At 72.2% G+C, this 115,343-nt stretch carries 94 protein-coding genes, 10 tRNA genes, 1 other RNA gene, 3 pseudogenes and 1 riboswitch (1 of these 109 running past the window's edge); of the genes and pseudogenes, 71 read left to right on the top strand and 37 right to left on the bottom strand.

From position 1 onward, the window contains the following. Positions 1-503 precede the first annotated feature (503 nt). The 3 genes from AB5J87_RS17155 to AB5J87_RS17145 all read left to right on the top strand — a co-directional run bounded on the left by AB5J87_RS17155 (position 504) and on the right by AB5J87_RS17145 (position 3,823). Positions 504-1,715, top strand: a complete 1,212-nt coding sequence (locus tag AB5J87_RS17155; protein ID WP_369377598.1) for a helix-turn-helix domain-containing protein — start codon at positions 504-506, stop codon at positions 1,713-1,715. 779 nt (positions 1,716-2,494) lie between these two features. After that, positions 2,495-2,641, top strand: coding sequence for a hypothetical protein (locus tag AB5J87_RS17150; protein WP_369377597.1), 147 nt, complete (start codon positions 2,495-2,497; stop codon positions 2,639-2,641). A gap of 6 nt (positions 2,642-2,647) precedes the next feature. After that, positions 2,648-3,823 carry a methyltransferase domain-containing protein gene (locus tag AB5J87_RS17145; RefSeq protein WP_369377595.1) on the top strand — a complete coding sequence of 392 codons (1,176 nt, stop codon included), beginning with the start codon at positions 2,648-2,650 and terminating at the stop codon, positions 3,821-3,823. A gap of 13 nt (positions 3,824-3,836) precedes the next feature. Here AB5J87_RS17145 and AB5J87_RS17140 read toward each other — a convergent pair. Next, positions 3,837-3,968, bottom strand: a pseudogene (locus AB5J87_RS17140) (Fe-S cluster assembly protein HesB); the annotation flags it as partial. 169 nt (positions 3,969-4,137) lie between these two features. On the opposite strand from AB5J87_RS17140, the gene AB5J87_RS17135 reads away from it, so the two are divergent. From AB5J87_RS17135 to sigJ, 4 genes are all read left to right on the top strand, one after another. Continuing rightward, on the top strand, positions 4,138-6,354 hold the full coding sequence (locus AB5J87_RS17135) for a germacradienol/geosmin synthase (RefSeq protein ID WP_369377593.1): 2,217 nt from the start codon (positions 4,138-4,140) through the stop codon (positions 6,352-6,354). A gap of 12 nt (positions 6,355-6,366) precedes the next feature. Further along, positions 6,367-7,320 (top strand): cation diffusion facilitator family transporter, encoded by a 954-nt coding sequence (locus AB5J87_RS17130; RefSeq protein WP_369377592.1) that lies wholly within the window; start codon positions 6,367-6,369, stop codon positions 7,318-7,320. 74 nt (positions 7,321-7,394) lie between these two features. Further along, positions 7,395-8,171: an SDR family oxidoreductase gene (locus AB5J87_RS17125; RefSeq protein ID WP_369377591.1), complete on the top strand. Its 777-nt coding sequence runs from the start codon at positions 7,395-7,397 to the stop codon at positions 8,169-8,171. Further along, a complete protein-coding gene (gene sigJ / locus AB5J87_RS17120) occupies positions 8,168-9,082 on the top strand; it encodes an RNA polymerase sigma factor SigJ (RefSeq protein WP_369377590.1) in 915 nt (304 codons plus the stop codon). Before AB5J87_RS17125 ends, sigJ begins: the two co-directional genes overlap by 4 nt. Positions 9,083-9,260: 178 nt before the next feature. On the opposite strand, the gene AB5J87_RS17115 is transcribed toward sigJ, so the two are convergent. From AB5J87_RS17115 to AB5J87_RS17080, 8 genes are all read right to left on the bottom strand, one after another. Further along, positions 9,261-15,353: a DUF5979 domain-containing protein gene (locus AB5J87_RS17115; protein ID WP_369377589.1), complete on the bottom strand. Its 6,093-nt coding sequence runs from the start codon at positions 15,351-15,353 to the stop codon at positions 9,261-9,263. Positions 15,354-15,470: 117 nt separating this feature from the next. Further along, complete coding sequence (locus AB5J87_RS17110; RefSeq protein WP_369377588.1) at positions 15,471-16,496, bottom strand: low specificity L-threonine aldolase; 1,026 nt, start codon at positions 16,494-16,496, stop codon at positions 15,471-15,473. After that, positions 16,493-17,926 (bottom strand): aldehyde dehydrogenase, encoded by a 1,434-nt coding sequence (locus AB5J87_RS17105; RefSeq protein ID WP_369377587.1) that lies wholly within the window; start codon positions 17,924-17,926, stop codon positions 16,493-16,495. The genes AB5J87_RS17110 and AB5J87_RS17105 overlap by 4 nt, the downstream gene beginning before the upstream one ends. After that, positions 17,923-19,023 carry a hypothetical protein gene (locus tag AB5J87_RS17100; RefSeq protein ID WP_369377585.1) on the bottom strand — a complete coding sequence of 367 codons (1,101 nt, stop codon included), beginning with the start codon at positions 19,021-19,023 and terminating at the stop codon, positions 17,923-17,925. The genes AB5J87_RS17105 and AB5J87_RS17100 overlap by 4 nt, the downstream gene beginning before the upstream one ends. An 11-nt stretch (positions 19,024-19,034) precedes the next feature. After that, positions 19,035-20,795 carry an asparagine synthetase B gene (locus AB5J87_RS17095; RefSeq protein WP_369377584.1) on the bottom strand — a complete coding sequence of 587 codons (1,761 nt, stop codon included), beginning with the start codon at positions 20,793-20,795 and terminating at the stop codon, positions 19,035-19,037. Between the two features lies 1 nt (position 20,796). Further along, on the bottom strand, positions 20,797-21,804 hold the full coding sequence (locus AB5J87_RS17090; protein WP_369377582.1) for an alpha/beta hydrolase-fold protein: 1,008 nt from the start codon (positions 21,802-21,804) through the stop codon (positions 20,797-20,799). Continuing rightward, positions 21,801-23,219 (bottom strand): MBL fold metallo-hydrolase, encoded by a 1,419-nt coding sequence (locus AB5J87_RS17085; RefSeq protein ID WP_369377581.1) that lies wholly within the window; start codon positions 23,217-23,219, stop codon positions 21,801-21,803. The genes AB5J87_RS17090 and AB5J87_RS17085 overlap by 4 nt, the downstream gene beginning before the upstream one ends. An 11-nt stretch (positions 23,220-23,230) precedes the next feature. After that, the gene (locus tag AB5J87_RS17080) at positions 23,231-24,601 is read right to left on the bottom strand and encodes a formylglycine-generating enzyme family protein (protein WP_369377580.1); all 1,371 of its coding nucleotides are present in this window, start codon (positions 24,599-24,601) and stop codon (positions 23,231-23,233) included. Positions 24,602-25,122: 521 nt separating this feature from the next. Between AB5J87_RS17080 and AB5J87_RS17075 the strand changes: the two genes are divergently transcribed. The 3 genes from AB5J87_RS17075 to AB5J87_RS17065 all read left to right on the top strand — a co-directional run bounded on the left by AB5J87_RS17075 (position 25,123) and on the right by AB5J87_RS17065 (position 27,992). Continuing rightward, a complete protein-coding gene (locus AB5J87_RS17075) occupies positions 25,123-26,136 on the top strand; it encodes a dipeptide epimerase (protein ID WP_369377579.1) in 1,014 nt (337 codons plus the stop codon). Positions 26,137-26,206: 70 nt separating this feature from the next. Continuing rightward, positions 26,207-26,662, top strand: coding sequence for a pyridoxamine 5'-phosphate oxidase family protein (locus tag AB5J87_RS17070; RefSeq protein ID WP_369377578.1), 456 nt, complete (start codon positions 26,207-26,209; stop codon positions 26,660-26,662). 55 nt (positions 26,663-26,717) lie between these two features. Then, the gene (locus AB5J87_RS17065; RefSeq protein WP_369377577.1) at positions 26,718-27,992 is read left to right on the top strand and encodes an ATP-grasp domain-containing protein; all 1,275 of its coding nucleotides are present in this window, start codon (positions 26,718-26,720) and stop codon (positions 27,990-27,992) included. Between the two features lie 28 nt (positions 27,993-28,020). Here AB5J87_RS17065 and AB5J87_RS17060 read toward each other — a convergent pair whose 3' ends face one another. Together AB5J87_RS17060 and AB5J87_RS17055 are read right to left on the bottom strand one after the other, a co-directional pair. Next, on the bottom strand, positions 28,021-28,602 hold the full coding sequence (locus tag AB5J87_RS17060; protein WP_369383774.1) for a hypothetical protein: 582 nt from the start codon (positions 28,600-28,602) through the stop codon (positions 28,021-28,023). Positions 28,603-28,727: 125 nt separating this feature from the next. Then, positions 28,728-28,889, bottom strand: a pseudogene (locus AB5J87_RS17055) (VapC toxin family PIN domain ribonuclease); the annotation flags it as partial. 34 nt (positions 28,890-28,923) lie between these two features. On the opposite strand from AB5J87_RS17055, the gene AB5J87_RS17050 reads away from it, so the two are divergent. Together AB5J87_RS17050 and AB5J87_RS17045 are read left to right on the top strand one after the other, a co-directional pair. After that, on the top strand, positions 28,924-29,208 hold the full coding sequence (locus AB5J87_RS17050; protein ID WP_369377576.1) for a hypothetical protein: 285 nt from the start codon (positions 28,924-28,926) through the stop codon (positions 29,206-29,208). Continuing rightward, complete coding sequence (locus AB5J87_RS17045) at positions 29,190-29,603, top strand: DNA-binding protein (protein ID WP_369377575.1); 414 nt, start codon at positions 29,190-29,192, stop codon at positions 29,601-29,603. Before AB5J87_RS17050 ends, AB5J87_RS17045 begins: the two co-directional genes overlap by 19 nt. A 182-nt stretch (positions 29,604-29,785) precedes the next feature. On the opposite strand, the pseudogene AB5J87_RS17040 reads toward AB5J87_RS17045, so the two are convergent. Continuing rightward, positions 29,786-30,717, bottom strand: a pseudogene (locus tag AB5J87_RS17040) (IS5 family transposase). A gap of 109 nt (positions 30,718-30,826) precedes the next feature. On the opposite strand from AB5J87_RS17040, the gene AB5J87_RS17035 reads away from it, so the two are divergent. The 7 genes from AB5J87_RS17035 to AB5J87_RS17005 all read left to right on the top strand — a co-directional run bounded on the left by AB5J87_RS17035 (position 30,827) and on the right by AB5J87_RS17005 (position 36,392). Continuing rightward, positions 30,827-31,462, top strand: coding sequence for a Crp/Fnr family transcriptional regulator (locus AB5J87_RS17035; protein ID WP_369377574.1), 636 nt, complete (start codon positions 30,827-30,829; stop codon positions 31,460-31,462). 182 nt (positions 31,463-31,644) lie between these two features. Next, complete coding sequence (locus AB5J87_RS17030; protein WP_369377573.1) at positions 31,645-32,403, top strand: hypothetical protein; 759 nt, start codon at positions 31,645-31,647, stop codon at positions 32,401-32,403. Beyond that, entirely contained in the window at positions 32,400-32,690 is a 291-nt protein-coding gene (locus AB5J87_RS17025; RefSeq protein WP_369377572.1) for a hypothetical protein, read from the top strand. Before AB5J87_RS17030 ends, AB5J87_RS17025 begins: the two co-directional genes overlap by 4 nt. Next, positions 32,681-33,430, top strand: coding sequence for a hypothetical protein (locus tag AB5J87_RS17020; RefSeq protein ID WP_369377571.1), 750 nt, complete (start codon positions 32,681-32,683; stop codon positions 33,428-33,430). Before AB5J87_RS17025 ends, AB5J87_RS17020 begins: the two co-directional genes overlap by 10 nt. Further along, positions 33,427-33,726, top strand: a complete 300-nt coding sequence (locus AB5J87_RS17015; RefSeq protein WP_369377570.1) for a DNA-binding protein — start codon at positions 33,427-33,429, stop codon at positions 33,724-33,726. The genes AB5J87_RS17020 and AB5J87_RS17015 overlap by 4 nt, the downstream gene beginning before the upstream one ends. After that, positions 33,723-34,850, top strand: coding sequence for a hypothetical protein (locus AB5J87_RS17010; RefSeq protein ID WP_369377569.1), 1,128 nt, complete (start codon positions 33,723-33,725; stop codon positions 34,848-34,850). Before AB5J87_RS17015 ends, AB5J87_RS17010 begins: the two co-directional genes overlap by 4 nt. A gap of 792 nt (positions 34,851-35,642) precedes the next feature. Then, on the top strand, positions 35,643-36,392 hold the full coding sequence (locus tag AB5J87_RS17005; RefSeq protein WP_369377568.1) for a DUF3800 domain-containing protein: 750 nt from the start codon (positions 35,643-35,645) through the stop codon (positions 36,390-36,392). Between the two features lie 319 nt (positions 36,393-36,711). Here AB5J87_RS17005 and AB5J87_RS17000 read toward each other — a convergent pair whose 3' ends face one another. Beyond that, positions 36,712-37,233, bottom strand: coding sequence for a GNAT family N-acetyltransferase (locus tag AB5J87_RS17000; RefSeq protein ID WP_369377567.1), 522 nt, complete (start codon positions 37,231-37,233; stop codon positions 36,712-36,714). Then, positions 37,230-37,982, bottom strand: a complete 753-nt coding sequence (locus tag AB5J87_RS16995; RefSeq protein WP_369377566.1) for a GntR family transcriptional regulator — start codon at positions 37,980-37,982, stop codon at positions 37,230-37,232. The genes AB5J87_RS17000 and AB5J87_RS16995 overlap by 4 nt, the downstream gene beginning before the upstream one ends. A gap of 452 nt (positions 37,983-38,434) precedes the next feature. On the opposite strand from AB5J87_RS16995, the gene AB5J87_RS16990 reads away from it, so the two are divergent. From AB5J87_RS16990 to AB5J87_RS16910, 17 genes are all read left to right on the top strand, one after another. Next, complete coding sequence (locus tag AB5J87_RS16990; RefSeq protein WP_369377564.1) at positions 38,435-38,866, top strand: hypothetical protein; 432 nt, start codon at positions 38,435-38,437, stop codon at positions 38,864-38,866. A gap of 103 nt (positions 38,867-38,969) precedes the next feature. Beyond that, positions 38,970-39,200: a hypothetical protein gene (locus AB5J87_RS16985; RefSeq protein WP_369377563.1), complete on the top strand. Its 231-nt coding sequence runs from the start codon at positions 38,970-38,972 to the stop codon at positions 39,198-39,200. Between the two features lie 5 nt (positions 39,201-39,205). Beyond that, positions 39,206-39,655 (top strand): transcriptional regulator, encoded by a 450-nt coding sequence (locus tag AB5J87_RS16980; protein ID WP_369383561.1) that lies wholly within the window; start codon positions 39,206-39,208, stop codon positions 39,653-39,655. A gap of 95 nt (positions 39,656-39,750) precedes the next feature. Continuing rightward, positions 39,751-40,041: a hypothetical protein gene (locus AB5J87_RS16975; RefSeq protein ID WP_369383560.1), complete on the top strand. Its 291-nt coding sequence runs from the start codon at positions 39,751-39,753 to the stop codon at positions 40,039-40,041. After that, on the top strand, positions 40,038-41,144 hold the full coding sequence (locus tag AB5J87_RS16970; protein ID WP_369377561.1) for a conjugal transfer protein: 1,107 nt from the start codon (positions 40,038-40,040) through the stop codon (positions 41,142-41,144). The genes AB5J87_RS16975 and AB5J87_RS16970 overlap by 4 nt, the downstream gene beginning before the upstream one ends. Continuing rightward, a complete protein-coding gene (locus AB5J87_RS16965) occupies positions 41,144-41,530 on the top strand; it encodes an RRQRL motif-containing zinc-binding protein (protein ID WP_369377560.1) in 387 nt (128 codons plus the stop codon). The genes AB5J87_RS16970 and AB5J87_RS16965 overlap by 1 nt, the downstream gene beginning before the upstream one ends. Before the next feature lie 127 nt (positions 41,531-41,657). Continuing rightward, a complete protein-coding gene (locus AB5J87_RS16960; protein ID WP_369377559.1) occupies positions 41,658-43,886 on the top strand; it encodes a cell division protein FtsK in 2,229 nt (742 codons plus the stop codon). Positions 43,887-44,028: 142 nt separating this feature from the next. Beyond that, positions 44,029-44,280: a hypothetical protein gene (locus tag AB5J87_RS16955; protein WP_369377558.1), complete on the top strand. Its 252-nt coding sequence runs from the start codon at positions 44,029-44,031 to the stop codon at positions 44,278-44,280. A gap of 16 nt (positions 44,281-44,296) precedes the next feature. Beyond that, positions 44,297-44,491: a hypothetical protein gene (locus AB5J87_RS16950; protein WP_369377557.1), complete on the top strand. Its 195-nt coding sequence runs from the start codon at positions 44,297-44,299 to the stop codon at positions 44,489-44,491. A gap of 20 nt (positions 44,492-44,511) precedes the next feature. Then, positions 44,512-44,979, top strand: a complete 468-nt coding sequence (locus AB5J87_RS16945; protein ID WP_369377556.1) for a hypothetical protein — start codon at positions 44,512-44,514, stop codon at positions 44,977-44,979. A gap of 201 nt (positions 44,980-45,180) precedes the next feature. Further along, positions 45,181-45,798 carry an SAM-dependent methyltransferase gene (locus AB5J87_RS16940; protein ID WP_369383559.1) on the top strand — a complete coding sequence of 206 codons (618 nt, stop codon included), beginning with the start codon at positions 45,181-45,183 and terminating at the stop codon, positions 45,796-45,798. Continuing rightward, positions 45,795-46,424 (top strand): DNA cytosine methyltransferase, encoded by a 630-nt coding sequence (locus AB5J87_RS16935; RefSeq protein ID WP_369377554.1) that lies wholly within the window; start codon positions 45,795-45,797, stop codon positions 46,422-46,424. Before AB5J87_RS16940 ends, AB5J87_RS16935 begins: the two co-directional genes overlap by 4 nt. Continuing rightward, positions 46,421-47,299 (top strand): bifunctional DNA primase/polymerase, encoded by an 879-nt coding sequence (locus AB5J87_RS16930; protein WP_369377553.1) that lies wholly within the window; start codon positions 46,421-46,423, stop codon positions 47,297-47,299. The genes AB5J87_RS16935 and AB5J87_RS16930 overlap by 4 nt, the downstream gene beginning before the upstream one ends. Positions 47,300-47,627: 328 nt before the next feature. Continuing rightward, positions 47,628-49,172, top strand: coding sequence for a YfjI family protein (locus AB5J87_RS16925; RefSeq protein ID WP_369383558.1), 1,545 nt, complete (start codon positions 47,628-47,630; stop codon positions 49,170-49,172). A 339-nt stretch (positions 49,173-49,511) separates the two neighbouring features. After that, a complete protein-coding gene (locus tag AB5J87_RS16920) occupies positions 49,512-49,739 on the top strand; it encodes a helix-turn-helix domain-containing protein (RefSeq protein ID WP_369377552.1) in 228 nt (75 codons plus the stop codon). A gap of 34 nt (positions 49,740-49,773) precedes the next feature. Further along, positions 49,774-50,019 (top strand): hypothetical protein, encoded by a 246-nt coding sequence (locus AB5J87_RS16915; protein ID WP_369377550.1) that lies wholly within the window; start codon positions 49,774-49,776, stop codon positions 50,017-50,019. 99 nt (positions 50,020-50,118) lie between these two features. Continuing rightward, positions 50,119-51,399: a tyrosine-type recombinase/integrase gene (locus tag AB5J87_RS16910; RefSeq protein ID WP_369377549.1), complete on the top strand. Its 1,281-nt coding sequence runs from the start codon at positions 50,119-50,121 to the stop codon at positions 51,397-51,399. 62 nt (positions 51,400-51,461) lie between these two features. Here AB5J87_RS16910 and AB5J87_RS16905 read toward each other — a convergent pair. Then, positions 51,462-51,549 (bottom strand) — tRNA-Ser (locus AB5J87_RS16905). Between the two features lie 71 nt (positions 51,550-51,620). On the opposite strand from AB5J87_RS16905, the gene ffs reads away from it, so the two are divergent. From ffs to AB5J87_RS16875, 6 genes are all read left to right on the top strand, one after another. Beyond that, an RNA gene (gene ffs, locus AB5J87_RS16900) (signal recognition particle sRNA small type) lies at positions 51,621-51,719 on the top strand. A 167-nt stretch (positions 51,720-51,886) separates the two neighbouring features. Continuing rightward, positions 51,887-54,241: a DNA polymerase III subunit gamma and tau gene (locus tag AB5J87_RS16895; protein WP_369377548.1), complete on the top strand. Its 2,355-nt coding sequence runs from the start codon at positions 51,887-51,889 to the stop codon at positions 54,239-54,241. A 61-nt stretch (positions 54,242-54,302) separates the two neighbouring features. Then, positions 54,303-55,559, top strand: a complete 1,257-nt coding sequence (gene purD / locus AB5J87_RS16890; protein WP_369377547.1) for a phosphoribosylamine--glycine ligase — start codon at positions 54,303-54,305, stop codon at positions 55,557-55,559. 411 nt (positions 55,560-55,970) lie between these two features. Continuing rightward, complete coding sequence (locus tag AB5J87_RS16885; protein ID WP_369377546.1) at positions 55,971-57,593, top strand: hypothetical protein; 1,623 nt, start codon at positions 55,971-55,973, stop codon at positions 57,591-57,593. A gap of 814 nt (positions 57,594-58,407) precedes the next feature. Then, positions 58,408-59,865, top strand: coding sequence for a N,N-dimethylformamidase beta subunit family domain-containing protein (locus AB5J87_RS16880; protein ID WP_369377545.1), 1,458 nt, complete (start codon positions 58,408-58,410; stop codon positions 59,863-59,865). Between the two features lie 119 nt (positions 59,866-59,984). Beyond that, entirely contained in the window at positions 59,985-60,896 is a 912-nt protein-coding gene (locus AB5J87_RS16875; protein WP_369377543.1) for a phosphoribosylaminoimidazolesuccinocarboxamide synthase, read from the top strand. 48 nt (positions 60,897-60,944) lie between these two features. On the opposite strand, the gene AB5J87_RS16870 is transcribed toward AB5J87_RS16875, so the two are convergent. The 8 genes from AB5J87_RS16870 to AB5J87_RS16835 all read right to left on the bottom strand — a co-directional run bounded on the left by AB5J87_RS16870 (position 60,945) and on the right by AB5J87_RS16835 (position 65,552). Continuing rightward, positions 60,945-61,017, bottom strand: a tRNA-Gly gene (locus AB5J87_RS16870). Positions 61,018-61,039: 22 nt separating this feature from the next. Beyond that, positions 61,040-61,720, bottom strand: coding sequence for a response regulator (locus AB5J87_RS16865; protein WP_369377542.1), 681 nt, complete (start codon positions 61,718-61,720; stop codon positions 61,040-61,042). Next, complete coding sequence (locus tag AB5J87_RS16860) at positions 61,717-62,952, bottom strand: sensor histidine kinase (protein ID WP_369377541.1); 1,236 nt, start codon at positions 62,950-62,952, stop codon at positions 61,717-61,719. Before AB5J87_RS16860 ends, AB5J87_RS16865 begins: the two co-directional genes overlap by 4 nt. Positions 62,953-62,981: 29 nt before the next feature. After that, positions 62,982-63,788: an ABC transporter permease gene (locus AB5J87_RS16855; RefSeq protein ID WP_369377540.1), complete on the bottom strand. Its 807-nt coding sequence runs from the start codon at positions 63,786-63,788 to the stop codon at positions 62,982-62,984. After that, positions 63,785-64,708, bottom strand: coding sequence for an ABC transporter ATP-binding protein (locus tag AB5J87_RS16850; RefSeq protein ID WP_369377539.1), 924 nt, complete (start codon positions 64,706-64,708; stop codon positions 63,785-63,787). Before AB5J87_RS16850 ends, AB5J87_RS16855 begins: the two co-directional genes overlap by 4 nt. Before the next feature lie 145 nt (positions 64,709-64,853). Beyond that, positions 64,854-64,926: transfer RNA gene (locus tag AB5J87_RS16845), tRNA-Gly, on the bottom strand. 79 nt (positions 64,927-65,005) lie between these two features. Then, positions 65,006-65,077 (bottom strand) — tRNA-Gly (locus AB5J87_RS16840). 157 nt (positions 65,078-65,234) lie between these two features. Then, a complete protein-coding gene (locus AB5J87_RS16835; protein WP_369377538.1) occupies positions 65,235-65,552 on the bottom strand; it encodes an Lsr2 family protein in 318 nt (105 codons plus the stop codon). Between the two features lie 331 nt (positions 65,553-65,883). On the opposite strand from AB5J87_RS16835, the gene purS reads away from it, so the two are divergent. Genes purS through purL form a run of 3 tightly spaced genes read left to right on the top strand, consistent with a single transcriptional unit; the run spans position 65,884 to position 69,061 of the window. Next, complete coding sequence (purS, locus tag AB5J87_RS16830; protein ID WP_067162360.1) at positions 65,884-66,135, top strand: phosphoribosylformylglycinamidine synthase subunit PurS; 252 nt, start codon at positions 65,884-65,886, stop codon at positions 66,133-66,135. Next, on the top strand, positions 66,132-66,812 hold the full coding sequence (gene purQ / locus AB5J87_RS16825) for a phosphoribosylformylglycinamidine synthase subunit PurQ (RefSeq protein ID WP_369377536.1): 681 nt from the start codon (positions 66,132-66,134) through the stop codon (positions 66,810-66,812). The genes purS and purQ overlap by 4 nt, the downstream gene beginning before the upstream one ends. After that, positions 66,812-69,061, top strand: a complete 2,250-nt coding sequence (gene purL / locus AB5J87_RS16820; protein WP_369377535.1) for a phosphoribosylformylglycinamidine synthase subunit PurL — start codon at positions 66,812-66,814, stop codon at positions 69,059-69,061. The genes purQ and purL overlap by 1 nt, the downstream gene beginning before the upstream one ends. Before the next feature lie 344 nt (positions 69,062-69,405). On the opposite strand, the gene AB5J87_RS16815 is transcribed toward purL, so the two are convergent. Continuing rightward, positions 69,406-70,869, bottom strand: coding sequence for an MFS transporter (locus AB5J87_RS16815; protein WP_369383557.1), 1,464 nt, complete (start codon positions 70,867-70,869; stop codon positions 69,406-69,408). Between the two features lie 209 nt (positions 70,870-71,078). Here AB5J87_RS16815 and AB5J87_RS16810 point away from each other — a divergent pair, with 209 nt between their 5' ends. From AB5J87_RS16810 to purM, 4 genes are all read left to right on the top strand, one after another. Further along, positions 71,079-71,783: a TetR/AcrR family transcriptional regulator gene (locus tag AB5J87_RS16810; protein WP_369377534.1), complete on the top strand. Its 705-nt coding sequence runs from the start codon at positions 71,079-71,081 to the stop codon at positions 71,781-71,783. 142 nt (positions 71,784-71,925) lie between these two features. Further along, the gene (locus AB5J87_RS16805) at positions 71,926-72,759 is read left to right on the top strand and encodes a sterol carrier family protein (RefSeq protein ID WP_369377533.1); all 834 of its coding nucleotides are present in this window, start codon (positions 71,926-71,928) and stop codon (positions 72,757-72,759) included. A gap of 319 nt (positions 72,760-73,078) precedes the next feature. Next, complete coding sequence (gene purF / locus AB5J87_RS16800; protein WP_369377532.1) at positions 73,079-74,605, top strand: amidophosphoribosyltransferase; 1,527 nt, start codon at positions 73,079-73,081, stop codon at positions 74,603-74,605. 46 nt (positions 74,606-74,651) lie between these two features. Next, positions 74,652-75,722 (top strand): phosphoribosylformylglycinamidine cyclo-ligase, encoded by a 1,071-nt coding sequence (gene purM / locus AB5J87_RS16795; protein ID WP_369377530.1) that lies wholly within the window; start codon positions 74,652-74,654, stop codon positions 75,720-75,722. A 108-nt stretch (positions 75,723-75,830) separates the two neighbouring features. Here purM and AB5J87_RS16790 read toward each other — a convergent pair whose 3' ends face one another. After that, complete coding sequence (locus AB5J87_RS16790) at positions 75,831-76,097, bottom strand: DUF3073 domain-containing protein (protein WP_369377529.1); 267 nt, start codon at positions 76,095-76,097, stop codon at positions 75,831-75,833. A 281-nt stretch (positions 76,098-76,378) separates the two neighbouring features. Then, complete coding sequence (locus tag AB5J87_RS16785; RefSeq protein ID WP_369377528.1) at positions 76,379-77,482, bottom strand: Leu/Phe/Val dehydrogenase; 1,104 nt, start codon at positions 77,480-77,482, stop codon at positions 76,379-76,381. Between the two features lie 176 nt (positions 77,483-77,658). On the opposite strand from AB5J87_RS16785, the gene AB5J87_RS16780 reads away from it, so the two are divergent. Both AB5J87_RS16780 and bldC read left to right on the top strand, forming a co-directional pair. After that, positions 77,659-78,501: a hypothetical protein gene (locus AB5J87_RS16780; RefSeq protein WP_369377527.1), complete on the top strand. Its 843-nt coding sequence runs from the start codon at positions 77,659-77,661 to the stop codon at positions 78,499-78,501. Positions 78,502-79,040: 539 nt separating this feature from the next. Beyond that, positions 79,041-79,247 carry a developmental transcriptional regulator BldC gene (gene bldC, locus AB5J87_RS16775; protein WP_003949541.1) on the top strand — a complete coding sequence of 69 codons (207 nt, stop codon included), beginning with the start codon at positions 79,041-79,043 and terminating at the stop codon, positions 79,245-79,247. 349 nt (positions 79,248-79,596) lie between these two features. Here bldC and AB5J87_RS16770 read toward each other — a convergent pair whose 3' ends face one another. From AB5J87_RS16770 to hrpA, 3 genes are all read right to left on the bottom strand, one after another. After that, a complete protein-coding gene (locus AB5J87_RS16770; RefSeq protein ID WP_369377526.1) occupies positions 79,597-79,797 on the bottom strand; it encodes a DUF6274 family protein in 201 nt (66 codons plus the stop codon). Positions 79,798-79,955: 158 nt separating this feature from the next. Continuing rightward, positions 79,956-80,030: transfer RNA gene (locus AB5J87_RS16765), tRNA-Asp, on the bottom strand. A 101-nt stretch (positions 80,031-80,131) separates the two neighbouring features. Further along, positions 80,132-84,052, bottom strand: a complete 3,921-nt coding sequence (gene hrpA, locus AB5J87_RS16760) for an ATP-dependent RNA helicase HrpA (protein ID WP_369377525.1) — start codon at positions 84,050-84,052, stop codon at positions 80,132-80,134. 301 nt (positions 84,053-84,353) lie between these two features. Here hrpA and AB5J87_RS16755 point away from each other — a divergent pair, with 301 nt between their 5' ends. The 3 genes from AB5J87_RS16755 to AB5J87_RS16745 all read left to right on the top strand — a co-directional run bounded on the left by AB5J87_RS16755 (position 84,354) and on the right by AB5J87_RS16745 (position 86,543). Then, on the top strand, positions 84,354-84,722 hold the full coding sequence (locus AB5J87_RS16755; protein WP_369377524.1) for a hypothetical protein: 369 nt from the start codon (positions 84,354-84,356) through the stop codon (positions 84,720-84,722). Positions 84,723-84,810: 88 nt separating this feature from the next. Beyond that, a complete protein-coding gene (locus AB5J87_RS16750) occupies positions 84,811-85,713 on the top strand; it encodes a DsbA family protein (RefSeq protein ID WP_369377523.1) in 903 nt (300 codons plus the stop codon). Then, on the top strand, positions 85,710-86,543 hold the full coding sequence (locus AB5J87_RS16745) for a cytochrome c biogenesis CcdA family protein (RefSeq protein ID WP_369377521.1): 834 nt from the start codon (positions 85,710-85,712) through the stop codon (positions 86,541-86,543). The genes AB5J87_RS16750 and AB5J87_RS16745 overlap by 4 nt, the downstream gene beginning before the upstream one ends. Before the next feature lie 43 nt (positions 86,544-86,586). Here the strand turns inward: AB5J87_RS16745 and AB5J87_RS16740 are convergent. The 3 genes from AB5J87_RS16740 to AB5J87_RS16730 form a co-directional block, all read right to left on the bottom strand. Then, a tRNA-Phe gene (locus AB5J87_RS16740) sits at positions 86,587-86,660 on the bottom strand. Between the two features lie 24 nt (positions 86,661-86,684). Next, positions 86,685-86,759, bottom strand: a tRNA-Asp gene (locus tag AB5J87_RS16735). Between the two features lie 39 nt (positions 86,760-86,798). Then, positions 86,799-86,871: transfer RNA gene (locus AB5J87_RS16730), tRNA-Glu, on the bottom strand. A 177-nt stretch (positions 86,872-87,048) separates the two neighbouring features. Here AB5J87_RS16730 and AB5J87_RS16725 point away from each other — a divergent pair. The 8 genes from AB5J87_RS16725 to AB5J87_RS16690 all read left to right on the top strand — a co-directional run bounded on the left by AB5J87_RS16725 (position 87,049) and on the right by AB5J87_RS16690 (position 97,053). Then, complete coding sequence (locus AB5J87_RS16725; protein ID WP_180357222.1) at positions 87,049-87,399, top strand: metallopeptidase family protein; 351 nt, start codon at positions 87,049-87,051, stop codon at positions 87,397-87,399. Continuing rightward, complete coding sequence (locus tag AB5J87_RS16720; protein ID WP_369377519.1) at positions 87,396-87,896, top strand: CrcB family protein; 501 nt, start codon at positions 87,396-87,398, stop codon at positions 87,894-87,896. Before AB5J87_RS16725 ends, AB5J87_RS16720 begins: the two co-directional genes overlap by 4 nt. Beyond that, entirely contained in the window at positions 87,893-88,255 is a 363-nt protein-coding gene (locus AB5J87_RS16715) for a CrcB family protein (RefSeq protein ID WP_369377518.1), read from the top strand. Before AB5J87_RS16720 ends, AB5J87_RS16715 begins: the two co-directional genes overlap by 4 nt. Before the next feature lie 254 nt (positions 88,256-88,509). Next, on the top strand, positions 88,510-89,076 hold the full coding sequence (locus AB5J87_RS16710; RefSeq protein WP_369377517.1) for a hypothetical protein: 567 nt from the start codon (positions 88,510-88,512) through the stop codon (positions 89,074-89,076). Between the two features lie 233 nt (positions 89,077-89,309). Continuing rightward, positions 89,310-91,544 carry a DEAD/DEAH box helicase gene (locus tag AB5J87_RS16705; protein ID WP_369377516.1) on the top strand — a complete coding sequence of 745 codons (2,235 nt, stop codon included), beginning with the start codon at positions 89,310-89,312 and terminating at the stop codon, positions 91,542-91,544. 278 nt (positions 91,545-91,822) lie between these two features. After that, complete coding sequence (locus tag AB5J87_RS16700) at positions 91,823-94,789, top strand: FG-GAP-like repeat-containing protein (protein ID WP_369377514.1); 2,967 nt, start codon at positions 91,823-91,825, stop codon at positions 94,787-94,789. A gap of 429 nt (positions 94,790-95,218) precedes the next feature. Further along, positions 95,219-96,676: an amino acid permease gene (locus tag AB5J87_RS16695; RefSeq protein WP_369383555.1), complete on the top strand. Its 1,458-nt coding sequence runs from the start codon at positions 95,219-95,221 to the stop codon at positions 96,674-96,676. 304 nt (positions 96,677-96,980) lie between these two features. After that, positions 96,981-97,053, top strand: a tRNA-Lys gene (locus AB5J87_RS16690). 115 nt (positions 97,054-97,168) lie between these two features. On the opposite strand, the gene AB5J87_RS16685 is transcribed toward AB5J87_RS16690, so the two are convergent. Next, complete coding sequence (locus AB5J87_RS16685) at positions 97,169-100,216, bottom strand: FG-GAP-like repeat-containing protein (protein WP_369377512.1); 3,048 nt, start codon at positions 100,214-100,216, stop codon at positions 97,169-97,171. Positions 100,217-100,472: 256 nt separating this feature from the next. On the opposite strand from AB5J87_RS16685, the gene AB5J87_RS16680 reads away from it, so the two are divergent. From AB5J87_RS16680 to AB5J87_RS16645, 8 genes are all read left to right on the top strand, one after another. Further along, positions 100,473-101,465 carry a GlxA family transcriptional regulator gene (locus AB5J87_RS16680; protein ID WP_369377511.1) on the top strand — a complete coding sequence of 331 codons (993 nt, stop codon included), beginning with the start codon at positions 100,473-100,475 and terminating at the stop codon, positions 101,463-101,465. A gap of 629 nt (positions 101,466-102,094) precedes the next feature. Continuing rightward, complete coding sequence (locus AB5J87_RS16675; protein WP_369377510.1) at positions 102,095-102,721, top strand: isochorismatase family protein; 627 nt, start codon at positions 102,095-102,097, stop codon at positions 102,719-102,721. 588 nt (positions 102,722-103,309) lie between these two features. Next, a complete protein-coding gene (locus tag AB5J87_RS16670) occupies positions 103,310-104,182 on the top strand; it encodes a helix-turn-helix domain-containing protein (RefSeq protein ID WP_369377508.1) in 873 nt (290 codons plus the stop codon). Positions 104,183-104,259: 77 nt separating this feature from the next. Continuing rightward, a tRNA-Met gene (locus AB5J87_RS16665) sits at positions 104,260-104,333 on the top strand. Positions 104,334-104,476: 143 nt separating this feature from the next. Beyond that, complete coding sequence (locus AB5J87_RS16660; RefSeq protein WP_369377507.1) at positions 104,477-104,758, top strand: hypothetical protein; 282 nt, start codon at positions 104,477-104,479, stop codon at positions 104,756-104,758. 150 nt (positions 104,759-104,908) lie between these two features. Beyond that, positions 104,909-106,003 carry a PP2C family protein-serine/threonine phosphatase gene (locus AB5J87_RS16655; RefSeq protein WP_369383554.1) on the top strand — a complete coding sequence of 365 codons (1,095 nt, stop codon included), beginning with the start codon at positions 104,909-104,911 and terminating at the stop codon, positions 106,001-106,003. 239 nt (positions 106,004-106,242) lie between these two features. Further along, a riboswitch (cyclic di-AMP (ydaO/yuaA leader) is annotated at positions 106,243-106,390 on the top strand. 62 nt (positions 106,391-106,452) lie between these two features. After that, entirely contained in the window at positions 106,453-107,478 is a 1,026-nt protein-coding gene (locus AB5J87_RS16650) for a M23 family metallopeptidase (protein ID WP_369383552.1), read from the top strand. Positions 107,479-107,565: 87 nt separating this feature from the next. Then, the gene (locus AB5J87_RS16645) at positions 107,566-108,510 is read left to right on the top strand and encodes an aldo/keto reductase (RefSeq protein WP_369377506.1); all 945 of its coding nucleotides are present in this window, start codon (positions 107,566-107,568) and stop codon (positions 108,508-108,510) included. A gap of 60 nt (positions 108,511-108,570) precedes the next feature. Here the strand turns inward: AB5J87_RS16645 and AB5J87_RS16640 are convergent, their stop codons facing one another. The 4 genes from AB5J87_RS16640 to AB5J87_RS16625 all read right to left on the bottom strand — a co-directional run bounded on the left by AB5J87_RS16640 (position 108,571) and on the right by AB5J87_RS16625 (position 113,715). Further along, a complete protein-coding gene (locus AB5J87_RS16640; RefSeq protein WP_369377505.1) occupies positions 108,571-110,022 on the bottom strand; it encodes a PrsW family intramembrane metalloprotease in 1,452 nt (483 codons plus the stop codon). A gap of 54 nt (positions 110,023-110,076) precedes the next feature. Then, positions 110,077-110,859, bottom strand: a complete 783-nt coding sequence (trmB, locus tag AB5J87_RS16635; protein WP_369377504.1) for a tRNA (guanosine(46)-N7)-methyltransferase TrmB — start codon at positions 110,857-110,859, stop codon at positions 110,077-110,079. Between the two features lie 143 nt (positions 110,860-111,002). Continuing rightward, positions 111,003-112,229: an L-2-hydroxyglutarate oxidase gene (gene lhgO / locus AB5J87_RS16630; protein WP_369377502.1), complete on the bottom strand. Its 1,227-nt coding sequence runs from the start codon at positions 112,227-112,229 to the stop codon at positions 111,003-111,005. A gap of 64 nt (positions 112,230-112,293) precedes the next feature. Then, positions 112,294-113,715 (bottom strand): MFS transporter, encoded by a 1,422-nt coding sequence (locus tag AB5J87_RS16625; protein ID WP_369377500.1) that lies wholly within the window; start codon positions 113,713-113,715, stop codon positions 112,294-112,296. A 717-nt stretch (positions 113,716-114,432) separates the two neighbouring features. Between AB5J87_RS16625 and AB5J87_RS16620 the strand changes: the two genes are divergently transcribed. Further along, a protein-coding gene (locus tag AB5J87_RS16620; RefSeq protein ID WP_369377499.1) for an asparagine synthase-related protein crosses the window boundary here: on the top strand, positions 114,433-115,343 show its beginning. 1,195 nt of this gene lie beyond the right edge of the window; only the first 911 of its 2,106 coding nucleotides appear in the window; the start codon lies at positions 114,433-114,435; the stop codon falls past the right edge of the window.

Here is a 115,343-nt window from a genome sequence, read left to right as displayed (position 1 = left end):
ACCTGCGACCAGCCCGCCACGGCCCGCAGGCGGGCCCAGGCCCCCGGCACCCTATTTACGTCATTTACGTCACGCCCGGAGGGCGGGAATTTGCCTGCAACGACCCGTCTCTAGGAAACCCTTGCGCTCCAGTAGGGGCAGCCATGTACGTACATGACTGCTCAAAACGAGGACTTCGACCGCAACGTGCTGCCTTTCTGACATTGCGTATGCGTGAGGGACGGGTGGGCGCTGCGAAAGTTCAGGCACCTATAGCTCGTTGAACTGGCGAAACGTTCGAATGGGACGGCGAAAGCGATCTAGTTAAAGGGTAGGGAGCGCCCCCCTTTGACCCCTTTCCGGACCGCATGCGTATAGCACCCCGCTGTCTCTACGGGTTTTGGAGTCGTCGAAGCGATCCGAACCGCCCCTGTGGCTCGCTCCCTCAACAGGGGTCGGCGCGGGGGCTTCCTGCGTTCCCGGAGACGACTCCCGCCTTGCGGGGACCGCCGTACGCTGGCGGCATGGCTGACCACCTGGGCGATCGGCTTGGAAGGCTGCGCCGACTTGCTGGCCTCACGCAAGAGGAGCTGTCGGAGCGGTCCGGCGTGTCCGTGGACGTGATCCGCAAGCTTGAGCAGAAGCGCAAGCACAGCGCGCGGTTGCCGACACTTCACGCGTTGTCCAAGGGGCTGGGTGCCGAGCTGACGGCCCTACTGGGAGACCCGCCGGGCGTGCCGTCGAATGGTGAGGCTGACCCACCTCAGCTCGTTGCCGTGCGTCGGGCAATCATGCCGCCACTGTTTGCTCCACCCCCTGAGCCGTCGGGTGCTGAACGGCTGTCTCTGCCCCTCCTGCGGGCGGAACTGTCCGAAGGGTGGACGCTGTACCACGGCGCGGAGTTCGGCCGCCTTATGGACGTGTTGCCGGGCATCATCGCTGACGCTCGCCTAGCGGCTGCCGTCGGCAGTGGGGACGAGCGGGCAGCCGGGCAGGCCGCGTTGGGAAAGGCTCTGCAACTGGGCGGGCACCTCGCTATTCGCCTGGGGAAATCCGACCTTGCGCTCTCTGCTCTTGAGCGAGCGATAGACGCCGCCGGAAAGTCGTCGGACCCGTTGCTGGCCCCGATGATCTCCAACTCCGTGGCGTGGGCGTACCAACGTCAGAATCGGTTGGACGACGCGACGCACCTTGCCGTGTACGCCGCTGACGGGGTGGAGCGGGAGCACACGCACACAGCGGAAGGCGTTCGGGTGTGGGGTGGATTGCTCATGTCCGCAGCTACGTCGTACGCCCGGAACGACGACTACGACACCGCTGACGAGATGATGCGGACGGCGGAGCGTGCGGCGGGTCGGCTGGCCAAGCTGCCTCCCCCGGTGGACGGCAAGTTGGTGTCGGTGTTCAGTAAGTCGTCCGTGCGCATTGAGCGGGTCCGCCTCGCTGTTCAGCATGAGCGGCCCGAGGAGGCCCTAGTACTGGCGAAAGGGATGCGGCTCAGCACGGACACGCCCCCTTCGTGGCGAACGTGGCTGCTGCTCGACGTGGCACGAGCCCACACAGACGTGGGGGACGCTACTGGAGCCGTAAAGGCCCTTGAGTCCCTGCACCGGGTGGCCCCGGCGTGGATGCGTCATCACACGCTTGCCGTGGCAATCGTCAGTGACCTGTGGGCGGGGCCGAATCATCCTCCGGGGCTGCGTCGGCTTGCCGATTTCCTGGGGGTAGCCAACTAGCGTTGCGAGACTAGGACGCTCCGTCCCTGTGACTTCGTGCTGGTCGGCGGGAGGCTCGCCGGGTCAACACGCGAGGGGACGGCGATAAGCGATGGCCCACAACTGGACCCCCACACAGGGGCGGTACGCAGTCGACACAGCGGACGGCCGGACCGGAGAGGTACGGCGCCTGTACGAGGGCTCCGCCCACCTTGTACCGCCCGGCGGGGGTGCCGAATGGGCCGCGCCGCCCGAGCGTCTCCGCGAACCGACCATGCACGAGATGCGCTTGGCCCGCGTGTGGTCGACCCCGGTCCAGTCGAAGTGATGGGGACGCCCCCATGGATTCCCGACCCCGGCGTGATCGTCAAGGACACAGCGCGCGGACGCCTTGGGAAAGCCATCGCATGGGACGGCGAGACGCGGACGGTCAGGCTGGCGCCCCTCACCGATGGGCCCCTCTGGGAAGCCGCCGCATTCTGCCGCGCCAACAATCTGAAGGAACGTCAGCCATGACCATCCGCAGCACACTGCGCGCTGTCGTCTACAAGTTGCAGCGCCACCCCGACAACGAGCCCACCCTCGCGGCCCGATGCACCCGCCCCTGAGACTCCCGGCCCCTGACGGCCCACTGCCCGCAGTCCTCGCCCCTGCTACGGATGGCACGGTGCGCGAGAGGCAGCGGGACCCCGTACCGCCGGGGGTCGGGGCAAGACGCCCGTCCGGTCGCACGCCCCGTGAAGCGGAGTCGGCCGGGCGGGTAGCACAGATCATCAACCCGACTTGCAAAGGAGCATCCCATGGGTGGACAGCACGGCGGCGGGTCCGGAGGCGGCCAGGGCGGAAGCCAGCAAGACGACAGCGACAGCGGCGCCAAGCATGGTGGTGGCGGCTCCGACGAGGGCGGCAACACGTCCGACGGCTCCGGCCCCGCGACGGGTAAGTAGGTACCTGTGAGCACACGCACAGAGGGGGCGGGTCCTTCGGGGCTCGCCTCTGCGCTCGTTGAGGCGGGCGCGCTGGCTTCTGACTGGCTGCCGACGTTCAAGGCGGTCCCCCGTGAGCTGTTCGTGCCTGACCGCATCTGGCCGGGCATCGCGGACGGCACCGAGCAGACGGCGTTGGTGGACCATGCCAAGGACCCGGACGCGTGGTTCAAGGCGGTGTACTCAGACATCCCCCTCACCACTCAGTGGGACGACGGGCGGCATACCGGGGACGGGCTGGGAGCCACGCCGACAAGCTCCAGTTCCATGCCGCGCATGGTCTTCTCGATGCTCACCGACCTGGACGCTCGGGAAGGGCAACACGTTCTTGAGATCGGCACGGGCACCGGTTGGAACGCGGGTCTTCTCGCGCACCGGCTCGGCAGCGCGAACGTGGTCAGTGTCGAGTACGACGAGGACGTGGCGAAGGGCGCGGGGGAGAATCTCCGGCGCGCTGGCCTGTCACCCTTGGTCATCGTGGGAGACGGGCGCTTTGGTCATCCCTCTGGTGCCCCGTTCGATCGGGTCATTGCTACGTGCTCGGTCGGGGAAGTGCCCCGGACTTGGATCGCGCAGACCCGGCCCGGCGGGGTCGTCGTCGCCCCGTGGGGAACGGACTACGGGGGCGAGTGCATCGTGCGCCTGGTCGTCGGCGACGACGGTACGGCGAACGGCCCGTTCACCCGCTCCAGTGCCTTTATGCGCCTGCGGCAACAGCGCACGGAACGCCCGCCCTTCGACGCCTACCTCAAGGGACGGGAGTGGCCCGCAGACGGCGCCAGGAGCACGACCGCGCTTTCGCCCGCCGACATCGGCGGGTGGCTCGCACAGTTCGTGATCGGGCTGCGAGTGTCCGGGGCGTTCTGGCGTGCCGAGCGGTACGACGACGGCTCTTACACGCTGTGGACCTACAGCACCGACACCCAATCGTGGGCGTCGGCCGACTACGAGCCAGAAGCCAGTGAGTACGTGGTAGTCCAGTCTGGCCCGCGCAAGCTGTGGGACGAGACGGAAGCCGCCTTCCGTTGGTGGGACCAGCAAGGCCGCCCCGGCTTCACTCGCTTCGGTCTCACCGTGGACAGCGACGGCGAACGGGTGTGGCTCGACTCGCCGGACTGCCCTGTACCCGTTCGGGGCGCATAGCCGCTCCATCTAAGGCCCACTCCATCGGGATCTGCTGGTCGAGCAGCATGCCGACCAGCGCGGCCAGCGGGCTGCGGCTCAGCAGGGCGTCCGCCTCCGGCTGCTGGGCGAGGTGCAGGGAGAGGGGCTTCTCGTGGGCTGCCATACCCCGATGATCACCGGGGCCGCCCCGCGACGCATGCCCGGACGCCGGCCCGTACAGGTTTTCCCCCGAACTCACGCTTTCGTATGACCGGTCCGCCGCCACCGAATGCGGGCGTCCGCGCCGGGTAGAACCGGGGCCGACCAACCGGTGGCACCAGGAGGGGAACCCAGTGAGCCAGCCGTTCGTCCTGCCGGACTTCTACATGCCGTATCCGGCCCGGCTCAATCCGAATCTGGAGGCGGCCCGGGTGCACTCCCGGGAGTGGGCCGACGCGATGGGCATGCTGGCGGGGTCCGGCGTCTGGGAGCTGAGCGACCTGGACGCGCACGACTACGCCCTGCTGTGCTCCTACACCCACCCCGACTGCGACGCCGAGGCCCTCGCGCTGGTCACCGACTGGTACGTGTGGGTGTTCTTCTTCGACGACCACTTCCTGGAGGAGTTCAAGCGGACCCAGGACATCGAGGGCGGCCGGGCCTATCTGGAGCGGCTGGCCGCCTTCATGCCGATGGACCTGGCCGACGGATTCCCCGAGCCCACCAACCAGGTGGAGCGCGGCCTCGCCGACCTGTGGACCCGGACCGTGCCGAGCATGTCGTACGGCTGGCGGGAACGGTTCGCCACGGCGACCCGCCATCTGCTCGACGAGTCGATGTGGGAGCTGGTCAACATCGACGAGGGGCGGATCGCCAACCCCGTCGAGTACATCGAGATGCGCCGCAAGGTGGGCGGCGCGCCCTGGTCGGCGGGGCTGGTGGAGTACGCGGCGCGGGCCGAGATCCCGGCCGCCGCGGCCGGGACGCGCCCGCTGCGGGTCCTCACCGACGCCTTCGCGGACGCGGTGCACCTGCGCAACGACCTGTTCTCGTACCAGCGCGAGGTGGAGGACGAGGGCGAGCTCAGCAACGGGGTCCTGGTCCTGGAGACCTTCCTGGAGTGCTCCACCCAGGAGGCCGCGGACGCGGTCAACGACCTGCTCACCTCCCGGCTCCAGCAGTTCGAGAACACCGCGCTGACCGAGGTTCCGGCGCTCTGTCTGGACAAGGGGCTGGACGCCGGGGAGTGCGCCCGTATCGGCGCGTACGTGAAGGGCCTCCAGGACTGGCAGTCCGGCGGCCACGAGTGGCACATGCGCTCCAGCCGGTACATGAACGGGGAGGTCGAGGCGGCTCCGGTGGCGGCGGGCGTGCTCGGCACCTCCGCGTTCGACATCAAGAACCTCTTCGGGCGGGCCGCCGCCGCCCGGCTGCGCAGCCACGCGCACGTGCCGTTCAGCCGGGTCGGCCCGTCCCTGCTGCCCGACTTCGACTTCCCCTTCGAGCTGCGGCTCAGCCCCCATCTGGCGCACGCGCGGGAACGGTCCCTCGCCTGGGCGGACCGGACCGGGCTGCTCAGCGACATCTGGGACGAGCAGAAGGCGCGCGGCTACGACTTCGCGCTCTGCTCGGCGGGCCTGGACCCGGACGCCACCCCGGAGGAGCTGGAGCTGCACGCCGAGTGGCTGACCTGGGGGACGTACGCGGACGACTACTACCCGCTGGTCTTCGGCCGCTCCCGCGACCTCGCCGGGGCGCGGGCCGCCCACGAGCGGTTCCTGCACGTCCTGGACGTGGACGACCCGGCGGCCGGGGCGGCCCTCGCGGCGACCCCGATGGAGCGGGGGCTCGCCGACCTGTGGCGGCGCACGGCGGGGCCGATGCCGCTGCGGGGGCGCCAGGAGCTGCGGGACGCGGTGGAGACGATGCTGGAGAGCTGGCTGTGGGAGCTGTTCAACACGGCCCAGCACCGCGTCCCCGACCCGGTCGACTACATCGAGATGCGCCGGCACACCTTCGGCTCCGAGCTGACCGTGGCCCTCGCCCGGCTCCGGCACGCCGACGTCCTGCCGCCCGAGCTGCTGCGTACGGGGACGATGACCGCTCTGGCGCACGCGGCGGCCGACTACGGGATGCTGATCAACGACTTCTTCTCGTACCAGAAGGAGATCGAGTTCGAGGGCGAGCTGCACAACCTGCTCCTGGTGGTGCAGCGCTTCTTCGACTGCGACTACCCGACGGCCGTGCGCGTCGCCGACGAGCTGGTCCGCTCCCGGCTGCGGCAGTTCCTGCACCTCAAGGAGAACGAAGTGCCGGGGCTGTACGAGCAGTTCGGGCTCGACGGGGCCGGGCGGCGGGCGCTGGACGCGTACATCGGGGAGTTCGAGGACTGGATCGCCGGCATCCTCCACTGGCACCGCTCGGTGCGCCGCTACGACGAGGAGTCGCTGCGCGGCGGCTCGCTGCCCAATGTCGCGCCCTCCCTGCTCACCACCGCCGGGCCCACCACCGCCGAGCTGCGCGTCGCGCTGCCCGCGCCCGGCCGGGTCGCGGGGCTGCCCCGGGCGTGATCGACTTTCCGCATGGGCCATGACCACGCTCCCCCGGGCTCCCGGCTCCGGCCGGACGGCGCGGGGGCCCCGGCCACCGGCACCCTGAGCGGCTCGTTCCGCGGACGGCTGCTGTGGACCATCGGCATCAGCGCGTCGATCACCGTCATCCAGGTGGTCGGCGCGCTGCTCTCCGGCTCCCTCGCGCTGCTCGCGGACGCCGCGCACAGCCTCACCGACGCGGTCGGGGTGTCGCTGGCGCTCGGCGCGGTCACCCTGGCGCAGCGGGCGCCCACCCCCCGGCGCACCTTCGGCTTCTACCGGGTGGAGATCTTCTCCGCCGTGCTGAACGCGCTGCTGCTCGGGGCGATCTTCATCTGGGTGCTGTGGTCGGCGATCGGCCGGTTCAGCGAGCCGGTGGAGGTCAAGGGCGGGCTGATGTTCGCCGTCGCGGTGGGCGGTCTGGCCGCCAACCTGGTCGGGCTGTGGCTGCTGCGGGACGCCAAGGACCGCAGCCTCAACCTCCGGGGCGCCTATCTGGAGGTCCTCGGCGACGCCCTCGGCTCGGTCGCGGTGATCGTGGGCGGTCTGGTCATCCTGCTGACGGGCTGGCAGGCCGCCGACCCGGTCGCCTCGATCGTGATCGGCCTGCTGATCGTGCCGAGGGCGTACGGGCTGCTGCGGGACGCGGTCCACGTCCTGCTGGAGGCCGCCCCGCAGGACGTGGACCTCGACGAGGTGCGGCGCCATCTGCTGGAGCAGCCCGGCGTGGTGGACGTGCACGATCTGCACGGCTGGACGGTCACCTCCGGGATGCCGGTGCTGACCGCCCATGTGGTGGTCGAGGAGAAGGCGCTGGCCGACGGGTACGGCGAGCTCCTCGGACGGCTCCAGGGGTGCGTCGGCGACCACTTCGACCTGGCGCACTCCACCCTTCAACTGGAGCCCGAGGGACACCCCGAAGCGGCCGGTGCACTGCACAGCTAGCTGTTCGCTTGCGCGGGGACCGGGCACGCGGTAGGCCCTTGTCACATCCGGGCCCGGCGCGTCGTCCTAGGGACATGGACATCGCGATTGCGGGAGGGACGGGGACGCTGGGAAGCCGCGTCGCCGAGGAGCTGCGTACGCGGGGTCATCGCGTACGCGTGCTGAGCCGTAGGTCACCGGATTACCGGGTCGATCTGACCACGGGAGAGGGGCTGATCGACGCCCTCGCGGGGTGCGAGGTGGTCGTCGACGCGGCCAATGGCCAGGGGTCGGCCAAGGGCGCGGCCCGCACGCTGGTCGACGGGTCCAGGCGGCTGCTCGCCGCCGCCCGCGCCGTGGGCGTGCAGCACCATGTGTGCGTCTCGGTGGTGGGCTGCGACATGGTGCCGATGGGATATCTCCAGGCCAAGGCGGAGCAGGAGTGGGTGGTGCGGGAGGGCCGGGTGCCCTGGACCATCGTGCGGGCCACCCAGTTCCACGAACTGCTCGCCGCAGCCCTGGCGTCGGCCGCCAAGTGGGGGGTGGTGCCGGTGCCGAGGGCGCGGCTGCGCACGGTCGCCTGCATGGAGGCCGCCTGGGTGGTCGCCGATGTCGCCGAGGGGGTGCCGCACCGCAGCCGGATCGAGGTCTGCGGGCCGGAGGACACCGATGTGCGGGAGATGGCGAGGGTCTGGCGTGCGGTGACCGGGCGCCGGGCGGTCCTGATGCCGGTGCCGCTGCCCGGCCGGATGGGGCAGGCGCTGCGGGCGGGCGCGCTGACCGTGGAGAAGCCGGACGTGCGCGGCACCATGTCGTTCGGGGAGTGGCTCAGGACCGAGCAGGTCTGGGCGAGCGTCGCGGGGCTGCGGTGAGCGCCGCCGCCGGGCGCGGCGCCCTCTCCGGGGAGGACGGGCTGGCCCGCGCCTTCGAACGGGAGCGGCCCCGGCTGCTGCGGGTCGCCTACACGACGACGGGGTGCCTGGCCGAGGCGGAGGACTGCGTCCAGGAGGCGTGGCTGCGGCTGCGCGGTCTGGAGGACCCGGCCGGGGTGCGCGATCTGCGGGCCTGGCTGACCACCACGGTGGGCCGGCTCGCCCTGGACGCCCTGGGCAGCGCCCGCGTGCGGCGCGAGCGGTACGTCGGGACGTGGCTGCCGGAGCCGCTGGTGGAGCACGCGCCGGGCGAGCAGGACCCCGCCGACCGGGTCACGCTCGACGAGTCCGTGTCGATGGCGCTGATGATCGTCCTGGACGAGCTGTCGCCCGCCCAGCGCACCGCCTTCCTGCTGCACGACGTGTTCGGGCTGCCCTTCGAGGAAGTGGCGGGCGTGGTGGGGCGGACCCCGGCGGCCGTGCGGCAGCTGGCGTCGCGGGCCCGGCGGCACGTGGACAGCGGCCGCCCGCACCACCCCGCCGGGTACGCCCGCCAGCGGGAGCTGGTCAGCGCCTTCGGGAAGGCGTGCCAGGAGGGGGATCTGGAGCGGCTGGTGTCGCTGCTCGACCCCGAGGTGGTCTGGCGCGGCGACGGCGGCGGCAAGGTCACCGCGATGCGCGGCATCGTGCGCGGCGCCGAGAGCGTGGCGCGCGGGATCGTGGCGCTCACCCGGATGCACGTCCCGCCGGACGGGCTGCGCCTGGCGCACGTCAACGGGGCGCCGGGGCTCGCGCTGTGGCACTGGGACGGGGCCCGCACCATCGTGGCGATCACCGTCGACGGGGGCCGGATCACCTCGGTGGACGCGATCCGCAACCCCGACAAGCTCCTGCACGTACCGGACGCCTAGCCCGGACCGTCCGACCGCGCGGTCCGTCGCACGCCGGCGCCGTGCCGCTCCCGAACCACGCCGACCGGTCCGGGACGTACGGCCGCGCGGCTGCCCGCGCCCCACGAGGGGTGCGGGCAGCCGCGTCACCGGTCGCGGACGGCCCGCCGCCGGGCGGCGGGCAGGTCCGGTCCGGGGCCTACCGGTGCGCTCCCCTCGATCTGCGCCGCAGCCCGGCCGCGCCGAGCCCGACCGCCAGCGCCACCGCTCCCAGCGCCGGAACCAGCAGCCACAGCACGTCGCCGACGCCGGTCGGCGGGAGCTCCGGGTGCGAGGGGGAGGGGTGCGGGGTGGGGGGCGTCGGCTCGGGCGGGGTGTCGCCGTAGTCGTTGGTGTACGTCACCTCCGAGGGGCCGGTGACCCGGACGACGCCGTCCGCCTCGCCGTCGCTGTCGGCGACCGTCACCTTGGCCCCGGCGGGCGCGTCGGTCTCCTTGACCGTGCAGACCGCGCCCTTCAGCACCGCGATCTTCCGGCTGCCGCCCGCGTCCAGGGTGAACTTCCGGTCCTCCTCGGGGAGTTCGAGCGGCGAGGAGGTGCCGTCGGCGGAGCGCGTCGCGCAGGCCACGGTGAAGGTGAACGGGCCCTTCCCGGCACCCGCCGTGCCCACCACCCGCTTGGCCACGGTCAGTTCGGCCGCGTCGAAGACGTTGGTGGCCGTGATGGTGACGTCGTCGTCCTCGCCGCCGCCGATCACCACCGCCCGGCCGGGCCCGTCGTGGTCGACCGAGGCGGAGGTGGCGCCGCCGTCGACGGCCTCCTCGGCCCAGCACCTGGCGCCCTTGGGCAGCGGGAAGCCGAGGTCGTCGACGGTCCGCTCGCCGGAGCCGGTGATCTCGTACCGGCGGCGGTCCACCACGGTCAGCGGCTGCCCCTTGGCGGTCTCGACCGTGCAGGTCAGCAGCAGCGCGTAGGTGCGGTCCGCGCCGAACGCGGCGGCCGTGCCGGTGACCTTCTTGACCAGCTTCAGGGTGCCGGTGTCATAGGTGTTCCGGGCGGTGATCGTCACATGCGGCCGGTCCTTGGTGACGACCGCGGCCGTCGCGTGGCTGCCGTGGTCCACGGCCGTGGCGGTGGCGCCGCCGTCGGCCATCTCCTCGGCCCAGCAGCGGGCGCCGACGGGCAGCGGGGTGTCGATGTCGAGCGACTGGCCCGCCGCGAGCGTGTACCGCTTGCGGATGACGAAGGCCACCAGCGGGTCCCCGTCCGGGCTCTCGCCCTCGCGGACACAGGTGACCCGGAAGACGAACTCCTTGGCGTACGGGGCGTCGTCGGGCGCCCCGGACACCTGCTTGACCAGGGTGAGGCGCCCGGTGGAGAAGGTGTTGGTGACGTCGACGGCCACCGTGGCCGGGGCGCCCTCGGCGATGGTCACCGGGCCCACCGGCGGCGGGGTCGCGTCCGCGCCCGCCGGGTCGGCCTCGGTCACCGTGCACTCCGCGCCCACCGGCAGGTCGTCGAGGACGGCGGTGAGCCGGGGCGCCTTGGCCGTGGCCGTACGGATCACCGCGTCCTTGCGGCCGTTGAAGGCGCAGGCCACCCGGAAGCGGAAGGTGCGGTCGGCGAACGCGGCGCCGCTGCCCTGGATCTTCTTGACGATCTTCAGCGACCCGGTGGCGAACCGGTTGGTGACGGTCAGCCCGGCCGTCTCGTCCGGCACCGACCCGATGACCGCGACCGCCTTGTCGCTGGACCCGGTCGCGGCGACGGCGACCGAGGTGGCGCCGCCGGTGCCCGGCTCGGTGGCCGTGCAGCGGGCGCCGCCCGGCAGATCGGTCACGGACTGCTCGCCGCCGCCCGCGAAGACGAGGTCCTTGGGGAAGCCGGTCAGCCGGTTCCCGTTGAAGGAGCAGTCGACCCGGACCGTGAACGGCCCCTTGCCGACCTCGGCCGCCGCGGGCCCGGTGACCGCCTTGCGGACCTTCAGCGAGGCGTTGGTGTACGTGTTGGTGATGGTGACGTGCTGGCCCTCCTCGTCGGGGGTGGCCGGGGTGATGGTGACCTCGGAGGCGTTGGCCTCGCCCAGGCTGGAGCTGTGCGCGCCCGCCGAGTCGGTCTCCCACACCTTGCAGCGCGCCCCGGCCGGGACCCCGATCAGGGCCATCGGCGTGTAGAGGGTGACCTCGAAGGTGCCTTCGCGCACGGTCACCGGCCGCCCGCCCGTCGGCGTCACCGCGCAGCGGTAGGCGAGGGTGTACGGGCCGAGCGTCACTCCGTCCGGCGGGTTCTCGGCGACCTTGTCGACGCGCAGGTTGCCGAACCGCATCCCCACCCCGACCTTGGGCGGCTCGGTGGTCGGCAGCACCTCGGGCCGGCCGCCGCGCAGCACGGTCTCGGAGTGCGCGAAGGAGTTCCAGGCGATCGCCGGGTCGCCGGGCCGGTCCAGGTCGACCGGTGCGGCCATCGGCAGCCGGACGAACACCTCGCCGCCCGGCGCCAGGTGCTCGGGGAAGCCGATCCGCAGCTCCGCGCCGGACGCCTCCGCCGTGAACGCCGCGCCCCACTCGGCGTGCGCGCAGTCCCGTCGCGGGGTGGCGATCAGGTCGGAGCAGGGGTTGGCGGCGGTGGCGTACCGGGTGGTGAGGGTGCCGGTGCCGACCAGGGTGGGCGGTCCGGCGAGGTGGGGGCGCGGGTTCCACTCGGTGCCGCGCTGCTGGTTGCCGAGCAGGACTCCGGTGTCCCCCTGGTACGGGAAGACGTCGAGCAGCCGGATCTCGGTGGTCGGGTCGGTGCCCGAGTTCACCGCCCGGATCAGGTAGTCGAAGTGCTCACCGGGCTGGACCAGCGCGGTGCAGGGGAACTGGGTGTAGGTGCGGCCGTCCTGCTTGAGGACCGGGCAGCCGGGCGAGTCCAGCGGCACGTAGCCGCGGCTCACCGTGTTGTAGAAGGCCAGGTCGGCGTTGCCCGCGACCCACTTGGTGGCCTCGAAGGCGGTGCCCGCGAGCGTGGTGATCTCGGCGCGCGAGGTGCAGTAGCGGCCCTTGCCGTACGCCTCGCCGTCCACCACCTGCCCGTCGCGGGCCGAGTTGAGCAGGCACGTCAGGTCCTGGCGGGTCTCGGAGCCCGCGCCGAACTCGTTCTGCGCGACCGAGTCGCCGGGGACGCCGGGGGCCGGCTTCACCTGGAACGTGATCTTGATTTCGGCGCCGGGCAGCATCGTCCAGGACGGCCAGCGCCAGCGCAGCGCGGTCACCCGCCCGTCGGGGGCGCGCGTCGGCTCGTACACCGGGTCGGGCGGCTGCGGCGTGCCCGCCGGGACGGTGGCGGTGACCTTGAACGGCAGGCCGCGGTCACCGGCGTACGCCTCGTCGAAGCGCAGCAGCTCCGGGACCGGGTCGGCGACGACCAGGCCGGGGACCGGGCCGGTGCCGGTGTTGCGCACGGTCAGGGTGAACGGGGCGGTCTCGCCGGGGCCGATGCGCGAGTCCGGGGTCTTGGAGACGTCCAGCTGGGCGCTGCCCTGGCGGACGTGGAGGGTGGCCTCGCTCTCCCCGAAGTCGAAGAGCCGGCCCGGCTGCTGGAGCGGCGACTCGCCGGCCGCGCCCGCGGTGTCGCTCAGCTCCTCGGGGATCTCGGTGGCCGGGGCCGAGCGCAGGAACTGGCGGGCCGCGACCTTGAAGCAGACGGTCACCGGGCAGGCGCCGGGCTGCCGGGCCGGGCCCGGGGTCAGCGCGTGGCCGCCGGAGGAGCTGGTGAAGGTCCAGCGCAGTCCGCGCACGTCGGCGGCGTTCACCCCGGCGGGCAGGCCGGGCGTGGTGGAGCCGGTGGCCTCGCCCTGGACGAAGACCGGCGGGGTGGCGGCGCAGCCGGTGGTGCAGGCGTCGACCCGTACCCGGTCGGCGCCCGGCGGGAAGGTGACCCCGGTCAGCCGCACGAAGTCGACGGCGTCGTAGAAGTCCGGGTCGACGTCGGTGACGACCAGCTGTCTGAGGTTGACGTTGCCGGTGTTCTCGGCGCGGACGCGCACGTCCGGCTCCTGGCGCGGCACCCCGGGCAGGCTGCGCGAGACGGTGGAGGGCGCGATGGTCTTCTGCACCGAACCGGCCGCGCTCGCGGGCCTGGTGACGTTCTCCTCGGCGGTGCAGTAGCCGCCGCCGACGGGCTTTCCGTCGGAGGTGATCTGCGCGCAGTTGTGGAAGGAGACGCCGTCCGCGACGCCGTCGCGCCGCACCACCTCGACGTCGACGATGATCCGCCCGTTCTGCGGCGGCAGACTGCCCTCGGCGAGCCGGGCGCGCACCCCCTTGGCCCGGGTGAGCAGCGCGGTGTCGCCCTCCTTGTACGCGACCCACGCCCCGGCCGCCGGGTCGTGGACCTCCAGCAGCACCGGCAGCCCCGACGGATAGCGGTAGCGCAGCGAGAGCCGGGTCAGGCGGACGGTGTCGAAGGGGTTGTTCGCGGCGGTCGGGTCGGCCGGGTCGGTGATCGCGGGCCGGACCATCGGGGTGGTGCCCGCGTTGGCCACGTCGAGGGTGAAGGTCACCGGGGTGCCCGGCGGCAGTTCGCTCTGGTCGACGGTCTTGGAGCCGCGGATGTCGGTGCGCGGGTTCTGCGGGCGCAGCGCCTCGCAGGCGGTCCCGGCCCCGGCGCCCGCCCCGTCCACCGGGTTGGTGGCGGCCACGTCCGCGCAGTTGTCGACGCCGTCCTCGGCGTCCTGCGCGGTGGCCTTCTTGTTGAGGACGCCGTGCAGGGACAGCTTGCCCTGGGCGTTGGTGGCGATGGTGCCGCTGCCCTTGGCGTCGGTGCCCCGGAAGGTGACCGACACCTGGCGCGGCGGGCTGCCCGCCGGACAGCCGGTGGCGGGCAGGTCGTGCCGCGCGGGCGGCTGGGTGAGCTGGACGGGCGCCGGCTTGGAGCCGTCGCGGCAGACCACCGTGACGGTGGCGGAGGTGGCCCCGGCGGGGAACTCCACGCGCGCCTTGGCCGCGTCGAACTTGTCGAACTCGCTGACCGCCGTCGTCGAGGGCTCGGTGATGGTGAGCGTGGCGACGGGGAAGGAGGAGGTGTTGCGGGCGCCGAGCACCATCGAGACCGGTGGATCGGTGCCGAGGACGGCGGTGCCGTCGGCCGTGTAGTTCCCGTCGGTGTCGGAGAAGTAGCTCTTGGTCCCCTGCACGGTCGCGATGTTGGGCAGGATGTCGAAGGAGGCGCAGGCCCGGGGGCCGGTGACCGCGCCCGAGACGGTGTCGCGGGCGGTCGTGGCGGCGCAGTTGTCGATCCGCTCGCGGGTGGTCGGCGCCAGCGGCGCACCGGTGGAGCGCACGGTGTCGCGCAGTTTGAGGCGCAGCCCGACCGAGCCGCCGGTGGCGTCGTAGGGGAGCCTGGCCCCCGAGGCCGAGGTGAACTCGAACCGCACCCCGGTCACCTTCGCGGGATCGACCCCCTTGGGCAGCGCCACCCCGGGTCCGGGCCCCTCGGCGCCCGCCGTGAACTCCCCGTCCGCGCACGGCGATCCGACCGGTTTGGTGCACACCAGGACCCGCACCCGGTCGGCCCCGGCCGGGAACCGCTCCACCGGCCCGATCCCGACCACGTCGAAGTCGTCGAAGACGGCGGGCGTGGTGTCGGTGACGGCGAGCCGGGTGACCTCGGCGGAGGTGGAGGAGCCGTTGCGCACCCCGAGGGTGATCAGCGACTCCTCGCCGGACTGGGCGACCGCCGAGCCGTCCGTCCACTTCTTGGTGGTGGCCGGGCGCACCTCGCGCGGGATGCGGACGGTGACGTCGGCGCTGTCGGACGCCTTGGCCGCGTTGTCGGCGTCGATGGTGGCGGAGTTGGGGACGGTGGCCCCGTCCGCCAGCGTCGTCTCGACGGGCACCCGCATCCCGATGACGACGTTGCGGTTCACCCCGGCGGGCAGCCCGGCGGCCCCGGCCGGGCTGGTGAGCGACTCGGTGAAGCGGATCGTCAGCTTCCGGCTGCCCGCGTCGTACGTCACCACCCGCCCGTCGGTGGTCTTGGGCAGCGAGGTGATCTCGAACTCGGCGGGCAGCACGTCCTCGATGACCGCGTTCACGCACGAGGTGGTCAGCGAGGAGCACGACGCCGTGAGGCTGTACGTGAAGACGCCGCCGGGCTCCAGGGGCATGGTCGCCCCGGTGACCTTCTTGACGATGCCGACATCGGCGTCGTCGGCCCGTTTCGCGCCGGGGCCGAGGGCGCCGACACTGCTCAGCACCGCCGAGACGACCACGGCCAGGGACAGGCCGAGCCGGAGGAATCGCTGCCGCACACCTGCTCCTCAGACACACCGGGGGGAGATACGGGCGCCAGAATCACATCGCGTACGAGCTGATATGCACTTATATGAGGAGAACACCGCGAGTCATCACTGAATGGGCGAATAGTCCTACTGGATCGCCGCTTCCGCAAGCGCGCGCACCACCAGCGGAACCGCCTGCGGCCGGTGTTCGCGATGCACCACGAACCGTACGTTCCCGTCCGGCAGAGGCAGGACGAGCACCCCCCGGTCCGCCAGCCGTTCGTGCAGGTCACCGGCGTCGACCCCGGCCAGCTTCACGGTCACGATGTTGGTGCGGCGCGGCGGCCTCGGCACCCGCGCCCCGGGCACCGACGCCAGGCCCTCGGCCAGCGCCGCGGCCACCGCGTGGTCCTCGGCCAGCCGGTCCAGCCGCTCCAGCCCTTCGAGCGCCGCCGCCGCGAGGACGCCCGACTGGTGCATGGTGCCGCCCAGCTGGAGCCGCAGCTCCCGCGCCCGCGCCACGAAGTCCGCGTCCGCGCACAGCAGCGACCCCACGGGCGCGCCCAGCCCCTTGGCCAGGCAGAACGTCACGCTGTCCGCCGGTGCCGCCAGCTCCGCCACCGGCAGGCCGAGCGCCACGGCCGCGTTGGCGAGCCGGGCGCCGTCCAGATGGACGGGGCAGCCGTGCGCCCGGCCGAGCTCCACGAGCGGCGCCAGGTCGGCCGGGGCGAGCGCGTTGCCGTGGTGCAGCATGCAGGTGTTCTCCAGCGAGAGCACCCCGGGCCGTCCGGCGCCCGCCCGCAACGCGCCCGCCAGCGCGGCCGGTTCGGGGGCGCCGTCGTCGCGCTGGGCCAGCTCGACCAGCTCCACCCGGGCGAAGCGGCGCACCCCCTCGCCCTCCATGCGCGCCAGATGCGTCTCGGCGCCGGTCAGCAGCCGGGTGCCGGGGGCGGGCGCGGCGGCCAGCACCGCGACCAGGTTGGCCATGGTGCTGCTCGGCAGGAACAGCGCCGCCTCCTTGCCCAGCAGCCGCGCCCCCGCCGCCTCCAGCTCCAGCACGCGCGGATCGTCCCCGTACGCGTCGTCGCCGACCTCGGCGCCCGCCATCGCGGCCCGCATCGCCCGGTCCGGGGCGGTGCGGGTGTCGCTGCGGAAGTCCAGGAGCGGGGTCACGGCCCCTCCCCGGGCGCGGCGGGGTGGGCGAGCCACACCGCCCGGGTCTGGGTGTACTGCTCGGCCGCGTGCACCCCGAGCTCCCGGCCGTAACCGCTGTGGCCGATCCCCCCGACGCTGATGTGCTCGTCCGTGTCGCCCCAGGTGTTGAACCAGAGCATCCCGGCCCGCAGCCGCCGCGCGAACCGCTCCACGCGCCCGCCGTCCGCCGTCCACACCGACGCCGAGAGGCCGTACTCGGTGTCGTGCGCCAGCTCCAGCGCCTCCCGCTCGGTACGGAACCCGCGCACCGCGAGGACCGGCCCGAACAGCTCCTCGCGCCAGGCCCGCAGCTCGCCCGGCACCTCGTCCAGGACCACCGGGCTCACATAGAACCCGCCGCCGTGCGGCCCGGACGGCTCCGGCCGCACCTCCCGCCGCCCCGGCGGCAGCAGCGCGGTGACGCCCTTGTCCACCGCCTCCCCGACCGCCGACGCCACCCGCTCCACGGCCCGCGCGCTGATCAGCGGGCCCAGTTCGGTGCGCGGGTCGGCGGTCGGGCCGACGCGGCGGGCGAAGGCGCGGGCCGCCACCTCGCGGACGAAGTCGCCGCGCACGCTCTCGTGGACGATCAGCCGGGAGGCGCCGACGCACATCTGGCCCGAGTTCCCGGTGAACGCCTCCACCGCCGAGGCCGCCGCCGCCTCCAGGTCCGCGTCGGGGAAGACCACCAGCGGGTTCTTGCCGCCCAGCTCCAGCGAGACGCGCTTGAGGCCCGGGGCGCAGTGCGCGGCCACCTCGCGGCCCGCCGCCGTGGACCCGGTGAAGGAGACGGCGGCGACCCCGGGCAGCGCGCACAGCAGCCGCCCCGCCGCCGCGCCCCCGTACACCGCGCCCAGCACCCCCTCGGGCAGCACCCGCCGCCCCAGCTCCACCAGCAGCCGTACGCTCAGCGGGGTCTCGGGGGCGGGCTTGACGACGGCCGTGTTGCCGTACGCGAGCGCGCCGCCCACCTTCCAGGCGGCCATCAGCAGCGGGTAGTTGGACGGCACGATCGCCGCGCACACCCCGAGCGCCACCCGGTCGGTGTAGGCGCGGGTGCCCGGCCCCGAGGGGTGGACCTCGCCCCAGGGCCGCAGCGCCTGCTCGGCGAACCACTCCAGCGCCCGTACCGCGAAGTCGACCTCGCCGCCGATCCGCGCGACCGGCTTGCCCGCGCCGACCCGCTCCAGCTCGACGAAGTCGGCGCCGTGCGCGCGCACCAGCGCGGCCAGGGCGCGCAGGCACCCGGCGCGGTGGCGCGGCCCGGCGTCCTGCCAGCCGTCGAAGGCGCGCGCGGCGGCGTCCACCGCGGCGGCGCACTCCTCGGCGGTGCTGTCGGCGAGGCGGGCGTGCACCTCGCCGGTCGCCGGGTCGTACAGCTCCCGTTCCGTGCCGGCCCCCGGGGTCACAGCACGGACCCCGCCCCGCTCAGCGGCGCGGCGGCCAGCAGTTCGCGGACCCGGGCCAGCGCGAACGCCTTGTCCCAGCCGGTGCGGGCGCTGCTGAGCAGCCGCGCCTGGACCCCGGCCGCCGGGTCGTGCCACATCGCGTCGAACGGGCCGACCCCGGCGTCCACGTACGCGAGGTACACCGGCTGCCCGTCGAGGCCGATCTCCTTCGCGTGCCCCGGGTGCTTCTCGCGCTGCGGCGGGAACGGCATCCGGCCGCCGCCCGGCCGCTGGAGGGTCAGCCGCAGCTCGTCGCCGCCCCCGGAGGTGTAGATCACCTCCAGTTCGCGCGCACCGGCGGCGTCGGCGAAGACGGCCGCGCTGTCGGCGGGCAGACCGCCGAGCGCGGCGGGCAGGTGCTGGGCGGCCAGGAAGCCGGCGAGCCGCTCCGGCGCCACCCAGTCGCCCTCGTGCGGCGGGGTGCGCCGGTGGAAGGCGAACAGGCCGGTCGGCACCGACACCATGGCCACCTCGTGGTGGCGCGCCCAGTAGCTGAGCGCGGCGAACGGGGTGGCCACCACCCGCGCCGCCGCCCCCGGCACGGCGGGCCGCAGCGAGCGGTAGAGCGCCACCAGCTCCTCGCCGGTGAACTCGCCCTCCAGGACCGACAGTTCCACGGTGGTCCGGCTCATCCGCGCCGAGGCCGCCGCATGCCCCAGGTAGTCGGTGCCCAGCCACACCACCCGGTCCGCCCCGATCGGGAAGGGGAGCGTCTCGCTGCCCCACAGGGCGGGGTGGTCGGCCGCCGGGAACGCCCAGTCGTACAGGAACTGCTTGAGCCGCAGCCGCCGTCCGCCGCCGCCGATCTCGGTGCGGTACGCGGCCGGGTTGGCCTCGGACCAGGGCGTGCGCCCGCTGTCCTGGCCGGTGCGTCCGGGCGGCGCCTCCTTGCGCAGGGTGCCCTCGGCGCGGTCGCATCCGGCGGGCAGCTCCGCCGGGTGCCACAGCGTGAAGTTGCACCACTCCTGGGCCTCTTGGGGCGCCAGGCGCGGCGGTACGTCCTCCAGGGCGGCCGGGTCGGCCACGGTCCGCCACTGCCAGTGTTCGTTGGTGCCCATGGTGATGTGTCCTACTTCCCTGTCCGGGTGAGCCAGGCGGAGGCGGATGCGAGATACATGAGTTCACCGGTGCCGAGGGCGTCGCGCAGCGGCGCGGGCGGCTCCGGGAGCCCGAAGGGCATGCCCTGCTCGTCCGCCAGCGTGCGCAGCGCCGCGCGGTACGACGGGTCGGCGGGGGAGGGGAAGCCCTGTTTGCGGCGCCGGACCACGGACGGCGGCAGCAGCCCGCCCAGCGCCTCCTTCAGCAGGTCCTTGTGGCTGCCGGGCTCCCCGGTGCTCTTGAGGTGCTCGGGGCAGCGGAAGGCCAGCTCGGCGAGGGTGACGTCCTGGAAGACCGGCCGGTCCTCCAGGGTGTACGCGGCGGAGGTCAGGTCGACCATGTCGTTGACGTAGACGAGGAAGCGGCGCATCAGGTGGTGGCGGCCCCGCTTGACCGGGTCGAGGGTGTCCAGCGCCCGGTACTCGTCGAGCACCCGCTCCCACACCTGCTCGCGCACCCCGGCCATGTCCACGCCGAGCTCCCCGGCCAGCCAGGTCACCAGCTCCCCCCACAGCGGGCGCTCGTCGGGGTAGAGGCGGTGGGTGAGGTAGTGGCGGCCGTGCAGATGGGCGGGGGCGTCCGGGGCGACCACCGGGAAGTAGCCGCCGTCCTGGTAGCCCCACATCTCGTCGGCGCCGTGGCCGGAGTAGACGACGACCTGCCCCTCGGCGGCGATCCGCTCGTACAGCTGGTACATCGCGAGCTCCGCGCCGTGCAGCAGCGGCCGGTTCAGCCGCCCGGCCACCTCCGGGACCAGCTTCACCGCGTCCCGGCGGTCCAGGTCGACCTCGGTGAGCGCCACCCCGTGGCGGGCGGCGACCAGCCGGGCGTGCGTCACGTCGCTGTCGGAGCCGCCCGCGCCCTCCTCGTACCGCACCACGTACGGCCGGGGCACCACCCCCCGGGCGTGCAGGGCGGCGAAGACGGCCGAGCTGTCGACGCCGCCGCTGAGCACCGCGGCCCGCTCCACGTCGGCCACCGACCGCAGGTCGACCGCCCGGTCGAAGGCGGCCCGGATCTCCTCGGCGCCCACCGGCTCGTCGCCCGGCTCCGGCCGCCAGTAGCGGCCGGTGCGCACCCGGCCGCCCCCCGCCACCAGGTACTCGGCGGGCCGCAGCGCGCGCACCCCGCGCAGCCAGGTCCGCTCGTCGGCCGCGTCCATCCGCACCCACGACCGCAGCACGAACTCGGCCGGGTCCACCTCGGGCGCGATCAGCCCGGTGGCGAGCAGTGCGGCGGGCTCGGAGGCGAACAGCACCCCGCCCGCCACCTCGCAGTACACCAGCGGTTTGATCCCGAAGTGGTCGCGGGCCAGCGTGGTGGTGGCGGTGGCGCCGTCGTGCCAGGCCAGTGCGAACATCCCGTCCAGGGCGGCGAGTACGGGTGCGGGCTCCGCCGTCCCGGCCAGCTGCTGGAGGGCGAACTCGGTGTCGCAGTGCGTCCGGCGCGGCCACGGCTCGGGCCGGGGCGCCCGCGAGGCGTACACCTCGCCGTTGCTCACCAGCGTCGTGCGCCCGTCCGGCGAGGTCATCGGCTGGTCCCCGGCGGCCGAGCGGTCGCGCACCGCGAGCCGTACGCAGGCCAGCATCACCGTGGCGTCCGGCGCCACCCAGGGCGCGGCGGCCCGCTCGCCCCGGTGGTGCAGCGCGCCGGTCAGGGTGGCGCCCAGCGCGGCCAGCCACGGCCTCTCGCGCGGCCCGTCCAGGCTGATGAAACCCGCGATCCCGCACATCTCACTCCCCCCGTTCCGGCTCGTCCCACACCCGCCCGAGCAGGGCGAGCGAGGTCAGGAACCGGTGCTCGATGCCGTGGTGGCCGCCGCCGTGCTCCTGGTACTCGTGCGCGATGCCGTGCTCGCGCCACACCGCGTGCAACGCCCGTACGCCCCAGTGCATGTGGTAGTCGTCGCGCCTGCCGGTGTCCAGGTAGAGCAGCCGCAGCGCGCGCAGCCGGCCGGCGTGCGCGGGGGAGAGGCGCACCGGGTCGTGGCGCAGCCAGCGCTCCCACACCGCCGGCCGGAAGAGGCCGGTGCGCGGGTCGCACGGCAGCGCCTCGGCGGGCGTGGTGCCGGGCTCGTCGGCGTAGCACATGCCCATCGCCAGCAGGCTCATCGCGACCATGAACGGGGTGTCGTGCGGGCCCGACTCCCGCTGGGCCAGCAGCCGTTCGACCCCGCCCGCCGCCTCCAGGGTGTCCAGGACGCCGGGCAGCAGCGGCAGATAGCTGTGCTCGAACCCGGCGTCCGGCGTGTGCGCCAGGACCGCGCCGAACAGATCGGTGCGCATCGCCGCCACCAGCGCCCCGTACCCGCCGCTCGACTTCCCGCCCACCGCCCGCCAGCGGGGCTCGGCCAGGGTCGGGAAGCGCCGGTCGACCTCGGCCACCACCTCCGCCAGCTGGCCGAGGTAGCGACCGCAGGCGGGCGCGTCCAGGTACTGGGAGCCGCCGTACGCGGTGGTGGCGTCCGGCACCACGATCAGCGCGGCCGGGACGGTGCCGCGCGCCATCGCCCGGTGGACCCGGTCCGCCGGGGCCTCGCCGAACGCCAGCGGGCGCCCGGTCAGCGACGGGTACGCGCCGAACCCGGGCAGCCAGTGCACCACCGGGTAGCGCCGCCCCTCGTCGTACCCCGGCGGCAGCAGGACCTCTATCCGGCGGGTGGCCGGGTCGCCCAGCGGGTTGTCGCGCAGACACGCGCTGGTGTGCTCGACCAGGACCCGCGTCCCCAGCGCCTCGCTCATACGGGCGCCCGTCCACCGGTCTCCCGGCTCAGCGCCCGGTCGACCCGGCGCGTGTAGAAGGCGGGGTGGTGGAAGACGGCCGAGAGCAGACCGCTGTTGCTCGCCCACAGCCCGTAGGAGCTGCCGAAGAGCAACTCGCTGTCCAGCAGCGCCTGGAGGGTGCTCGCGGCGATCTCGGTGTAGCCGTTGTCCTGGCTGAGGTGGTCGCGGGCCGGGCCCGGCCCGAGGTGGCTGATCCGGCCGCTCACCGGCTCCAGCAGATAGCTGTGGGTGGAGCCGCCGTCGTCGTGGAGCGAGAAGGTGTGGGTGGCGCCGCTGTCCAGCGCCCGGTACCAGAAGTCGGAGCCCACCAGGAGGTCCATCACCTCGGTGAGCAGCCGCTGCGAGGACCGGTTCTGGCGGCCCGCCCGGTCGTGCGCCGGGTCGAAGGGGGGCACCTCGGCGGCCGGGTCCAGGGTGACCTCCGCGTACACCGCCTCGAAGTCGTAACCGTCCGGCGCGTGCGGCCCGTTGTACTGCTCGACCTTGCCGTCCGCGACCTCGATGACCTGTCCCGGCCCCCACAGCAGCCCCTCGCGGCCCAGCTCGCGCAGCCGGGCGAGCGCCTCCCAGGGGGTGAACGGGAAGATGGTGCGGTTGCACCAGCCGTAGTCCCGCTCCCCCTCCCCGCTGACCTTCCAGCCGAAGGAGGAGGGGACGGTGACCCGGGCGCCGAGGGCGTGCACGTACCGGTCGAAGTTGGCGACCGCCCGGGCCCGGACCGCCGCGTGGTCGCCCAGCGGGCGGCGCTCGGTGAGGACCCCGGGAGGCGAGACGCTGTGCGCGGGCACGAACGCCACGTCCGGCGGGCGGGCGTCGGGGCCGGTGAAGTGGCGCACGGTCGACTCGTGCAGGATCGAGTCCCCGCAGAGCAGCACCGACGCCCCGGCGGTCTCGACCAGCACGCTCATCTCGGGGAACGGCACGTCGGAGACGAAGGTGCGCAGCACCACGTCCTCCCCCAGCCGCACGGTCTCGCCCGGGGTGACCGGCGTCAGCCGCTCGAAGCCGAGCCTGCGCAGCGTCCAGCCGATCGCCTGGTGGCCGAGGCCCGACGCGGTGAAGCGGGGCGGGACGCGGTCGCCGACCGGGAAGACGCACTCGGTCTCGGCGGCCCGGTGCGGGCTGTCGTCGAAGTCGACCTCGCCGTCCTCCAACAGCCGCGTCAGGGAAGGGAAGTGGTGGTGGTCGAAGTGGTGGTGGCTGAGCACGATGTGGTCGACGCCGCCGTCCAGGAGCTCCCCCAGGGTGTCCGGCAGGGCCGGGTGGTGCTCCCAGAAGCGGTCCAGGCGCTGGGTGAGCCAGGGGTCGAAGAGGATGCGCCGGCCCCCGGTCTCGACGAGGACGGCCGCGTGGCCGAGGGAGGTGAGCCGCATGGATGGTCCTCTCATTCCGCGTCGTACACGCAGCGGAACCCGACCTCGTTGTGCAGATCGGTGATCAGGTCCTTGCCCCGGTAGTAGGTCGTCAGACAGGCGGGCGGCGAGGTCCAGGTGCCGCCGCGCAGCACGTGGAAGGCGTCCTTGCGGTTCATGAACTCCATCGGGTGGCGGCCCTTGAAGAAGGGGTCCATGTCCTCGCCGGTGTAGAAGTTGGTCCGGGTCAGCTCCCAGACGTTCCCGGACATCTGGAGCACGCCGTACGGACTGGCCCCGCGCGGCAGGCTGTCGGCGGGCAGGACGGGGTGTGCCGGGGTGTCGTCGTGGGTAGTGGTGACCAACAGCGCCTCCAACTCGTCCAGGTCGGCCACCTGCCGCCCGTAGGAGCGCTCGACGTAGTGCACCCGTTCCGGATCCCAGGCGTCGCCCCACGGGTAGGTCCGGCCGTCCGTCCCGCGCGCCGCCTTCTCCCACTGGAGCTCGCTCGGCAGCGAGCCGCCCGCCCAATTCGCGAAGGCCCACGCGTCGTACCAGTCGATTCCGACCTGGGGCATTTCCGGTGCGTTGAACCGGGGGTCGTGGGCGTGTGCCGGACGGTGATTCCTGCCGTCCTCCGGCTGGTCCGGGTGGTCGAACACACCGCTTTCCCCGGCCTCCGCCAGGAACTCGGCGTACCGCGCATTGGTGACCGTCGTCCGGTCGATCCAGTAGGCGGGCAGGTCGACCGCCCGCAGCGGATTGTCGTCCTGGGTCATGCGGAAAGGCCCGCTCTGCGCGGACGCGTTCCCGACAATAAAAGGACCACCCGGTACGAGAACCGCGCCCTCGGTCCTGCGCGGGCGCGTCGCGTGCGTGCGTATCCGTGCCCGCATGTCCGTGAAGAACTCGTCCTCAAGGCGCCGCAGCTCCTGGGGATCACGGGTGCCGAAGATGGTGAGCAGCGCCCGCTTGGTGAAGGCCGCGCCGCATCCCACAGGTTTGCGGGAGAAGTCCTCCCGCGTGAAATTGCTCGGCCAGCCGGATATCCGGATCAGATCGGGCACCGCCGCCCGCACGCGGTGTTCGGTGATCAGCCGCAGCGAGGTGAACGCGACCCAGTCGACCGGGTCGTGGGTGCCGCCGGCGATCGCCGCGGCGGCTGCCGGGTCCGCCCGGTGCCGCTCCGCCAGCAGCCGCAGCGCGGCGGCCCGCACCGGCCACTCCGGGTGCCGCACGGCCAGCGCGACCAGCAGCGGAATGCCCTTGGCGTCCCGGCCGCGGCGGTCGGCGAGGTCCACCACGGACTGGACCGACTCCCAGTAGCGGGCGTCGTCCGAGCCGTCCACCTTCAAGAACTCGGGCGGCAGGTCCACGGTCGTGGATGGCAGGTTGCCGACCACCGGCATCTCCCTTTCGCATGTGGGGGCCGCCCGTACTGGAGTGTACGGGCGGCCTTTTCGCCTCTTGTTCCACACCGCTAAAACGGGACTACCACTTCGTGGTGTCCTGCTCGTTGTCGCGCGTTCCCATGAAGTCCTTTTCCGACATCAGAATCAGCCTCCTCCCACATAGGAAATGAACAAGAATGCCGGACGCGGCCACGCCAAAACCGGGGAGCCCCACGGGGACATCCCCATGGACAGCAACCGCTTGCCGACCCAAATCATGTTCCGGTGCCCATGGGGCCGCGTCAACAGTGCGATCATCGAATGTGCGCGGAGCGGGCCGATTCGGTCGTCTTGACAGTCCTGAATATCGAACACCGATCAAGGAGTCCGCTGTTCGCGAAGGGTTCCGATTGACTGGTGCAGGGTAATTGACAAGCCAGGACCTGGCCAGAATCATCTGTTGTGCAGATCACAGCTAAAATCTTCAATCATCCCCTTTCCGGGATTGCGGAACCTGAGCTACCGTCCTCCGCGTGGATTCCTTGCAGTTCGCCGTGGTGCGCCAGGAGATTGCGTTCGGACTTCCCTACACATACGCCCGCGGCCATGACCTCACCTGTACGGTCGTCCGCGTCGAGCTGCGCGACCCGCCGGATTCCGGCGGCCGGACCGGACGCGGCGAAGGGGCGCCCTTCGAGAGCTGGTTCGAGGTCTCCGCCGAGGAGACCGTCGCCGAACTCGAAGCGGTCGGCCCGCTCGTGGAGAGCGGCACGGTGGGCCGGGACGGCCTCCTCGGCCGGCTCGTCCAGGGCGCCGCCCGCAACGCGCTGGACGCGGCCCTGTGGGACCTGGCGGCCAAGCGCGCCGGCGTCCCCGTCTGGCGGCTGCTCGGCACGCCGGAGCCCAAGCCGCTGGAGATCATGACCACCATCTCCCTGGCCGACCCCGACCAGTTGGAGCAGGAGCTCGCCGAGAGCCGCTCGTCCCGCGTCCTCAAGCTCAAACTCGGCTCCCCGGACGCCGACGACGACGTGCGCAGACTGGAGCGGACCCGGGCCGTGCGCCCCGACGCGAGCCTCGTCGTCGACGTGAACGGCGGCTGGGACCTGGACGTACTGCGCGAACTGCTGCCGCTCCTGGACCGGCACCGCGTCCGGATGCTCGAACAGCCCGTGGACGCCGCCGCCGAACCCGGCCTGGCCGAACTGCACCACCCCGTACCGATCGTGGCCGACGAGTCCTTCGAGACCGAGGACGACCTGGCCCGGGTCCGCGGCCTGTACGACGGCGTCAACATCAAGCTCGACAAGTGCGGCGGTCTCACGGCCGCCCTGCGCATCGTCCGCCGCGCCCGCGCCGAGGGCCTGCGCGTCATGGTCGGCTGCCTGCCCGGCAGTTCGCTCTCGGCCGCCGTCGGCTTCCACGCCGCCCAGCTGGCCGAATTCGTCGACCTGGACGGCCATCTGCGCCTGGTCGACGACGTCGAGCCGAAGATGCGGGTCAAGGACGGCTGGCTGCAGCCGCCGCAGCGGGGGCTGTGGGGATGAGGCCGGCGGCACGCCCAACCGGGCGCTCCCGAGCGCGTGTTGGCGCCCCGGCTCGACTAGGTTCATGACCATGACGAACCCCACGGTGCGCACGCTCGACGAACGGATCCGGGACACCCGGCGGCACTTGGAGCAGGACGTGGACACCTGGGTGTCGACGGCCTCGGCGGACGGCACCCCCCACCTCGTCCCGCTCTCCTTCCTCTGGGACGGCGAGGAGATCCTCATCTCCACCGTCCGCACCGCCCCCACCAGCCGCAACCTGCTGGCGGGCGGCTCGGTGCGGCTGGCCTTCGGCGCGACCCGCGACGTGGTGCTGGCCGAGGGCCGGGCCACCGCGGTCGAGGAGCACGTGCTGGACGCGGCGACGGCCGACGCCTTCGCCGCGAAGACGGGCTTCGACCCGCGCCAGGAGAAGCAGGAGTACGTCTACTTCCGCATCCGCCCGCAGCGCGTCCAGGCGTGGCGGGAGGCCGACGAACTCGCGGGCCGCACGCTGATGAGGGACGGAACCTGGCTGGCCTGAGCCCGCCCACGCACCCCGCCCGGTCCCCGGGCCCCGACCGAGGGAGGAGCGCCGGATGCCGGTGCGGACGATCAACGAGCGGGTGGCCGTCGTGGTGGACGGCCACTCCACGGGGGCGCTGCTGGCGCCCGCGTTCACCGCGTACGGGATCGGCGCGGTGCACGTCGAGAACCGCGCGGAACGCTCCGAGGCCCATCTGCGGACGTTCGCGCCGGAGACCTACCGGGCCTGCTACGCGTACGAGGGGGACCTCGGCGCGCTGGTCGGGGCGCTGCGCCCGCACCAAGTCGGCTGGGTGGTCGCGGGCACCGACTCCGGGGTGGCGCTGGCCGACCGCCTCGCCGCCGCGCTGGGCCTGCCCGGCCACAACGACCCGGCGACCTCGGCGGCCCGCCGCGACAAGCTGGAGATGCAGCGCGCGCTGGCCCGCGCCGGGGTGCCCGCCGCCTGGCACGAGGCGGTGACCACGGCGGAGGCGGCCCGGACGGCGGCGGCGCGGCACGGCGGGGCGCCGGTGATCCTCAAGCCGCTGCGCAGCGGCGGCACCGACGGCGTACTGCTCTGCGCCGACCCCGCGGAGGCCGCCCGGGCCGCCGGGAAGCTGCTGGGCAGCGCCACGATCTACGGCGAGCGCAACGACGCGGTGCTGGTCCAGGAGTACCTGCCGGGCGACGAGTACATGGTCAACTGCGTGAGCGCGCGCGGCCGGCACACCGTCCTGGAGACCTGGCGGTCGGTGAAGACGGTGGTGGGCACGTCACCGGTGTACGACTACACCGAACTCCTCGCCCCGGACGACCCGTCGGCGCGGAGCGTGGCCGCGTACGTGGGCCGGGCGCTCACCGCGGTCGGCATCCTGTGGGGCCCCTCCCACACCGAGGTCATCGTCACCCCGGACGGCCCGCGCCTGGTGGAGACGGCCGCGCGCCCACAGGGCACCGCGGACCTCTCCGCGATCACCCGGGCCACCGGCCGCAACCCGCTGACGGAGACGGTCCACGCGCTGCTCGACCCCGACCTGTACGCCGCGGGCGGCCCGCCCCCGCCCGCGCCGCGCCGGGCGGCCCGGGGCGTCAGCTTCATCTGCCCCCGCGGCGGCCGGCTCCGCCGCGACCTCGACTGGGCCCCGGTGCGCCAACTCCCCTCCTTCCACAGCCTGCTGGCCCCGGCCCCCCGGGCGGGCGAGTACATCGCGCCCACCACGGACCTCTTCACCCGCCCGGGCGCGGTGTACCTGATCCACGAGGACCAGGACACGGTGGAACGCGACCACGCGACGATCCGGCGGTGGGAGGCGGAGGGGTTCTACGACATCGAGGAGGGGGGCTGAGCGGGCGGACGGGCCGAGGGGTGCGGGCTCAGTCCGCAGGCGCGTACAGCCGGGCGTGGGCGCGCCCGGCGAAGTCCATCATCCGGGCCTGGAGGGCGCCGGTGGTGGCCGCGTAGCGGGCGGTGTCGCGGGCGGGGCGCCGGGCGTCGGGCGCGGTGCCGTCCAGCCACTCCTCGACGTCGTCGATGAGCGCCTGATGCGTGTCGTACACGGCGTCCATGAGCGAACTGACCGCGTGCTGCTCCTCGTCGGAGAGCATCAGCCGCAGGACCCACTCGGCGGCCTGCGTCTCCCGTATCCGCTCGTGCACCCCCTCGCGCCGGGCCGCGAGCTCGGCGTCGCTGCCCCGGCCCGCCCACGGGGCCCCCAGGTGCTGGCGCACCAGCCGCATCTGCCGCCGGGCGTTGTCCACGGAGAGGATCAGCTCCGCGTACGCGGCCCGCTTGCGCGCGAGCGTCTCGGCGTCGCGCTGCGCGGCATGCGCGAGCCGGGCCACCTGAAGCTGCCCCCGCGCCTGCAGCCGCACCCCGGCCCACGAGCCCAGCGCCCCCACAACGGCCCCACTGGCCCCGAGCCCCGCCCCGACGACGACCGCCCACTGTCCGTCCATGGGGGGACGGTAGGGGTGGGTGGGGGAGGGAGGGAAGCGGGAGTGTCGCGCGCGGGGGCACCTCGACGCCTGAACGATGTCGTACGGCGGTGAACGCCACCAGAACCGCAGCCACTGCGGACCTGCTTGCCGTGTCCCGGGCCGTACCACTGGAGGGCCTGCCCGGTCACCGCCGCGATGCACTCGGAGTCGTGATCGCGATGGAGCAGTGTGAGCCCCTGCAACTCGGCGGTCGCGGCGACGACCAGGTCGACCGCTCCGGCACTGCGGTGCTTTCCCTGCTTGGTCGCTGGATTCCTACTCCTTTGATAATCTCGATGCATGAGTGAGACGCCGTACAGCATCGGTGAGGGGCCGGCGACCAGGGTCAGCCTCTCGCTCCCGGAAGGAACGGCCGAGGCGATCCGGCAGCGGGTGGGCAAGCGCGAGTTCTCCGCGTTCATCGCGGCGGCGGTCGAGCGCGAGCTGCGGGGCCAGATCCTGGACGAGTACCTGGCTGACTACGAACGCCGTCAGGGGCCCATCTCGGAGCAGGAACAGGTGCGCGCGCGTCAGATCTTCGACGAGGTGTTCGCCGAGGAGGGCGAGTGGCCCGCCGCAAGCTGAGCCATGAGGGCACCCTCGTTCTCGACTGCGAGGGACTGTCCAAGTTCGTCAACGATCACGAGCCGGTGGTCGCGCTGGCTGCCGAGGCGCGCAAGCGCGGCATGGAAGTGGTGATCAGCGCCCTCACCATCATCGAGGCCACCCACCGTCGAACGGACAAGGCGAGACTCGCGTGGGTGCTGTCCGGGGTACGTATCGTCCCCATCGGTGACGAGGACGCCAAAGCTGCCTCCGCGCTCCTGCTGAACACCGGCCTGCACGGCCATGAATACGCCATCGACGCGGTCGTCGCCGAGATGGCGCTGCGGCAGCAGCGGCCGGTCGTGATGCTCACCTCCGACATCGACGACATGGCGAAGTTGTGCGGAGATCGGGTGCGTCTCATCGCGGTCTGACTCCGCCGCTGACGGGGATTCGGGTTCCGAACCATCCAGTGAATGGTCGCGGAGCAGCTCGACGGGTATAGCGCTGAACGTTCCGGGCGGCCACGCGCCGGTGCGTACGCCGGTGCATGGATGCACGTGCACTGAATCCACGTTGAGAGGGCTGCTCCAGGCACTAGGCGCTGTTTCTTGGATCATGTTCGGAGCCAGATGGTGAGGGCTGCGAGGGTGATGGTGCCGAGGTAGATGTAGGCCCGTTTCTCGTAGCGTGTGGCGACGGCACGGAAGCCCTTGAGCCGGTTGATGGCACGTTCGACGGTGTTGCGTTTCTTGTAACGCTCGCTGTCGAAGCCGGTGGGACGGCCGCCCCGGGAGCCTCGGTTGTGCCGGTGACGCTGCTGGTCAAGACGTTCGGGGATGGTGTGGCGGATCCCGCGTCGTCGCAGGTAGCGGCGGTTCTTGCGGGAGGTGTAGGCCTTGTCCGCCAGGACACGGTCGGGCCGGGTGCGGGGCCGGCCAACTCCGATACGGGGCACGGACAACCGCTCCAGCACACGCTCGAGTTGTGGGCCGTCACCGTAGTGACCAGGTGTCAGGACGAGACAGAGGGGCCGGCAGCGTCCGTCGGCGGCGAGGTGGACTTTGGTGGTGAAACCCCCGCGGGAACGTCCCAGGCACTCGCCGATCTGACCACCTCCTCCAGCCGGACGGCCAGTTTCCGAAGAACCGGATCGACCTGATTCGTCCCCGACGCGACCCCCTTTTGAGGAATCACAACGGGCGGCTCCTTCTTCGCACCGGCAGCATGCTGGTGAGCCCGCACCGTGGTGGAGTCCACCGACACGTCCCAGTCGATCCGCCCTTCGGCGTCCTCCGCAGCCTGCACCTTCGACAGCAGCATCGTCCACGTCCCATCCGCTGACCAGCGGCGATGACGTTTATAAACCGTCTCCCACGGCCCGAACCGCTCAGGCAGATCCCGCCACTGCACACCCGTCCGCACCCGGTACAACACCCCGTTGATCACCCGACGGTGATCACTCCACCGACCCCCACGAGCACCACCACGAGGCAAGAACGCCTCCAGCCGATCCCACTCCGCATTCGTCAGATCCCCACGACCCATACAGCCAGCGTGACCCCAACACCCCACACCTGTCAGGAGATCCAAGAAACAGCGCCTAGAACTCTCCCTGCACGGCGATTCCGCCGTGGACCAAAGGGAGGGAGTCCGTGTGTATTCGTTCGACGAACAATGGCTGGGGCTGGTTTCCCAGGGGCGGAAGCACCACTTCTCCGAAGGGGAGGTGCTGATTCCGTGGGCGGTGGAGCTGGATGAGGTCCTGGCGCTGACGAACGGGCTGGTGAACGCTGTCATCGACCTGAAGAGCGGCGGCGAGCAGGTGCTGGCCTGCCGGAAGCCGCCGTGGGTGCTCGGTGACCTGTCCGCGGTCGAGGGTGGGATCACCAGTGCGCGAGTGGTGGCCGTGACGCGCGGTACGGCGGTCCGCATCTCTGTACGGGAGTTCAACGCTTCCCTGGTCCGCAACGGGATCCCTCCTCAGGCCCATGCCCGGGCGCTGCGTTGGGGCTACGACCTCGACCTCATGCATCTCAAGGACCGGATCCTGCCACTGCACACCAGAGTCGCTGTCTTCCTGGCGCAGGTTGCTGGGGAGACCAACCCCCCGGCGCTGAGGGAGTGTCCGCGGGATGTGCTTGCTGGTTTCTTCCACGTCGACCGCCGAACGCTCCAGAAGGCCCTGAAGCGACTGAAGGAAGCCGGCGCCATTGCGCTGGGGAGGGAGCAGGTCCTCATCAAGGACAAGCGGGCATTGCACGTGGCTGCCGCGGAGCCGGATGAGTTCTGAGCGGCAAACACGGATGGGGATGAGCCTGTGGGAAACCATTCCCACAGGCGGAGTTGGCGGTCCTGCACTCTCGGAGCAGCCGCCGCAGTCGCGGGGGTTCCCACGTTCCATCCGTGAGGAGACCGCCCATGGTCGAACCTTCATGCCCTCCCTGGAGCTCAGCCCGTCCACTTCCCTCATATGTGGGACTGCTCGGCATCGACGCGGAGGGTTTCACTCGGCTTCCCTCCGTCTCGCACGCCGCGATCAGTCAGCTCATCCCCGCACTCGTCGACCGCGCTCTGGCCGCGGCCGGAGCCGGGGAACTGACTCGGAACAAGCGCTTCCCCACCAATTCGGGCGATGGTCTCTTGTTCGGCTTCGACCCCGACTACCTCCCACTCGTGGTCTGGCCTTTCCTTGACTGCCTTGATGTGGTTCTCGCCGAGCACAACGCGGGGGCCAACGCGCCCCGGCTTCGCCTCCGGGCTTGTGTCCACGTGGGGCCCCTCTCCGACTCGGGTGCCCCGGAAGACGGCAACGGCGCTGCCCGCAACGACACCCACAGGTTGCTGGACTCAGTTGCGGTGAAGGATGCTCTCGCACGGTCGAGCGAGGAGGTCACGCATCTGGTCGCGATCCTTTCCGAGCGGGTCTACGAGGAGTGGATCGTCGGCGGCTACACCGGTCTCCACCCCGACCGCTGCACACGGGTTGAGGCCACTGTGGCGGGCAAGGAGTTTCGCCGACCCGCGTGGATCTACGTCCCCGTGCCTTCCGGCGGACCGCTCGCGGACCAGTCGGGGCCCGTGAACCGGCTGCCGGACGCCGAGGGAGCGCGTTCTCCGGGCGGCCGGGGAACGCAGCACGTGGGCAACGGAATCGCGTTCATGGGCTCTGTGTCGGGAGGGCTGCGCTACCTGGCACCGGGGAGCCGTTCGCCCGATACGCGAGACCGGTGAGCGAGCCAAATCCTCCGGGCGACCTGCCGCCCGGAGGACCGCCCGAGGCCACGCAACAAATCGTCGGTGAAGGCGTCGCGGTGTACGGCCTGGTCAATGGCGGCATCAACCATCACACCCACCACCATCACCACGGCGGGGCGCGACCGAGTCCAGCCGTGTCTCAGCCGTCCAAGACCCTCGAAGTCTGGCTGAACCGGGTTGCCGACGTGGTGGCGGCTGCTGCCGAACTCGCCGATCAGCTTCTGCATGTCCACCTCATGAACGGAGGAGATCCATGGCAATGAGCGGATTACGGCAAACCGTCAGCTTCCTTGAGCGCGAGATCGAACGGGAGCTTGCCGACGCCCCCCTGCTCACGGTCGATGTGGCCGGAGAACCAGTTCGCCTCACGCTGGAAGCAGCACGCCGTGCCCTGTACGAAGGGGCCAGGGACAGCCAGGTGGCTGAGTCGATATGGCTCCAGGTGCTCCGCGCCGCACAGAAGGACGAGGCGACCGGAGGACGGTGGCACCTGTTTGCACTGGGGCTGGCCCTGCCCCGGATGCGGGGTGCTGTCCGGTTCGCTGTGGACCGCTTGCGGGTGGACTGGCCCGATGCCGAGTCCGAGGCGGCCACGGGCTTCCTGGAAGCACTCGCCGACACCGCCGGAGGAGAGTCGGCAGAGCCGGACGCCCTGATGACGGCAGCGTGCCGTCGGCTGTGGCGGTTCGGTAACCGCACGGCCCGGGAGGTACCCGTCGTCGATATCGCGGCGGTCGCCGCAGCACGTAATGCCGGACTCCCGGCTGAAGACGAACTGCCGCCCGAGGACGGCTGGGCACTCGAGGTCACGCCTCCCGACCGGGACGACGGGCTGTCGGCACCGATCCACTTCACGCTGTCACCCGCCACCGTCGAACTCGTCCGTCTCAACGCCCTGGCTGACCGGATGGGGCTGAAGGACGTCGTCTACCGGGCACGGCGGCCCGGTGAGGGAACGCCGATCGGCATCTTGTCTCTCCGCCCGGCTGGAGCACCCCGGTGAGCGCCCCGCGGCGCCGGTCCCTGTCCTTCGCCGAGGCGTTCGACCTCCCTTTGACCGTCGATCTTCCGACGGCCGCGCGGGCTCTCGGCATCTGCTCGGCCACTGGCTACAAGCTCATCCGCCTCGGCAGCTTTCCGTGCCCTGTCCTTCGGGTCGGCGGCCAGTACCGCATCCCCACGGCCTTTCTCCTGAGGGCACTAGGCATCGAGGAAAGGCCTGTGTACACCGTCCCTCTCGACAACGAAGAGGACGCGGTGCCCCGCACACACCACTCTGGAACGGAGGTTCGCGCATGACCGTCATGACCTCGACCGCCGCCGAGATCGAACCCTCTGCAGAGCAGCCCGGCACCTGGTCGTGCTTCGTGATCGGTCCCATCGGAGACCGGCACGCGAAGCACGGCAGCGACGAGCGGAACACGTACGAGTGCGCGGTGGAGATCTTCGAGAAGGTCGTTCTGCCAGCGTGCTCCCGGCACGGCCTCGTGCCGGTTCGCGCCGACGGGATCGCCGAGGCGGGTGACATCACTGAGCAGATCTGCCGGCACGTGGTCCAGGCCGACATCGTGATCGCCGATGTCAGTGGTGGCAATCCGAACGTCATGTACGAACTGGGAGTCCGGCACGCCACGGGGAAGCCGACGATCTCCATCGGAGAACACGGGCGACTGCCGTTCGACATCTTCTCGGTCAGGACTATCCACTTCGAAAGCACCAGGAGTGGTCTGATCGAAGCCCGGAAGGAGCTTGAGACAGCCCTTGAATCGGCCCTGAGCGGCTCGTTCCAACCACTCGCACCAGCCAGGATCATGCTCGGGCTGGGCGGCGGGCCACGGGCCGCGGACGACGCACCAGGTGAGGAACTGGAGGACGAGAATGCGCCGGGCCTGGTGGAGCGCATGACCATGGTCGAGGAACAGATGGAGGAGATGTCCGAGGACTTGGACGGGACGCTCGTGGCGCTGCAGCGGATTGCCGAATCCGGTGAGGAGTTCCTGCCGACGCTGGGGCAGCCCGGATCCCCGGCCAGCGCTCAGAAGGCCGTACTGCTCAGGTACGCAAGGGAGATCAATGGTCCCGCAGCCGACCTCCGGGCGTACGCCGAGCGCTTCGCGGTCAAGATGACGTCACTGGACGAAACCGTCAAGGCCGTCATCGCCTTCATGCGGGAAGTCTCCACGACGGAGGGCGCGCCCGGAGGGGATTCGTCGGGCTTCCGGACCCAACTCATGGGGATGTCGGCCTCCATCCGGGAGGGGCTGCAGAGCATTGTCCTCCTCGAAGCGGTCTTCAAGATCTTCACGAGCCTCAGCCGGGATCTGCGCACACCCGGCAGGGACATCGCGATCGCGCTCAAGCTCTTCCGGCAGGCCGCCACCCTGATCACGGAGTGGGAGCGCCAGGCCGCCACGCTCTCCTGACCGCACTCGTCCAGGGGGCCCCTGGACCCTGGAACGCGCCGGAAGTCCGGACCGCCCAGACGGCCACAGCCGCACGACGGAACGCAGAAGGCCCCGCCTGCCGAAGCAGGCGGGGCCTTCTGTAGTGCCCGGTGAGGCACTGGCGGAGGATACGAGATTCGAACTCGTGAGGGGTTGCCCCCAACACGCTTTCCAACTGTCCGCATGGCTGTACGGGGACGTCCGTGTGAGTTCAACCGGGAGGTGAGACGGAGTACGCGTACGGCGGTGAACGGTGGCAGCCTCCGGTGTACTGGACAAAGACCAGGACAACGAACCGGGAGGAGATGAGGGAGTTTAGGGCCGCCCGTGGCCTAGGTGAGTGGGCGACGGCTACTTGCCGTGATGCCTTGGCCCGTGGATCGACCACTTCTGGCGGCACTAGCGGCACTAGTGGAGAGAAAGTTCTTGCCCACAGGTCGTGTACAGAAAGCTTGCAGGCCAGAGGGTTGTGCAGCCGACTCTGTTGGTGATCTGTGCACAGGGTGCCGGGGGTTGCACACAAGCGTATCCACAGAAAATGACCTCTTATCAACAGAAGTGCGTGCGTTACCCCCAAGGGGTGTGGATAACGCCCTTGGTTGACGGCTCATCACGTGCCACGATTTCCTCACGGTGCGCAACGAACTCCCGTCCCCCACCCGGATATGACGGCCTCGCTGCACAGCGGAGTCGTCGTCAAGACCGGGAACGGAGGGAGACAGAGTGTCAACAGCGTCAGGTCACCGTCAGGCCGCGACCGCCGGAGGGGTGGTGCAGCCGAAGCTGCACGCGTTTTTCGACGAGGCTGGTCAACGGTCTCAATCCCAGAAGTCAAGTGATCACTTCGTCATGTCGGCCGTCGTGGTAGCGGATGGCGACCTCCCGCAGGCTGCCGCGTTCCTCGCTGCACTCCGCACAGACCTGCGGCGACGTCCTGGGGATGTCCTGCACTGGCAGAACTTCAAGTCCCACACTGATCGACTCCACGCGGCAAGGTCCCTCGCGGCACAGCGTTGGGCCACGATCTCCAGCGTCATCGTCTGTAAGAGGCATCTGTCGGCGGGGGCGACTCGTCTCGATGATGATCAGGCATACCTCTACACCTTTCGCTTTCTGCTGGAACGCCTGTCATGGCTCGCGCGCGACTCCGGATCGATCCTGGAGTACACCCTTGCGCATGTGGTGCGCTTCAAGCTGGCGAAGCTCCGCCAGTACGAATCGATCCTGCAGGCGACGAATCCGAACGAGTGCCGGATCGCCTGGCAGGCTCTCGACCCCAGGGGTGGGCGGCTGGATCAACCGTCGCGAGTCGAGATGTTGCAGTGTGCTGACCTTGCGGCCTCGGCCACATATGCGGCCTTCAATGAGGATCGGTTCGGCAATACGGAGCCGCGCTACCTGCAAGAGCTGAGTCCGCGCCTGTATAGACGTGGTGCTGCGCCGTTGACGTCGTACGGCCTGAAGATGCATCCGTGGAACGACAGCACAAAGGCCGCCTACCCGTGGGTAGCGGCCTTGTGAGCACGTCGGCCGGCTTAAGCCGCCCTTGGCGGGTGCTGACGTTTCCGACCAGCAGACGACCGTCCGTGCGCTACCCACTCTAGACGGTGACGACGGCAAGTCAACGGGCAAAGCATGACAAACGGTATGTGAATTCCTCTGAAATAGAACAGGTGATCCATCTGTGGGTGGCGGCCGTGGCGCGAAATTTCCGCCTGAGGGTTCAGCGGGGTTCAACGCCGTCGGACGGTCCGGTCGAGCAGTCTGTGCGAACGGCAATGGTCGGTAGTGAATGTCGGCGTACTGGACAGAGAGCAGGGCAACGAGACGGGGCCCTTGATCATGGGCTTGGGTGCGTGGCCTCCGTGGTCGGCCGCTGGAAGAGTGCTCCTGACCTGCGGTGAGGCAGGTCGATAATGCGAACAAGCTTGAAGCCCATGTCTTCGTAGTAGCGCTGGAGTCCTGGATTGTCCTTCCAAGCGTCCAGGCGAAGCCATCGTTTGCCTTGTGCTGCCGCCCGCGCTGCGGCCCAATCCAGCAGCTCGCGGCCGATGCCCACGCCGGCCGCGCCCCTGCTCACGGCCATGCGATGCACGTAGAGCGCGGACGTCGGGCCGTCGGCTGGTGTCCAGAACTCAGGGTCGGCGAAGTTGTCGATTTGGAGCGTTGCTACTGGCTCGCCGTCTTTGAAGGCGAGGAAGCACACGCCCTGTTCCAGCGCTGCCTTGATGCGGTCGCTGTGCGGTGGGTACTGCCATTGATCGATGCCGCGAGATGCGAGCCAAGCGGAAGCCCCTCGCAGTAGCGCTTCCACCGTATCGATCTCGGCGGGGTCGCCTGGTCTGATGTGCAGATCGCTCATGCTTCCTCTGTCGGCGCTTCGCGCTGGCGCTCATACGAGATCACGTGCCGATCACCAGGAAGCACGGTCACTGCCACCCGCACAGGTTTTCCTTCCGTCGTGAAGCCGGTTACCACGTGTACCCCCACGGGTGTTCCGGGGCCGAGGTCCAGCCTGTGTACCTGCTCGGGCGTCGGCATCCGGACGTACAACTCGTCCAAAGCCCGTGCCTGTCGGTACCCGAGCTCGGCCAGTACCTCGTTCGCGCCGCGAGTGATGTCCTCCGGACGCATGATCTCGGAGTCTCGCACTATGGCCAGCGGGAAGTAGCTGTCGTTGATGTTGAAAGGCTCACCATCGAGGTACCGCACGCGCTTGCGTACCGCGACCAGCTCACCGGCCTCCAGATGAAGTCGCTTGGCCACCTCTGCCGGAGGCTCGACGATACCCACTTCGATCTCTTGCCTTGGCTCCCGCCCCTCTGCCGAGTACTCGGTCATGAAGGCGTCCATCTCCGGTGAGTAGGGCCGCTTCCGAAACTCGGCCTGGGGTCGGAACACCATCGGCCGCCGACGGCGGACGAAGTGCCCCTGCGGCCGGGCGGAGACCACGAGACCTTCGTTGACGAGCTGGGCCAGCGCCTTGCGCACCGTCTCGCGTGACACGGCGTACTGCTCGCGAAGCTCTGCCTCGGTCGGGAGCTTGGCGTCGGGTTCGAGCTTCCCGGACGCGATCTGATCGCGGAGCGCGTCCGCGATCTGCTGATACATCGGGTTTCGACCAAGTCGGGTCACTGCCATACCCCCCATGAAGCCGCATGGATGAACGCATTGTCCAGTCAATGCGGCCAATCCTCTTGACGTCAGCGCGTGACGCTGCCAACATCCTGACTGTAGCCATTGTACGGACAATGGCTCAGCGCCCGGAGGGCCTCGGAAGGGGTCCAAAGGAAGCGTCGGTTCCTTGAGAACTCAACAGGGTGTTGTGAGCTTGACGGGGCTTTGCTCCGTCCCCGTGGCGGCCGGGTGATGGCCGTCGGCCCCGGCATCCAGCCGTGAGGGCGCGGAATCAGATTCCGCCCGGGGTCACTTGGGCCGTCGCGCTGAGCGGCTGTAGCCCTCAGATGCGGACGCGGCGGCACTCCCGGACAGGACAGCCCGCCGCGTCTGTTCTCCATCCCGACTCACCCTTGGGGGTTCTCGTGATCGGAACGCTTATCGCTGTGCTCGGCACGCTCGCCGGCGCCGTGGTCGCCGGGTTGATGCAGCACGTGACCACGGCGCGCACCGCTCGTGAGGTGGCGGCCGAACGGCGCCGGGAGGCGTTGGCCACTTCGATTCCGGCGTTGCTGGCCGCGATTGTCCGACACCGTGAACAGCAGTACATGAAGATCGAAGCCCGCCGCGAGAACAGGGAGGACACTCCCGAGGCGCGGCAGTCCCGCTACGCGGCTCGCTCCGCCGTCACCAGTGCGATGGACACGCTCCACATGGTCACGCGCAACACGGAACTGCTCGCCGTCGCGCAGGAAGCCGTAGACGCAGCCATGGCTATTGGGGATGTCCCCGCAGACGAGCTGGATGCGGCCGGCCTCCGGGCCCGGAAGGCACACACCGCGCTGCGACTCGCCGGCGCCCGCCACGTCTACCCCTGATCAGCCCTCGCACCTCGCCCCGCGCGGGGCGGCGGCACTCCCGGACAGGACAGCCCGCCGCGCCCGTTCTCCGATCCCGACTCGCTCAAGGAGTGGAAGCGCAGTGAATCAGAGCGACCTCAACGACATCGGTAACCGCATCACGTCCGCCGCGCTGGAGTTCGCCCCCGGCTACCGGCCGACCGCCAGGCAGAAGGCCGACGCCGCCGCGATCCTGCGCGACATGATCCAGGCGGCCGGGATCCACGGTGTGACGTTCGCGGACTTCGACGCCGTGGCCCACTTCGCCCGGCTGGCCATCCAGCTCGTTCAGGCCCGCGACGAGAGCCGGTGACCGCCATGGACGCCGCCACCTTCGCCGCCGTGTTCATCGCCCTCTACGTCGCCCACAGCGTGGGCGACCACTGGGTGCAGACCTCTCACCAGTCCGCACACAAGGGCCGTCCCGGCTGGGTCGGCCGTCTCGCGGACGCCCGGCACGTCGCCACCCTCACCCTCACCAAGCTCGCCGTGCTCCTGCCGGCCGCCGCACTGCTGGGGCTGCACCTGTCGGCGCCCGGCGTCGTCGTCGGGCTCGCGGTCGACGCGGCCTCGCACTGGTGGGCCGACCGGCGCACCACCCTCGCGTGGCTCGCCCGGGTGACCGGCAAGGGCGAGTTCTACCGGCTCGGTGCCCCGCGCCCCGGCCGTGACGACAACCCGCACATCGGTACCGGCGCCTACGCGCTTGACCAGTCCTTCCATCACCTGTGGCTGCTGGTCGCGGCGCTCATCATCGCCACCGTCTGATCCCCGTTCTTCGCGGGGCGGTCGCACTCCCGGACAGGACAGCCGACCGCCCCGTGCCTTCCCGACGTACCCGATTGGAGAGATCCACCATGCGTATGCGTAGCTTCGTGGCCGGCCAGGAGGCGCACGGTGACATCGAGTTCGCGGAACTGGCGCTCGGTATCGACATCGCCCTGTTCCGGGGCCCGCTGAAGCGCGAGACGGACCGTGAGCGTGCCGCCCGGGAGGACGCGGCCCGTGGCGTGCTCGCGGACCTGGTGGCGGAGGCGGAGGCCGGTGACGAGATCGCCGGTTGGGACGCCCTGTACGCCGACGCGCTGACCCGTACGGTGCCGTTCCTGCGCGCCGCCCGCGACGACCGGCCCGGGGCGGGGGAAGCGGCATGAGCGCGGCCCGAAGCCCCCTGTCGAAGATTCAGGCCGGTGTCCTGGTCGCTGCGTTCGTGCCGATGCTGGGCACGGGCGTGATCGGCGGGATCGGTACCTACAGCAACATCGGGCACGCCTACGGCGCGGGGACCGCGCTCGGTGCGCTCGGCGCCGGCGAGGGCGCCACCGCCGTCCTGGCCCTGGTCCTGCTGGGGCTGACCATGCTGGGGCAGTCCTCGCCGCGCGTTGTGCGGAGTGGGCTGTGGGCGCTGCCGGCGGGCGCCGCCGTCATGGGCGCCATGGCCGCGCCGGACCCGGGACGCACCGTCATCTACGCCCTGACCCCGATGGGCATGTCCGTGTCGGCGGAAGGCATGGCCTTCCTCGCCCGCCGGATCGTCGTCCACACGGACGGCCGGGATGCGGAGAACGAGCGGCGCACCGCCGACATCGTGCAAGCCCTGGCCTACCACCGCGCCCGTGCCGCCCACCACCCGGTCGACCGGGTCCGCAAGCGTTCCGACCGGGCGTCGTGGCGTCTGGCCCGCAAGGTCGGGGTCGGGGACGCGGCGCTCGGATCGAGGCTGCTGGAAGTCCAGCGCGACCGGATCACGAGCGGTGCGGATGCCGCGCTGGTCTCGATGTTCGGCGGTACCACCGCCGTACCCGCATCGGTCGCAGATGCGGAGGAATTCGCCAAGACTATGAGGAATCGGTCTACGGCTGGCCAGCCGGAATCGACCCCGGCCCCTGTTGCTGTGAGGCGTCTGCCGGTGCTCGATCCGGTGGCGGTCGACCATGTGAAGCCGGCTCTCCCGCACAAGCCCGCACCGGCCATCGCCCCGCCCGATCCGGCGCCGGGCGAGTCGGCCAAGCGGCGGGCGGTCGCGGCCGCCGCTCCCCGGCCTCGCCGGGCGACCGGCCGGGTTCCCGAGGTGGCCCGATCGCCCCGACCGAAGCGCACGTCAGCCCAGTTGCTCGCTGAGGCGCGCACCGCGACGGCTGCTTGGCCGGATGCGCGGATCACCGCTGAGGGTATCCGCCGCGCCCTGCACACCTCGCCGGCGCGTGCCCGGACGCTGCGGGACACGATCCTCGCTGAGCGGTCCAAGGCCGCGTGATGGGCGGGGCGTTCGGTAAGTGCTTCGACCCGGACGGCGCCCGCTTCGGGGTCCCCACCTTCCCGTGGCGGTACGCCCCCGACGGCCTCGCGACCCGCCGTCAGCTTCGCAGTCAGGGTCTGCGGCCGGGTGGTCAGCCGATCGCGGCGCAGGTCATGCGCCTCTCGCGCCGCCGCCCGGGCGGGGTCAGCGTGGCCTACCTCTACCGCGTCGAACTGGCCTTGCCGGTGCGGGCGATGACGTCGCGGAAGTGGGGTGCGCTCGCGCTGGCGATGCTCGCCCGGTGCACCTGCCCCGTCTGCCGTACGGACGCCGGATACGTCATCCCGACCTCGCTCGGCATGTGCGTGACCTGCGCCTATCCCCAGGAACAGCGCGCCGCCTGAACAAGGCACGCACTTTGCGTGCCCTCCTGTGGCCCATCCGGGCCGACTCTCTTCTCACGGGCCCGGCCGCCCGACCTTCCACAGCAAGCCGGCCGGACCCTTCGACTCCCGAAGGAGTGCGTACATCGTGACGGAGAACCCCGAGTTCCTGACACCGGACGACCCGGAGAGCACCGAGGAGCGGACGGCGGAGGTACTGCCGTTCCCGCTGAAGAAGACACCAGCCCCCGCCCCTACCGCCCCCGGTGAGGGTGTGGTGAAGCCGGGGGAGTGGGAGGCCGAACTCCCCGACACCGACGATCCGGAGGCCGACGGCTTGGCCGAGGGGGCGCCGGTGGACCCGCCGCGCGAGGTCTACCCGCCCTCGGTCGCGGAATGGATGGAAGCCAAGGACAAGGCCAGGATGCCGGTCCTGCCGGACTGGGTGAAGCTCCCCGACCAGCGCAAGGCCGTGCGCAAGTGGGCGGTGCGGCACTACTCCGCCGTGGCCGGCTATCACGCGATCCGCCTGCCGCTGGTCTACACGCCGAAGATCTGCCTGTACTCCCCGCGGGGCGCGTGGCGGTGGTCGACGGCGATCGGCCGGTGGGTGTTCGACGCGGAGGGCAAGGGCCTGCGGCTCGCGGCCGTGGCCAACGAGGACGCGGCGGAGTACCTGAAGCTCTCGCGCCAGCGCAACGACCGGGTCCGGCTGCGCGGGATCGTGGCGACGATCGGCGCCGTCATCGGTCTGGCCGCCGCCCTGACCCTGTACGTCATGGCACCCTCATGGCTGCTCATGCTGGCCATGGCCGCGATGACCACCACCCTCGGCGCGGTCGGAGCGCCGGCCGACCGGCCGCTCATCGACATGGCCAAGGTGACGTTCCGCAAGCGCAAGCTGTCCTCGGACATCGTCATCCGCGCCCACGAGGTGGCCGGGCTGACCAGCAAGGACCAGACGATCGGCTTCCCGCGCCCGATCGGCCGGGACGGCGACGGATGGCGGGTCGTCGTGGATCTGCCCTACGGCAAGACGTTCGAGGACGCCATGAAGGCCCACGCCCGGCTCGCCTCCGGCATGGACATCGCCCCCACGCAGCTCTTCCTCGACAAGGACGAGACCAGCGGACGCAGGGTGTCGTACTGGATCGCCGACCGCGACCCGCTCGCCGTCCCCTCCGGCAAGTCGCCTTTGCTGGGGGCGACGCGGGTGGACTTCTGGAAGCCGTTCCCGTGGGGCGTGGACGAACGCGGCAACCCGGTCATGGCCACCATGCTGTGGCTGTCCCTGCTGGTCGGCGCCGTGCCGCGTCAGGGCAAGACGTTCTCCGCCCGCACGATCGCACTCGCCGCCGCGCTGGACCCGTACGTGCGCCTGTACGTGTTCGACGGGAAGGCGTCGCCGGACTGGCGCACGTTCACCAAGGTCGCCCACCGCATCGGGTTCGGGATCGTGCCCAAGAGCGGGTTCGACCCGGTTCAGCATCTGCTGACCTCGCTGCGGGAGCTGAAGGCGGATGTCGAAGACCGCTACCACCGGCTGTCCGAACTGCCTTTGCATGTCTGCCCGGAGGGCAAGCTCACCCCGGAGATCAGCCGGGACAAGAAGCTGAACATGCCCCTGGTCCTGTTCGTGGTGGACGAGGTCCAGGAGTACCTGACCCACCCCGAGCACGGCAAAGAGACCCTGTCCCTGATGGTCTACCTCGCCCGGGTCGCCCCGGCCGTCGGCGTCAGCGTGATGACGGCGACGCAGAAGCCGGACGACAAGGCGTGCCCCTCGGAGCTGCGCGACCAGCACCAGGCCCGGTTCGCCCTGCGGGTCGGCGCCTACCAGGTCTCGGACACCATCCTCGGCGCCGGCTCCTACAGCGAGGGCCTGGACGCGTCCAAGCTGCTCAAGTCCCACAAGGGCGTCGGTCTGCTGAAGGGCATGTCGGACGACTCCGGGATCGTGCGCACCTACCTCGCCGACGGTCGCGACGCCGACCGCATCCTGACCCGCGCCGCCGCCCTGCGCGAGGCCGAAGGGACCCTGTCGGGCGACGCGGCCGGCGAGGCCCCGGCACTGGAGACGTCCGCGACGATCCTGGACGACGTCGCGGCCGTGCTCGGCAAGGGCGAGACCAAGGTGTGGTCGGAGACCATCGTGGACCGCCTTGCCGACCTGCGCCCGGACGTCTACGGCCCGTGGGCTGAGCTGGAGCCCAAGCCCAAGGCCGAAGCGCTCACCGCCGCGCTCAAGCCGCACGGGGTGGCCACGGAACAGATCAGCCGCCGCATCGACGGCAAGGTGGTCAACAAGCGCGGCATCAAGCGCGACGACATGGCCGCCGCGATTACCCAGCGCAATCAGAAGAGGGACGCCGGATAGGTCCCCCCGGGGTCGCTTGCGTAAGCACCACGGGTCGCTTGCGCAAGCGACCCTGCTAGCGACCCAAACCGCCCCTGATCAGGCTGCTAGCGGCTAGCGGCCGAACTGCGGAAACCCTCCAAACCCCGCCTGAGAGGCCCTGATGAGCTTCCCTCTCCTCGCTATCGCCTGCCTACTCGCCGTCACACTCGGTTACAGCTTCACGTGCTGGCTGAGCCCGTTCGGGGACTGCCGCAAGTGCGCCGGCATGGGCCACGCCATCAAGACCGACCGCAAGGGCAACGCCAAGCGCGGCAAGGACTGCCGCCGCTGCGACGCGACCGGCAAGCGCATACGCGTCGGCCGCTGGATCTACAACCGCGCCGCGCGCACCTACCGCGCCGGCACCCGCTGACCCGCCGGGAGATTCCGTGACCCTCACCGTCCCGCTCGTTCTGCTCCTCGCCGTCACCGTCGTGCTGCTCCTGCGGTTCAAGGCCGTCGGCGCCGGTGCCGCCGTCGCCGTCGCGCTCTTCGGCTTCTACCTCGCCCACACCGGCGCGGCCGACACCGTCAACCAGCTCGTCACCGCCTTCACCGACGCCGTACCCGGCATCCGCCGCTGACCCGAAGGGGGACCAGCACCGTGAACGAACCCACCCCGTACGGCCGCCCGGTCGCACACGAGACGGCGGCCGTCCACGTCCGCACCCCCGCCCCGCTCGCCCCCGCGCACACGGCGCCCCTGGTGCCCGTGCAGCCGGGCACCATCCCGGCCGTGGCGAGCGTCGTCCTGCCCGACGGCCGCGTCGTCACCGGCTATGCCATCGAGCCCGCCAAGCCCGAACCGGTCGCCGTCAAGCCGACTGCCTCGCGGGCGGCGGTGAACATCGCGCTCGGAGGCATCGGGTTCGGTGCGGTGTGCGGCGGCCTGGTCCTGCTGACCACGTTCCTCGCGGCCCTCGCCGCGTTCATCCACCAGCTGATCATCCTGGCCGCCGTCGTCTTCGGCGGCTGGATCGCCGTACAGGTCTTCAGCGCGAGCGGGCACGGCGGCGGAACAACGGTCAACATCCGCAAGGCCGTCATCAAGCGGAACACGTTCTACGGCTAGTTACGCCCGTGGGCGGCGGCACTCCCGGACAGGACAGCCCGCCGCCCACGGTCTCCGAATCCCGACGTAGCAGAACAGGAGACCTACAGCATGACCGAACTGCGCGCGTACGGCGAGGGCCCCTTGGCCCCTGCCACTCGATCGGGGCGAGTGCCCCGGCCGCGTCTGCTGGACGCGTTCTGCTGCCAGGGCGGGGCATCCATGGGCTACCACCTCGCCGGGTTCGACGTCACCGGCGTCGACATCGCCCCGCAGCCCCGCTACCCCTTCACCTTCGTTCAGGCGGACGCGGTCGCCTTCATCCGCGAGTACGGCGCCGGGTTCGACTTCATCCACGCGTCCCCGCCGTGCCAGCACGACAGCGCATGCCAGCGCATCCAGGGCAACGCCCACCCCGACCTGATCGCCCCCACCCGCACCGTCCTGGAATCGACCAGGCGGCCGTGGGTGATCGAGAACGTGCGGGGTGCGGTGCCGAAGCTGAACAGCCCGGTGATGCTGTGCGGCACCATGTCCGGGCTGGAGAACTACCGTCACCGGTTCTTCGAGCCGGGCGGCGGCCTCACGCTCACCCAGCCCGTGCACGCGGTGCACCTGGTGCCGCAGGCCAAGATGGGGCGCCCTGTGCCGCCCGGCCACTACGGCCAGTTCGTCGGGAACTTCTCCGGTGTCGACCTGGCCCGCAGGGTGCTGGGGGTGCCGTGGATGAACCGTGACGGCATCCGCGAGTGCATCCCGCCCTCCTACACCGCGTGGGTCGGCCGCGCGGCGCTTGCCGGGCTTGCCGTCCCTGCTCCGGTGCTGGGGGTGGCCGCGTGAACGCGCGTGTGCTGCCGCTGCGGCGGCCGAACGCCCTGCGGGCGCTGGACCTGTGCTGCGGGGCGGGAGGGCTCTCGATGGGCTACTACCTGGCCGGGTTTGACGTCGTGGGCGTCGACAACCGCCCGCAGCCGAACTACCCCTTCACCTTCCACCAGGCCGACGCCCTCACCTTCCCGCTGGACGGCTTCGACCTGGTCCACGCGTCGTGGCCGTGCCAGCACTTCGCCCGCGTCACCGCGTGGCGCGGAAGCCGTGCGGACCACCCCGACCTGCTCACCCCCGGCCGCGCGCGGCTGGAAGCCTCGGGGCTGCCGTGGGTTATCGAGAACGTGCCCGAGGCTCCGCTGAGGCCGGACTACCTGCTGTGCGGGACTCAGTTCGGGCTGAACGTCCGGCGTCACCGTGGGTTCGAGACGTCGTGGGGCGGCGGCGGGGACCTGGTCCCGCCGTGCTGGCACCACAAACGTCTGCTGGCGTTCGAGCACAAGGGCGAGCGTGCCTATGCCGACGCCATGGGCTGCACCTGGATGACCAACATCGAAGCCCGACAGGCCGTTCCCCCCGCCTACACCGAGTGGATCGCCACCCAGTTCCTCGCCCTGGAAGGGAGGGCAGCGGCATGAGCACCACCCCCGGAGTCCTACGGGCTGCCCTCGCCCTCGCGGCGGCCGGCATCCCGGTCCTGCCGCTGAGGCAGGGCAAGGTTCCGTTCGGCAACTGCCGCACGTGCAAGCAGAACGCGTGCGGCGGCCGGCCCAACATGAAGGCGGAGGGCCCCTGCCGGTGCCCGGCGCCGTGCCACGCGTGGGCCGCCGCGACCACCGACCCGCACGCTCTCACCTCGCCCGCATGGGCCACGTCGTGGCATCACGCCGTGGCTGTGGCGTACCACCCTGGTGGGGCCGGGCTGACCGTGGTGGATCTCGACAATGCGGCGGCCGTCGCATGGGCCCGCGAGAGCCTGCCCGCCACCCGCACCGTGCCGACGACGCGCGGTGAGCACTGGATCTACCGGGGCGCCATGCGGTCGCACAACGCGGTCCGGACTGGAGTGGACATCAAATCCCTCATGTCCTACGCCCGTTGGCTCGGTCCCGGAGGCGGCCGTATGGCCGTCCTCCCGGCGGCCGTGCGCGCCCTGGTGGCGAAGGAAGAGACCACCCCCGCCCCGCGGGAGGTGGCCTCTTCTCGTCCCGGCCGCGCCACCTGGTCGCGGCACGTGGCCACCGGGTGCCGCCACACCGAGCGCTACGTCCGCGCCGGTCTCGAACGCGGCCTCGCCCTCGTTCGGGCCCGCACGGAATCCGGCGCGGGATCGCAGGCGTTCGGCGTCGCCCGGTTCCTCGCCGCACAGCACACCGCGTGCCCCGGACCGTGCGGCCTTGCCGCGATCGGAGAAGAGATCGTGACTGCCGCCGTCTCGGTGGGCGTCCCGGAGGCTTACGCGCGTCGCGCGGTCGCCAACGGCCTGGAGACGGCCGTGGGGCGTGCCGCATGAACAATGCATCCCGAACCCCTACGAACGGCCCTCTCGACGCTGTCCGGCGCCCACTGAGGCCGGTCGTGGGCGAACCAAAGGTCGCCGCCCGTAAGGGCGTCCTTTCTGCCGTTGGCTCTGACCCGCAGGCGATCGCTGTCACCGGCATCACCCCCGGGCTTCACATCCAGTGCGAGGACATCCCCGTTGCGGACTGGCTCTGTGCCTGTGGGCAGCACGAACGCTCCCGGGGCCGCGCCGCCGTCATCCGGCTGACCGCCCGCGTCCGCGCCGGGGAATGCCCCCACACCACCACTGAAGGGAGGGCGGCCTCATGACCCCACAGCCTGTGGACAGCCCGAACCTGTGGGACGGACTGCCCACCCTGGAAGAACCGCCCGGCGAGGACACGACACCGGACGTGTGGGAGGACCCCATTCCCCTCACCGGCCGCCGTGAGCGTCCCCCGTTCCCCGCCCACGTCCTCCCCACCTGGTTGGCGGAGTTCGTGACGGCCGTCGCACAGGAGACGCAGACCCCGGTGGACCTCGCCGGATCGGTCGCCCTCGCCGTCCTCGCCACGGCGGCCGGCGGCCGGTCGGTGGTCCACGTGCGCGGCAACTGGCGCGAGCCCACCAACCTCTACACCGTGGTGGCGCTCCCGCCCGCGAACCGCAAGTCCGCCGTCTTCGCCCTGCTGACCGACCCCCTCTATGAGGCGGAGAAGCAGCTCAAGACCGCCATGAAGCCGGTGATCGTGGAAGCGGAGCTGACGGCGCGGCTGGCCAAGGAAGCGGCGGACAAGGCCGCCGCCAAGGCCGCGTCCGCCGACGGCGACAAGCACGACGACATGGTGGCCACCGCCGTCGGCCTCGCGCAGACCGCCGACACGCTCACCGTCCCCGCCGAACCGGTGCTGCTGGCGGACGACTCGACACCCGAGACGGTCACCTCACTCATGGCCGAACAGGGCGGGCGGCTGTCGGTGATGAGCGCGGAGGGCGGGATCTTCGACATCATCGCCGGCCGCTATTCCGGCGCCCCCAACATGGAAGTCTTCCTGAAAGGGCATGCCGGGGACCGGCTGCGGGTGAACCGGCAGACCCGCCGCGAGTACATCGACGCCCCCGCGCTGACCATCGGCCTCGCCGTACAGCCGGACGTGCTGCGCGACATCGGGAAGGTCAAGGGGTTCGAGGGGCGCGGACTGCTGGCCCGCTTCCTGTACTCCCTGCCGGTCTCCACCGTCGGTGACCGCGAGATCATCACCGCCCCGGTCCCCGAAGAGACGGCCGCCGCCTACACCGCCCGGGTCATCGACCTGACCCTCTCTTTGGCGGAGTGGACCGACCCGGCCGTCATCCAGCTCACCCCGGAAGCGGACACGACCCTGATCGCCTATCAGGAGCACATCGAACCGCAGCTCAAGGCACGCGGCGGCAGCCTGGGCCACATCTCCAACTGGGCCGGAAAGCTTGCCGGGGCGACCGCCCGCATGGCCGCGCTGCTGCACCTCGCCGCACACGGCGGCAACGGCTACGCCCGCCCAGTGACCGAGGCCACCATGCGCGCGGCCATCGAGCTGGGCGGGTACTACACCGCCCATGCCCTCGCCGTGTTCGACGTCATGGGCGCCGACCCGGTCCTCTCCCGCGCCCGCAGCGTGCTGGACGTGCTGCGGGACAACGGATGGGAGGACGTCAGCCGACGGGACGTCTTCAGCGTGCTGTCCCGCAGCGAGGTGCCCACGGTCGCTGATCTCGAACCGGCCCTCGCGCTGCTGGAAGACCACGGATACCTGCGGTCCTACCAGCCCGAGCGCACCGGCAGGCGCGGACGGCCCCCGGCACCCCGCCTGCTGGCCCACCCGTCCCTGCACCACGGCGGCCGGTGACCCCGGCCGCGCGCACAATCCCTCCCGCACAAACCGCAAAATCCGCAGAAACCCCGGCCACCGCCGCTGACCTGCGGCGGGCCCCCACGCCGACCCCGGACGAGGGCCCGCCGCACAATCCCGCGAAATTCCGCAAAAAACCGAGCGCCGCCCCGCCCCCGGGGACGGCCGGCCGCCGCCCCTGATTTTTGCGGAATATCGCGGATTTCTGCGGAGCACCGCCCACCCCCGCCCGCACACCGCATCGCCGCAGGTCAACGGCCCCTCCCGGCTTTTCTGCGGATTTTGCGGTTTGTGCGGCGGCCCCTGCCCATGAACTCAGCCTCACAGGAGTGAGCCGTGGACGAACCCACCACCCTTCCCCTGACCCCGACCGAAGACCCGACCCTGGTTCTCCTCAAGGTCGAAGAGGCCGCCCGCCGCCTCCGCATCGGCCGGACCACGTGCTACGCGCTCATCCGCTCCGGAGAGCTGGAGTCCGTGCCCGTCGGCCGCCTCCGCCGCGTCCCCGCCGACGCGCCAGCCGCATACGTCGCCCGCCTCCGTACCGCCCAACGCGCCGCCTAGTGCCCGCATGAGAAATCCGAAGGAGCCTCACTTGATGTTCTACGACCCCGAGTTCGAGTCGACGCGGCTCATCATCCGCTACGTCGTTGGCCAGCAGGAACGCGAGGCGGTCGTACTCGCCAACGGCCACAGCCTGGAGAAACACGTCAACCGGCTGGAAGCGCTCATGGAGTCCGCCGCCCTCACCGAGTCGGTCGCCACGACGTTCGTGACCTGGCCGCTGGCGTCAGGGGGCGCGGTCGCGATCCGGATCGACTCGATCATCGCCCTCGAAGCCTGAGAACAGCCTCAAACAACGCCCGGGGCGGCGGCACTCCCGGACAGGACAGCCCGCCGCCCCGGCCCCATCCCGACACACAAGGAAGCAGGAGCCCTGCCCATGGCAGAGAAGAAGGGCACCCGCCGTGCGAACGGCGAAACCGCGATCTACTTCGGGAAAGACGGCCGTTGGCACGCCCGTGTGCCGATGGGCTACAAGGACACCGGGGAGCCGTACCGCCGCCACACGACGCGCAAGACGCGCGATGAGCTGGTGGAGGAAGTCAAAAGGCTGGAGAAGCAGCGTGACGCCGGTTCGGCGCGCCAGCCCGGCAAGCCGTGGACCGTTGAGAAGTGGCTTCAGCACTGGGTCGAGAACATCGCCAAGCCCACGGTCAGTGAGAACACCTACGACGGCTACGAGGTGGCCGTCCGCGTTCATCTGGTGCCCGGTGTCGGCAAGCATCGGCTCGACCGCCTGGAACCCGAGCACCTGGAGAGCCTGTACCGCCGGATGCAGGCCAACGGGGCACGCAAGGCCGGTACGGCCCATCAAACTCACCGCACCGCCCGAACCGCTCTGGGAGAGGCGGTACGGCGCGGCCACGCGGCGAAGAACGCTGCCTCACTGGCGAAGCCGCCTCGGATGGAAGAGGACGCATCCGAGGTAGAGCCCTACTCCGTGGAAGAGGTTCAGTGCCTGTTGCTGGAAGCCAACAAGCGCCGCAACAGCGCGCGCTGGGTGCTGGCGCTGGCGCTCGGACTGCGGCAAGGGGAGACGCTCGGGCTGCGCTGGTCCGACGTCGACCTGGCCAATGAGTACCTGAAGCTGCGCCGGAACCGGCTGCGCCCCAAGTACGGGCACGGTTGCCCGGAAGCCTCGCCGTGCGGGAGGAAGGCGGGGTACTGCCCGGACCGGGTGCATGTCCGGCGCGAGACCAAGAACACCAAGTCGCGCGCGGGCCGGCGCGCTGTGCCCCTGCCGGGACCGCTCGTCGTCATGCTCCGTGCGCATGCCGAGACGCAGGCGCGTGAGCGCACGGCGGCCGGTGACCTGTGGACCGCATCGGAGTACGTGTTCACCAAGCCGCTGGGCGGGCCCCTGAGCCCGAACACGGACTACCACGACTGGAAGCGGATGCTGGAAGACGCGGGGGTGCGGGACGCCCGGCTGCATGATGCTCGGCACACGGCCGCCACCGTGCTCATGCTGCTCGGCGTCCCGGACCGCGTCATCGACCAGATCATGGGGTGGGAGCCGGGCACCTCCGCCGGCATGCGGGCGCGGTACCTCCACGTGCCCGACGCGATGCTCAAGGACGTGGCCCGGAAGATCGCAGAAGCCCTCTGGGGAGCCCCCGGGACGGCCCCTGTGGACAAAAACCAGGACAACGAGGGCTGAGGAACGGCGAAGGGCCCCACCGCGAACGGGGGGGCCCTTCGACATCGTGCCCGGTGAGGCACTGGCGGAGGATACGAGATTCGAACTCGTGAGGGGTTGCCCCCAACACGCTTTCCAAGCGTGCGCCCTAGGCCACTAGGCGAATCCTCCGCGGCAAACAATACAAGACGCTGAGGGGTGCTCGCGAACTCGTTCCCCCGGCGGGGATCGGGTACCCTGTGCGGAGCCCCTCACGTGGCGCTATCTGACTGAACTCCCCCAGGGCCGGAAGGCAGCAAGGGTAGGTCGGCTCTGGCGGGTGCGTGGGGGGCGCTTGCGTTCCCGGGCGGGTGGGCGCCGGGCCGTGGGATTTCCCCCGGGTGGCCGCGTGCGCGGCCGGGTGGGGCGGGGGCGGCCTTCCCCGACTCGCCCCCGCGTACGGCCCCGCCCACCCCGCCGTACGGCGACGCGGACTCCGTTGTCGGTGCGCCCCGATAACCTCGTAGGTGTGTCGTCCCTTGCGCTGTACCGCCGCTACCGCCCGGAGTCCTTCGCCGAGGTCATCGGGCAGGAGCATGTCACCGACCCGCTGCAGCAGGCGCTGCGGAACAACCGGGTCAATCACGCGTACCTGTTCAGCGGGCCGCGCGGCTGTGGAAAGACGACCAGCGCCCGGATCCTGGCCCGCTGTCTCAACTGTGAGCAGGGGCCGACGCCGACGCCGTGCGGCGAGTGCCAGTCCTGCCGGGACCTGGCGCGCAACGGGCCGGGTTCCATCGACGTCATCGAGATCGACGCCGCGTCCCACGGTGGTGTGGACGACGCGCGCGAGCTGCGCGAGAAGGCGTTCTTCGGCCCCGCCAGCAGCCGCTACAAGATCTACATCATCGACGAGGCCCACATGGTCACCTCGGCGGGCTTCAACGCCCTGCTGAAGGTCGTCGAGGAGCCGCCGGAGCACCTGAAGTTCATCTTCGCCACCACCGAGCCCGAGAAGGTCATCGGGACGATCCGCTCCCGCACCCACCACTACCCCTTCCGGCTCGTCCCGCCCGGCACCCTGCGGGAGTACCTGGGCGAGGTCTGCGGGCGCGAGGGCATCCCCGTCGAGGACGGCGTGCTGCCGCTGGTCGTGCGCGCGGGCGCCGGTTCCGTGCGTGACTCGATGTCCGTGATGGACCAGCTGCTCGCCGGCGCCGCCGACGACGGTGTGACGTACGCCATGGCCACCTCGCTCCTGGGCTACACGGACGGCTCCCTGCTCGACTCCGTGGTGGACGCGTTCGCCTCCGGTGACGGCGCCGCCGCCTTCGAGGTCGTGGACCGCGTGATCGAGGGCGGCAACGACCCCCGCCGGTTCGTCGCCGACCTGCTGGAGCGGCTGCGCGACCTGGTGATCCTCGCCGCCGTCCCGGACGCGGGCGAGAAGGGGCTGATCGACGCGCCCGTGGACGTGGTCGAGCGCATGCAGGCACAGGCGTCCGTCTTCGGCGCCGCCGAGCTCAGCCGCGCCGCCGACCTCGTCAACAACGGGCTGACCGAGATGCGCGGCGCCACCTCGCCCCGGCTCCAGCTGGAGCTGATCTGCGCGCGCGTGCTGCTTCCGGCGGCGTACGACGACGAGCGCTCGCTCCAGGCCCGGCTCGACCGGCTGGAGCGCGGCGCCCACTTCCAGCCGGGCGCCGCGGGCGGCAACGGCCCGGCGATGGGGTACGTGCCGGGGCCCGGCGCCCACCCGCCCATGCCGCCGCACTCCGCCCCCGCCCCGGACGTCTCGGGCGTCCCCGGCGGCGCCACCGGCCCCGAGGCCGCCCGCGCGGCGGCCCGCGCCGCCGCTCCGGGCGCCCCGGCCCCGGCGGCCCAGCCCGCCCAGCCCGTTCCCCCCGTGCAGCCGCCTGCTCAGTCGCCTGTCCAGGCGCCCCCGGCCGCTGCGGAGCCCGCCCCGCAGGCCCCCGCCGCTCCGGGCGCGTGGCCCGGCGCCGCCACCCCCGGCAGCGGCCCGACCGGCAGCGGCCCCACCGGCGGCGCCCAGCCCGGCGGCGCCCAGCGCCCCGGCGCGTGGCCCGGCGCCACCGGTTCCGGCTCCGGTTCCGCCGCCCCGGCCGCGGCTCCGTCCGGCCCCGGCGCCTGGCCCTCCGCCTCCAGCCCGGGGCAGCCCGCCCCGGCGGCCCAGCCGCAGGCCCCGCAGGCCCCGGCGCCCGCCCCGGCCCCCGGCGCGGGCGGCGGCCCCGGCAGCGCCGTCCACGTACGGAACATGTGGCCGGACATCCTGGAGGCCGTGAAGAACAAGCGCCGCTTCACCTGGATCCTGCTGAGCCAGAACGCGCAGGTGGCCGGATTCGACGGCACCACCCTCCAGCTCGGGTTCATCAACGCGGGCGCGCGCGACAACTTCGCCAGCAGCGGCAGCGAGGAAGTCCTGCGCGGGGTGCTCGGCGAGCGCTTCGGGGTGCAGTGGAAGGTCGAGGCGATCATCGACCCGTCCGGCGGCTCCCAGCCCCCGGCCGCCGCGGCCAACTTCGGCGGCGGCGCCCCGTCCGGCGGCTACGGAGGCGCCCCCTCCGGCGGTTACGGCGCCCCGGCCCCCTCCGGCGGCTACGGCGCCCCCCAGGGCGGCGGCCACGCCCCGGCCCCGCAGGCCCCCGCCCCGTCCGCCCAGCCCGCCGCACCCCAGTCCCCGCCGCCCCCCGCCCCCGCGCACCAGCAGGCGCCCCCGGCCGTGCGGGAGGCGCCCCCGGTGCGGCCCGAGGACGACGTCCCGGAGGACGACGACCCGGACCTCGTGGACAACGCGCTCTCCGGCCACGACCTGATCGTGCGCGAGCTCGGCGCGACGGTGGTGGAGGAATATACGAACGAGTAGCGATACGGGGTTCGGTGACCCGTACGAGGGAGATCGCGCCACTGAGGCTAGGCTGGCTGCCGTGAAGGTCCTTGTCATCGGCGGCGGCGCCCGCGAGCACGCCCTGTGCCGTTCCCTGTCCCTCGACCCCGACGTGACGGCGCTGCACTGCGCCCCCGGCAACGCCGGGATCGCGGAGGTCGCCGAACTCCACCCCGTGGACCAGCTGGACGGCGCGGCGGTCGCCCGCCTCGCGGCCGGGCTCCACAGCGACCTGGTGGTCGTCGGGCCCGAGGCGCCGCTGGTCGCCGGGGTCGCCGACGCCGTACGGGCCGCGGGCATCCCCTGCTTCGGCCCCTCGGGCGAGGCGGCCCGGCTGGAAGGCTCCAAGGCGTTCGCCAAGGACGTGATGGCCGCCGCGGGCGTGCCGACCGCGCGCAGCTACGTGTGCACCACCCCGGCCGAGATCGACGAGGCCCTGGACGCGTTCGGCGCGCCGTACGTCGTCAAGGACGACGGCCTCGCGGCGGGCAAGGGCGTCGTCGTCACCGAGGACGTCGAGGTCGCGCGGGCGCACGCGCTCGCCTGCGACCGGGTCGTCATCGAGGAGTTCCTCGACGGCCCCGAGGTCTCCCTCTTCGCGATCACCGACGGGGTGACCGTGCTGCCGCTCCAGCCCGCGCAGGACTTCAAGCGCGCGCTCGACGGCGACGAGGGCCCCAACACCGGTGGCATGGGCGCCTACTCGCCGCTGCCGTGGGCCGACCCGAAGCTGGTCGACGAGGTCATGGCGAGCGTGCTCCAGCCGACCGTGGACGAACTGCGCCACCGGGGCACGCCGTTCTCCGGCCTGCTGTACGCGGGCCTCGCGATCACCTCGCGCGGGGTGCGGGTCATCGAGTTCAACGCGCGCTTCGGCGACCCGGAGACCCAGGTCGTGCTGGCCCGCCTCAAGACGCCGCTGGCGAGCGTGCTGCTCAACTCGGCCAACGGGACGCTGGATTGCGAGCCGCCGCTGAACTGGCGCGACGACGCGGCCGTCACCGTCGTCGTGGCCTCCCACAACTACCCGGGCACGCCCCGCACCGGCGACCCGATCGAGGGCCTGGACGAGGTCGCGGCGGTGGACGCGCCGCACGCGTACGTCCTGCACGCGGGCACCCGCCGGGACGGGGACGCCGTGGTGAGCGCGGGCGGACGGGTCCTTTCGGTCACCGCGACGGGGGCGGACTTGGCGCAGGCGCGCGAGCGGGCGTATGCGGCGGTCGGCCGCATCCGCCTCGACGGCTCGCAGCACCGCACGGACATCGCCCGCAAGGCGGCCGACGCCCAGGCGTGAGCCGGGCCGCCGCCGCGGCCACGCGAACCCCAGGTCCGGGGCGCGCCCTTGCGGGGGCGGCGCCCCGGACCTTCGCGTACGGCGGCACCCTCGCGTACGCGTCGGGGCCCGCGGGGCGGGCCGACGGGCCTTTTGTACGTGCGCGGTTGCGCGGGCGCCCGGGTTCGGCCTGCCCCTCGGCGGCCCCTGATCGCATACGGTCCCGGTCCACGAACCCCACCCCAAAGCCATTCCATCGAGTGACGGGTGAGCCATCCGGATGACGGGTACCGGCGGCCCAACTAGGGTGCGGCGGGAGCGGTCCGGCACTTGGGTCACCGGCATTGCGATGTCGGTGGGGGGTGCCACAGTGGGGGAGTGAGCAACGCCGACAGCAGAGCCGACGCAGGGCAGAGGGGGTGACGTCCGGTCGTGTCCGTTACCGGATCGGGTGGTGAGGCGGGCGCGCGGTCGGCGCGCTCGCGGGCGCTGGCCGTGCTGCGGGTGCGCAGCAGGGCGCTGGCCGTGGTCCTGCTCCCGGCGGCCGTCGCCGTCGTCCTGCTCGTCGCGGACGCGCAGGGGCACATCGACGGCCGGGGCTGGGACACCGCGCGCTGGGCCGTCACGGGCGCGGCGGCGCTCGTGCTGGTGGCCGCCGCGGCGGTCGCCGCGGTGATCGTGCGGGCCAGACCCGCCCTGTCGCCCACGGTCGACCTGGCCGAGTCCGCGGCCCCCGATCTGTACCGGCTGGTGCGGGACCTGGCCGACCGCCTCGACGTGCCGGCGCCGTCGGCGATAGCGCTGACCCCGGACTGCGACAGCTGGCTGGAGGACCGTACGCACCCGGCGCACGCCACGGCGGCGGGCGGGCGGGGGCCGGGCGCGCGGCGCCGGTTCGAGGCCGCGCCCGTCCTGGTCATCGGCTCGCCGTTCCTGTGGTGGATGCGCGTCGGCGAGCTGCGGGCCATCCTGGCGCCCGTGGTGGCGGGCACCGGGCCCTCCGCCCACCCCGACATAGCCTCCGCCCGCCGCTTCGTGAGGGGCCTGGACGCGGCCGTCGCCGTGACCAGCGGACCCGGGGCGGGGCGCGGGCCGCGGCTGCTGCTCGGCTTCGTCGGACCCGTCGCGCGGCTGCTGCTGCGCGGCTGCCGGGAGCACGCCGCCGAGATGGAGCGGGGCGTCGCCGCCGCCGCCTCCGAGCGCGCCCAGAGCGTGGACTACGGGCTGCGGATCGTCGCCCAGGAACAGGTCGGCCTCGCGTACGCGGGGTGGGACCGGCTGCTGACCCGGGTGGCGCTGCCCGCCTGGCGGATGGGGCGCTGGCCGTCCCGGCTGGACGCGGGGGTGGTCTCGGCGCTGACCGAGCTGTCCCGGCGCGACCGGCTGGCGGAGGGGTTCGCGTCCCGGCTCGGCGAGCGTCCCGCGTGCGATCTGCTGGAGGAGCCGGGGGCGGCCGACGAGGCGGCCTCGCTGCTCGCCGCCCGGCTGTTCCACGGCGGTCCGGCCGAGCCCGGACCCGACTGGTCGCCGGTGGACTGGCAGCACTATCCGGAGGAGGTCGTCGACCGCAAATGGCGTGCCGAGGCCGCCCGGCTGCACCGCGTCCTGGACGGCATGGGCACCCGGCGCGGCGCCGAGCCGGGCGCGCCGACGCTCGCCCGGGTGCTGGAGCATCTGGCCGGGCGGGACGGGGAGGCGCTGGCCGCCGGGATCGCGGCCGAGGTGGCCGGCGAGGAGGCGGCGGGGCCGCCGGTGCGGGCGCAGGTGTGGGGCGAGGACTGCGTGCCGCTGTTCCCGCTCCAGCCGCCCCGGAGCGGCCGGGAGCTGCTGGCCGACCACGTCACGGCGATGGTGTGCTGCGCGGCGGTGGACACGGCCGGGGCGGCGCCGGGGCTGGACTGGCTGGACGGGCCCGCGCTGCTGGTCGACGGGGAGCGCAAGAGCGACATGGCGTCGCGGGTGCTGACCCTTCTGGAGGAGGGGGATGCGGAGCCGTTGCGGCGGTGGTTGGTGGCGATGGGGGTGCGGCCGGAGAAGCCGGTACGCCTGGTATGACCCGCGGGGCAACGCCCCGCGCCCCTCTCCACCCTCGCGCCCCTGCCGGGCGGGGCGTTCGTCCGCGGACCGTGCTGGGCCGCTCGCGCCGTTCCCCGCGCCCCTGCCGGGCGGGGTGCTCGTCCGCGGACCGTGCTGGGCCGCTCGCGCCGTTCCCCGCGCCCCTGGGGGTTCGTGTTCACCTGCGGACCGTGGCGGGCTGGTCGCGCTGTTCCCCGCGCCCCTGAAAGCCTCGTCCGTCTGCGAGCCGTGGTCGCTTCTCGCGCAGTTCCCCGCGCCCCTGGAAACCCGCCTTCGTCCGCGGACCGTGCCCGCGTCTCGCGCAGTTCCCCGCGCCCCTGAAGGCGGTGGCTGAGCTGACGTCTCCGGCTACCGGGTACCCCCTAGGGGCGCGGGGAACTGCGCGACCAGCCACGCACGTTCCGCAGACGAAGTCCCTGCCCGATAGGGGCGCGGGGAACGGCGCGAGCAAGTCCCACCGGCCCGCAGGCGACGGGCTACCCAGGGGCGCGGGGAACTGCGCGAGGAGCGTTCACCGGCCCGCAGGCAAAGATCCGGCCCAAGAGGGGCGCGGGGAACTGCGCGGCCAGCCCACCGCGGTCCGCAGGTGAACGAACCCCCAGGGGCGCGGGGAACTGCGCGAGCAGCCCCCGCCGGCCCGCAGGCGAGCTGGGTCGGCGGCCGGTTCCGCGCCGCAGCCGCCGCACCGCGTCCCGGAAATATTTTCGCGACGAACGGTGACGGAGCGAGTGCGTTATGTGATGTGCTGGAGGCCGGGCATCGACCGACGGGGGCGCGAGGGAGGGACGTGGCAATGGGGGCGGAGCAGATCCGGCGCTGGGAGTCGGGGGCGCTCGCACACGCCGTCTCGGACCCCTTCGGGCAGGGCCCCCTGCCCTGGCTCAGAGGCGGCGAGCACTACTTCGACGACACGGGCCACGTGGTGCCCTGGTACGTCGACTCCGCCGGGCGGAAGGCCGCGGGCGGCCCCCGTACCGCCGACGACGTCCGCCAGCAGATCAAGGGCTTCGCCTCCACCGGCGCCGTCGCCCCGGGCGAGGCGATCGACTTCCACATCACCGTCGACCCGCCCCAGCAGTTCACGGTCGACATCTACCGGATCGGCCACTACGGGGGCGACGGCGCCGCCAAGATCGCGACCTCCCCCCGGCTCGCCGGCATCGTGCAGCCCGCGCCGCTGGCCGCCGACCGGACGGTCTCCTGCCACCACTGGTGGCTCTCCTGGCGCTACCAGGTCCCGGCGTACGCCTCGATCGGCGCGTACGTGGCGGTGCTCACGACCGTCGACGGGTACCGGTCGCACATCCCGTTCACCGTGCGGGACGGCCATCCGGCGGATCTGCTGCTGCTGCTCCCGGACATCACCTGGCAGGCGTACAACCTCTTCCCCGAGGACGGCCGCACCGGCGCCTCGCTCTACCACGCGTGGGACGAGGAGGGTCGGCTGCTCGGCGAGGAGGACGCGGCCATCACGGTCTCCTTCGACCGGCCGTACGCGGGCGCGGGCCTGCCCCTGCACGTGGGCCACGCGTACGACTTCATCCGGTGGGCCGAGCGGTACGGCTACGACCTGGCGTACGCCGACGCCCGCGATCTGCACGCGGGGCGCGTCGACCCCACCCGCTACCGGGGGCTGGTCTTCCCCGGCCACGACGAGTACTGGTCGGCCCCGATGCGCCGCACGGTCGAGCTGGCCCGGGAGTCCGGCACGTCGCTGGTGTTCCTCTCCGCCAACACCCTGTACTGGCAGGTGGAGCTGGCCCCCTCGGCCTCCGGCGTCCCCGACCGGCTGCTGACCTGCCGCAAGCGGCGCGGCCCGGGGCGCCCGGCGCTGTGGCGCGAAGTGGCCCGCCCGGAACAGCAGTTGCTGGGGATCCAGTACGCGGGGCGGGTGCCCGAGCCGTCGCCGATGGTGGTGCGCAACGCCCGGCACTGGCTGTGGGAGGCCACCGGCGCGGGCGAGGGCGACGAGATCGCCGGGCTGGTGGCGGGCGAGGCGGACCGGTACTACCCGCGCACGGCCCTGCCCGAGCACCAGGACCGCATCCTGCTCGCCCACTCCCCGTACCGGGACGGCGAGGGGGCTCTGCGGCACCAGGAGACCTCGCTGTACCGGGCCCCCTCGGGCGCGCTGGTCTTCGCCTCCGGCACCTTCGCCTGGTCCCCGGCGCTGGACCGCCCGGGCCACACGGACACCCGCGTCCAGCGCGCCACGGCCAATCTGCTGGACCGCATCTGCAAGCGCGACTAGAGGGGTCCAGGCCGTGGGGTTCGGCCGCGAGGTTCGGCCGGGCGGAGCCCCGGTAACCGGGTACTCGCCCGGTGGGAGAGAATCAGAAGCGCTCCTGGATCAATCTACGCGGAGGAACCGTGTCCGGATTTGTAGAAAAGCCCGAGCCGATTCAGGTCCCGGGCCTGACCCACCTCCACACGGGCAAGGTGCGCGACCTCTACCAGAACGAGGCCGGTGACCTCGTGATGGTCGCCAGCGACCGGATGTCCGCGTACGACTGGGTGCTGCCGACCGAGATCCCCGACAAGGGCCGGGTGCTGACCCAGCTCTCGCTGTGGTGGTTCGACCGGCTCGCCGACATCGCCCCCAACCACGTCCTGTCCACGGAGCTGCCGCCGGGCGCCCCCGCCGACTGGGCCGGGCGCACCCTGATCTGCAAGTCGCTGCGGATGGTCCCGGTGGAGTGCGTGGCGCGCGGCTATCTGACCGGCTCCGGCCTGCTGGAGTACGAGGAGTCGCGCACGGTCTGCGGCCTCGCGCTGCCCGAGGGCCTCAGCAACGGCTCGGAGCTGCCCGCGCCGATCTTCACGCCCGCCACCAAGGCCGCCGTCGGCGACCACGACGAGAACGTCAGCTACGAGGAGGTCGCCCGCCAGGTCGGCGCCGAGACCGCCGCGCTGCTGCGGCAGACGACCCTCGCCGTCTACGGCCGCGCCCGGGACATCGCCCGGGACCGGGGGATCGTGCTGGCGGACACCAAGTTCGAGTTCGGCTTCGAGACCGTCGACGGCGAGGACCGCCTGGTGCTGGCCGACGAGGTCCTCACCCCCGACTCGTCGCGCTTCTGGCCCGCCGAGACGTGGGAGCCGGGCCGCGCGCAGCCCTCGTACGACAAGCAGTACGTGCGCGACTGGCTGACCTCCGCCGCCTCCGGCTGGGACCGCCGGGGCGAGCTGCCGCCGCCCCCGCTGCCGCAGGACGTGGTGGAGGCGACCCGCGCCAAGTACGTGGAGGCGTACGAGCAGCTGACCGGCAACAGCTGGAGCTGAGGAACGAGGAAGCCCCCGGTCGGAGATCCGACCGGGGGCTTCGTACTGAGCGGACGACGAGATTCGAACTCGCGACCCTCACCTTGGCAAGGTGATGCTCTACCAACTGAGCCACGTCCGCATGCGCCGTAGCGCGCCGCTAACTATACCCAACCGCGGCGGCGCGCGAGACGCACCGCCGTATGACGGTTCTCGGCACCGAGCTTGGTGGCGGCCGAGGAGAGGTAGTTGCGGACGGTTCCCTGGGAGAGTCCGGCGCGCTCGGCGATCTCCGCGACGGGCGCCCCGTCGGCCGCCAGCTCCAGCACTTCGGCCTCGCGCGCGGTCAGCGGGGAGTCCCCGGCGGAGATCGCGTCGGCCGCCAACTCCGGGTCCACATAGCGGTTTCCCGCGTGTACGGACCTGATGATCTCCGCCAGCCGCTGGGCGCTGACGGTCTTCGGCACGAAGCCGCGCACGCCCGCCGCGAGCGCCCGCTTGAGGTGGCCGGGGCGGCCGTGGCTGGTCACGATCATGGTGCGGCAGCCGGGCAGTTCGGTCCGCAGGGATGTGGCGACACTCACACCGTCCGCCCCCGGCATCTGGAGGTCGAGGACCGCCACATCGGGCCGGTGCGCCCGTGCCATCGCCAGCGCCTCCGGCCCGGACGCGGCCTCCGCGACGACGGTGAGGTCGTCTTCGAGCCCGAGCAGCGCGGCGAGCGCGCCCCGGATGAGGTGTTCGTCGTCGGCGAGCAGTACGCGTACGGGCGCCGCCCCCTGTGCGCCGGACACCGCCCCCCGGGTGCCGGGCGCCGTCGCGCCGCCGGCTCCGGACGCCGTCATACGGCCACCTCCTCGACGGGCTGGGCGGCGCCCAGCGGCACGGTCGCCGTCAGCAGGAACCGCTCGCCGGCGCGGGCCGCCTCCAGGGTGCCGCCCATCGGGGCGAGCCGTTCGCGCAGGCCCGCGAGGCCCGAGCCGGGGGCCGCGGGGGCGAGGTCGGCGACCCCGTCGTTCTCCACGGTCAGGGTGACGGCCCCGTCCCCGGCGGCGAGCCGGATCGCGCACCGGCGGGCGTTGCCGTGCCGCAGCACGTTGGTGGCGGCCTCGCGCACCACCCAGCCGAGCGCCGACTGCAGCCCCGGGGAGAGCCCGGCGGCACCCGCCGTGACCGTGCAGTCGATCCCGGCGGCCTCCAACACGCCGCGGGCGCCGTCGAGTTCGACGGACAGATCCGCCTCGCGGTATCCGCGCACCACTTCCCTCACCTCTCGTTGCGACTCCCGCGCGATGCGCTGGACCTCGATCATCTGGGTCACCGCCTCGGGGCGCCCGCGCTCGGCGAGCTGTACGGCGAGCTCGCTCTTGAGGGCGATCACCGCGAGGTTGCGGCCCAGCACGTCGTGCATGTCCCGGCCGAACCGCAGCCGTTCCTCGGCGACGGCCAGCCGCGCCTGTACGTCCCTGGCCTCCTCGGCCTGCCACATGTTGCGCAGCCCCCAGGCGCCGGGCCGGACCGTGACCAGCATCAGGGCGCCCGCGATCATCAGCATCGGCAGCGGCCCGGCGAGGTGCGGGCCCCGCACCCCGGCGGCGGCGAAGACGGCGGTGGTCAGGGCCGCGTACCCCAGGCAGTGCAGCAGGAAGGTGCGGACCGGGACGAGCACCGCGTACGGGATCATCAGCGGGATCGGCAGGTCGATCAGGAGCAGCGGGAAGACGCTGTCGGCGTCGGTGGCGGTGGCCGCCGCCAGCAGCACGGTGGCGACGCCGAGCAGGACGACCGGGACGAGCAGCAGCCGGCGGGGGGAGGTGCCGTGGCCGAGGTACTCGTCGTAGGCCGGGCCGATCCGGCGCCCGGCCACCACGCACTGCGCGACGTTCACCGCCAGCAGCGCCAGACCGAAGACCGTGCCCGGAGTGCTGCGGTGGCCGGCCGCGAGCAGCGGCAGCACGCTCCAGGTGGCCAGGAAGAACCAGAGCATCGCCGTCATGGTGTGGCGGGTGTACAGGTCCATCTTCTGGATCCTGCTGCGCTCCTGCCAGCGCCGCCGCCAGCCGCTGATCCGCCGCATCCGACCGAGCAACCCGTCATCCCCCTGTGTCAGCGCCGCGGTTCCCAGCGGAACCGCCTGCGTACAGCAAACACGCCCAGCAGGGTCCAGGCCACCGCCGTGGCGAGATGGCCGAGCACCTGACCGGCGTCCAGCGCGCCGGTCCAGCCGCCCCTGATCAGGGCGATCGCCGGGGAGAGCGGCAGCAGTTCGCAGACGGACGCCATCGCGTCGGGCATCAGGTCCAGCGGTACGACCATGCCGGAGCCGGCCATCGACAGCAGCAGCACGGGCATCACCGAGATCTGCGCGCCCTCGGCGGAGCGGGTGACGGCCGCGGTCGCCGCCGCGAGCACGCACATCAGCGCGGCGCCCAGCAGCAGCCCGGCCACCGCAAGCCACACCGCCCGCGGCGCCCCGACGTCCAGGACCAGCGTGCAGCCCGCCGCGAGCAGCACGCACTGCGCGAGGGCGAGGAGGAGGGCCGGGAGCGCGGCCCCGGCCAGGATCTCCAGGTCCCGCAGCTCGCCGGTGCGCAGCCGCTTCAGCACGAGCTCCTCGCGGCGTACGACGAAGACGCCGGTCAGCGCCGAGTAGACGGCGAAGAGCAGGACGTAGCCGAGCGAGCCGGGCAGCAGGACCGTCCCGGCACTCAGCCCGCTCTCCGCCAGGTCCATGCCGTCGACGGCGGAGCTCATGGAGAAGGTGAGCACCGCGGGCAGCACCAGCGCGGTGAACAGGGCCGCCTTGTTGCGGCCGAGCAGGGTGAGTTCGGCGCGGGCGAGCGCCTTCATCCGGGTGGCGGACCTGGCGGGCGCGGGCGCCGTCAGCTCCGGCCGTGCGGCGGTGGTGCTCATCGGGTCTGCTCCTGTTCCCGGGCGATGTGCAGGAACGCCTCTTCCAGGGAGGCGGCGCGGACGTCGAGGCCGCGCAGTTCGACGCGGCTGTCGCGGGCCCACAGCAGCAGCTCGGTGGCGGCGCGCTGGAGCGCGCGGGTCTTCAGCCGTACGGTCCGGCCCTCCGTCTCGTGGCCGTCGACGCCGAGCCGGGCCAGCGGCGGGAGGTCGCCGAGGTGGTAGCCGTCGGGCAGCTCGAAGGAGAGGTGCGAGGGCTGGGCGGCGACCACCTCGTCGACGCGTCCGGCGGCGGCGATGCGCCCCTCGTGCAGGATCGCCAGCCGCTCGGCCAGCTCCTCGGCCTCCTCCAGGTAGTGCGTGGTCAGCAGCACGGTGGTGCCCGAGTCGCGCAGTTCGCGGACCAGCCGCCAGGTGTCGTGGCGGCCCTCGGCGTCGAGACCGGTGGTCGGCTCGTCGAGGAAGAGCACCTCGGGCCGGGCGAGCAGGGCGAGCGCGAGGTCGAGCCGCCGCTTCTCCCCGCCGGACAGCTGCTTGACGCGTACGCCGGAGCGCCTGGCGAGCCCGACGATCTCCAGGGCCTCGCCGACCGGCCGGGCGCCGGTGGTGCAGCCCGCCCACATCCGTACGGTTTCGGCCACGGTCAGCTCGGACGGGAAGCCGCCCTCCTGGAGCATCACCCCGGTGCGGGGGCGGACGGCCGCGCGTTCGGCGTACGGGTCGTGGCCCAGCACCCGGACCGTTCCGGCGCTGGGCGGGGCGAGCCCTTCGAGCAGTTCCACGGTGGACGTCTTGCCCGCGCCGTTCGTACCGAGCAGCGCGAACAGTTCGCCGCGCGCCACCGAGAAGGAGATTCCGCGTACGGCCTCGAAGCCCCCGGCGTAGGTGCGCCGCAGCTCCTCGACCTCGATCACATCTGGCATGCCCCAAGCGTTCCGCCGCGGCGGGGCCCGGGGCAGTGCGCGGTGTCACCGGTCGGCATGACAAATGTCAGCGGGGGCCGGGAGCGCGGGCACGGCGCGAACACGACGAAGGCCCCGGTCTGATGACCGGGGCCTTCGCTTTCTGAGCGGACGACGAGATTCGAACTCGCGACCCTCACCTTGGCAAGGTGATGCTCTACCAACTGAGCCACGTCCGCATTGCTGCCGCTCGGCTCTCACCGGGCGGTGCGAACACCACTCTACCTGATCCACAAGAGTGGTCGGTAAGCGATGCAGAGCGGGTGACAGGAATTGCACACTGCGCCTTCCCCCTGGAAGGGGGACGTTCTGCTACTGAACTACACCCGCACGCTCCGGTGGACCGGGCCTTTCGGCCTTGCCCCTCGGCGTGCTCCAGACTCTAGCCGATCACCCCGGGTGCGATGCAACTCGGCTTCCGGGGCCGCCAGTACGCGGCCCCGGCGCCGCTCCTTCAGCGGGCGGCCCGCAGGCGCCCGCGGCCGGTTCAGCCCGCCGCGGTGAACGCCTCGTAGACCTTCTTCGGGATGCGACCGCGGGCCGGCACGTCCATCTTGTTCGACCGGGCCCAGGCGCGGACCGCCGCCGGGTCGGGGGCGACGGGGGTGTGCCGGAACGCCTTACCGGACTTCGACTGCTTGCGGCCCGCCGAGACGTACGGGGCGAGGGCCTTGCGCAGTTTCTTTGCATTGGCGGGATTGAGATCGATCTCGTAGGCCCTCCCGTCCAGGCCGAACATGACCGTTTCCGCCGCTTCTCCGCCGTCCAGGTCGTCGGAGAGCGTGACCACTACGCGCTGAGCCACGGATATCGGTTCCTTCCTACGGTCCGCCGTACCCACGTGTCTGACGTGCGGCGATACCGGCCTACCGGCGGTTTTGGAGCAATGCTGTTTCTCCGGGGTTTCACCCGAGAATCCTTTGTACAGGGGCAGGCATTGCATTGTGAAGCCCAGCCAATTGCATCAGCGTGTCCGATCGCAATGTGCGTGGGCCGTTTTTCCCGGGATTTTTCCCACGTGTTGTCGCGGTCGAAACCGGAACGTGATCGGACGCTTGCGATATCTACTCGCGTAGATTTTCCGGCCGGGTACTCTGAGGGAACCGCCTTCGCACCACACCACCACGGGAGTGCCAGTGGCACGCGTCGTAGTCGACGTCATGCTCAAGCCGGAGATCCTCGACCCGCAGGGACAGGCGGTGCAGCGCGCACTGCCCCGTCTCGGCTTCGAGGGGATCGCGGACGTCCGCCAGGGGAAGCGTTTCGAGCTGGATGTGGAAGGGCCTCTCGACGAGGCGGCCCTCGCCCGCATCCACGAGATGGCTGAAACGTTCCTCGCCAACACCGTCATCGAGGACTTCACCGTGAAGGTCGAGGAGTCCAAGTGACTGCTCGCATCGGTGTCGTCACCTTCCCCGGGACGCTCGACGACCGCGACAGCCTGCGGGCCGTGCGGATCGCGGGTGCCGAGCCGGTGTCGCTGTGGCACCGCGACAAGGACCTCAAGCAGGTCGACGCGGTCGTCCTGGCCGGCGGCTTCTCCTACGGCGACTATCTGCGGGCGGGCGCCATCTCCCGCTTCTCGCCGGTCATGGAGACCGTCATCGAGCAGGCGAAGGCCGGTATGCCGGTCCTCGGCATCTGCAACGGCTTCCAGATCCTGACCGAGTCGCACCTGCTGCCGGGCGCCATGCTCCGCAACAACCACCTGCACTTCATCTGCCGCGAGCAGAAGCTGCGGGTGGAGAACGCGGCGACCGCCTGGACCTCGGACTACGAGGCGGGCCAGGAGATCCGGGTCCCGCTCAAGAACATGGACGGCCGGTACGTCGCGGACGAGCGCACGCTCGACGAGCTGGAGGCCGAGGGCCGCGTCGCCTTCCGCTACCTCGACCTGAACCCCAACGGCTCGCTGCGCGACATCGCCGGCATCACCAACGCCGCCGGCAACGTCGTCGGTCTGATGCCGCACCCGGAGCACGCCGTGGAGCCGCTGATCGGCACCGGCGGCACCGACGGCCTCGGTTTCTTCACCTCGATCCTCAAGAAGCTGGTCAACGTCTGATGAGCCTCGACACCGTCAAGCACGCCACCGCCACCCCCGATGTCGAGCAGCCCTGGAAGGAACTCGGCCTCAAGGAGGACGAGTACGCCCGGATCCGCCAGATCCTGGGCCGCCGCCCCACCGGCGCCGAGCTCGCGATGTACTCGGTGATGTGGTCGGAGCACTGCTCGTACAAGAGCAGCAAGGTCCACCTGCGCCAGTTCGGCGAGAAGGTCCCCGCCAACGACGCCATGCTCGTCGGCATCGGGGAGAACGCGGGCGTCGTCGACGTCGGCCAGGGGTACGCGGTCACCTTCAAGGTCGAGTCGCACAACCACCCCTCCTACATCGAGCCCTACCAGGGCGCGGCCACCGGTGTCGGCGGCATCGTCCGCGACATCCTGGCCATGGGCGCCCGCCCGGTCGCCGTGGTGGACCCGCTGCGCTTCGGCGCGCCGGACCACCCGGACACCAAGCGCGTGCTGCCGGGCGTCGTGGCGGGCATCGGCGGCTACGGCAACTGCCTGGGCCTGCCCAACATCGGCGGCGAGGTCGTCTTCGACGCGTGCTACCAGGGCAACCCGCTGGTCAACGCCGGGTGCATCGGCGTCATGAAGCACGAGGACATCCACCTCGCCAAGGCGTCCGGCCCCGGCAACAAGGTGATCCTGTACGGCGCCCGCACGGGCGGCGACGGCATCGGCGGTGTCTCGGTCCTCGCCTCGGAGACCTTCGAGTCGACCGGCCCGGCCAAGCGCCCGGCGGTCCAGGTCGGCGACCCCTTCCAGGAGAAGCTCCTCATCGAGTGCACCCTGGAGATCTTCCGGGAGAAGCTGGTCGCGGGCATCCAGGACCTGGGCGGCGCGGGCCTGTCCTGCGCGACCTCGGAGCTGGCGAGCGCCGGTTCCGGCGGCATGCGGGTGGAGCTGGAGACGGTTCCGCTGCGCGACGCGACGCTCTCGCCCGAGGAGATCCTCATGAGCGAGTCGCAGGAGCGGATGTGCGCGGTCGTCGAGCCGCAGCACGTCGGGCGGTTCATGGAGATCTGCGAGAAGTGGGACGTCATCGCCACCGTCATCGGTGAGGTGACCGACGGCGAGCGCCTGGAGATCTTCTGGCACGGCGAGCAGATCGTGGACGTGCCGCCGCGGACCGTGGCGCACGAGGGCCCGGTGTACGAGCGTCCCTACGCGCGCCCCTCCTGGCAGGACGCGCTCCAGGCGGACGACGCGGGCGCGCTGGCGCGGCCGGCGACGGGCGCGGAGCTGCGCGAGCAGGTCCTGCGCCTGGTGGGCTCGCCCAACCAGGCGTCCAAGGCGTGGATCACCGACCAGTACGACCGGTTCGTGCAGGGCAACACGGTGCTGGCGCAGCCCGAGGACGCGGGCATGGTCCGCATCGACGAGGAGTCGAACCTCGGCGTCGCGATGGCGACCGACGGCAACGGCCGGTACGCCAAGCTCGACCCGTACACGGGTGCGCAGCTGGCGCTGGCGGAGGCGTACCGCAACGTGGCCGCCTCCGGTGCGCGTCCGCTGGCGATCTCGGACTGCCTCAACTTCGGTTCCCCCGAGGACCCGGACGTGATGTGGCAGTTCGCCGAGGCCACGCGCGGGCTCGCGGACGGGTGCCTCCAGCTGGGGACGCCGGTGACCGGCGGCAACGTCTCGCTCTACAACCAGACCGGTGACACCGCGATCCACCCGACGCCGGTCGTGGCGGTCCTCGGCGTCATCGACGACGTCACGCGGCGCACGCCGATCGCGTTCGCGCAGGAGGGGCAGCTGCTGTACCTCCTCGGTGACACCCGCGAGGAGTTCGGCGGTTCGGCCTGGTCGCAGGTCATCCACGACCACCTCGGCGGCATGCCGCCGCAGGTCGACCTGGACCGCGAGAAGCTGCTCGGCGAGATCCTCATCTCCGCCTCGCGCGACGGGATGATCGACGCGGCGCACGACCTGTCGGACGGCGGGCTCGTCCAGGCCGTCGTCGAGTCCTGCCTGCGGGGCGGGAACGGGGCGCGGCTGGTGGTGCCGGACGGGATGTCCGCCTTCACCTTCCTCTTCTCCGAGTCCGCCGGGCGGGCGGTCGTGGCCGTGCCGCGCAGCGAGGAGCTCCGCTTCACCGACATGTGTGGGGCGCGGGGGCTTCCGGCCGTGCGGGTCGGAGTCGTCGACGGGGAGTCCGTCGAGCTCCAGGGCGAGTTCAGCGTGCCGCTGGCCGAGCTCCGCGAGGCCCACGAGGCGACGATCCCGTCCCTCCTGTCCTAACCCTCCGGCCCCCGCCTGCTGCCCGGCGGGGGCCGCCCGGTCCGTGTTCACCCGCGGCCCGGTGGGGCTCGCTCGCGCGGTTCCCCGCGCCCCTCAAGTGGGGGCTCCGCCCCCTCCGGGCCGCAGACGACCACCGGCTCCAGCAGGGGCGCGGGGAACTGCGCGAGCAAGCCAGCACGGCCCGCAGACGAACACCGGGCCGCAGGCGAACGCCGGGCCCAATCGGGCCGCAGGCGAACGCCGGGCCCAATCGGGCCGCAGGCGAACGCCCGCCCCACCCCAAACGCGGCGCAGCCCCCCACCACCCCCGCAGGGGCGACGGGGGGCCGGGGCCCGACCCTGGGTCAGGGGGTGTGGGGGAGGCGGGTCGCCAGGTAGGCCGCCAGGGCCATCAGGGCCGCCCCCACCACGAACACCACATCCATCCCGGACGTCAGCGCCCGCACCCCCGCCTCATGCGCCGCACCCCCCAACCGGGACAACTCACTCGTCGACCCGCCAACCCCCTTCGCCTCGTACACCCGGCTGAGGATCGTGCCGAACACCGCCGCTCCCAGCGCGTTGCCGAGGGTCTGGAAGAACCGCGTCCCGGTCGTCGCCACCCCCAGCTGCTGCGGCGGCGCGGCGGCCTGGACGATCTGGATCAGCTGGCCGACGAGGAGCCCGAACCCGGCCCCCATCAGCAGCAGTTCGCCCCGGATCTGCCACAGGTTCGTGCTGACGCGGGTCGTGGCGAGCAGCCCGAGCGCGGCGGCGGCGGCGACCGTACCCAGCAGTGCGAACGTCTTCTGCGACCAGCCGCGCGCCGCGAGCCGCTCGGAGGCGAGGCCGACGGCGGTCATGCCGAGCGCCATCGGGATGAGGTACAGGCCCGCCGCGGTGGGTTCGAGGTGCCGGACGACCTGGAGGTAGATCATCACGTACACCAGCGTGCCCATCATGGCCGCCCCGACCAGCGCCTGGATGGCGAAGCCGAGCCGGACGGCCGGGACCTTGAACATGGAGAGCGGCAGGATGGGTTCGGCGGCCGTGGCCTGGCGGCGCAGGAAGAGGGCGAGCGAGACGGCACCGGCGACGCCGAGGCCGAGGATCTGCGGGGAGCCCCAGGCGTAGTCCTTGCCGCCCCACTCGGTCATCAGCAGCAGGGAGACGGAGAAGGCGGCGGCGAGCACCGCGCCGGGGTAGTCGATGCGGTGGCGCACGGGCTGAACGGGCAGGCGCAGTACGGCGATCGCGGTGGCGAGGACGGCGATGCCGACGGGCAGGTTCACGTAGAAGATCCAGCGCCAGCTCGCGTGGTCGGCGAGCGTGCCGCCGAGCCAGGGGCCGAGGGCCATCCCGGCACCGGCCACGATGCCGCCGATGCTGCCGCCCTTGCCCCGGCCGCCGCCCTTGGCGTCGCTCTGGCCGCCCGCGGACCGGGGTCCGCTCAGCTGGGCGAGCACGACCATGGTGACGCTCATCAGCCCGCCGCCGCCGATGCCCTGCACGGCGCGGGCGGCGATCAGCTGGGCCATGGACTGGGCGGCCCCGCACAGCGCCGAGCCGGCCAGGAAGGTGGCGATGGCGCCGACGAAGACCTTCTTGGCGCCGATCGTGTCGCACAGCTTCCCGTACAGCGGCAGCACGGCCGCCGAGGCGAGCGCGAACGAGCTGATCAGCCAGGGGATCTTGTCCATCCCGTGGACCGGGTCGAGGTCGCGCACGATCGGGACGGTCGCCGCCGACACGATGTTGGTGTCGAGGACCGCCAGCAGGATCGTGACCAGGCAGACGGCGAAGCCGATCCGGACGCGGGCGGGGGACATGGGCGGCGGGGCCGCCGCTGCGGGCGCCGCCGTCGGCGTTCCCGCCGCTTTCGGCATGGCTGCGCTCAGGGTCTTGGGCATGGTGTTCTCCCCCTCCGGGACGGCGGCCGGTGTCGCTCGCCGAGGTCGTGGGCACCACCCTGACGTAGATTCTGTACCCAGTCAACTTTTTAGCTCGGATCAAAAATCATCCTGGTACAGTGACGGTCATGGCGGAGTACGTGTACGTGGAGAAGGACGCACCGGCCGGGATGGGCCTGCGGGAGCGCAAGAAGTGGCAGACCCGGCGCCGGCTGATGGCCGCCGCCTTCCACCTCTTCGCCGAGCGCGGGTACGACAAGGTCTCGGTCGCCGAGATCGCCGAGGCCGCCGACGTCTCGAAGATGACCGTCTTCAACCACTTCCGTACGAAAGAGGACTTGGCGCTGCGCCCGCTGGAGGAACACAGCGACGACGTGGTCCGCGCGGTCCGCGAGCGTGCGGTGGGCACGTCGGTCGTCGACGCCGTGCGCGGCCACTACCTGCGGGCGGTCGAGGAGCGCGACGCGTCCATCGGGCTCAACGACGACGCCATAGTCGTCCAGTTGCTGCGGCTCATCATGGAGACCCCGGTGCTGCTGGAACGCGCCCGCGCCTCCCTCATCCGCAGCTCGGACCTGGTCGCCGAGGCGCTGGGCGAGGAGACCGGGAACCGGGTGCTGGCCCGCGTCGCCGCCGCCCAGCTGATGGGCGCGCGCGCCACCCTGGTCAGCGAGAACCACCGCCGACTGCTGCTGGGCGACGCCGCCGAGGACATCGCGCCGGACGCCCTGCGCCTGGCCGCCGAGGCATTCGGAATGGTCGAGTCCGGCCTCGGCGACTTCGCGACCAGGACCGCTGGTCCGGACGGAGCGCCGGAGGCCGCGGGCTCCTAGGGCCCGCCCGACGGATCCGGGCGCCGCGACGCGCCCGCGATCCGGACGGGATCCGCCGGACCGGCCCCGGGGCGTGCCGTGCGGATCCTGCCCGGCCCGCCGGGCCGACGGGATCCGCCGGGCACGCCCTAGGCTCGGGATCATGCCCCCCGCCAAGAAGCGCGCGCGCACCCGTGGTTACGACCCGGCGAAGACGCGCACCGCCGTCCTCGCCCAGTTCGCGTCCGTACGGGAAGCGGTCCGCGCCCTCACGCCCGAGCAGTTGGACCGGCCGACCCGGCTGGACGGCCGCACCGTGCGTGACCTGGCCGTACACCTGGCGGACGCGCTGGACGCGGTCGCCCGCGGCCTGGCCGGGCCCGCCCCGGCCGCGGCGGACCTCGCCCTGCTGGAGTGGCCCGCGGCCCGGCCCGCCGTCCCCGGCCCGGCCGCTGCGGGCGAGAGCACCGCCGCCCCCGGTCAGGGCCCGGACGCCGACCCGGACGCCGACCTGGACGCCCGGTACGCGCGGGTCGCGGCCCGCCTCGAGGAGCTGCTCCCGGGCGCCGACCCCGCCCGCCCGGTGGCGACCGGGTGCGGCGCCATGACGCTGGGCGACCTCATGGTCACGCGGACGGTCGAACTCTGTCTCCACACGGACGACTTGAACGACGCCCTGCCCGGCCTGGACATCCCGTACGACCGTCAGGCGCTCGCCGCCTGCACCCGGCTGCTCGCCGACGCGCTCGCCGCGAGGGCGCCCGGCGGCTCGGTGGAGGTGCGGATCCCGCCGTACGCGGTGGTGCAGTGCGTCGAGGGGCCCCGGCACACCCGGGGCACGCCCCCCAACGTCGTGGAGACCGACCCGCTGACCTGGCTGCGGCTGGCCACCGGCCGGACCGCGTGGTCCGCCGAACTGGACGCGGCCAGGGTGGCGGCCGGCGGCGAGCGCGCGGACCTGTCCGCACTGCTGCCGCTCCACTCCGGGCGCCCCTGAAACCCAGCCCGCGCCCCCGTCCCGCCGCCGAGCGGCGACGAGCACTTTCGGCCGCTCGGCAACCTCCGGGAAAGGAATTCACCCGACTACGTCAGGTGACGCCCGGGGGTGTTCGGGCGGCCGGGTGGAGATCATTCCGATCGGGGCCGCGCGACCTCCGTCACATTCCCCGTACGGCCCTTTCCCCGCCCATTTCCCGGTTCCACCAGGAAAACACCGGCCCCGGGCCTCCCGGCAGATGCCACAAACCGCCCACCCCCGCCTTCTGGTGGGTATCCCCAATTCGGACCAGTGGTCGATCTCGCCTACACTCGGTGGCGTGCCACGTGGTGACGGACGACTCAACCACGACCTGCTCCCCGGCGAGAAGGGCCCCCAGGACGCTTGCGGCGTCTTCGGCGTCTGGGCTCCGGGTGAAGAGGTCGCCAAGCTCACTTACTTCGGGCTTTACGCCCTCCAGCATCGGGGCCAGGAATCCGCGGGAATCGCGGTCAGCAACGGCTCCCAGATCCTCGTCTTCAAGGACATGGGGCTTGTCTCCCAGGTCTTCGACGAGACCTCTCTCGGTTCACTCCAAGGTCATATCGCGGTCGGTCACGCCCGCTACTCGACCACGGGTGCCTCCGTGTGGGAGAACGCGCAGCCGACCTTCCGGGCGACCGCCCACGGCTCGATCGCGCTCGGCCACAACGGCAACCTGGTGAACACGGCGCAGCTCGCGGAGATGGTCGCCGAGCTGCCCAAGGAGAACGGCCGCGCGACCCAGGTCGCCGCCACCAACGACACCGACCTCGTCACCGCCCTGCTCGCGGGGCAGACCGACGACGACGGCAAGCCGCTCACCGTGGAGGAGGCCGCCGCCAAGGTCCTTCCCCAGGTGCAGGGCGCCTTCTCGCTGGTCTTCATGGACGAGCAGACGCTGTACTGCGCCCGTGACCCGCAGGGCATCCGCCCGCTGGTCATCGGCCGCCTGGAGCGCGGCTGGGTGGTGGCCTCCGAGACCGCCGCCCTCGACATCTGCGGCGCCAGCTTCGTCCGCGAGATCGAGCCGGGCGAGCTCGTCGCCATCGACGAGAACGGTCTGCGCACCTCTCGATTTGCGGAAGCGAAGCCCAAGGGCTGTGTCTTCGAGTACGTCTACCTGGCGCGTCCCGACACGGACATCGCCGGGCGGAACGTCTACCTCTCCCGGGTCGAGATGGGGCGGAAACTCGCCAAGGAAGCCCCGGTCGAGGCCGACCTGGTGATAGCGACCCCGGAGTCCGGCACCCCCGCCGCGATCGGGTACGCCGAGGCCAGCGGCATTCCGTACGGCTCGGGCCTGGTCAAGAACGCCTATGTCGGGCGCACCTTCATCCAGCCCTCGCAGACCATCCGCCAGCTGGGCATCCGCCTCAAGCTGAACCCGCTCAAGGAAGTCATCCGGGGCAAGCGCCTGGTGGTCGTGGACGACTCGATCGTCCGCGGCAACACCCAGCGCGCGCTGGTCAAGATGCTCCGCGAGGCCGGCGCCGCCGAGGTCCACATCCGGATCTCGTCCCCGCCGGTGAAGTGGCCGTGCTTCTTCGGCATCGACTTCGCGACGCGCGCCGAGCTCATCGCCAACGGGATGACGATCGAGGAGATCGGCACCTCGCTGGGCGCCGACTCGCTCTCGTACATCTCGACGGACGCGATGATCGAGGCGACCACCATTCCCAAGGACAACCTCTGCCGCGCCTGCTTCGACGGGGTCTACCCGATGGAGCTGCCGGACCCGGAGCTGCTCGGCAAGCAGCTGCTGGAGACGGAGCTGGCGGCGGGTCCCGCCGCGACGGCCGCCGCCGACGCGCTGCGCCGCCCGTAGGCGTCCGCACGAACCCTGCAGTACGACACGAAAGTTCTTCAGAGCCATGTCATCTGAGACCACTGGTGCCAGCTACGCAGCCGCGGGCGTCGACATCGAAGCGGGCGACCGCGCCGTCGAGCTGATGAAGGAGTGGGTGAAGAAGACGAAGCGCCCCGAGGTCCTGGGCGGCCTCGGCGGTTTCGCCGGACTCTTCGACGCCTCCGCCCTCAAGCGCTACGAGCGTCCGCTGCTCGCCTCGGCCACCGACGGCGTCGGGACGAAGGTCGACCTCGCCCGGCAGCTGGGCGTGTACGACACCATCGGCCACGACCTCGTCGGCATGGTCGTGGACGACCTCGTCGTCTGCGGTGCCGAGCCGCTGTTCATGACCGACTACATCTGTGTCGGCAAGGTGCACCCCGAGCGGGTCGCGGCCATCGTCAAGGGCATCGCCGAGGGCTGTGTCCTGGCGGGCTGCGCGCTGGTCGGCGGCGAGACGGCGGAGCACCCGGGCCTGCTGGGCCCGGACGACTTCGACGTGGCGGGCGCCGGCACGGGTGTCGTGGAGTACGACCGGCTGCTGGGCGCGGATCGTATCCGCACGGGTGACGTGGTGATCGCCATGGCGTCGTCCGGGCTTCACTCGAACGGGTACTCGCTCGTCCGGCACGTCGTCTTCGACCGGGCGAAGATGGCGCTGGAGCAGCAGGTCGAGGAGTTCGGCCGGACCCTGGGCGAGGAGCTCCTGGAGCCGACCAAGATCTACTCGCTGGACTGCCTGGCCCTCACCCGTACCACCGAGGTGCACGCTTTCAGCCATGTAACCGGCGGCGGTCTCGCCAACAACCTGGCGCGGGTGATCCCGGACCATCTGCACGCCACCGTGGACCGTTCCACCTGGACGCCCGGCGCGGTCTTCGACCTGGTGGGCAAGGCCGGGCGGGTCGAGCGGCTGGAGCTGGAGAAGACGCTGAACATGGGCGTCGGCATGATCGCGATCGTCCCCGAGGACTCGGTGGACGTGGCTCTGACGACGCTGGCGGACCGGGGCGTGGACTCCTGGGTCGCGGGCGAGATCACCGAGCGCGGCGACCGCACCAGCGGGGCCGAGCTGACCGGCGACTACGCGAAGTAATCCGCCGCAGGCACCACGAAACCCGGTCTGGGGCGAACGCCCCGGACCGGGTTGGTGTGCTTTGTGGAGCAGCGAGGAGATGTCGCTGCGAAAGCGGGATCAGCTGAGTCAAGCGCCGCGACGCTGCGACGACGGACCGGACTGGTCGTCCTCGTCTTCGTCGTCGTTGTTGTACAGCTCCGCATAGCGGGCGTACGGGTCGTCTTCCTCGTCGTCGTCCTCGAACGGCTCGCCATTCGGCGGCTGACTCGAAATCGGCTGCGAAGTCGATGCGCCCAGCTCGTTGGCCAGACGCGACAGGTCAGTCCCGCCGCTGCTGTACTTCAGCTGGCGGGCGACCTTCGTCTGCTTGGCCTTTGCCCGGCCGCGCCCCATGGCTCGACCCCCTCGGTGACGGGGCTCGACGGCCCCAGAGTCTTGACACGCGTTCATGAGTCGGAACGGGCTCTCCGTGGAGAGACCGTGTCCGTAGGGCTTCAACGGTACCTGCTTCCGCGGCCATACGGTACGCCGCCCGCATGACGTGCCACTTCGCAGAACCCGCAAGGAGCCCCTTCCTCGCTGGTCAACCGCGATTTTAACCTCTTCTTGGCGTCCGACCCGCCGACCGGCGTGAGTCTTCTCTCGCCGGTCGGCGGATCGTGGCGTCAAGAGGGTCAGAGCGCGCGCGCCTCGGCGATGCGCTGCTCGGCGATCCGGTCGGCCGCGGCGGCCGGCGGAATCCCGTCTTCCTTCGCACGTGCGAATATGGCGAGCGTGGTGTCGAAGATCTTTGCGGCCTTCGCCTTGCAGCGGTCGAAGTCGAAGCCGTGGAGCTCGTCCGCCACCTGGATCACGCCACCGGCGTTGACCACGTAGTCGGGTGCGTAGAGGATCGCGCGGTCCGCGAGGTCCTTCTCCACGCCCGGGTGCGCCAGCTGGTTGTTGGCCGCGCCGCACACGATCTTGGCGGTGAGCACCGGGACGCTCTCGTCGTTCAGGGCGCCGCCGAGCGCACAGGGCGCGTAGACGTCCAGGCCCTCGATCCGGATCAGCGCGTCCGTGTCGGCGACCGCCGTCACCTTGCCCGGGTGCTTGTCGAGGATGCGCTGCACCGAGTCGGCGCGCACATCGGTGATGACGACCTCGGCGCCGTCCGCCACCAGGTGGTCCACCAGGTAGTGGCCGACCTTGCCGACGCCCGCGACGCCGACCTTGCGCCCGCGCAGCGACGGGTCGCCCCACAGGTGCTGGGCGCTGGCCCGCATGCCCTGGAAGACGCCGAACGCGGTGAGCACGGAGGAGTCGCCCGCGCCGCCGTTCTCGGGGGAGCGCCCGGTGGTCCACCGGCACTCGCGCGCCACCACGTCCATGTCCGCCACGTACGTGCCGACGTCGCACGCCGTCACGTAACGCCCGCCGAGCGAGGCCACCATCCGCCCGTAGGCGAGCAGGAGTTCCTCGGTCTTCACCGTCTCGGGGTCACCGATGATGACGGCCTTGCCGCCGCCGTGGTCGAGCCCGGCCATGGCGTTCTTGTAGGACATGCCGCGCGAGAGGTTGAGCGCGTCGGCGACGGCCTCCGCCTCGCTGGCGTAGGGGTAGAAGCGCGTACCGCCGAGGGCCGGGCCCAGGGCGGTGGAGTGGATGGCGATGACGGCCTTGAGGCCCGAGGCGCGGTCCTGGCACAGCACGACCTGTTCGTGTCCGCCCTGGTCCGACTGGAACAGGGTGTGCAGAACATCCGCTGAGCTGACGGCGTCGCCGGTCACATCGGTCACGGTGGTGACTCCCAAGTACGAAGCGGCGTTTGACGGCCCGCTTGTGGGTGGGGCGGGCCGCGTCGCGGCCCGCCCGGGGCCGCGCTGGGAGCAGAGTAAGTCCTACGCGTCCGTAGATCAGGTGCAGTGCCGAGGATCACCCTCCGGGGCTCCGCGCGCGTGGGACGATTCGACGCATGGCGGTGGTGTCCTCGGTGATCGTCCCGTACGCGTCCTATCTGCGGGTGTACGAGCCGCTGGCGGCCTTCCCCGAGCCCGAGCGCGCCCACTGGGCCCGCTACGCGGCGCGCGGGCGCACCCCGGGTGCCCAGGACGAACTCCGGCGCGCGCTGGCGGACCTGGTGCCGACCCCGCCGGTGGCGGTGCCGGTCCACGAGAGCGCCGACGCGTTCGTGGCCGAGGTCGACGGGGTCGTCTGCGTCTGTCCGTGGCGCACCCGGCTGCGCGGCTGGCAGGCGCTGGAGGAGTTGCCGGGGCAGTTCTCCGAGCCGGTGCTGGACGCGCTGCTGCCGCCGGTGGTGCGCCGGCAGGCGGCGGCGGACTACGAGCGGTGGCGCGAGGAGAACCCGGACGCCCGGCCGTGGATCCGCACGGCGGTCTGGCACGTCCCTGTGAGCTGGTTCACAGTGTTTTCGGACGAAGAGCGGGAGTATGTCCGGGCGGAGAGCGGGGCGCCGCCGGTGCTGCGCTACCGCACCCCGATGGTCCAGGCCCGGCGCAGGCTCGCGCGCTCGCTGCGCACCCTGCGCGACCACCTCGACGACGGCCCGCTGATCGAGGGGCTGGTGGAGGTGGGGCGCTGGCTGGAGGAGTTCCATCCGCGCTCGCTGGTGGAGCTGGACTACGGCGGCCTGGTGCACGCCCTGTCCGAGGCCCGGCTGGCGGAGGACCGCTCGGCGGCCGATGTGGCCGAGGGGATCGCCGCGTTGCGGGCCGGGGACGGCGCGGGGGCCGCGGAGGCGTACGGGCGCTTCACGGAGCGCTGGCGGGCCGTCAGGGACCGCAGGCTGGCGAACTGAGGGTCCGTCGGGTCCGGCGGGGTGACACCGGGCGTGCCCCGTTCGGGTGGGCGGCTTCGTACGAGCGGGTGGTGAGTCCTCCGGGGCGCCCGGCCGGGACGTAGGTCCTGATCCGGGCCTTTGCCCCAAGCGTGACGGAACGCACTTACTGGGCCCTTGCGTCGATCCCCCACCCTCGTGCCAAAATAGGACAAGGAGTCCGGGGAGGGCTCCATCCGTCCAACTAAGGGCGGAATGCTTGGTATTGCAGCTTATGGGGGGTCTGACGACTCCTGATCGCTCTGTGACTGATCGTCACTGTGGCGTGACTGTCCGCTATGGCATGGTCCATCGGCTTCCGTCGCTGATGAACACCTGGGAGGGCAATTCCATCGGTTTGGCCGACGTGGCTGGACAGATGGTGTAGTTGTAGTGCCGAGGACAAGCCGTTCGTCCTATAACCGACTCGGCTCGCGTCCGCCATTTCGGGCAACGCGGGTCAAGGTGCAGAATTTAGAGGAAAGAACCGAGAAGGTTCGGTTCTCCCGAGGAGGCCGCTCATGACCGCTCGCACCCCTGATGCCGAGCCGCTGCTGACCCCGGCTGAGGTTGCCACGATGTTCCGCGTGGACCCGAAGACGGTCACCCGCTGGGCGAAGGCGGGCAAGCTCACGTCCATCCGCACGCTGGGTGGGCACCGCCGGTACCGCGAAGCAGAGGTCCGTGCGCTGCTCGCGGGTATTCCGCAGCAGCGTAGCGAGGCCTGAACAACACCCCGATAACGGGCATTCCGGGGCCCCCACCCCGGTCGCCCACCCCTTGCTCCACTGACGCGAGGCCCGCCCCAACGGGCTCACCGTCATCGATCGCGCTGGACTCCGCCGGGTCCAGCGCGATCTTTTTATGCCCCGGTCCGGGGGGTCCGGAGGTGCTTTGCGGGGGAGGTCGGCAACCCCTGGGAGGGGGGTGCAATTGCACATATTAAATTGGGGGGTTGTAGGCGCGGCGTAAGTTCCCCCGTCCCCAAAACTTGTTCGGTGACTCCCGTCACACTCCCGCGAGCGCCCGTTCAGAAGAGCCTGCCACCGCGGGAGGGCGCCCCCCACCCGCCATTGGTCACCGGTCGACGGGACTTTCGTCCTCGGGCGGCCCTTCGGCCGGCAGGGCGAGGGGCTCGGGCTCGGAGGGGTCCATGGCGAGCCGCAGGAGGCGCGAGCAGATGGGGCAGTGCCTGGTGAGGTGCCGGTAGCCCGTCGCGGCCGACAGATGGGCGCGCAGGAGCGCCCGCGTCTCGTGCCTCGCGGACGACGCCGTCATGCGCCACCTCCCCGAGAGGGCCGACTGCCTCTTCTTGGGTACCGGTGGCAGTTGACGCCGTCAAGACGGCGTGCGGGCTGCTTCGCCGCGCCGTACCACCGGGCGGCGGCACACGAAGTGGGCCCCGATTCCGAGGAATCGGGGCCCACTCACTCATGCGGTCCTGACGGGATTTGAACCCGCGGCCTCCACCTTGACAGGGTGGCGAGCACTCCAAACTGCTCCACAGGACCTTGTTTCGCCGCCGCTTTCGCTTGGCTGCGAGACAGACTGTACAGCAGGTCAGAGGGTCCGGTCGAACTCACTCACAGCGATACGGACGTCACGGCCGCGCTCACGGCGCCGCCGCGTCGATGGCCTTCACGATCCGCTTGTCCGAGACCGGGTACGCCGTGCCCAGCGCGTGCGCGAAGTAGCTGACCCGCAGCTCCTCCAGCATCCAGCGGATGTCCAGGACCTCCTGCGGAACGGGCCGTCCCTGCGGCATCTGCTCCAGCAGCCACGCGTACTCGTCGCGCATCTCGTGGACCTTCTCCATGCGCGTGGTGTCGCGCTGCACGGAGGTCGGCATCTGCTGGAGGCGCCGGTCCGCGGCCACCAGATAGCGCATCAGGTCCGGCAGCCGGCGCAGCCCCGTCAGGGTCACGAAGCCGGCCGGCACCAGGGCCGCCAGCTGGTCCCGCACGTCCTGGAGGTTGTTGATCAGGACCAGGCTGCTGGTGGCCTTCAGCCGGCGCTCGCACGCCTGCCAGGCGGCCAGGATCTGCTGCACCTGGCCGACGGTCCGCACGGTCGTGTCGACGATGTCGGCGCGCACCTTGTCGTACAGCTTGCGGAAGGACTCCTCGTCCCACGCCGGGCCGCCGTGGTCGGCGATCAGCTTGTCGGCGGCGGCTGCCGCGCAGTCCTCGAAGAGCGCCTGCACCGAGCCGTGCGGATTGCGGGACAGGGCGAGCTTCTGCTGGTTGGTCAGCTTGTCCGAGGCGAACTTCGCCGGGTTCACCGGGATGTTCAGCATGATCAGCTTCCGGGTGCCGCGCCACATCGCCAGCTGCTGCTCGGCCTCGGTGTCGAAGAGCCGTACGGAGACGGTCTCCCCGGCGTCGACCAGAGCCGGGTACGCCTTCACCGGCTGTCCCGCGCGCTTGGTCTCGAAGACCTTCGTCAGGGTGCCGATCGTCCACTGGGTGAGGCCGGTGCGCTCGATGGAGACCCCGCCCGAGGGCGCCGCCGCCGCGGCGGCCTGGGAGAGCGCCTGGCGGGCCTTGGGGCGCAGCCGGAGCTTGAGCGCCTCCAGGTCCTTGTCCTCGGCCAGCTTGCGGCGCCGCTCGTCGACGATCCGGAACGTGATCTTGAGGTGGTCCGGGACGCGCGCCAGATCGAAGTCGTCGGCGGTGACGGGGACGCCCACCATCCGCTGGAGCTCGCGCGCCAGCGTGGCCGGCAGCGGCTCCTGGAGCGGCACCGCGCGCTCCAGGAACTTCGTCGCGAAGTTCGGCGCGGGCACGTAGTGGCGGCGGATCGGCTTGGGCAGCGAGCGGATGAGCTCGGTGACGACCTCCTCGCGCAGGCCCGGGATCTGCCAGTCGAAGCCCTCGTCGGTGACCTGGTTGAGCACCTGGAGCGGGACGTGGACGGTCACGCCGTCCGCGTCCGCGCCCGGCTCGAACTGGTAGGTCACCTTGAACTTCAGCCGCCCCTGGCGCCAGTTGTCGGGGTAGTCGTCCTTGGTGACGGCGAGCGCCGACTCCCGGATGAGCATCTCCCGCTCGAAGTCCAGGAACTCCGGCTCCTCGTGGCGCTTGTGCTTCCACCAGGAGTCGAAGTGGGCGCCGGACACCACGTGTTCGGGCACCCGCTGGTCGTAGAAGTCGAAGAGCGTCTCGTCGTCGACCAGGATGTCCCGGCGCCGCGCCCGGTGCTCCAGCTCCTCGACCTCGGTCAGCAGCTTGCGGTTGTCGGCGAAGAACTTGTGGTGGGTGCGCCAGTCGCCCTCGACCAGCGCGTTGCGGACGAACAGCTCGCGGGACGCCTCGGGGTCGATGCGGCCGTAGTTCACCTTGCGGTTGGCGACGATCGGCACGCCGTAGAGCGTGACCCTCTCGTACGCCATCACCGCGGCCTGGTCCTTCTCCCAGTGCGGCTCGCTGTAGGTGCGCTTGACCAGGTGCTGGGCGAGCGGCTCGATCCACTCGGGCTCGATCTTCGCGTTGACCCGCGCCCACAGCCGGGAGGTCTCCACCAGCTCGGCGGACATCAGGACCTTGGGCTGCTTCTTGAAGAGCGCCGAGCCCGGGAAGACCGCGAACTTGGCGCCGCGGGCGCCCAGGTACTCGTTCTTGTCGGTGTCCTTGAGCCCGATGTGCGAGAGCAGGCCGGCCAGCAGGGAGGTGTGGACGGACTGCTCCGGGGCGTCGTCCTCGTTGAGGTGGATGCCCATGGTCTTGGCGACCGTGCGCAGCTGCGAGTAGATGTCCTGCCACTCGCGGATGCGCAGGAAGTTCAGGTACTCCTGCTTGCACATCCGGCGGAAGCTGGAGGAGCCGCGCTCCTTCTGCTGCTCGCGCACATAGCGCCACAGGTTGAGGAAGGCGAGGAAGTCGCTGGTCTCGTCCTTGAAGCGGGCGTGCTGCTGGTCGGCCTGCGTCTGCTTGTCGGAGGGCCGCTCGCGCGGGTCCTGGATGGAGAGCGCGGCGGCGATGACCATGACCTCGCGGACGCAGCCGTTCTTGTCGGCCTCGACCACCATCCGGGCCAGCCGGGGGTCGACGGGCAGCTGGGAGAGCTTGCGGCCCATCTGCGTCAGCCGCTTCTTGGGGTCCTTCTCCGCCGGGTCCAGCGCGCCCAGCTCCTGGAGCAGCTGTACGCCGTCGCGGATGTTGCGGTGGTCCGGCGGGTCGATGAAGGGGAACTTCTCGATGTCGCCGAGCCCGGCCGCGGTCATCTGGAGGATGACGGACGCCAGGTTGGTGCGGAGGATCTCCGCGTCGGTGAACTCCGGCCGGGAGAGGAAGTCGTCCTCCGAGTACAGCCGGATGCAGATGCCGTCGCTGGTCCGGCCGCAGCGGCCCTTGCGCTGGTTGGCGCTGGCCTGCGAGACGGCCTCGATGGGCAGGCGCTGCACCTTGGTGCGGTGGCTGTAGCGGGAGATGCGGGCGGTGCCCGGGTCGATCACGTACTTGATGCCCGGCACGGTCAGCGACGTCTCGGCCACATTGGTGGCCAGAACGATCCTGCGGCCCGTGTGCTGCTGGAAGACGCGGTGCTGCTCGGCGTGGCTCAGCCGGGCGTACAGCGGCAGCACCTCGGTGAACCGGAGGTTCTTCTTGTTGAGCGCGTCCGCCGTGTCGCGGATCTCGCGCTCGCCGGAGAGGAAGACCAGGATGTCGCCCGCGCCCTCGGACTGGAGCTCGTCGACGGCGTCGCAGATCGCGGTGATCTGGTCCCGGTCGGCGTCCTCGGAGTCCTCCTCCAGGAGCGGCCGGTAGCGCACCTCGACCGGGTACGTACGCCCGCTGACCTCGACGATCGGGGCGTCCCCGAAGTGGCGCGAGAAGCGCTCGGGGTCGATGGTCGCCGAGGTGATCACGACCTTGAGGTCGGGGCGCTTCGGCAGCAGCTGGGCCAGGTAGCCCAGCAGGAAGTCGATGTTCAGGGACCGCTCGTGGGCCTCGTCGATGATGATCGTGTCGTAGGCGCGCAGCTCGCGGTCGGTCTGGATCTCCGCGAGCAGGATGCCGTCCGTCATCAGCTTCACGAAGGTCGCGTCCTGGTCGACCTGGTCGGTGAACCGGACCTTCCAGCCGACCGCCTCGCCGAGCGGCGTCCGCAGCTCGTCCGCGATGCGGTCCGCGACCGTGCGGGCCGCGATCCGGCGGGGCTGGGTGTGCCCGATCATGCCGCGCACGCCCCGGCCCAGCTCCATGCAGATCTTGGGGATCTGGGTGGTCTTGCCGGAGCCGGTCTCGCCCGCGACGATCACGACCTGGTGGTCCCGTATCGCCTCAAGGATCTCGTCCTTCTTCTGGCTGACCGGGAGCTGTTCCGGGTACGTGACCTCGGGCATGCGGGAGGCCCGCCGGGCGACGCGCTCGGCGGACCTGGTGGCCTCGGCGGCGATCTCGTCGAGCACGGCCTGCCGGGACTCGGGCTTCTTGATGCGGCGGGCGCCTTCGAGGCGGCGGCCGAGCCGGTGGGCGTCGCGCAGCGAGATCTCGGCCAGCAGGGTCTGGAGATCGGCGAAGGAAGTAGACATACCTGATCCAGGATCTCACCCGCCGAGCGCCAGTGGCGAACCCATTTTCCTGACCCCCACCCTCACCCCGCGAACCCCCGAAGAGCCACGGGCGAGAGGCTCGCCAGGGACGCGGGCCACGGTCCGCGGACGGGGGCGGGTTGTCAGGGGCGCGGGGAACGGCGCGAGTAGCGAGCACGGTCCGCGGACGGGGGTGGGTTGTCAGGGGCGCGGGGAACGGCGCGAGCAACCGGCCACGGTCCGCGGACGAACCGGGGGTCCGGGGGCCGAGCCCCCGGGAAAACCGCCTACCATTTCGGGCATGCCCCGCACACCAGCCCCGCACCGCCCCCTCACGGCCGTGCTGCTCCTGGTGCTCGGGGTGGTGACGGTGCTGCTGAGCGGCCCGTCCCCGGCGGTGGCGTCCGCCCCGCACGGCCCGGTGGCCGCCGCCGTGTCCGCCGTCCACGACGGATCGCCCGGCTGCAAGCAGCGCGAGAAGCCGGACAAGGGCGCCGATCCGGCCGCCCCCGTACGGGCCCGCGGCGCCCACGACCAGGCCCCGGCCCTGACCGCGCGGCCCGTCCCGCCCGCCTCCGCCGCACAGGACGCCGACCACCGCACCCCACCGGTCCGCGGCCCCACCCGCGCCGCCCCCACCCCCGTAGAACTCTCCGTGCTGAGGGTCTAGGCGGCCGGTCACAGCGACCGGCCGTCCTTTTCCCCTCCCCTTTTTCCGTGCGCCCGCGCGCACGGCAGTACGTACACGGAGACCCCGTATGTCCCAGTCCAAGGGCACCCCCGCGCCCAAGTCCCAGGCCAAGCCGAAGCCCCAGGACAAGGCCAAGTCGAAGTCGAAGTCCAAGGCCAGGCCGAAGAAGCCGTTCCTGATCGGTGCGGCGGTCGTCGCCGCGGCGGCCGTCCTCGGCGTCGCCTCGTACCAGGCGACCTCGCCCGGCGGCGGGAAGTCCGGCGCCGCCGAGGCCGGTGCCTCCGTCGAGCCGCCCGAGGGGACCTTCCCCGAGCTGGAGAAGCTGGCCCGCCGCGACGGCAAGGACGCGCTGGCCCAGGGCCGCCCGGACGCCCCCGTGGTGATGATCGAGTACGCCGACTTCAAGTGCTCGTACTGCGGCAAGTTCGCCCGGGACACCGAGCCCGCGCTGGTGAAGAAGTACGTGGACGCGGGCACCCTGCGCATCGAGTGGCGCAACATGCCGATCTTCGGCTCGGAGTCGGAGGCGGCGGCGCGCGCGGCCTGGGCGGCCGGGCAGCAGGGCCGGTTCTGGCAGTTCCACACCGCGGCCTACGCCGCCGGCTCCAAGGAGAAGGGCTTCGGCGCGGACCGGCTGCGGGCCCTGGCGGGCCAGGCGGGCGTCCCCGACCTGGACCGGTTCGCCCGGGACGCGGAGAGCGACGCGGCGAAGGCCGCGGTGAAGAAGGACCAGGACGAGGCGTACGGGCTCGGCGCGAGCTCCACGCCCTCCTTCGTGATCAACGGACGTCCGCTGGCGGGCGCCCAGCCGGTGGACACCTTCTCGCAGGCCATCGACGAGGCCGCGAAGTACGCCGCCGCGCGCGCCGCGGCCAAGCCCGCGGGCTTGGCCGCGGGCTTGGCCGCCGCGCGCGCCGCGGCCAAGCCCGCGGCCCCCGGCGCCGCCGATCCGAAGGCGACCGGAAAGTGACCCCCGACATCGGCTATCTGGCCGCGTTCCTCGGTGGTCTGCTCGCCCTGCTGAGCCCGTGCAGCGCGCTGCTCCTGCCCGCCTTCTTCGCGTACTCGATCGACTCCACGTCCCGGCTGCTCGCCCGCACCGGCATCTTCTACGCCGGTCTGGCCACCACCCTGGTGCCGCTGGGCGCGGCCGGGTCGTACGCCGGACGGCTCTTCTACGGCCACCGCGATCAGCTGGTGCTCTTCGGCGGCTGGCTGATCATCGCGCTCGGCGCGGCCCAGATCCTCGGCATGGGCTTCGCCAGCCGCCGGATGACCCAGCTGTCGGGCCGCATCCGCCCCACGACGGCCGCCTCGGTGTACGCGCTGGGCGCGGTCTACGGCCTCGCGGGCTTCTGCGCGGGCCCGATCCTCGGCAGTGTCCTCACGGTGGCGGCGGTCAGCGGCAGCCCGGCCTACGGCGGACTGCTGCTCGCGGTCTACGCCCTGGGCATGGCGGCCCCCCTGTTCCTGCTGGCCCTGCTCTGGGAGCGGCTGAACCTGGGGCGGCGCCGCTGGCTGCGCGGCCGGGTGGTGCGCCTCGGCCGCTTCGAGCTGCACACCACCTCGCTGCTCTCGGGCCTGTTCTTCATCGCCCTGGGCGCGCTGTTCCTGGCGTACGACGGCGCGACGGCCCTGCCCGGGCTGCTCAGCGTGGACGACTCGTACGAGGCCGAGCGCTGGGCCCGGTCCGTCGGCGACGCCGTGCCGGACTGGGCGCTGCTGCTCGGTGTGGTCGCGGTGGCCGCGCTGCTGCTCGGCGTGCGCGGCTGGCGCGGGCGGGAGCAGGAGCGGGAGTGAGCACGAGGAAGGGCCCCGTCCGCTGGACGGGGCCCTTCTCTTGTGGCTGGGGCCGGGGTCGAACCGGCGACCTATCGCTTTTCAGGCGATCGCTCGTACCAACTGAGCTACCCAGCCACGGTGTTTCACGTGAAACACCAGCGGTCCTGACGGGATTTGAACCCGCGGCCTCCACCTTGACAGGGTGGCGAGCACTCCAAACTGCTCCACAGGACCAAGCAATGTGCGAGCACTAGTCTCGCACACGGTGATGCGTGCCCCCAACGGGATTCGAACCCGTGCTACCGCCTTGAAAGGGCGGCGTCCTGGGCCACTAGACGATGAGGGCTAAGGGCCCACCTGGGCGCTTCGCAGCGCGTCGGGGACGTGAGAAGCATATGGGATGGAAGGAGCTATCGCCAAAACGGTTTCCCGGGGGCCGCCGGGGCCGTCCCACGGGCCCGCCCGGGGCCGCGTCGCACGACCGCCCGGGGCGCCCCCGCGCCCCATGCGTGACAATGGCCGCGTGCTGGAGATGACGCGCGAGGAGTTCGAGGAACTGGTCGCCGAGGCGCTCGACCGGATCCCGCCGGAGCTGACCCGGCTGATGGACAACGTCGCCGTGTTCGTCGAGGACGAGCCCGCCGCCGACGACCCCGAGCTGCTCGGGCTCTACGAGGGGACTCCGCTCACCGACCGGGGCGAGTGGTACGCCGGGGTGCTCCCGGACCGGATCACCATCTACCGGGGCCCCACCCTGCGGATGTGCGAGTCGCGCGAGGACGTGGTCGCCGAGACCGAGGTGACGGTGGTGCACGAGATCGCCCACCACTTCGGCATCGACGACGAGCGGCTGCACGCGCTGGGGTACGGATGAGCGCTCCCGAACGCCCGGAGGCCATCGACCCGGACGTCGATCTCCATGTGGCCGCCCAGCGCGCCGAGACCGCGGGCCCGGAGAAGTGGGCGGTCCTCGCGGCCATCTCGGCGGGCGGCGCGGCGGGAGCGAGCGCCCGCTACGCCCTGGCGCTCGCCTGGCCGACGCCGGGCGGCGGCTTCCCCTGGGCGACCCTGCTGATCAATGTGGTGGGCTGCGCGCTCATCGGCGTCCTGATGCCGCTGATCAGCGAGGGCGGCAGAAGCGCGCACCCGCTGGCGCGGCCGTTCCTCGGCGTCGGCGTGCTCGGCGGGTTCACCACCTTCTCCACGTACGCGGTGGAGGTCGGCAAGCTGCTCGCCCGGCAGCGGCCCGGACTCGCCATGGGGTACGCCGCCGCCACCCTCCTCGGGGCGCTCGGCGCGGTGTGGCTGGCGGCCTCGGCGACCCGGTGGGCGCTGGCGGCGCGGGCCGGGGAACGGGCGGGGGCCCGGTGACCTGGCTGCTCGTCATGGTCGGCGCCGCCGTGGGCGCGCCCCTGCGGTATCTGACGGACCGTGCGGTGCAGGTCCGGCACGACTCGGTGTTCCCCTGGGGAACGTTCGTGGTCAACGCGGTCGCCAGTCTCGTCCTGGGCGTGCTCACCGGCGCCGCCGCCTCCTCGCAGACGTACGCGCTCCTCGGCACCGGTCTGTGCGGGGCGCTCAGCACGTACTCCACGTTCTCCTACGAGACGCTCCGACTGGCCGAGCGCGGCTGGAAGTTCCTCGCCGCGGCCAACGCGGCGGCCTCGGTGCTGGTGTGCCTCGGCGCGGTCTTCCTCGGGGCCGGCCTCGGCGGCGGCACGCTGGGCTAGGGGCTAGGGGCTAGGGGCTAGGGGCTAGGGGCTAGGGGCTAGGGGCCAGGAGGGGCCAGGGACCGTCCGGCGGGACCGGTCGCCGTCGCACCGGCCGCGCCGCGCGGTGCGGGCCGCCGTCGAACGGGCGGGCGGACGCGGGGACCACCCGTCGGAATCCCGTTCGTACGCCCGGGGCCCCGGGCGTGTCCCCGGCGGGGAAAAGGGAGTTGGGCACGACGACCCTGCCCCGCCCCCCGTCCCGGAGGCCGCCCGTGCGCCAGTTGTCCGCCCCCGTCCGATTGGCCGTGACCGCGCTGGTCGTCGCCGCGTCGGCGGGCTGCATGAGTGTGAGCGACGACGGGAAGGCCCCGAAGCCGTCGGTCTCCGCCGGGCACCGCGGGACGGCGGCCGAGTCGGAGGGCGTCGCCGCGGTGTCGGCCGGTCCGGGCCGGGGCAAGCCCGGCAAGCACGGCGAGAAGCCGTCCGGCACCGCCGCCGCCACCCCGAGCCCCAGCGGCTCGGCGTCCGGGGCGGGCCCCGCCTCGCCCGGCGGCCGTCCCCGGCCGCAGAACCCGGCGCCCGGCTCGGTGGCCGGAGGCGTGGGCGGCCCCTCGGCGCCCCCGCAGCAGCCGTCCGCGCCGCCCGCCTCCCCGACCCCGCCCGCGCCCCCGACGAGCCAGGCGCCGCCGGATCCGCCCGCCAGCCCGAAGCCCACGGGCGACAGCTCGCCGTCCGCCTCACCGGCCGCCGACACCCGCACCACGGCCCTGCGGGAGATCGGTCCGGGCGCCGCGACGAGGACCGAGCCGGTGGCATCACCGCAGGTGGGACCGGTTTAGCCGGAGTTCTGGCGGTCCGGTGTGAGCTGGATCGCACCGGAACGGTTTGCGCTCCTGTGGGGGGAGTGCGTATGGTGGTAGATCGTTTGATCCCATTGCCCGGCGCCGACACAGAAGAGCGCCGTGTGGCGCGTACTCTCCCTAGCCGTGGCTGACCGCATCGAGGCGGTCGAATTGCGAATTCACGGAGTTGACGGGCGCGTGCCGAGACTCCGGAAGGTTTCGCATTTCGCATGTCCATTTCCAGCACTGATCACACCGTCATGCCCGAGAACGACGAGATTGTCGTCGTCGACGAGGCTGTCGAGACCGTGAACGACGAGAACACCGAGAACGCCGAGCTCACCGACCTGGCCGCCGACGCGGTCGAGGCCGACGCCGAGCCCGCCGAGCCCACCGTCACCTTCGCGGACCTCGGTCTGCCCGAGGGCGTCGTGCGCAAGCTCGCCCAGAACGGTGTGACCACCCCCTTCCCGATCCAGGCCGCGACCATCCCGGACGCCCTGGCCGGCAAGGACATTCTCGGCCGTGGCCGCACCGGCTCCGGCAAGACCCTCTCCTTCGGTCTGCCGACCCTGGCGCAGCTCGCCGGCGGCCACACCGAGAAGAAGAAGCCCCGCGCGGTCATCCTGACCCCGACCCGTGAGCTCGCGATGCAGGTCGCGGACGCCCTCCAGCCGTACGGCGACGTGCTCGGCCTGAAGATCAAGGTCGTCTGCGGCGGTACGTCGATGGGCAACCAGATCTACGCCCTGGAGCGCGGCGTCGACATCCTCGTCGCCACCCCGGGCCGGCTGCGCGACATCATCAACCGGGGCGCCTGCTCCCTGGAGAACACCCAGATCGCCGTCCTCGACGAGGCCGACCAGATGTCCGACCTGGGCTTCCTGCCCGAGGTCACCGAGCTGCTCGACCAGGTCCCGGCCGGCGGCCAGCGCATGCTCTTCTCCGCCACCATGGAGAACGAGATCGGCACGCTCGTCAAGCGCTACCTGGTCGACCCGGTCAGCCACGAGGTCGACAGCGCCCAGGGCAACGTCACCACGATGACCCACCACGTCCTCGTGGTGAAGCCGAAGGACAAGGCGCCGGTCACGGCCGCCATCGCCGCCCGCAAGGGCCGCACGATCATCTTCGTCCGCACCCAGCTGGGCGCCGACCGCATCGCCGAGCAGCTCGTCGAGGCGGGAGTGAAGGCCGACGCGCTGCACGGCGGCATGACGCAGGGCGCCCGCACCCGGGTCCTCGCGGACTTCAAGGACGGTTACGTCAACGCGCTGGTCGCCACCGACGTCGCCGCCCGAGGCATCCACGTCGACGGCATCGACCTGGTCCTGAACGTGGACCCGGCCGGTGACCACAAGGACTACCTGCACCGCTCCGGCCGCACCGCCCGCGCCGGCCGCTCCGGCGTCGTGGTCTCCCTGGCCCTGCCGCACCAGCGCCGCCAGATCTTCCGGCTGATGGAGGACGCGGGCGTCGACGCCTCGCGCCACATCGTCGGCGGTGCCGGCGCCTTCGACCCGGAGGTCGCCGAGATCACCGGCGCCCGTTCGCTGACCGAGGTCCAGGCGGACTCCGCGAACAACGCCGCCAAGCAGGCCGAGCGCGAGGTCGCCGAGCTCACCAAGCAGCTGGAGCGTCTGACGCGCCGCGCCGGCGAGCTCCGCGAGGAGGCCGACCGCCTGGTCGCCCGCTCCGCCCGTGAGCGCGGTGAGGACCCGGAGGCCGCCGTCGCCGAGGTCGCCGAGGCCGCCGAGGCCGAGGTCGCCGCCGCCGTCGTGGCCGCCGAGCCGGTCGCGCAGGAGCGTCCCGCGTACGAGCGCCGTGACGACCGTGGCAACTTCGCGCGCCGCGACGACCGTGGTGACCGCGACAACCGTGGTGGCGGCTTCCGCCGTGACGACCGTCGTGACGACAACCGCGGTGGTGGCTTCCGTCGTGACGACCGTCCGTCGGGCGGCTTCAACCGCGACCGCGGTGACCGTGGCTTCGAGCGTCGTGACGACAACCGTGGCGGTGGCTTCCGTCGTGACGACCGTCCGTCGGGCGGCTTCAACCGCGACCGTGGCGACCGTGGCTTCGAGCGTCGTGACGACAACCGTGGTGGCGGCTTCCGCCGTGACGACCGTCGTGACGACAACCGCGGTGGTGGCTTCCGCCGCGATGACCGTCCGTCGGGCGGCTTCAACCGCGACCGCGGTGACCGTGGCTTCGAGCGTCGTGACGACAACCGCGGTGGCGGCTTCAACCGCGACCGTGGCGACCGTCCCTCCGGCGGCTTCCGCTCCGGTGGCGGCGACCGTCCGTTCAACCGTGACCGCAACGACCGCCCCTCGGGCGGCTTCCGCTCCGGCGGCAGCGGCGACCGCCCGTACGGCCGTCGTGACGACCACCGTGGCGCCGGTTCGAACAGCGGCTCCTTCGGCCGCCGTGACGACAAGCCGCGCTGGAAGCGCAACGGCTGACACCCGCTGACGGCTGACGCCCGGCGAGGCGTCCAGTAAGGCGAGCGAAGGGCCCGTACGGCACCCACCGGGTGCGGTACGGGCCCTTCCGTCGTTGCCGGGCCCGGGTCTTTTTGCCGGACACTTAATATTCGTTGAATCAAATGTGACTCCTGTTAAGGTCAAACCACTCGTATGGGGGGATTCGGAGGAGCCGGGGGGCTTCCCGAGCATCGAGACCGCGCGGCACACCGCGCGCCGTGCACTCCCATGCCCTGAACGGTTTCGGGAGCAACAACTTGAGACGTCACACACTCGTGCGGAGTGCGGTCGCCGCCGTCACGGCGCTCGGCATCGCGGCCTCGGTCGCACCGCTCGCCGCCGCCCCGGCCTTCGCGGCCGACGCCCCGGCGGAACTGACAATTCCGGCCGAGCGCACGCCCGACTACAACGCCACCGTGCTCAACGGCGCGGGCGAGACGGGCTACCTCTCCGGCTGGACCAAGCCCGGCTTCAACTGGACCTCGTACGCCGACGGCACCACCCGCCCCGTCACGATGCCCAGCGGCCGGGACACGGCCTGGGGCACCGGCACCGACCTCCTGGTCCTCACCGGCGACGACGCGACGACGGTCGTCCAGCGGAACATGAAGGACGGCTCGGACCGCACCCTCGCGCTGCCCGCCGGCCAGCACTTCGCCGGGACCTTCGGCGACGCGGTGCTGACCGAGGGCGCGTCCGGCATGCGGCTGCTCCTCTGGGAGGACGGCAAGGTCCAGGAGCGGACCGTCACCGCCGCCGGTGAGGCGCACTCGCTCTACTCGGGCAACAAGGACGGCATCTTCGTCCAGCAGAACATCTCCGGCATGCACCTGATCAGCTGGCTCGGCCGGGACGGCGTCGCCCGCTCCACGCATCTGACGGCCGAGCAGTTCGACAACGGCAAGATCGAGGTCGGCGGCCCCCGCGCGGTCCAGTGGACCAAGGACGGCAAGGCCACGGTCTGGAACACCAGCGACTTCTGGGCGGCCACCGACCACCTGACGATCCCCGGGTACGAGGGCTCCCAGCTGCTCGGCGCGGTCGGGGACAGCGTCCTGGTGGCGCGCCGCGTCTCCACCGGCGGCCAGGAGCGCTACTCCTCGCTCGACTACCGCGTGGTCGCGGTGCCGCTCAAGGGCGGGCCCGAGCGCGTCGTCCTGGAGAAGGCGACCGCGATGGCCGAGTTCAAGTCCGACGGGACCATGCTGATCGGCGCGGTCGTCGACGGCCACCAGGGCGTGTACGCGGTCGGCTCCGCGCTCGACGTCACCAAGGTGCGCGAGTCGCCCGCGCAGCCGGTGTCGCCCCTCGGCATCTCGCTGGCGCAGGGCCGCCTCACCACGGTGGACCGGGTGCCGGGCGCGGACGCCCCCGAGGCGCGGCTGCGCTCGCTCGACCTCTCGGTCTCCGGCCCGCTGACGGCCGGTGCCCGCACCGACCGGGGCGCCGACGCCAAGGACTTCCCGGCCGACGCGGCCCCGGACGTCCAGTCCACCGGCGACGGGCGGCTGGTCTACCGGCTGGCCGACGGCACGGTGAAGCTCCTCGCCGAGGGTGCCGCGCTGCCCGCGCGCACGCTCGGCGTGAAGGCGGACGTGCTGCGCGTCTCCGGCCGCTACCTCGCCACCCGCTACCAGTCCGAGCGGGTCCAGGTCACCGACCTCGACACCGGCGCGGTGATCTACACGGGCGTCGGCACGGCGGCGTTCGCGCTCTCGGGCAGCACGCTGTGGATCGGCGGGGAGCCGGGCGAGGCCCTGGCGGTCGACGTCCGTACGGGCAGGGCGACCGACGGGCGGGCCATGGCGCCCTGCCTGATCACCTCCCTCCAGGCGCGGGGCGGCGACGTGTTCTGGGAGTGCGGCCCGGAGAAGTCCGGGGTGTACGACACGGCCGCCAAGAAGAACGTCGACCTGCCCGCCCATGACAGCGCGCTCCTCGGCGACAGCCAGGTGGCCTGGCTGAAGGACGGCGAGCTGAGCGTCACGGACCTGCGCGGCGGGACCGGTACGCACAAGGTGGGCAAGCCCGCCTCGGCCGTGCCCGGCCGGGGCTGGACCGTGGACCGCTTCGGCGGCGCGGTGGCGTACGTGGACGCGCGGGGCGACACCCGGGTGGCGCCGTCCGGCGTCACGAGCGACTCCGTGGGCCTGCTGGACACGGACGCCCCGGCGAGCGTGGACGCCAAGTCGGCGGCGCGCACGATCCGTTGGTGGACGTCCAAGCCGCTGGTCTCCTGGGACCTGGAGCTGGTCGACCTGGCCACCCGCAACACGGTCCGCAACGCCACCGGCGGCGAGACGCGCGGCCCGGTGCGCCTGGACTGGGACGGCAAGAACGCCTCCGGCAAGGCGCTGGCGAGCGGCAAGTACGCCTGGAAGGTGACGGCGGTCCCCGCCGACGGCGGCCCCGACCAGACGTTCACCACCCCCTTCGAGGTGAAGGCCCCGGCCCCGGCCGCGCGTGACTACGTGGGCACCGACGGCCTGGGCGACCTGCTGGCCGTCACTCCGGGCGGAGTCGCCGACTTCCGCGCGGGAGCGGGCGGCAAGGTCGACGCGAAGGTCTCGGGCAGCGGCTGGACGGGCGCCGACACGATCTCGGCGGCGGTCCCGTTCGACGACGTGGACGGCGACGGCACCAACGACGTCCTGGTCCGCCTGACGAGCGGCGAGCTCCGCGCGTACAAGCCGGCGGGCAAGGCGCTGACGCCCTCGACCCCGTACGCGAGGATCGGCTCGGGCTGGAACGCCTTCGACGCGCTGACCTCGCCGGGCGACCTGACCGGCGACGGCCGCTCCGACCTGGTCGCGCGCGAGGCGTCCAGCGGTGACCTCTACCTCTACGAGGCCAATGGCGCGGGCAACTTCAAGGCCCGCGTGAAGATCGGCACCGGCTGGAAGAACTACCTGCTGGCATCGGGCGCGGGCGACCTGAACGGCGACGGCACCACGGACCTGCTGGCCCGTGACGCGTCCGGCACGCTGTGGCTCTACCCCGGCTCGGGCAACGGCACCCTGGCCACCCGGGTCAAGGTCGGCGGCGGCTGGCAGGTCTTCGACGCGCTGGTCGGCGCGGGCGACCTGAACGGCGACGGAAAGCCGGACCTGCTGGCCCGCGGCACGGACGGCGTCCTGTGGTCCTACCCGGGCGACGGGAAGGGCAACTTCGGCGGCCGGGTGAGGGTCGGCGGGGGCTGGCAGATGTACAAGTACCTGTTCTAGCCGACGGGGGCCGACCCGGGGTCGGTCCGCTTCTGGGCCCGGGTCGTCTCCGGGCTCGGGCCTTCGCCGGATCCGGGCCGCCCCTGGTCCGGGCCGCCCCTGGTCCGGGCCGCCCCTGGTCCGGGCCGCCCCTGGGTCCGGGCCGTTTCCGGGTCCGGGTCCGGGTCCGGGCCGTTCCGAAGGTCCGGGTCCGGGCCTTCGCCGGGCCCGGCCCGGCCCGTCTCCGCGCCCGGCCCGGCCCGTCTCCGCGCCCGGCCCGGCCCGTCTCCGGGGCCACTTTTGGCCAAGGATGGCGCATGTCGTGCCCCCCGCGAGGGAATCGCTGGGGGCATGACAAGTGACGCGAGTACGAATCCGGAGGCCCACGGCGCTCCGGACGGTCTCGGTCCGGCGGACGGTGGCGCGGCGCGCGGGAGCGGCGGCGCGGCGATGTCCGACGAAGAGCGGCTGGCACAGCTCGGCTACACCCAGGTGCTGGCGCGCCGGATGTCCGGCTTCGCCAACTACGCCGTCTCGTTCACCATCATCTCGGTCCTCTCAGGCTGCCTGACGATGTACGCGTTCGGCATGAACACCGGCGGCCCGGCCCTGATCACCTGGGGCTGGGTCGGGGTGGGCCTGATGACGCTGCTGGTCGGCCTGTCGATGGCCGAGATCTGCTCGGCGTACCCGACCTCGGCCGGCCTGTACTTCTGGGCCCACCGCCTCGCGCCGCCGCGCAGCGCGGCGGCCTGGGCCTGGTTCACCGGCTGGTTCAACGTGCTCGGCCAGGTCGCGGTGACCGCCGGGATCGACTTCGGGGCGGCGTCGTTCCTGGGCGCGTACCTGAACCTCCAGTGGGACTTCGAGGTGACCCCCGGCCGGACGATCGCCCTCTTCGCGGCGATCCTGATCCTGCACGGCCTGCTGAACACCTTCGGCGTACGGATCGTGGCGATCCTCAACAGCGTGAGCGTGTGGTGGCACGTGCTGGGGGTCGCGGTGATCGTGGGCGCGCTGGCGATCTCGCCGGACCACCACCGCTCCACCTCCTTCGTCTTCACCCACTACGTGAACAACACGGGCTGGAGCAGCGGCTTCTACGTCGTACTGATCGGCCTCCTGATGGCCCAGTACACCTTCACCGGCTACGACGCCTCCGCGCACATGACGGAGGAGACCCACGACGCGGCGACGGCGGGCCCGAAGGGGATCGTGCGCTCGATCTGGACGTCCTGGATCGCGGGCTTCGTCCTGCTGCTCGGCTTCACGTACGCCATCCAGTCGTACGACGACGAGCTCGGCTCGGCGACCGGCGCGCCGCCCGCCCAGATCCTCCTGGACGCGCTCGGGGCGACGGCGGGCAAGCTGCTCCTGCTGGTGGTGATCGGGGCGCAGCTGTTCTGCGGGATGGCGTCGGTGACGGCCAACTCCCGTATGATCTACGCCTTTTCGCGCGACGGTGCGCTGCCGTTCTCCCGGCTCTGGCACACGGTGAGCCCCCGCACCCGCACCCCGGTGGCGGCGGTGTGGCTGGCGGCCCTGGGCGCCCTCGCGCTCGGCCTGCCGTATCTGATCAACGTGACGGCGTACGCGGCGGTGACGTCGATCGCGGTGATCGGCCTGTACATCGCGTATGTGATCCCGACGCTGCTGCGCCTGCTGAAGGGCGAGTCCTTCGAACGGGGCCCCTGGCACCTGGGCCGCTGGTCCCGCCCGATCGGGGTGGCGGCGGTGGCGTGGGTGGCCCTGATCACGGTCCTGTTCATGCTGCCCCAGCTGTCCCCGGTGACCTGGGAGAACTTCAACTACGCACCAGTGGCGGTACTGGCGGTACTGGGCTTCGCGACGACGTGGTGGCTGACGTCGGCCCGGCATTGGTTCCTGCGGGGTGGTGCGGGGGAGTGAGGGGGCAGCGGTGACGGACGGGGCGCTGCTCCGCCACGGGGGGCGCTGCTCCGCGACTGGGGCGGGGCGCCGCTCTGTCACTGGGGTGGACGCCGCCCGGGTACTCGGGCGGGACGCCGCTCTGTCATTTGGGCGGACGCCGCCCGGGGACTCCGCACGGCGCCGGCCCGACGCCCCGACTCCCGGCGAGGGCCCCCTCCCACCGGCTCCCTGCCCGCCGAATGGACCCCATGAGCCCCGGAACCCGATACCCGATCGGCTGCCGGGCGCCGTCGGGCTATGCTGCGGGGGTGCGGTATGCCAGGGGCCATTAGCTCAATTGGCAGAGCAGCGGACTTTTAATCCGTTGGTTGTCGGTTCGAGTCCGACATGGCCTACCGGTCGCGGGAGGCGCCTTGCGGCTCCTGACCTGCGAAGCAGCGCCCCGTCCGGCTTTGCCGGGCGGGGCGCTTCGCTGTGGCGGGCCGGCCCGTGGGCCGGAGGTGCGGATGGCTAGAACAGGTACTTGTACATCTGCCAGCCGCCGCCGATCCGCTGGCGTCCGGCGAAGTTGCCCTTGCCGTCGCCCGCGTAGGACCACAGGACGCCGTCCGTGCCCCGGGCGAGGAGGTCGGGCTTGCCGTCGCCGTTCAGGTCGCCGGCGCCGACGAGGGCGTTGTAGACCTGCCAGCCGCCGCCGACCTTGATCCGGGTCCCCAGGGTGCCCTTGCCGGTACCGGGGTAGAGCCACAGGACGCCGGAGGTGTCGCGGGCGAGCAGGTCGGCCTTGCCGTCGCCGTTCACGTCACCTGTGCCCGTGAGGGTGTAGCCCTTCCAGCCGTTGCCGATCTTTACGCGGGGCTTGAAGTTCCGGGCACCGTTGGCGGCGTACAGGTACAGGTCACCAGTGGACGCCTCGCGGGCGAGGAGGTCCGCCCGGCCGTCTCCGGTCAGATCACCGGGGGAGGTCAGGGCGTCGTAGATGTTCCAGCCGGAGCCGATCCGGGTGTACCGGAGCGACGACCACATTCCGACGCCGGGCGACATCTCGTACGCGCGGAGCTCGCCGCTCGACACTCGTACCAGGACGTCGTTGAGGCGATCGCCGTCGAAGTCCCCGAAGGGGACTGCCGCCGTCGCGCTCTTCCAGCTTGTGGCTGACTTCTTGGTGTCGACACCGCCCCGCCCGTCGCCGTGGCGCAGGTCGGCGACCCCGGTGGGGGTGATGCCCAGAAGGTCGCCGAGGCCGTCGCCGTCGAAGTCCCGGTACCGGTCGGTGAAGGACCGCACGCCGATGCCGCCGTTGGCCAGCTCGCGCAGCCCCGTGCCGTCACCGGCATCGATCCTCAGCCGCCAGGTGTAGCGGCCGCCGGGGACCATGGTCCCCTTGTCGTCCTTGCCGTCCCAGACAGCCGAAAGCAGTGCGCCCCGCTGACCGCCGTCGCCTCGGAAGGCGCGTACGACACGGCCCTTGGCGTCCTCCACCGTCGCCGTCCAGGCGGCCGCGGGCCGCGACAGCTGCCACGAGCCGTGCCACTCGTCCGGAGGCATGCCGTCGTGGATCAGGCGGATCTCGGTGTCGGCGCGGGACTCGACGACGGCCAGGGGAGATCGCTGGACGGTCACCGGCCGGAGGTGGATTCGCTGCTCGGCGTCCACATAGGCGATCCCGCCGCCGAACTTGTCGACCGTCCAGGAGGCCCGGCGGTCATCGCCCTGCCCCGGCTTGGGCTCGCCCGCCTCCGACGTCACGGGAGCGGTTCCGGCGCCCTTGCTGAAGTCGGTGAGCATCAGCTTGTTGGTGGTGTGGTCGCGGCGGACCGTGAAGCCGTCTCCGAGCAGGACTTCGCCACCAGGTACCTTGACGCTCTTCTTCAGCTCGCGGTCGTAGACGCCGGTGCTTTCCGGACCACAGCTCCAGTAGACCCAGCGGCCCAGGGCCTGGAGTTCGTCGGGTTCGCAGTCGGCTTCGAACTCGGGGGTTACCTTCTTCGTCTTCAGGTCGTACGTCCCGATGCTGCCGAGCATGCCCGGTCCGCCGGTCTGCTTCCACACCTCGGTGCCCCACACCGCGGCCGGAGCGGATAGATCACCGAGGAGGGTGCCGGCGTCCTGGCCCGTGGCGAAGTCGCCGACGTACTGGGTGCGCCCCGCTCCGCGGGAAAGCGTGTAGCGGCCGTTGGCGTCGGTGAGGCGGCCGGGCTCGGGAAGGTTGATCGACCGGATGCGGCCGGGGCCGTCCGGCGATTGCACACTAGATCCCGAGGTGTACGCCGTGCGGCCGTCGCCGAGCGCCTGTGGAAGGCCCGCACCCTCCACATCGAAGGTCCGCGCCACTGGCTCGCCGACCGGGACGCCGCTGCCGCCGAGCCGTCGCTCGTACAGTGCGGTACGGGGATCGGCGCCGGTGCTGGTGAAATAGCTCAGGGTGCCGGCGCCCAGGGCCAGTCCGGTGACGGGGGCGATCACGGACGGCACCTCGCGGACCGTCGCCAACTGCGGCTGCCCCTCCGCATCCACGGTGACCCGCTGGATCGCCCAGTCCTTGGCCCCGGTGCCGCCGGTGGTCAGGATGCTGCCGTCGGGCGCGGTCGTGAGCCTTTCCGCCGCGTACTGCAGGAGTTGTCGGGGCGTCCCCCCGGTGACCGGTACGGCCCACAGGGCTGCTCCCGGCAGGCGTCCGCCCGCCGCCTTGGTGAGGACCCGGCGGTAGACGATCCAGTCGCCGACCACGCCGAACCATCCGGCGCTCATCTCCTCTGCCGTCGGCGAGGCCATTCGTGCCGTGACGACCTCCGCCGCCGGATCGTCCCTGCGGAACGTGTCCACCTCACGGTTCTCGTACGGGGACCCCAGGATCCGGTCCTTGGCCAGGACCAGGGTGTCCGTCCGGAAGTTCGCAGGGAGGGGCTTGAGCGTGCCGGTTCCGTGCTGCAGCAGCTGAAGACTCTTCGTGCGGCGGTCCGCCGAGATGAACTGGACCACCGCACCGCGCATGTCCTGCTTCAGCACCGCCATGTAGCGCATGCCTGCGGGGAGCACGACGTCCAGCGGCCGTTCGACCGTCTTCCCGTCGACGAAGCGGAACACGCTGACAGCGGTGATCACTTCACCTGTCAGGCGGTACGCGACCGTCGAGTCGGAGGTGTAGACACCAGTCCAGTTGTAGCCCGGAGGGAGGTCGAGAGTGGTCGTCGCGTCCGTGGCCAGGTCGGTGACCACAATCTGATGAGGGCCACCGGCGGGGTTCAAGTGCTTCGCGCGCAGTCCCGAGTGGGAGTACGGGGTGGCATCCGCGTTCTTGGAGGGTCTGGTCCGCCCGGTCGCGAAGTCCGTCCACAGGGTGCCCTGGGTGCCTTCCTGCTCGTGCAGATACCCGGTGGACCCGGCTTCCCGCACCTGGTCGGCACGGGGCATGAACCGTACGTCGGCCGGTAGCACCACCTCGGCGGCGTCGTCGGCGGAGGAACGTGGAGCCGCGGTCGCGGGCACGGCAGCCGCTGTGACCCCCATCGCCGCGACCAGCGCGACCGCACCCTGCACGAACATGTGACGTCTCAAGACAGGCTCTCCCAGAAGTGGTGCAAGGCATGGCAGAGCGTGGCGGCGGGCGCGTGGCGCGACCCGCGGTCGTACGAAGTGTTGGCCCCCCGGCCGTGCCCCCCATGCAAGTGAATCGACTGTAACAGCGCAGGCCAGAGCCCCGACCGCGACGGTGCCACCAGCCCCGCAGCCGCCCGCACCGCCCGCCCCCCATGTCCGTATCTGACACCCACTCGTCATTGCGGCCACCCCCCTCCCCGACCACCATGGACGCATGCCCCTTCCCCACCGCGTCGTCGTCGCGGTCTTCCCCGATGTCGATCTGCTCGACGTCACCGGCCCCGCCGAGGTCTTCGCGCTGGCCAATCGGGAGACCGGGGGGCGGGCCCGGTACCAGGTGCGGCTCGCCGGGCCCGGGGGTGGGGAGGTGCGGACCTCCGCCGGGGTGCGGCTGGTGGCGGATCTGGCGTTCGGGGAGGTCGGTGGGGACGTGGACACGTTGCTCGTGCCCGGCGCGGTCGACATGACCGACGACGGGCCGGTGGCCCGGATCGACCCGGAGGTCGTGGCGTGGGTGCGGGAGACCGCCCCGTACGCCCGGCGCGTGGCCTCGGTGTGCGTGGGCGCGCACGTGCTCGCCGCCGCCGGGCTGCTGGACGGGAAGACGGCGACCACGCACTGGTCGACCGCCGCCCAGCTCGCCGCCGCCCACCCGGCCGTCACCGTCGACCCGGACCCCATCTTCGTCCGCACCGACCGTGGCCGGCTGTGGACGGGCGCCGGGATCAGCGCCTGCCTGGACCTGGCGCTCGCGCTGGTCGCCGAGGACCAGGGCGAGGAGGTCGCCCTCGCGGTGGCGCGGCAGCTCGTGATGTACCTCAAACGGCAGGGCGGCCAGAGCCAGTTCTCGGTTCCGCTGAGCCGTCCCGTCCCCGAGCGGCGGGACATCGACGAGCTGCGGCTGTGGATCGCCGAGCACCTCGACGGCGACCTCTCGGCCGAGGCGCTGGCCGCCCGCATGTGTCTGAGCGAGCGTCACTTCGCCCGGGTCTTCCGGCAGGAGACGGGCCTCAGCCCGGCCGGATACGTGGAGGAGGCCCGGGTCGAAGTGGCCCGGCGGCTCCTGGAGACGACCGACTCACCGCTCGAACGGGTCGCCGCCACCGCCGGGTTCGGGTCGGTGGAGACGCTGCACCGGGCGTTCCGGCGCAGGCTCGCCACGACCCCGGCGGCTTACCGGCGCCGCTTCCGTACGCGGGGCGGCTGAGCGGGGCCACCGCTCCGGCGGCCCCACCGGCGCCGCCTCCGCACCCGGGCGGACAGGGCCGGGGCCGCGTCCGGGCCCGGGTCGACCGAGCGGGGGCCATGTCCACGCCCGGGCTGACCGAGTCGGGGCTACGTCCACACCCGGGCGGGCAGGGCCGGGGCCGCGTCCGCATCGGGCGGCCAGAGCCGGGGCCACGTCCGTACGCGGGCCGGTCGAGCCGGGCCATGTCCGCATCGGGCCAGCCACCTCCGCGCCCGGACCGGCCGAGCCGGGCCACCTCCGCACCCGGGCCGGGCATCCCGGGCCACCCCTCCCGAACCCCGCCCGATCACCCGCCCCATTTATGACGCCTCGTCATTTGTAGTTCCCAGGGCCCCTTTTCCGCCCCCGAACCCATCAATCCAGCCACCCGTCCCGCCCGGTGAGCGGTCGCTCCGCCATGTCCGTTCGCCATTCCGCGAAGTCGTTCGCGGCGATGTCCGCCCCGATTTCCGCGGCGAAACATCCACAGAAATGTCCCCGGCGATCTCCCCGGTGATCTTCCCGACGATCTTTCAGGAGATCGCCCCGGAGATCCCCCCCCCAGAAAGCGGAGAGTTCTCCTCCGCAAAAACACGGAAGGCAGTTCCATGAGCAACGCGTCCACCCCCTCCACCCCCCTCCGCGACGTGGTCGGTCTGCCCGGGCACCCCGCCCGGCTGAGCGAGTCCGTCCTCGTCCTCATCGACTTCCAGAACACCTACCGCACCGGCGTCATGGCCCTGGAAGGCGCGGAGGAGGCCCTCGCGGCGGGGGCCCGGCTGCTGGCGCGGGCCCGGGCCGCGGGTGTGCCGGTCGTGCACGTGATCAATGACGGCGGCGAGGGCGGCCCGTACGACATCCGCGCCCACATCGGGTCCCTGAGCGACGAAGTCGCCCCGGCCGACGGTGAGACGGTCGTGGTGAAGCAGTTCCCGAACGCCTTCCACGACACCGAGCTGGAGCAGGTCCTGACCGGGCTGGGCGCGGCCCCGGGCGACGGGCGGGACCTGGTGCTGGCCGGGTTCATGACCCACATGTGCGTCGGCTTCACCGCCCAGGGCGCCTTCAACCTCGGCTACCGGCCCACCGTGGTCGCCGAGGCCACCGCCACGCGCCCGCTCCCCGCCCCGGACGGCACGGTCCTGCCCGCCGCCGCGCTCCAGACCGCCGCCCTGACCACGATCACGGATCTGTTCGGTGTGGTCGCGCCGACCGTGGACGGGCTGCCCGACTGATCCCCGCGCACCGCGTACGCGTACCGCGCACCTGGACGAGGGGGCCACCGGATACGCGGGTACGCCTACGCGGGTACGAAGACGGCCGGTGCCGTGGTGTCGCCCAGAGGGCGAGCTCCACGGCACCGGCCGTTTCAACCCCGGCCCGCATGCCGGGGCTGGCCGGAGACGGGGGAATGTTGCTCTCCGGCGCGCCGCGGGCGGCCGGTGTCGAGGACGCGCTGTGTGGCGATTGTCGACACCGGCCGCTGTCTTCGGGGTACGTGCCGCGGCGGTCACCCCGCGGCACGGGGGGCGGCCGTCGTGTCCCGGACGGGCGGGCGCCGGGCCGGTGTTCGAAAACACACCAAGCAACCGCTTCCACCTGGGCATACACGTACGAAACCCGTGAGGGGTTCGTGCGGACCAGTGTGGAGGGGTACCCCGCCCCATTTCCAGGGGGCTGAATTGCAGATAATGATCCAGCCATCAACATTCGGCCCCCGTTCCCGCGAAACCCTGTTCCGCGGGCGGGGACCCCGGCAGAAAGCAGCCCGGCCGACGAGAGTTCCCCCCCCCCCACCGCCAGCCGTTCGTCCCCGTCCCCCCGTGAACGAAGGTCCCGTCTTGCCGCTCGCCGCCCGCGACCGCATGTCGCTGAAGACCCTCCTGCAGGAGCGTCGCGCCGCCATCCACCCGGAGTCCGCGGGCTTCCCGCCGCGGCAGGCGGGGCCGGGGCGGCGGGTCGCCGGGCTCAGCCAGGAGCAGATGGACCTGCTGCTCGAACGCACCCCGGGCACCTACAACCGGTTCGAGAACGGGCAGCTCAACGCCACCGCCGAATTCCTGACCAATGTGGCGCGGGTGCTCCGGCTCAACGAGCAGGAGTGGGCGTTCCTGTGGCGGCTGACCCGCCGCGAGTACCCGCCGTACACCCTGCACCGCGACTCGGGCATGTCGGTGCCGGGCGTCTGGCAGCGGGTCGTGGAGCAGATCGACGGCGCGATGGCCTACATCACCGACGCCGCCTGGAACCTGCTCGCCCACAACAGGGAGTTCGCCGCGCTCTTCCCGTGCGGCGAGGTGCCGGCCAACACCCTGCGGTGGATGACCCTGGACCCGCAGGCGCGCGAGGACACCCTCACCGACTGGGAGAACCGCTGGGCGCCGATGGTGCTGCCGCAGCTGCGGCACGGGGTGGAAATGCGGCCCAACGACGTCGAGTTGAGACGGCTGGAGGAGGAGATCCAAGCCGATCCGGTCGCCGGTCCGCTCTACCGGGAGACGGGCGCGACGCCGGTTCCCTTCCCGGACGGCTCCGAGCGGCCCATCCGGCACGCGCTGTACGGCCCGGGCTGGGTCACCACCTGCGTGGCCGAGCCGGTCACCTCGCCGGGAGCCCGGATGATGCTGCTCCTCTACACCCCGGGCGCCTCGCTGGTCAGCCGCAATCCGGTGCTCAGCTCCCCGCTGACCAGCTGAGTCACGGGACGGACGGGGTCCCGGGCGCCGGTTGGTACGGAGCACGGCTCCGGATGGCGTAGAGTTGTGTTTACCGACGCGGGGTGGAGCAGCTCGGTAGCTCGCTGGGCTCATAACCCAGAGGTCGCAGGTTCAAATCCTGTCCCCGCTACTGAAGTCCCAGGGCCCGGCACATGAAAATGTGCCGGGCCCTGGGCGTTTTCCGGGTGCGCGGGGGCCCCGGGGCCTTCCGGGTGTACGCGGAGCGGCGGCGGGCGTACCGGAAGGTGTACGTCCAGTAGTCTCTCGCGCACCATGCGTGAGCGTACGGCGGGGTTCCTGGCGGCGATGGCGCGGCGGAAGGTGCCCGCCGTGCCGCTCTTCCTGGCCCTGTGCGCGCTTCTGATCGCCCTCAGCCTGCCGCTGTCACCGCTCGTCCCCGCGATGCCCGCCCCCGGGCACGCCAAGGGCGGGGTGCCGTCGGTGCACGGCGACCCGGCGGCCCGGCGGCACGCCCGGGGCACCTGCGTACGGGGACGGGCCGGGCCGCGCCGGTGCCGGGCGCGGCTGATCGCCACCGGGGCGGACCGGCGCTGACCCGGTTGGCCGAGGCGGGCTCGCCGTGCGACCCGGTCCCCGGGAGCCTGGTCAGGGGCGACGTCGGCGGCCCGGCGGACGGGCAGGAGACCACAGGTGCGGCAGTTCGGAGACGGCGGTGGCCGGGAGGGCGCCCGGTGCCGGGCGCTGATGCGGGTGCTGCCCTGGCTGCTCCTGGCCTCCGGGCTCGTCCTCGACCTGGCCACCCCGCCCGATCTCACCGGGGCCGCGCTCTTCGCGGCGGCGCCGATGATCGCCGCCCCGTTCTGCGGCCGGCGCGGCACGGCCCTGGCGGGGGCCGGGGCGGTGGCGGCGGTGCTGATCGCCGAGCGCTACCACGACATCCCGAGCACCGGTGAGGCCGTCAGCGAGCTGTTCACCGTCTTCACGGTCGCCGTGCTCGCCCTCTTCACCCACCGCATCCTGCGCCGCAGCGGCGAGCGGCTGGCCTCCGCGCGGGTCATCGCGGAGACCGCCCAGCGTGCGGTGCTGCCCACCCCCGCCGACCGCATCGGCGGCCTCCAGGTGGCCGCGCGGTACGAGGCGGCGCAGGCGGACGCGTTCATCGGCGGGGACCTGTTCGCCGTCCAGGACACGCCGTACGGGGTGCGGCTGGTCGTGGGGGACGTGCGGGGCAAGGGGCTTGAGGCGGTCGAGGCGGTGGCCGTGGTCATCGGGGCGTTCCGGGAGGCCGCCGAGCAGGAGACGACCCTGGAGGCGGTGGCCGGGCGGCTGGAGCGGGCGCTGGCGCGGGAGGGCGCCCGGCGCAGCGGCCTGGACGCGGTGGAGGGGTTCACCACCGCCGTGCTCGCCGAGGTCCCGCGCGGCGCCGCCACCGTACGGCTGGTGAACCGGGGCCACCCCGAACCGCTGATGCTGCACGCCGACGGGGTGCTGGACGCGCTGGTCCCGGCCGATCCCGCGCTGCCGCTGGGGATGGCGGAGCTGGGGGTGTGGCCGGACCGGGCGCAGACGTACCCCTTCCCGGCCGGGGCGACCCTGCTCTTCTACACGGACGGGCTGTCGGAGGCGCGTTCCGTCGAGCCGCCCGGGGTCTTCTACGACCCGTACGAGCGGCTGCGCGGCCGGATCTTCGCCGGTCCCGACGGGGTGCTCCAGGCGCTCGTCGACGACGTCCGGCGGCATACGGGCGGGGGCGCCAGCGACGACATGGCGCTGCTCGCGGTCGGCCGGCCGGGGGTGGGGCAGCCGGAGCGGCGGCGGACGATGCCCGTGGTGCCGTGACGGACCCGCCGTGACGGACCCGCCGTGACGGACCCGCCGTGTCCGTGGTGCCGTGCCCGTGGCGCCGGGCGAACCCGTCATGACGGACCGTAGTCGAACGGCGCCCCTGCGCATAACAATTGACACACCGTCAGCAGTTGTCCCCAACGATCACCGGGAACGGCTTGGAATCCGGTCCGCCTGTCTATTAACGTTCGATAACGCAGCGCGGTCGTCCCAGCCGTCGCAGAAGGCGGCACCGTGCGCGTGCGCCGAATCCCGCAAGGGAACCGGGGAACCACCAACTTGGGGTGAATCGGACACGTCCGCGTCCGCGCGGAACGCCCGTAGGAGACCTTCCTGCTCCGAACCCGTCAGCTAACCCGGTAGGCGAGAAGGAAGGAAAGGAGTGCGCCTCCGTGGCGTCCAACGAGCCTGCCCTCGGCACCCAGCCGCTTCCCCCCGTCTCCCTGTACGGGACCGCGCCCAGTGACACCGAGGTGTGGGAGGAGTGGAACCCCACCGAGGAGTCGGTCGCCGTCCGGGGCCGGCACCGCGTCGCCAAGCAGCGCGGCGGACTCGCCCGCAGCTCCACCGTCCTCGGCGTCGGCGTCATCGCGGCCGTCGGCGCGGGCGGCATGGCCAGCGCCCAGACCAAGCCCCCGGTCTCCATATCCCTGCCCGACTCCGTCGCGGACAACCTCCCCGACGTGAAGTCCCTGCCGGGCGTGGGCACCCTGATCGCCGACCTGGCCGGGGACGACGAGCGCGACGACACCCCGGCCGACCGGGCCGACCGGGCCGTGGCCGCCGCCCCGCTCACCATGGCCGGGGTCTTTGGCGCCGACGCCGAGAAGGGCGCCACCGGCGCGGGCGAGGCCCTGCGCGCCCGCATCCTCCAGCAGGCCGAGCACCAGCAGGCGGACGCCGAGGCGGAGGCGCGGGCCGTCGCCCAGAAGGCCGCGGCCGAGTCCGCGGCGCGCGAGGCGAAGGCCGCTTCGAGCGCCGCCGAGCAGAAGGCGGCGGCCGAGAAGAAGGCCGCCGAGGAGGCTGCCGCCAAGAAGGCGGAGGAGGCGCGGCTGGCCGAGCTGGCCAAGAGCTTCTCGCTGCCGGTCGGCTCGTACACGATCACCTCCACGTTCGGCGAGGCCGGCTCGATGTGGTCCTCCGGCCACCACACCGGCCTCGACTTCGCCGCCCCGACCGGCACCCCGCTCAAGGCGATCCACGGCGGCACGGTCAAGTCGGCCGGCTGGTCCGGCTCGTACGGCTACCGCACGGTGATCGAGCTGTCGGACGGCACCGAGCTCTGGTACTGCCACCAGTCCTCGATCGCGGTCAGCGCGGGCCAGCAGGTCTCCACCGGCGACACCATCGGCCGCGTCGGCGCCACCGGCAACGTGACCGGCCCGCATCTGCACCTGGAGGTGCACACCCCGGGCGGCACGGGCATCGACCCGATGGGCTGGCTGCGGTCCAAGGGGCTCAACCCGTAACAACGCGGCCCCTTCCGTCGCCGAGGCCGTCCGCGACGGGCTTCGGGTGCCCGGAATACCCGTGCCCCGCAGGCCCGTTGCCCCCCTATGACCTCACTGCGCCCGCTCGGTGCCTCCGATCTGTCCGTCTTCCCGCTCGCCCTCGGCGGCAACGTCTTCGGCTGGTCCGCCGACGAGACCGCCTCCTTCGCCGTCCTCGACGCCTACACCGCCGCGGGCGGCAACTTCGTGGACACCGCCGACACCTACTCGTCCTGGTTCCCGGGCAACGAGGGCGGTGAGTCCGAGACGATCATCGGCAAGTGGCTGGCGGCGCGCGGCAACCGCGAGGACGTCGTCGTCGCCACCAAGGTCGGCGCCCACCCCAAGTTCAAGGGGCTCGCCGCGCCGACCGTCAAGGCGGCCGCCGAGGAGTCGCTGCGCCGCCTGGGCACCGACTACATCGACCTGTACTACACGCACTTCGACGACGAGTCCGTCCCCGTCGAGGAGATCGTCACCACCCTCGACCAGCTCGTACGGGAGGGCAAGGTGCGGGCGGTCGCCGCCTCCAACATCTCCCCCGAGCGGCTCCAGGACTCGCTGGACTTCGCCGACCGCGAGGGCCTCGCCAAGTACGTGGCGCTCCAGCCGCGCTACAACCTGGTCTCGCGCGGCAGCTACGAGGGCCGCCTCCAGGACACCGCCGCCCGCTCGGGCCTGGCCGCCGTCCCCTACCCGGCGCTCGCCTCCGGTTTCCTGACCGGCAAGTACCGGCCGGGCGCGAGCGTCGCCAGCGTCCGGGCCGAGGGCGCGGGCCAGCACCTGGCCACCGAGCGCGGCCAGAAGGTGCTGGCGGCGCTCGACCGGATCGCGCGCGAGCGCGACGCCGAGATCGCCACGGTCGCGCTCGCCTGGCTCGCCGCCCAGCCGACCGTGGTCGCCCCGATCGCCTCGGCCCGCACGGTCGACCAGCTGCCCGCGCTGGTCGCGGTCGCCGACCTGGAGCTCACCGACGCCGAGCTGAGCGAGCTGAAGACCGCGTCGGCGTAGCGGGCGCGGTCGGTGCGGGTCCGGGGCCGTACGGGTCGGCGCGGGCGCCCGTCGTGCGGGTCAGCGCAGGTACGGGTCGTACGGGGGTCCCCACGGCGTACGCGGATCGGGGGAGCCGTCCTGGGGCGCCTGGGAGGGAGGCGCCCAGGTGGCGGAGCCGTACGGGGTCCACGTCTCGTAGGGGTGCGGCGCCCGCGGGCCGTACGGCTGGGGCTGGCGGGGGATCCAGATGCGGCCCGCCGCGCCCGCCGCGTACAGCAGCGCCGGGCCCGCCACCTCCTTGCGCTCCCACAGGTGGTGCAGCAGCTCCTGCTCGCGGGCGAGGAAGTCGGGGCCCGCCGAGGTGCGCCGGGCCCGGTGGCGCAGGAACGCCAGCGCCGTGGCGAACGCCTCGTACTCCGCGACCGTCCGAGCCGCCCGCTTGCCTCCGTAGGTGCGGTACGCGAAGTCCCGGGCCATCGAGCGGGCCCGCATCGAGGAGAGCGCGAGCGGCTCGGCCGGGCCCAGCCAGCCCGCCGACGCGTACGCGGGCAGCTCGGCCGCGACCGTGCGCAGCTCCCGCTGGCGGCTCCACACCGCGATCCAGGTGAGCAGCCCGAAGACGGGGACCATGAACCCGGCGTAGACCAGGTAGAAGCCGTACGTCCCGAACCCCGACGAGCCGTTCCACAGGGCGTGCAGCCCCATCGCCACCAGCAGGCCGAGCAGCGGCAGACCGATCCGGCGCCGTCGCCGGCCCGGCGGGGCGAGGGCGGCGGCGCCGAAGCCGATGCCCGTGCAGACCGTGAACAGCGGATGCGCGCACGGCGACATCACGATGCGGACGAAGAAGGTGGCCGCCGTCGTCGAGGAGAACCCGGCGGTGTGGCTGACCTGGTCCTCGCCGAAGGCGTTGCCCAGGTACAGGATGTTCTCGGTGAAGGCGAAGCCGGTCGCGGTGAAGCCCGCGAAGACCACCCCGTCGACTATCCCCTTGAAGTCCCGTCTTCGGAACAGGAACAGCAGCAGCACCGCCACCGCCTTGGCGCTCTCCTCCACCACCGGGGCTATGACGGTCGCCCCCAGATGGTCGGCGGAGGACGGGTCGGCGGTCGCGGTGGCTATCCACCGGGTCGCGAACGAGTTCGCGATGATCGCCACCAGTGCCGCCGCGCACGCGCCCCACGCGAACGCGAACAGCAGATTGCGCCACGGCCCCGGATCCACCCGGTCCAGCCAGCGGAAGGCCGCGCCGAGCAGCGGCACCGGCAGCACCGCGAGGCCCAGGCCCACCAGGAACCCCTCGGTGCCGGTCTGCTCCCGCACGATCGCCAGGATGACCAGACCGGAGAGGGCGAGCAGGGTGATCAGCGCCCCGGCCCGGACGGCCTTGGAGCGCCAGAAGTCGCGCCGCGGCCGGTAGCGCCACTTCGCCCGCTCCGGTACGGCCTCGAACCGTGGCCGCGCGCCGCAGTCCGGAACCGGCTGGACCGGGTCCGGGGAAGGGCGTGGCGGAAGCGAATCGGACGGCACCAGACGACCCTAACGAGGGGTACGGACAATCCGCGACGGTGCGTGGAGGCGCCGTCAGGCGGAGGGCAGCTCTGTCACGCGGGTGAACAGCAGGTCGTGGACCACATGCCCCTTGTCGAGGCCCTGACCCTCGAACCGGGTGAGTGGCCGGAACGCGGGCCTCGGCGCGTACCCGCCGTCGGCCTGGGTGTTCTCGAACGCGGGGTGGGCGTCCAGGACCTCCAGCATCTGCTCCGCGTACGGCTCCCAGTCGGTGGCGCAGTGCAGCAGGGCGCCGGGCTTGAGCCGGGGCGCGACCAGCGTGAGGAAGTCGGGCTGGATGATGCGGCGCTTGTGGTGGCGCTTCTTGGGCCAGGGGTCCGGGAAGTAGACGCGCAGCCCGTCCAGCGACTCGGGCTCCAGCATCTCGCGCAGCAGGATGATCGCGTCGCCGTTGCCGACGCGCACGTTGGTCAGCCCGCCCCGCTCGGCGAGGCCCAGCAGATTGCCCTGGCCGGGGGTGTGCACGTCGACGGCGAGGATGCCGGTGCCCGGGTCGTCGGCGGCCATCTGGCCGGTGGCCTCGCCCATCCCGAACCCGATCTCCAGGACGACGGGCAGCCCGTCGAACATCTCGGTCAGGTCGAGCTTTCCGCGCCCGTCGATGTCGAAGCCCCACAGCGGCCACAGCCGCTCCAGATACTCGCCCTGGCCGGTGGTCACCCGGCTGCGGCGCGGCTGGAAACTCCGGATGCGCCGCTCGTGGTGCGACCCGGCGGGGTCGGCGGCGGGGCCGCCGGGGAACCGGGGCTCGCTCTTGGGGCGGCGGGCGGGGGTGGTGTGGGGCTGCTCAGACACAATGCGCCGATTCTACGTGCAGGCGCTCCCGGCCGCCGGGCCGTCCGCGGCCCGTCCCGGTGTGCCCGGCCGTCCCGGGGTCCGGGCCGTCCCGGACCGGTGGGGCGGGTGGCCCCGGGCCGGGGTGCTCGGGGCGCCGGGTCCTACGCCGGGGCGCCGCCGCGCACCGCGCCCAGGACGTCCAGGGCCCGCCGGGCCACCTCGCGGCCGATCGGCAGGGACGCGGTGGCCGCGGGCGACGGCGCGTTCAGCACGTGGACCGTGCGCGGGGCCGTACGGATCAGGAAGTCGTCCACCAGCGTCCCGTCGCGCAGCACCGCCTGGGCCCGCACCCCGGCCGGGGCCCGGTGGAGGTCGGCCTCGGTGACGGCGGGGAGCAGCCGGCGCACCGCGTCGGTGAAGGCGCGGCGCGACAGCGAGCGGTGGATCTCGCCCGCCCCGTACCTCCAGTGGCGGGCGGCGATGTGCCAGGAGCCGGGCCAGGCCAGCGTCGAGGCGAGCTCGGCGGGGCGGACCGTGCGCCAGTCGTAGCCCTCGCGGGCCGCGGCCGGGACCGCGTTCGGCCCGACGTGGACGCCGCCGTCGATGCCCCGGGTCAGATGCACCCCGAGGAAGGGGAACGCCGGGTCCGGCACCGGGTAGACCAGCCCCTTGACCAGGCCGGGCCGGGCCAGCTCGTAGTACTCGCCGCGGAACGGGACGATCCGCACGCCCGGGTCGTCCCCGGCGAGCCGGGCCACCCGGTCGCAGTGCAGGCCCGCGCAGTTCACCAGGGCGCGGGCGCGCACCACCGTGCCCGTCGAGGTGAGCACCGCCACGCCCGAGGCCGGGCGGCGCGATATCCGCACCGCCTCCGTCCCGTACCGCACGTCGGCGCCGGAGAGCTCGGCCAGGCGGGCGGTCACCGCGCCGTAGTCACAGACGCCGGTGGTGCCGACGTGGATCGCGGCCAGGCCCCGGACCTCCGGTTCGTACTCCGCGATCTGGGCGGGGCCGAGCTCGCGGACCGGTATGCCGTTCTCCCTGCCGCGCTGGACCAGGGCGTGCAGGCGGGGGAGCTCGGCGCGCTCGGTGGCCACGATCAGCTTGCCGGTGACCTCGTGCGGGATGCCGTGGCGGGCGCAGAACTCGACCATCTCGGCCGCGCCGCGCACCGCGTACCGCGCCTTCAGGGAGTCGGGGCGGTAGTAGATCCCGCTGTGGATCACCCCGCTGTTGCGGCCCGTCTGGTGGCGGGCCGGGCCGTCCTCCTTCTCCAGCACCGTCACCCTCGTGCCGGGCGATGCCTGCGTCAGGGCATACGCCGTCGACAGACCGACGATCCCGCCGCCGATCACCAGCACGTCGCAGTCGAACCCGGTCACCCGCACACCTCCCACCCCGAATAGTGCACTGGCCCACTGACAATGCCCCTAAACCCATGGGGGAAGTGATCTACGCCGGGGCCACGAGCAGGGGCCGGGCCCGCTCCCGCAGCTCCACGACGCGGGGCTCGTCCCCGTACGGCTCCAGGCGGTGCAGCAGGTCCCTCACGTACTCGGTGGTCCGGGCCGAGGAGATCCGCCCGGCCACCTCCACCGCGCGCGTGCCCGCCGCGCAGGCCGCGTCCAGATTGCCCGATTCCAGCTCGGCCACGGCCGACACCACCAGCCGCAGCCCGTGCGAGCGGACGAACTCCTCGGTCGGGCGCGACAGGGCCTTCTCCGTGAACCGGCGCACCTGGCGCGGGGCCTTCAGGTCGCGGTAGCACTCGGCCGCGTCGGCGGCGAACCGGTCGTAGGAGTAGAAGCCCAGCCAGGACGGGTCCGCGTCGCCGTCCCGGGAGCGCTCCAGCCACGCCTCGGCGGCCTTGAGCGCGGCCCCGGCCGCCGGCGCGTCGCCCGCCTTCGCGTGCGCGCGCGCCTCGACCAGCCGGAAGAAGCTCATGGTGCGGGCGGTCGCCAGGCCCCGGTTGCGCTCCACGGCGGCCTGCGCGAGGTCGACGCCCTCGTCGGCGAAGCCGCGGTAGGTGGCCTGGAGCGACATGGAGGCGAGCACATAGCCGCCGAGCGGCACGTCGGCCGCGGCGCGGGCCAGCCGCAGCGCCTGGATGTAGTAGCGCTGGGCGGCCTCCTGCTGGCCGGTGTCGAAGGCCATCCACCCGGCCAGCCTGGTGAGTTCGGCGGTGGCGCCGAACAGGCCGCGGCCGACCTCGTCGGTGTAGGCGCCGAGCAGCAGGGGCGCCGCGTCCACCCGCAGGCACTCGGGGACCATCGAGGAACGCCAGTCCCCGCCCCCGTACTTGGAGTCCCAGCGGCGGGCGTCCTCGGCCGCCTCGCGCAGTTTGGCCACATCGCTGTGGCCGACCTTCAGCGGTGTCCCGGCCGCCCCGTCGTGGTCGCGCGCCACCGACGAGTCGGCGGGGGTTATGAGCCAGCGGGAGGCGGGGGTCGCGTAGGCGGTGACCGCGAAGGAGCCCGCCAGGGACTGCCAGATGCCGCCGCCGCCGCCCGCCCGCCGTCCGGCGAGATCCAGCCGGTACAGCTCGGTCGCCGAGCGGACCGCCTCGCCCACGTCGCGCGGGAACGCGAGACCCACCTCGGGCGCCGGGTCGGCGTCGGCGAGCCCGATCTCGTGCAGCGGCACCGGGCGGCCCAGCTTGGCGCCGATGGCCGCCGCGATCAGATGGGGCGCGGCTCCCTGGGGAACCATCCCCTTGGAGACCCAGCGGGCCACCGACGTCTTGTCGTAACGAAGCGTCAGACCGCGCTGTGCGCCCAGGTCGTTGACCCGTCGTGCCAGTCCGGCGTTGCTGATTCCCGCGAGGGCGAGAACGGTGCCGAGCTTCTCGTTCGGCCCGCGTTGCTCCCTGGACATGCGCCACCCCTCGACACAGACGGCGTCCCCCGGGGCCGTGCCCCCAAGGTCCCGTGCGACCGCACAATCGTGTGGCCGAGCCCCCAGGAATATGCCGCCCGCGGAGAACAGCGGTGCACCCAGCGTAGTTCGCCGCATCCCGACCGTTAAGAGGCGGTGTTCCGGATGGCGAGATTGTTCTCCGTGCGGACGGCTCCCGTCGGCCGGTGCGTGCTCCGGGTGTGTGGCCGTGCGCGGTGCGTGCGCTCTGGCCCGCGCGGGGCCGGGAGCGCTTCCATGAACGGTGCGTGGGTCGGCCCGCTGTACTGGATCCGGTGGGCTGGGGGACACCGCCGCCTCAATCCCCGCGGGCGGCGGACCGGTCCGGGAGGCGGACTGCGCCTCCCGGACTGTGGGTCGTCCACGCGGGCTCTCCACCCGCTCTCATGCCCGCTGCGAGGCGTCCGCCACGCGCGCGCGGGGCGAAGTTGGCCGAAAACCGACTGTCCCGAGTTCTCCGGAAAGACCGCTTCCGCCCCTCCGGTGACCCGCCAATCGGCCATTCACGGGGGCGCGTTCACTTTTTGCGCGCGCTACCCCGAGGTCCCTCCCGCACGCCATTGTCGTGGCAGCATGGTCCCGAGCGACCTCAGAACCACGCCCTGTACGCGGCCGTTGCGGCCCGCGCCGGTTCTGCCGTCGCGTGCGACGGGTTGTCCACAGGCTGTGGAGGCGGCGATGCGGTGGCTGGTGGGCTGGAGCAGTGTCGCCGCGAGGTTCGGCCCCGTGGGGACCGCCGGCACCGTCGGCGCGCCCGAGGAGGGGCGCACGGTCCATCCCGTCGGCTCCCAGCTGCTGTGGGGCGACCCCGACCCGCTCTGGGCCGTCGGCGACTGGCGGCCCGACGAGATCCGCGTGGTCAGCGTGGGGGCGGACACCCGGCTCGCGGTGCTCGGCTGCTGCGCCGCCAGTGACGAGGAGCTGCGGGTAGGGCTGTTCGCGGCACGGGGGGGCGCACTGCGGCACCTGTCCGCGTGGCCCGGCAGCTATACGGCCGTTGCGCAGGTCGGCCGCCGGGTCACTGTCGTCGGCGACCTGGCCGGCGCACGCCCCGTCTTCTACACGCCTTGGGCGAGCGGCACCGCCTACGCCACGGCCGCCCTCCCGCTCGCCGACCTCATCGAAGCCCAGCTGGACATCGGCCACTTGGCGGCCCTGCTGGCCTGCCCCGACGTACCGGAGGCGCTCGGCGACTCCACGCCGTACGCGGGAGTCCGGCGCATTCCGCCCGGCCACGCCCTCGTCCTGCGGGAGGGCTCGCGGGAGATCACCGGGTACGAACCGGTCGCCTCGCTGGCCGTCGCCGCCGCCGAGGTCGACGAGGAGAGTGCGGTCAACGGCGTACGGGAGGCACTCGTCGGCGCCGTACGGGCCAGGCTCACCGCGCCGCGCCACGCCCCCGACATCCTGCCGCCGGACCCCGGCCCCGTCCCCGGCATGGGTCCCGCCGAGCGGCGCGCCGCCCGCGGGGGCCCGGCGCCCGGCATCGGCGCCGACCTCTCCGGCGGCCCCGCCTCGGCCACCCTCGCCCTGCTCGCCGCCGGGCTGCCCGGCATCCCCGGCACGGTCCTCGGCCACGGCACGGGCGC

Origin of the sequence: Streptomyces sp. cg36 (assembly GCF_041080675.1) — a bacterium.
Lineage (GTDB): Bacteria > Actinomycetota > Actinomycetes > Streptomycetales > Streptomycetaceae > Streptomyces.
The sequence above is the reverse complement of the archived record's forward strand: the minus strand, read 5'-3'. Positions and strand labels throughout refer to the sequence as shown.

Coding starts and splice junctions, on each gene's coding strand:
- AB5J87_RS16675 (WP_369377510.1), top strand. CDS start 102,095: ATGAGCAACGCGTCCACCCCCTCCACCCCCCTCCGCGACGTGGTCGGT.
- AB5J87_RS16965 (WP_369377560.1), top strand. CDS start 41,144: ATGGGCGGGGCGTTCGGTAAGTGCTTCGACCCGGACGGCGCCCGCTTC.
- AB5J87_RS17000 (WP_369377567.1), bottom strand. CDS start 37,233: ATGAGCGATCTGCACATCAGACCAGGCGACCCCGCCGAGATCGATACG.
- AB5J87_RS16705 (WP_369377516.1), top strand. CDS start 89,310: ATGTCCATTTCCAGCACTGATCACACCGTCATGCCCGAGAACGACGAG.
- AB5J87_RS17090 (WP_369377582.1), bottom strand. CDS start 21,804: ATGAGCGAGGCGCTGGGGACGCGGGTCCTGGTCGAGCACACCAGCGCG.
- AB5J87_RS16790 (WP_369377529.1), bottom strand. CDS start 76,097: ATGGGGCGCGGCCGGGCAAAGGCCAAGCAGACGAAGGTCGCCCGCCAG.
- AB5J87_RS17150 (WP_369377597.1), top strand. CDS start 2,495: ATGGGTGGACAGCACGGCGGCGGGTCCGGAGGCGGCCAGGGCGGAAGC.
- AB5J87_RS16680 (WP_369377511.1), top strand. CDS start 100,473: ATGCCCCTTCCCCACCGCGTCGTCGTCGCGGTCTTCCCCGATGTCGAT.
- AB5J87_RS16975 (WP_369383560.1), top strand. CDS start 39,751: ATGCGTAGCTTCGTGGCCGGCCAGGAGGCGCACGGTGACATCGAGTTC.
- AB5J87_RS16655 (WP_369383554.1), top strand. CDS start 104,909: ATGCGGGTGCTGCCCTGGCTGCTCCTGGCCTCCGGGCTCGTCCTCGAC.
- AB5J87_RS16940 (WP_369383559.1), top strand. CDS start 45,181: ATGGGCTACCACCTCGCCGGGTTCGACGTCACCGGCGTCGACATCGCC.
- AB5J87_RS16955 (WP_369377558.1), top strand. CDS start 44,029: ATGAGCTTCCCTCTCCTCGCTATCGCCTGCCTACTCGCCGTCACACTC.
- AB5J87_RS16660 (WP_369377507.1), top strand. CDS start 104,477: ATGCGTGAGCGTACGGCGGGGTTCCTGGCGGCGATGGCGCGGCGGAAG.
- AB5J87_RS16855 (WP_369377540.1), bottom strand. CDS start 63,788: ATGAGCACCACCGCCGCACGGCCGGAGCTGACGGCGCCCGCGCCCGCC.
- AB5J87_RS16780 (WP_369377527.1), top strand. CDS start 77,659: ATGGCGGTGGTGTCCTCGGTGATCGTCCCGTACGCGTCCTATCTGCGG.
- AB5J87_RS16810 (WP_369377534.1), top strand. CDS start 71,079: ATGGCGGAGTACGTGTACGTGGAGAAGGACGCACCGGCCGGGATGGGC.
- AB5J87_RS16930 (WP_369377553.1), top strand. CDS start 46,421: ATGAGCACCACCCCCGGAGTCCTACGGGCTGCCCTCGCCCTCGCGGCG.
- AB5J87_RS16860 (WP_369377541.1), bottom strand. CDS start 62,952: ATGCGGCGGATCAGCGGCTGGCGGCGGCGCTGGCAGGAGCGCAGCAGG.
- AB5J87_RS17010 (WP_369377569.1), top strand. CDS start 33,723: ATGACCGTCATGACCTCGACCGCCGCCGAGATCGAACCCTCTGCAGAG.
- purL (WP_369377535.1), top strand. CDS start 66,812: ATGAGCCTCGACACCGTCAAGCACGCCACCGCCACCCCCGATGTCGAG.
- AB5J87_RS16995 (WP_369377566.1), bottom strand. CDS start 37,982: ATGTATCAGCAGATCGCGGACGCGCTCCGCGATCAGATCGCGTCCGGG.
- AB5J87_RS17130 (WP_369377592.1), top strand. CDS start 6,367: ATGGGCCATGACCACGCTCCCCCGGGCTCCCGGCTCCGGCCGGACGGC.
- AB5J87_RS16625 (WP_369377500.1), bottom strand. CDS start 113,715: ATGTCCAGGGAGCAACGCGGGCCGAACGAGAAGCTCGGCACCGTTCTC.
- AB5J87_RS17100 (WP_369377585.1), bottom strand. CDS start 19,023: ATGGGCACCAACGAACACTGGCAGTGGCGGACCGTGGCCGACCCGGCC.
- AB5J87_RS16880 (WP_369377545.1), top strand. CDS start 58,408: ATGGGGGCGGAGCAGATCCGGCGCTGGGAGTCGGGGGCGCTCGCACAC.
- AB5J87_RS16910 (WP_369377549.1), top strand. CDS start 50,119: ATGGCAGAGAAGAAGGGCACCCGCCGTGCGAACGGCGAAACCGCGATC.
- AB5J87_RS17125 (WP_369377591.1), top strand. CDS start 7,395: ATGGACATCGCGATTGCGGGAGGGACGGGGACGCTGGGAAGCCGCGTC.
- AB5J87_RS17095 (WP_369377584.1), bottom strand. CDS start 20,795: ATGTGCGGGATCGCGGGTTTCATCAGCCTGGACGGGCCGCGCGAGAGG.
- AB5J87_RS16755 (WP_369377524.1), top strand. CDS start 84,354: ATGCCCCGCACACCAGCCCCGCACCGCCCCCTCACGGCCGTGCTGCTC.
- AB5J87_RS16695 (WP_369383555.1), top strand. CDS start 95,219: ATGTCCGACGAAGAGCGGCTGGCACAGCTCGGCTACACCCAGGTGCTG.
- bldC (WP_003949541.1), top strand. CDS start 79,041: ATGACCGCTCGCACCCCTGATGCCGAGCCGCTGCTGACCCCGGCTGAG.
- AB5J87_RS17050 (WP_369377576.1), top strand. CDS start 28,924: ATGAGTGAGACGCCGTACAGCATCGGTGAGGGGCCGGCGACCAGGGTC.
- AB5J87_RS17155 (WP_369377598.1), top strand. CDS start 504: ATGGCTGACCACCTGGGCGATCGGCTTGGAAGGCTGCGCCGACTTGCT.
- AB5J87_RS16970 (WP_369377561.1), top strand. CDS start 40,038: ATGAGCGCGGCCCGAAGCCCCCTGTCGAAGATTCAGGCCGGTGTCCTG.
- AB5J87_RS16980 (WP_369383561.1), top strand. CDS start 39,206: ATGGACGCCGCCACCTTCGCCGCCGTGTTCATCGCCCTCTACGTCGCC.
- hrpA (WP_369377525.1), bottom strand. CDS start 84,052: ATGTCTACTTCCTTCGCCGATCTCCAGACCCTGCTGGCCGAGATCTCG.
- AB5J87_RS16865 (WP_369377542.1), bottom strand. CDS start 61,720: ATGACGGCGTCCGGAGCCGGCGGCGCGACGGCGCCCGGCACCCGGGGG.
- AB5J87_RS17060 (WP_369383774.1), bottom strand. CDS start 28,602: ATGGACGGACAGTGGGCGGTCGTCGTCGGGGCGGGGCTCGGGGCCAGT.
- AB5J87_RS16850 (WP_369377539.1), bottom strand. CDS start 64,708: ATGCCAGATGTGATCGAGGTCGAGGAGCTGCGGCGCACCTACGCCGGG.
- AB5J87_RS16645 (WP_369377506.1), top strand. CDS start 107,566: ATGACCTCACTGCGCCCGCTCGGTGCCTCCGATCTGTCCGTCTTCCCG.
- AB5J87_RS16805 (WP_369377533.1), top strand. CDS start 71,926: ATGCCCCCCGCCAAGAAGCGCGCGCGCACCCGTGGTTACGACCCGGCG.
- AB5J87_RS17070 (WP_369377578.1), top strand. CDS start 26,207: ATGACGAACCCCACGGTGCGCACGCTCGACGAACGGATCCGGGACACC.
- purM (WP_369377530.1), top strand. CDS start 74,652: ATGTCATCTGAGACCACTGGTGCCAGCTACGCAGCCGCGGGCGTCGAC.
- AB5J87_RS17065 (WP_369377577.1), top strand. CDS start 26,718: ATGCCGGTGCGGACGATCAACGAGCGGGTGGCCGTCGTGGTGGACGGC.
- AB5J87_RS16770 (WP_369377526.1), bottom strand. CDS start 79,797: ATGACGGCGTCGTCCGCGAGGCACGAGACGCGGGCGCTCCTGCGCGCC.
- AB5J87_RS16720 (WP_369377519.1), top strand. CDS start 87,396: ATGAGCGCTCCCGAACGCCCGGAGGCCATCGACCCGGACGTCGATCTC.
- AB5J87_RS17020 (WP_369377571.1), top strand. CDS start 32,681: ATGGCAATGAGCGGATTACGGCAAACCGTCAGCTTCCTTGAGCGCGAG.
- AB5J87_RS17085 (WP_369377581.1), bottom strand. CDS start 23,219: ATGCGGCTCACCTCCCTCGGCCACGCGGCCGTCCTCGTCGAGACCGGG.
- AB5J87_RS16915 (WP_369377550.1), top strand. CDS start 49,774: ATGTTCTACGACCCCGAGTTCGAGTCGACGCGGCTCATCATCCGCTAC.
- AB5J87_RS16750 (WP_369377523.1), top strand. CDS start 84,811: ATGTCCCAGTCCAAGGGCACCCCCGCGCCCAAGTCCCAGGCCAAGCCG.
- AB5J87_RS16815 (WP_369383557.1), bottom strand. CDS start 70,869: ATGTCCCCCGCCCGCGTCCGGATCGGCTTCGCCGTCTGCCTGGTCACG.